Source organism: Dyadobacter sp. Leaf189 (genome assembly GCF_001424405.1).
Taxonomy (GTDB): Bacteria; Bacteroidota; Bacteroidia; order Cytophagales; family Spirosomataceae; genus Dyadobacter.
Map to the genome: position 1 here is coordinate 2,136,342 of NZ_LMPS01000001.1, position 95,208 is coordinate 2,231,549.

Sequence of the window (95,208 nt, forward strand, 5' to 3'; positions counted from 1 at the left end):
CAACTTCCTACACCATCTTCGAGCACGACGGTACACCCAAGTCGGCCAATATGGTGAAGCTGGTGCAGGGCGACGGGAAATCGAAGTTAATGCCCGTATATGCTGACGCAAATGACCTGGTTTACCTGTCAAATGGAAAAGGGGTTAACAATCTTTTCAAATACAACAGAGCATCGTCTTCCATTTCGCAGCTAACTAACCATATTCAGAATATCCGCAATGCAGATATCAATTTGAAATCGGGAGGTGCATTGGCTTACACCTATCTGAATGAAGGGTATTATGTAGCTGCTTACAAGAATGCATTTGATCTTAATAACACAATAAATACCCCCGCACTCACGGGCTCTGCCGGACAAGTTAGTGCGGCGAATGCAGGCGCAAAGGCAGATTCTGTGAAGGCAGCCGCGCAACAGGCGACCCAGGCGCCGAAGCTTTCATTGAAAGAAGGAGAGGTTGATACGGACAATTATGAGTTTGACGAAGATGTTTTGAAAGCATTTGAGTCAAAACGAAACAGAGGTACATTCCCGACAACGCCGAGCGCACTTACGCGGACGAGAGCCACGCGTGAGAATATTGCTATCAAAGGTCCGACTTCCTATAAAGGATTGTTCATCACCAACGATGCCAATTCTGACTGGCGTATTGATCCGATCCGTGGTTTTGGATTTGCACAATCGATTTCAATGAATGATCTGCTCGAAAATCATGTGATCAAAGCAGGATTATTCATTTCCTCAAATTTCAGGAACAGTGATTTGTTTGCTGAATACTCCAACAATACTTACCGCATTGATTTCGGTGTCAGATTTGACAGAAAAAACCTTTATATCGATACCGAAGGCGCGCCACAGAAATACCGTTTCAACCAGCTGATGTTTACAGCTTCGTACCCATTCTCCACGACGAGCCGCTTCTCTGTCTCGCCTATGTATACTTCGACCCGCATGATCGATGTGTATATTCTGCCAAATCCGGATCTCGCATCGAGTTACGGGGGATTGCGCAGCGAGTATGTGTTCGATAATACGCGGGTGAACGGGATGAACATGATGGAGGGAACGCGTTTCAAGGTGCGTTATGACATGCAACAGGGACTTACCAATGGAAACGAGAGCTTCAACCGGGTGAGTCTTGATTTCAGGCATTATCAGAAATTGCACCGTGACCTGATCCTGGCAGTAAGAGCAGCGGCAAGCCACTCCGGCGGTCGCGCACCTAAGCAGAATATATTAGGCGGAATGGAAAACTGGATCGGGAATAAGAAAGAAACCCGGACTGGTGATAACCCATTGAATTTCCAAAAGGATAACAGAGATATCTTCTTTGCAGACTTCGCTACCAACCTGCGCGGCTTCAATTTGAACCGTCTCTCGGGAACCAGCTATATGCTTGTAAATGCGGAGTTACGCATTCCTTTGGTAAAATATCTTTACCGCGGAGCAATCACATCCAGCTTCCTGAGGAATTTCCAGATCGTTGGTTTCGGGGATATCGGAACAGCCTGGACCGGAAAAGGGCCGTTTAGTGAAAATAACAGCTTGAACACGCAAATCATCGGTACCGAAGACGATCCCTTCCGCGCAACAGTTACCAATTACAAAAATCCTTACTTAATGGGGTATGGAATGGGCGTCAGAACAACTTTGTTCGGCTTTTATGCCAAGTTTGACTATGCCTGGGGTGTTGACAACGGCTATACCGGAAAGGCAGTACCTTATGTAACACTGGGTTATGATTTTTAAGAAAAATTTCAAGTATAAAGTCTGATTACAGACGTTATTAAGATGGCAGGAGAGCGACTCTTCTGCCATTTTTAGTATCTGAGAAGCATTAATTACAAAAAGCTGTCAACATGAACACACATTACGGAATGAAGAAAATGATTTTATCTGCCCTGCTCGTGGCGGGAATATATCAGTCTGCATCTGCGCAGAGAGAAGTACTTTATGAGCAGTATCTGCAAAATCCAATGTCGGTCAATCCGGGATTTACAGGTGTTCGTGAAGACTTTAATATGACCGCCATGTTCCGGAGGAAGTGGTTTAATATCCGCAATTCGCCGTCCAGCCAGACCTTTGCGGCTGACGGTACGATAGCAAACGGGAAATTCGGGATAGGTTTTCAGGCATTGAATGACCAGACCAGCTATTTTACAACCACCGGATTTACGGGATCCTTTGCTTATCACCTTGGAGTTTCGGATAACTGGAAACTTGGATTAGGCGCTCAGGGTGGCATTAATGTATTGCCGGTAATGGATCAAAGTGGTTACGGCGGCAACAACAGAGCCGTGGGTTCGTTTGGAATAGGAGCGTGGCTGCGTTCAGACAAGCTGTATTTCGGTATTTCTAAACCGGAGCTGCTGGAAGGGAATTTTGGAAATCAGCCGCTGGCTGCGGTATACCGACGACCATTGTATATCACGGCGGGAGGCAGCTACGAACTAGGTGACGAACTGATGCTATTGCCTCATGTTTTGTTTGTACAGGAGAAAGACCGGAAGCTCAGGTTCGATTTTGGTACACGGTTGTGGGTAAGTGAAAAAGTAGGGATAGGCGCCTCTTACCGGACCGGCGGAGGATATACGGCGTTCTCTTCGAAAGTAGATTATCTCCAATTATCGGCCGAAGTACAGGTGGGCAGAAATGTGCGGCTGGGGTATTTTTACAGTACCCGTACAGCAGAGCAGATTTATGCTTCCTACACGGGTCCAAAGGGGATTCACGAACTTATGCTGAAATTCGTTCCGAATCCCAAAGGATTTCATAAGTATTAAAAATAACGCAGTAGAAATGTTTTTCAACCCAGTTAAAAGGAGATTTTATTCGTAATCTTTACATAAGTCTCGTACCTTTGTGCCATAAATGAAATAATCACTTTTGTGATGGATAAATACACTTACATAGCAAATTCCGACGCCGCTTACATAGAGGAATTGTACAATTCCTACAAGCAAGACGCCACCTCAGTTGATGAAGGATGGCAGAAGTTTTTCGAAGGATTCGACTTCTATCAAAAATATCCCGTCAATGGTAACGGGCACACAAACGGGGCAGCCGCCGGTAAGGAAGCTGCCACAGTCGGGAAGTCAGATCCCGGCCGTATCCGCAAAGAAATGGAGGTTGTCCATTTGATCCGCGGATACCGTTCACGTGGCCACTTAATGGCGACCACAAACCCTATTCAGAAGAGAAAAGACCGTCGTCCACAACTTGATATCTCCGATTTCAACCTCGGTCTGGAAGATCTGGACACCGTTTTTGAAGCCGGAGTTGAAGTTTTTGGCCGGCCTGCATCTTTAAGAGAAATCGTAGAATCGCTTAAAACGATCTATACAAGAAACATCGGTTTCGAATATCTCTACATTCGTGACCGGGAACAAAAGAGCTGGCTTCGCAAAAAAATCGAGAAAGAAGCATTGAATATGGATTTCTCAATAGATGAGAAAAAGCATATTCTCTCGAAGCTGAACGAAGCCGTTGTTTTTGAAAACTTCCTTCATACCAAGTATCTGGGACAGAAACGTTTTTCACTGGAAGGTGGAGAAACGACTATTCCTGCTCTGGACGCGATGATCAACAAAGCCGCTGAAATGGGCGTTGTGGAAGTGATGATCGGAATGGCGCACCGCGGTCGTTTGAACGTGCTTGCCAACGTTATGCAAAAGACTTACGGACAGATTTTTAACGAGTTCGAAGGGAATTTGCCGGATCAGGTTTGGGGAGATGGTGATGTGAAATACCACATGGGTTTCGCAAGCCAGATCACTACCAAAGACGGCCACAAAGTACACATGAAGCTGGCACCTAACCCTTCCCACCTGGAAGCGGTTAACCCGGTCGTGGAAGGTTATATCCGCGCCCGTGCTGACGGGATGTACGACAGCGACTACGATCGCGTACTGCCTGTGCTGATCCACGGGGATGCAGCTGTCGCAGGTCAGGGTATCGTTTACGAAGTAACCCAGATGTCGGCACTGAATGGTTATTACACAGGAGGTACCATTCACTTCGTGATCAACAACCAGGTTGGTTTTACTACTGACTTTATTGACGCAAGATCCAGTATCTATTGTACGGACATCGCCAAAATCGTGGACGCTCCCGTGTTACACGTGAATGGGGATGATCCTGAGGCGGTCGTGTTCTGTATGCGCCTGGCTGTGGAATATCGCCAGAAGTTCAATAAGGATATCTTTATCGATATGGTTTGCTATCGTCGTCACGGACACAACGAGGCAGACGAACCGAAGTTTACACAACCGGTTTTATACAAATCGATCGAAACGCACCAGAACCCAAGAGAGATTTATCAGAAGACGCTTGCGGATCGCGGTGATGTAGACGCGCAGCTGGCTGCGAATATGGACAAAGAGTTCAAGCAGCTGTTGCAGGAGCGTTTGGATATGGTGAAGCAAAAAGCATTGCCTTATACCTTGCCAAAGCTGGAACAGGAGTGGCATACATTGCGTAAGTCTAAACCGGAAGATTTTGAAAAATCTCCTGAAACAGGCGTGCCGCTTGATATTCTTGAAAAAATCGGAAAGGCGCTGATCTCAACGCCTGAGAATTTTAACAGACTGAAACAGATCGACAAGCTGCTCAAAGACCGTGAGCAGATGATTTTTGATAAAAAAGAAGTGAACTGGGCTACTGCCGAATTGCTTGCTTACGGTTCTATCCTTACAGAAGGAAACATCGTAAGGTTGAGCGGGCAGGATGTGCAGCGCGGTACTTTCTCACACCGTCACGCAGTGCTTCGCGATGTGGAAACCAATGCAGCTTACAACAGTTTGCAGCATATCCAGGAGGGTCAGGGTCAGTTTATGATCTATAACTCGCTGCTTTCCGAATATGGCGTACTTGGGTTTGAGTTCGGTTATTCAATGGCCAACCCGAATGCACTTGTTATCTGGGAAGCGCAGTTTGGTGACTTTGCCAACGGTACACAGGTGATCATCGATCAGTTTGTGACGTCAAGCGAAACCAAATGGGATCGCTGGACAGGTCTGGTGATGTTGTTACCTCACGGTTATGAGGGACAAGGACCGGAACACTCAAACGCACGCCCGGAGAGATACTTACAACTTTCGGCTAACTACAATATTATAGTGGCCAATGTGACAACACCGGCTAACTTCTTCCATTTGCTGCGCCGTCAGTTGAAATTCCCATTCAGGAAGCCGCTGATCGTTATGTCGCCAAAATCAATGCTGCGTCACCCGCTTTGTGTTTCTCCGATTGACAGTCTTGTTAGCGGTTCATTCCAGGAGACGATCGGTGACACTTATGCTGATCCGAAAAAGGTGAAGAAAGTGCTTCTGTGTACTGGAAAGCTGTATTATGAACTTTATGAAAAACAGCAGGCAGAGAAGAGGGACGATGTAGCGATTATTCGTCTTGAACAAATGCATCCGTTCCCGCAAACACAGATCGACGCGCATTTGAACCAGTATCCTGATGCAAAAGTATATTGGGTACAGGAAGAACCTTTCAATATGGGTGGCTGGACATTTATGCTGCGTATGTACAAGGGCGCGAAACCATTGCAGGTAATTGCCCGTGAGTCAAGCGCATCACCGTCAACCGGTTTTGCCAAGATCCACGCGAAAGAGCAGGCGGAAATTATCAGAAGAGCTTTTGAATGATTGTTCCTATAAATTAAGACTTAATTCGACAACAAGATTGCAGATAAAATGGCTGAAATTGAAATAAAAGTACCGCCCGTTGGCGAGTCTATTACCGAGGTTACGATAGGAAATTGGTTCAAAAATGATGGGGACTTTGTGAAAATGGATGAGGTCATTTGTGGACTAGACTCAGATAAAGCAACTTTTGAGCTAACCGCAGAGGCAGAAGGTACCTTGCATATCAAAGCGCAGGAAGGGGATACACTCAACATCGGCGACCTGATCGCGACGATTGATTCCGCGGCAAACGGCGCTTCACAAGCACCTGCGGCTAAACCGGAAGCAGCGGCGCCCGCGGCGTCTGCGCCGGAAGAGCCAGCGGCCGAAAAAATGGAAGACAAGGCAGCTGAACCTGCTGCTGTTGCGGCAGCGCCTGCAACAAACGGTGCTTCAAAAGTGTACGAAATGAAAGTGCCGACAGTAGGAGAGTCTATCACTGAGGTTACCATTGCTTCATGGAGTAAAAAAGATGGTGACCACGTTGAGCTGGACGAAATTCTTTGCGAACTGGAATCTGACAAAGCTACATTCGAGTTACCGGCCGAAGCTGCGGGAACACTCAGGATCGTTGGTCAGGAAGGAGATACACTGGCTATCGGTGCGGTGATTTGCACGATCGAACAAGGTGCAGGCGCTCCTGCTCAGGCGCAGCAGCAATCTGCACCTGCACAGACCAGCGCACCTGCTGAAAAAGGATACAGCGAAAAACATGCATCGCCTGTAGCAGCCAAGATACTTGCGGAAAAAGGCATTGATCCAAAGGACGTAAACGGATCAGGTTCAGGCGGCAGGATCATGAAAGATGATGCATTGAAAGCGGGCAAGCCTGCTTCGGCCCCTCAGGCTGCCAGTGCATCTGCTTCAAAACCAGCCTCTGCTCCTGTGGCAGCAGCTCCTGCCGGAGCGCGTTCGCAGCGTCGCGAAAAAATGTCTTCGCTTCGCAAGACTATCGCACGCCGCCTGGTAGCAGTGAAAAACGAGACCGCTATGCTCACCACTTTCAACGAAGTGGATATGAAGCCGGTAATGGATCTGCGGAACAAGTTCAAAGATAAGTTTAAGGAGAAGCACGAAGTTGGACTAGGCTTTATGTCGTTCTTCGTGAAAGCGGTAACTGTTGCATTGAAGGATTTCCCTGTTGTTAATGCTTCTATCGACGGTGACGAGCTGGTATATAATGACTTTGCTGACATTTCAGTTGCGGTATCTACGCCACGCGGATTGGTAGTACCTGTGATCCGCAATGCAGAAACACTTTCTTTCGCAGCGATTGAGAAGGAAATCGTTCGCCTGGCAGTACGTGCCCGCGATGGTAAACTTGGAATGGACGAGATGTCAGGTGGGACGTTCACGATCACCAATGGTGGAACGTTCGGTTCAATGATGTCGACACCGATCATCAATGCGCCTCAATCTGCTATCCTCGGAATGCACAACATTGTTGAGCGTGCCGTAGTGGTGGATGGACAAATTGTAGTTCGCCCGATTATGTATGTTGCACTTTCATACGATCACCGTACGATTGACGGAAAAGATTCTGTGAGCTTCCTGGTGAGAGTAAAACAGCTTTTGGAAGACCCAATGCGTTTGTTGCTGGATATGTAGTTGCCAGCAATAACGAATATTAGAATGCCCGGCTTTTGGAACTGATCCAAAAGGTCGGGCATTTTTATTTATCTTGTTATCAAAAACCATGTATATGATAACAAAGCTACTCCTCTTGGTGTCAATGCTTTTACTCGTGCAGTTGAGCGTGTTTGCCCAGGGGGAATATCCTAAGATCAATCGTTTGCTCGGGAAATATAAAGCAGAAAAGAAGTTTTTGAACACGGAGCAGGTAGGTTATTGGCTTGGAATTGCAGACCCTGTCGCGCATCAGAAGTTTGTAAGTGGTCAAAGGACTATCAGAAAAGGAGGCATCGTTGCAGTTACTGGTGGGAGTATTGCCCTTGTAGGTGCAGCAATTGCATCGGTAGAAGGAATGGGCACGCTGATTACATTGGGCGCGCACGAAGCATCTCTGACCGGACCTATCATTCTGCTGACAGGCAGTGCAATCGCTGTTCCCGGATTTGTGGTGATGATAGTCGGGAAGAGTAGGAAAAACAGGGCTGTGCAACAGTATAACGAAACGATTAGCCAGCGCAAAACCAGCGCCTACTTTTATCAAAACCTTTCACCGGGCCGCATTGCGATAGGTTTGAGATTTTAGTGTTACTTCAATTTTTCATTCGCCTTGTGCCGGTCTTTGTCCCGCTCGGTTTTCTTGGCGATATTCTTTTCCAAAGCTTCCGTCAGATTGATGCCTGTTTGATTGGCAATGCAAATCAGGACCCAAAGTACATCGGCCATTTCATCGCCGAGGTCTTTTCCCAAATCGCTTTTCTTAAAAGACTGATCGCCATAGGTACGCGCCATAATCCGCGCCATTTCACCTACTTCCTCAGTCAGAATTGTCATATTGGTCAATTCCGAAAAATAACGGACCCCGTAAGTTTTGATCCACTTATCGACATCGTCCTGGGCTTGTTGAATGGTCATGTTTTCAATTTTGAATGATTGATTTTTTGGAGGAAAGGGAGGACGGAGGATGGAGGATGGAGGAAGTAAAATGTGCTACTAATAAACTTATAAACTCATATACTCATAAACTCTAAACTCATAAACTCCCTTTCCTCCCTTTCCTCCCTTTCCTCCTTCCTCCCTTTCCTCCTCAATTCTTATTCTTAGAATCAATAACAATCGTCACCGGGCCGTCGTTTAGCAGGTCTACTTTCATATCTGCTCCGAATTGGCCGGTTTGGATTGGTTTACCGGTTTCTGCTTCCAGGAACCGGATCATCTTTTCGTACAATGGAATTGCGATATCTGGCTTCGCAGCTTCGATAAATGAGGGGCGGTTGCCTTTTTTGGTACTTGCGTGCAGCGTAAATTGACTGATCAGCAGAATATCTCCTCCCACAGCTTGTAAATCAAGGTTCATTTTACCTTCTGCATCGTTGAAAACGCGTAGTCCCACAATCTTTTTACCCAACCACTGAATATCTTCATCAGTATCCAGGTGAGTAACTCCAAGTAAAACAAGGAAGCCCGTTCTGATCTCTCCATTTACTTTCCCGTCAATCGTAACGGAAGCGCGGCTCACCCGCTGTATCACTGCAATCATAAATGCATGCTCTGATTAGATTCCAAAAATAAGCCGGATAACGCTCGATTTGCGTGTTCAATCTTAAAAATACGGGAAACTCGGTGAGCAGTTGTAAATTGTATCCGCAATCGCAGGATAATACGACCTGCAACTATACCCGATGAAAGAAGAGAGAATTTCAGTTTTCGATATTTTTAAAATTGGTATCGGACCGTCCAGTTCACACACGCTTGGTCCGTGGCGTGCAGCGCAGCAGTTCCTGGATGTTGTGAAATCCCGTGGCAAGCTCGATCAGGTGCGCGCCGTTTACGTGCATTTGTACGGATCTTTGGCAAAAACCGGAAAAGGTCACGGTACCGATATTGCAGTGATCCTCGGCCTGAGCGGCTATGATCCGGTTTCCATTGAAACCCGCGCGATTGATCAGATCCTCGCCGACATTGCAACCCAGGAAACTACCTTGCTTCGTGGTGAAATGGAGATCCGCTTTTCCCCCAAAGAGCATGTGGTATTTCACAAAACAGAGTCGCTGCCGTTCCATCCGAATGGTGTTACATTCATAGCTGATTGTGTTGACAGTACATTGGAGGAAACTTACTATTCGATTGGTGGTGGATTTGTAATTCAGGAAGGGGAGGACAAAGGAGGGGGCACAACTCTCATAACGCTCCCATTCCCGATAGATTATGCATCCGATTTGCTGAAATGGCACAAACTGTCAGGCAAGCAGATCTGGGAGATCGTTTTGGAAAATGAAAAAGCGTGGCGCGACGAGGCTGTAATCCGTCAGGATCTGATGCAGATCTGGCGGGTCATGCAGGATAGTATTTTTCACGGCTGTCAGGCAGCGGGAGAGTTGCCAGGCGGCTTGCACGTCCGAAGAAGAGCGGCTGCATTAAACCGGAAGTTACTGAGAGAGCAGGATTGTGCAGGCTGTGCAGACTGGATTGAAAAAATCAGAGCTGGCGGGGCCGGATTCAATTATACATTAGACTGGGTAAGTTGCTTCGCACTCGCCGTTAATGAAGAGAATGCATCGTACAGCAGGGTGGTTACCGCGCCTACAAACGGTGCAGCCGGTGTAATTCCGGCTGTGATCCAGTTTTATATTACCTTTTGCGGCGGTACCGAAGAGGATATTTTCAAGTTTCTCCTGACCGCCGGCGAGATCGGAAGTATCTTCAAGAAAGGCGCGACGATTTCTGCTGCAATGGGCGGCTGCCAGGCTGAAATCGGCGTGTCGTCGGCGATGGCCGCGGCCGGATTGGCGCAGGTATCGGGCGGTACTGTTGAACAATGTTTAATGGCTGCGGAAATTGCAATGGAACATCACCTCGGACTAACCTGTGATCCTGTGGGCGGACTGGTGCAAATTCCATGTATTGAACGTAATACAATGGGCGCAATCAAGGCAATCACTGCGTCACAGCTTGCGCTGCAAAGTAATCCTGAAAACGCGAAAGTATCACTTGATAATGTGGTGCACACCATGTGGCAAACGGCATTGGATATGAACCACCGCTACAAGGAAACGTCGGAAGGGGGCTTGGCAGTGAATATCCCGATCAGTCTGAGTGAATGCTGAGGCTATAAGTTCAGCAACAGGTGGGCCAGTCCGAAATACACGCCGTAACCAATCAGATCATTCGCAGTTGTGATAAATGGGCCCGAAGCGACAGCCGGGTTAATCCCGATTTTTTCCAGCAAAATAGGTGTGATCGTTCCCATGAATGATGCGAGAAATACGACGGACATTAAAGCCGTCGAAACCACCATTGCAAGCTGAATATCATTGCCGATCAGCAGATTGAATCCGAAAACAATGGCGCTGATGATGAGCCCGTTGATAAATGCTACTGCGAACATCCGGATCAGACGCTGACCTACGGTGGTGTCCAAACCCGTTTTATCGGCCAGACTTTGCAAGATAATGGAAGAAGTTTGAATGCCCACGTTCCCGCCGGTTGAACCGATAATAGGAATGAACGCAGCCATCGCAGGAATGATTTTCAAGTCTCCCTCGAAAAAGCTGATGAATTTGGCGGCGAGAATTCCACCCATCATACCTACCAGCAGCCAGGGCAGGCGCGCTTTGGTTTGCTGCCAGATCGTATCATCCTCCTCCACATCGCCCGTGATACCTGCCATAGCAAGTGTATCCGAACTGGCCAGATCCGTGATTACGTCGATCACGTCATCAATGGTAATGCGGCCCAGGAGTTTGCCCTGCACATTTACAACAGGCAATGCATCGAGGTCATAGCGCTGCATAAGCTCTGCCACTTCGACGGCCGGACGATAGGTTTCTACAAAAATCACATCCTTATCGTACAGACTTTCAATGCGTGTGTTTTTGTGTGCCAGAACGATCTTTTTCAGCGACAGTATCCCGTGCAGCTTGCCGAAATCATCCACCACATATACGGCGTACACTTTTCCAACATCTTCTGCCTGCTTCCTGAGTTCTTCGATGCATTCGTTAACGGTCCAGTTTACGTTGGCTTTCACCAGCTCTTTCTGCATCAAACCACCGGCAACATCTTCATCATAATGCAACAGGTCAAGGATAAAACGCGCTTGTTCTCGGTCTTCGAGCAATGCAATTACCTCTTCCCGCACGCGGATCGGCTGTTCGTTCAGCAAATCCACAGCGTCATCGGAATCAAACAAATTGACAAAACATGATATTTCCTCCGAGGTAAATGCTTTCAGGAATTCCCGCCTTTCACTCGGGTCCATATCCGCGAGAATGGCGGCGCCTGTTTCCGGGTTCAGCTGACTGATAAGGTATTTGGCACTTTCCGTTTCCAGCTCATAAAGCAAGCTCGTAATATCCGCCGCAAATACATTCTCCATCTCCGACCGGATAGCCGCAGCGTCTTCTTTTGCAATTAATTCCTGTATATGGTCAACGTAGAGTTGGGTCAGCTCGAAAGTCATTTTTGAACAGCTTTTGGCGATTGGCTTTTAGCTACCAGTTGTTAGCTTTTAGCTTACAATTTGTGTTTATCGGACAGCCCCATTATGCGGGGAGGTTTTCTGCCAACCTGGTGAGCTCGACAAAATCATGGACGCTGAGTTGTTCCGCTCTTTTGTCCAGTAAAGGATGTTCCGGAAAGATCCCGATCGGCTTCAATGCATTACGCAGCGTCTTCCGTCTTTGGTTAAAGCCCGTTTTAACAACGGTGAAAAACTTCTTCTCGTCACAATCCAGCTTTTGAACACTGTTCCGCCTCAATCTGATGACGCCGGATTGCACTTTTGGCGGAGGGTCAAACGCGCCGGGAGGAACGGATACGAGGTAATCGATATCGTAAAAAGCTTGTAAAAGCACGCTCAAAATGCCATAATCCTTGTTTCCGGGAGGTGAAGCAATGCGCATTGCCACTTCCTTTTGCAGCATGCAGACAATCTCGGGAATATGGTCCCGGATTTCCAATGCGCGGAAAAAGATCTGTGAAGAGATATTATAAGGGAAGTTTCCGATGATCGCGAAAGGCTCATTGAAATAGCTGACGGTATCAAACCTTAAAAAGTCACCGCCGATGATCCTTGCTGCAAGTTCAGGGTAGTGCTTTTCCAGGTAGGTTACTGATTCCCTGTCAATCTCGATAACGGAAGTAGTGAAATCAGTTTTCGGCAAGAGAAACTGGGTAAGTACGCCCATGCCCGGCCCGATCTCGAGAACCTGCTTATAGCTGCCGTGACCCGACAGTCCGTCGACAATGCGTTGCGCAATATTTAAGTCTTTCAGAAAGTGCTGGCCAAGGTGCTTTTTAGCTCTGACTCTCCCGTCATTTGGTTTTTTATAATTCGTTTTCACGAACCAAAATTACGTCTTAATTCGTAGATTTATCGAATAAAGAATTGGAAGGAACCTTAAAAGTGCGTTGATACGGAACCATGGAAATGATATTGTCGCAGGCCGACTGGCATACTATACACGCTACACTTCAGCATTTAAATCTGATCGGAATTACCTTTTCTCCTGACTTTATCATCAGGAATATAAGCGCTCATGCATTGATGAAAACGGGCTGGCAGGAGTCTGACCTGCTGGGCCAGAGCATCTTCGACCGGCTGATCCCGAAAGAGGAGGAATATGAAGTGCGGCAGATGCTTGAAGAAGGTATCCAGGGAAAACGCAAGCTTGAACAAAGGGAGATACCGTTTCTTGCACAAAATGGTGCAGTTCGTACTTTTTCCATCAATTCGGTACTGATCCACCGCGAAGGCGAAGAAATTGAATGCATTACCCTTGTTGGTGACGATATTACAAGGCGCCGCCGGATGGAATCTTCAATCTCAAAATCGAATTCGCAGTTGCAGGATCTGGTGGACAATACCAGCGACCTGATCCAGCTGGTTGCGATTGACGGAAAATTCATTTTCGTTAATAAAGCCTGGCGCGAAGTACTGGGCTACGGACTGGATGAAATCGCCTCCATGCGAATGGAAGATATTCTGCACCCGCAGCACAAGGAGCAGGCGCTGGAGCAATTGAAGAAGATTGAGCAAGGTAACCCGAACTCGAATTTCGAGGCGGTTTTTTTAAGCCGGGAAGGGAAAAAAGTATTTGTTTCCGGGAGTGTCAATTGTCGCTATGACAATGGGAAACCTACTGCATTCCGGTGTATCCTCAATGATTTTACTGAGAAAATCAGGGCTGAAAAGGCGCAAAACCTGTATTACAGCATTGCAAACTGGACTGTCACAACCCAGAATCTCGACGATTTTTACCATAGTATCCACGAAGAGCTTGGTAAAATCATTGACGTAAAAAACTTCTTCATTGCACTGTACGATCAGAGCAAAAGCTTCATTTACTTTCCATATTACGTCGATCAGTACTTTCAGGGAAATGTGCGTTTTACGAAGCGGAAGCTGGGAAATGGCGTCACTGAATATGCGATCGCGTCGAACAAACCTCTGTTCTTGTCTGACGGCGACATTGAAAAACTCGCTAAAACAAACAGCTTATACCTCTACGGAGTTACCCCGAAGCAGCTTTTATGTGTTCCGCTGCGGATAGGCGACCGTGTTACCGGTATCATCGGGGTGAAATCCTATGATGATCCCAATATGTTCGACGCACGCGACCTCGAACTGCTGGAATTTATCTCCGGACAGGTGGCGCTCGCCATTGCGAGAAAGCAGAGTGAGGAGGAGCTGAGCAAATATGTGGCCCGCCTGAATGCGATTTTCGACAGCAGCTCGCATTTGATCTGGTCGGTGAACAAATCGTTGCAACTGACATCCTTTAACAGAAATTACGCAGACCTGATCCAGAACCAGCTAGGTGTGCGCCCATCGCTTCAATCGAGTCCTGAGAAGTTTGGATGGAGAATGGTGGGCAACAGCAACCGCCGCACGCTTGAATCCAAGTACAGGCAAGCTTTGCGCGGGGAAGCTCAGTACTTCGAGTTCAAAATAGAGCGAAAGGATGGGAGCAACATGTGGCTTGAATTTTACCTCAACCCGATCCATTATGCCGACGGCGTCATTGAAGAAGTATCCGGTATTGCCCGCGATATTACCCGCCGGAAAGAGGCAGAATTATCGCTAAGGCACAGTGAGGAGCTTTTCCGGGGGATTTTTGAGAACCTGCAGGACATTTATTGCCGGATTGACCGTCGCGGAGAAATCACGATGATCAGCCAGTCGGTCATGAAAAGGCTGGGTTACTTGCCTGAGGAAGTGATCGGGCACAAGGTAGTTGAATTCTTCCCTGACAAAAAGCGGATCCATTCTGCATTGATCAGGTTGAGGAAAACAAAGAGCCTGCGAAATTTCGAGATCACACTTTACCGGAAAGACGGAACAGAGCGGCAGTTTATGATCAACATGCTCATGTTCTCCAACGAGAAAGGCAAGCCTACCGAAGTGGCGGTACTCGCCCGTGACATTACCGAGCTGAAACGCAATGAGCTGGAATTGCTCAAAGCCAAGGAGCATGCCGAGCGGTCGCTGAAAGTGAAAGAAGGGTTTCTGGCCAATATGAGCCACGAAATCCGGACGCCGATGAATGGTGTGATCGGGATGATAGACCTGCTCGGTGAGACGCCGCTGAATGTGGAGCAGAAAGATTACGTGCTCACGATTAAGCGCTCGTCGGAAACGCTGCTCAATATTTTGAATGACATTCTCGACCTTTCCAAGATAGAGGCAGGCAAAATGGAACTTCACCAGAGTCCGATCTCTGTGGAAGAACTGCTCCTGAAGCTGGTATCGCTTTTTGGACAAACTGCGAAGAGCAAGAATAATACGTTGACTTACCGCATTGCTCCGGAGCTGCCGAAGTTTATCGTAGCAGACCAGACCAGATTGTTGCAGATCCTGTCAAACCTGACTTCGAATGCATTGAAATTCACCGAAAATGGCGCGGTAAATGTCATTCTTACATTGGTGAAAAAGGATGGACTGCGGCATAAGATCAAAGTGGAAGTGCAGGATTCCGGCATCGGGATCAGTGGTACGGACAAGCAGATTTTATTTACCTCATTTACCCAGCTCGATAACTCTTCCCGCAAATCTTTTGGTGGTACCGGCCTGGGGCTCGCCATTTCCAAGCAGCTGTGTGAGCTGATGAACGGGGATATTGGCGTAGAGTCTACATTGGGCGAGGGGAGTACTTTCTGGTTTACATTTGAAACAATGGAAACCACGGGTGCATTGGTAAGTAACCTCACTCCGGTAGAAGAAACGCATATTGAAAATGTCTTTTCAACATACCACCCGAGCATTTTGCTGGTAGACGATAATGCGGTGAACAGGAAAGTCGCATTTGAAATACTTAAAAAATCGGGCTGTGAAGTGGACCTGGCGGAAAGCGGTTTCAAAGCGATCGAAATTGTGGAGAGCCGGGTTGAAAAGCAGATCCAGCTATATGATATCATTTTCATGGATATCCAGATGCCGGATATGGATGGTGTGCAAACCTCCCAGGAGTTACGGAAAAAGGTAAAGGGGCTGCCGCCCATAGTGGCGATGACAGCTTATTCCATGAAGGAAGACCGCGACCGGTTTATCAGTCAGGGAATGGACGATTACATTGCCAAGCCCATCCGCGCCCAGACTTTGATCCAGAAGGTGAAGGAGCTCATAGGCAGTAAAACGGTTCAGCAAGCGTCTGCCATTACTGCACCAGCACCAGCGGAGCCCGAGCTGCCGGTACTTGATAAAGAGATTATCGATCAGCTGAATGGAATAGGCGGTGCTGATCTGGTTTGGTCCGTGTTCGAGGATTTTGTCACCGAATCCAACGAGCTTGTAGACGGCGCATTGACTGCCTATGAAGCAGGCGATATACCAACTGTAAAAAGCAATTTGCATACATTGAAAGGCAGTGGCGGCACGGTGGGCGTGGCTCAGGTGGCCGAGATCGCGAGAGATGCGGAATGGAGGCTGAAATCTGATGATACCAGTACTTTGGCGGAAGCATTGCCACAGCTGAAAGCAGCCTACGACGTATTTCTCAGCAAATACGAAGGTTTATTAAAAGAGTGGTTGAAATAAATGCGCATTTCCATCGAGCGAAACGGTGGTTTGATCTATAAAATTGCGCAGATCTGTCGATTGTAAAGGTTTCCCGGTAAATGCAGTTAAACTTTCAGGAGAAGTCTGGCTCTAACCTCCGAGAAACCTTTATAGAAACCATGAACAGATTCAGCTACCTCATCCTCCTTGCCCTGGGTTTATTGACTACCTCATTTTCGCAGGCGCAAAATGCCCAGATCAAAGGCACCGTCATTGATAGCGTGAGCCGCTCAGCGGTGGTGGGCGCTTATGTGGCCGTGAGCCGCAATGTGCCCGACGCCAAGCCGGAGTATGTTACTACCGATGTAAACGGACAGTTTGCATTTACGGGTCTTGCAAAAGAAAATACCTATCTGGTCAAGGTAACTTATCTCAGCTATAAAGATTTTTCCAAAACCATTACGCTCTCCACTGATGTTCAGGATCTTGGGACGATCCAGCTTACCGAGGCAGTCGCCAACCTGAAAGAGGTTAAGGTGGTCGGCCAGGTGACCGCGATGGAGCAAAAGGGAGATACTACGCAGTTTAATGCAGCCGCATTCAAAACCAATCCTGATGCTACTACCGAAGATCTGATACAGAAGATGCCCGGCATTACGGTCGCCAATGGAACAGTAACAGCGCACGGTGAAACCGTGAACCGCGTGTTGGTTGATGGAAAGCCGTTTTTCGGCGACGATGCTGCCTTGACACTGAAATCCCTTCCGGCAGAAATTGTTGATAAAATCGAGGTTTTTGATAAGCTGAGCGATCAGGCGCAGTTCACGGGCTTTGACGATGGAAATGCACAGAAGACGATCAATATCGTGACCAAAGCGGACCGCAAAATGGGGCAATTTGGGAAACTTTTCGGTGGCTACGGACTGGATAACCGGTACCAGGCTGGCGGCAATGTGAGTTTTTTCAAAGGCGACCAACGCATTTCTGTCATCGGGCTGAGCAATAATATCAATATGCAGAATTTTGCGAGCCAGGATCTTTTGGGTGTAACCGGAGGTGGTGGCGGTGGCGGAAGAGGCGGCGGCGGGGGAGCATCGGGTAACTTCCTGGTCGGTAACCAGAGCGGGATCACGGGTACCAACTCTTTCGGACTTAATTATTCGAACAAAATTGGTAAGAAAGTCGATGTTTCAGGAAGCTATTTTTTCAACCGGACCAGCAATGTGAACGATCAGACTACCTCGCAGCAATACCTGCTTGCCGAGTCGGACAGTAACCAGATTTATAATGAGGCGAGCCGGACTTCCAGTACCAATGCAAATCACCGCCTTAACATGCGCGTGGAATACAATATCAACCCAAAAAACTCGCTGATCCTTACACCTCGTCTCAGTTTTCAGGATAACAGCTCCGGGAGTATGCGGACTGGACTTACTACGGTAGCAGGCAGCCCGGTGAACAGCCAGGACAACAGCCAGACCAACAAAAACGCGGGCTATAATTTTTCCAATGACCTGCTGTTCCGTCACAGCTTTGACAAGAAAGGCCGGACTGTGAGCGTGAATGTAAATACGCAGCTGAATGACCGCAATGGAACGCGGTACCTTTATTCACGCAATTTATATTATGATGGTTTCATGCTGCCCGACATAGCAGTACGCGGCGACACGATCGATCAGGTGAGCTACACCAATTCTGACGGGCTTACATTGGGTGGTAACGTGATTTATACGGAGCCAATCAGCAAGAATGCGCAATTGCAGATGAATTATGGGCTGACTGTCAGCAACAGCAATTCCAGTCGCGAGACTTATAATATGAGTTTTGATGAAAACACCTACACGGACCTGGACACGCTGCTTACCAATAATTTTGATAACAGATATACTACCAACCGCGCCGGGCTGGGCTATCGCTATCGTAAAAACAGCTGGTCGGCGAACTTTGGACTCGATTTTCAGAATACCGGATTGTACAGCCAGCAACTCGCGCCAACCAACAACAAGGTAGATCAGTCTTTCACGAATTTTCTGCCCAATTTTATGCTGAGCTACCGGTCAAAATCAGGTACGCAGTTCCGGACTTTTTTCCGCAGCTCCACAAGTCAGCCTTCGATTTCCCAGCTGCAAAACGTGGTAGATAACAGCAACCCGCTGTCACTTACTGCGGGTAATCCGAACCTCAAACAAGAGTATCGAAATACGTTCAACATCCGCTATTCACTGGCCGGCGCTGAGCGACCTTACAGCCTGAATGCAATGGTGTTTCTGACACAAACCAACAATGCGATCGTGAATTCAACGATTATCGCACAGGAGCCGACCACATTGCCCAGCGGCGTGGTGCTCGAACGCGGCGCAAGACTTACCTCGCCGATCAACGTGGATGGTAGCTGGAATGCGCGTACTTTCCTGGCATACGGAAAACCGGTAGCGCCTTTGAAACTGAATGTGAACCTGACAACCGGCTTTAACTACGTAAGATCGCCGGGTATGATCAATAATGTACCTAACTTCTCAAATACCTACGCGATTTCACAAGGTCTGGTACTGAGCAGTAATGTAAGTGAGAAGCTGGATTTCACCGCTTCGTACTCAGGCAACTACAATGTGGTCAGAAATACGATCCAGCCTAACCTGAACAATAACTACTATACGCAGAGCATTACCGGTCGCGTCAACTGGATTTTTGGAAAAGGTTTTGTGATCCAAAGTGATCTCAGCAGTCAGTCTTACCGCGGCCTGGGTGCAGGGTTCAACCAGAACTTTACATTATGGAATGCGAGTGTTGGCAAGAAATTCCTGAAAAACAATGCAGGCGAGCTGAAACTGACTGTGTTTGATATTTTAAACCAAAACAACAGCATCAGCCGTACTACTACGGAAACCTACATTCAGGACGTGAGCAACAGGGTTTTGACACAGTACGCGATGCTTACATTCACCTACACATTGAAGAATTTCGGCAAAGCCCCGGCAAGCAATAACTCACGCAGACGGGATTTTGACAGCGAAGGCGGCGGCTTCCGCAGAGGCGAGGGCAGAGGTCCCGGCGGATTTTGATAGATCAGTAATTCTTGTCACCATAAAAAAAGAATCCCGGCTCAGATCAATGGGCCGGGATTCCTGTATTTATAGGCTTTTATTTTTTGCTTGGAAAAGGGATAATCAGCTTTTCACCGCGTTCTGAGAAGTCCTTTGATTTGCCATTTGCTTTCATGATCGCTTCTTTGCTTACGCCATATTTGTTGGCGACTACACGCAAAACGTCACCAGGACCTACCGTGTGAACCGCCTTAACTTGTACTTTTAGCTTGGTTACACCTGATTTAACATCAGATACATCGCTGTTCAGCCCCTGCAATGTTTCGGTTTTCAGGTTATATCTCGACGCGATACTTGAAAAAGTTTCTCCGCCCTGCACGGAATGCGTGATTGTTTCTCCACCAATTGAACCTGCGGAAATAGCTGGTTTTGGCTTTTCTGGTTCCGCTGCAACCGGTGCGGGTTCCGTCTTGCTTTTAGAGTTGCTACCTGATTCTTCAACTGACCCGGTTTCGGCAAGAGGCTCGTCCGTAATCGGCTCTGCTGCTGATTCTTCCAATGTTGAATCAACTACCACGGACGTGAGCTCCTCAGAATTGGAAGAGCTATCGGAGATATATTCATAGCCGACATAAAGCATGGCTAATACCAAAAGCACCAATACCAGCAGCGTAACGATGGGTAAATTTGACTTTTCGGTAGGACGGATATTTCTTTTTTTAGCGAATTCGTCTTCCATAACTTAGCCGTAAATCAGGTTTTTAGTGGAGTTAATATTTCACGAAAATAATAAACGCGTACTAGTTTGCAAGTTGCTTTCTTAATTCCTCGTTCATGGCCGAAACTTTGTCTTTCAGGCTTTCTTTGAATGCGTCGAGGCGTTTTCCGGTTGCTTCGTCGCTCGCGCCGATGATCTGCGCGGCGAGTATCCCGGCATTTCTGGCACCATCCAATGCAACTGTTGCAACAGGTACTCCGGCTGGCATTTGCAGAATTGACAGTACCGAATCCCAGCCGTCGATAGAGTTGCTTGATAATACAGGTACCCCGATTACCGGCAGGGAAGTGAGCGAAGCGACCATTCCAGGCAAATGAGCGGCGCCGCCTGCTCCGGCTATAATCACCTTTAATCCGCGTGACCTGGCAGTGGAAGCATATTCCAGCATGCGCTCGGGAGTGCGGTGCGCGGATACAATTTCCATTTCAAACGGAATACCCAACTCAGTCAGCGCGTCTGCTGCAAGCTGCATTACTTTTCCGTCCGAGAGGCTTCCCATTATAATACCTACCATTTCAATTATTGCGTTGATTTTGTACTGATAACCCTGATATTGTTCTTAACAAATTCTACTTTCTCTCTCAAAGCGGTAAGATCGCTGTCCATAATGGTGATATGTCCCATTTTACGAAAAGGTTTGGTAATGCTTTTCCAGTATAAAAACGGAAAAACCTCATCTTTCGCCAAGAGTTTCTCCATTCCCTCGTAAACCGCCGGACCTTCAAACCCGTCTTCCCCAAGCAAATTCACCATCGCCGACGGACCATAAGCCTGTGTGCTGCCCAGCGGCAAGCCCAGGATTGCACGCCAGTGCTGCTCATATTGGGAAGTCGCATTGGCGCGGATCGTGTGGTGCCCGCTGTTGTGCGGCCGGGGCGCTACTTCATTGATCAGTACCTCGCCTTCTTTTGTGAGGAAAAGTTCTACCGCCAGCAGACCTACTATCTGAAAAGCTTCCGCAGTTTTCTTAGCGATCTCCTGTGCTTTGTTATTGATCTCTTCGGGGATTTCTGCTGGCGCAAAAAGGTACTCAACCAGATTGAGCTCCGGATGAAAAACCATTTCGACAGTCGGGAATGTAGCTGTTTCTCCCTGCGCATTGCGCGCTACCAGCACCGCCAGCTCTTTTTCGAAATCGACTGCTTTTTCGAGCAGACCGGGTTTGTCAAATGCTTTGGATAAATCCTGTTCGGAAGTGAGCCGCTGCACGCCGCGCCCGTCGTAACCGTCTTTGCCCAGCTTGTGAAAAGCAGGCAGGAACGATAAGTAATTATGTACGTCCTGTTGATTTTCGGTTAAAATGAATTCGGCTGTGGGCAGGTTATGGTCGAGGTAAAACTGCTTTTGAATGCGTTTATCCTGTATCTGGCGGATTACGGAAGGTTGCGGGTAAACTTTCTTGCCTTCCTTTTCAAGCGCCTCCAGTGCCTCGACATTTACCTTTTCGATTTCAATCGTGATAATGTCAAGGTTTTTGCCAAACTCATAAACTGTATTGTAGTCCTGTAAAGATCCTTGCTGAAAGTGAGGGGCAATTTTGCGGCAGGGCGCTTCTGCATCCGGATCCAGCACGTGGATATCCAGGTTCCAGTCCACGGCAGCTTGCAAAAGCATTAAACCCAACTGGCCGCCTCCAAGAATTCCAATTCGGTATGAAAGCATTTACGAATCAAATTTGATGGTCGCAAAATTGGCTTAAAAACCGCTAACATAAAACTGAATTGGCATTTTTTGACGAAAATGTGACAAATTTTCGGAAGGTGACTTACTCATTTCAGAAGCCTGATCAATGCGATTTCGACGAGGAGAAAGAACAGCGCGGCATATAAAAAGTACTTCCAGAGATAGGTACCCATATTTTGCTGCTGAAAAGCGGTTGAAAATGCTTCGTCATCTATTTTGTCAAAGACCTGGACATTCTTTTGCCCGGCAAACAGCGTCCTCAGTTCCGAAGGCGAGTAGTATTGCAGTTTTGATTCTGCATTGTTGTGGTTGAGCGCGATGAGCTGCTCCGGTTTGTCATCTCGTACCAGTTCGTAATATCCCGCCGCAAGCCCCTCGCCCAACTGGTCGCCCTGCGGTATGCTGATCAGAAGCTGGTTGCCGCTCACGCGCTGCACAGGAATAATCTCGGTCTTGTTTCTGCGAAGTTTGTACACTGCATTGGGTTGGACACCGGCGATGCTCAGGTCGATCGGGTCTTCGTCAAACTTGAAAGATGTGCGTTGCGCGCGCACGCTGGAAGCTGCGATCTTGTACATGACAGGCACAAAAATGGCGTGCTGGGCTACTTTTCCGTATTCGAGATTGAATGGCGCTGCGAAAAGGTACAGTCTGCCAAGACCTGCCGTAACCTGATTCAGATAAACCTGTCCATTACGTAATGCAAGCAATTGCTGCCCCGAGCTCGACCAGCTGAGAACAGGCGCGGCAGTTGGCAGGTTCAGGTTGATTTCCTGGCGCACCGATTCTTCAAACACATCACTGAAAAAAGGGTTATTTCTGTCGGGTGCAGCCAGGTCTATCGGGCTGGGTGGCGTATTTACATTGACGTTCAGTCCGCGCACGCCCAGGCCATTTAAGAAAGCAGCATAACTTTCCGCCTGCGGGTTAGCCGGGGGAACCAATGCAACACTCCCGCCTTTTCTTACAAAATCCTGCAATTCCTGCGGCAATGTACCCGAAACCTGATTTAACCCCTCCAAAACTACCAGATCTGCATTCTTGATCAGTCCGGGATCTACATTCTGTACGCTATAACTCTGGAGTGTAAAAAGGCTGTCGTTGTCGTATACATTCTCAACATAATTCCCGCTTGATTTTTGACCATATATATGTAAAACACGGATCAAAGGGGAGGAGTTGAGCACGAAATAGTAGTCGTTGTCGAACGTAACCGGAAAATCGTCAAAGGTAATCTGTCCTTTTTTGTAGCCTTTTCCCTTCAGGTTAAAATTGAATTTGGCGGTCGCGCTTCCGTTCGCGGGTACATTTACAGAGGCTGTTGAAGCCTGGGTGTTGTCCAGGCTGAGCTTTAACACCACATTCTTGGCCTCCTCAGTGCCTGAGTTACTTACTTTCACAAAGAGGATATTGTTTTGCAGCTCGCGGATAAACGGTGTATTCAGCCAGGTAGAATCGACGAAGATGTTCTTCTCGGCTGCTGCCTGTACCGGCACCAGAAAAACCTGGTTAGTTGTGTCGGTTTTTAATGCACTCAGGTTCCCGGAGGTGCTTTTCTGAAAATCTGAAAACCAGAAAAGCTGGTTTTTGCCCACTTGCTGGTGGCGTGAGATGAGGTTTTCCTGTCTGCGGTAAACCTGGTCCAATGTTCTTGGAGTATTTGAAAGATTAATTGTCGTAAGCCTGTCGCGCAGTTTCTCTGCCGGATAAAGCCCCTGTTCCTGCGCCGAGAAATCGTTGGTAACAAGTTGAAGTGAAGTAGAATTTTTAAATAATCCCAGTAAATCGCTCAGCCGCTGGGTGGCAATGTCCAGATAACGTTTGTTGTTGAGCTCGCTTTCCATGCTGTACGAATTATCGAGGTACAGGCTGGTAACACCCTGCCGGTTAACGGAGAGCTTGTTTTCTGAGGGAATAAATGGTTGTGCGAATGCAAATGCGAGACAGCTGATCGCCAGAATCCTTGCTGCAAGTACAAGCCAGTGTTTGATCTGTCTTACCGAGCGTGTTTTGGTCTCAACTGCTTTAAGAAAAGCCACATTGGTGAAGAATACTCTCTTGGTGCGGCGAAAATTAAAAATATGAATGGCAATCGGAACAGAAACGGCCAGTAAACCCCATAAAAATGATGGAAACAGAAAACTCATTGGATCGAAGCGAAATGGCTGATTTACTTGTTCAACGAAGTTAAGAAAGACAAATTACACTAAAATCTCATAACTGGTTTTTATTTCAGGGCCTTTCTGATATGTCGCCCGGTTTTTCCTAACTTTGCACTTCATTTTCGAAAACTTATTCTCCTTTATTCTGTCGAAAATCGGAATTTGTTAATTTAAACTGAGTTATGGCCAAAGTTTCGGTGAACAAACACCAACCCGTTTATCAAATGCCCACGAACCCGGCTGCGGTTCGTACCAAGAAATACGCATTACCTACTAAAACATACATTATCCTGGCTATGCGTTACTTTTTTAAGACGCAGCTCAAATGGGGCTTGATCCCCCTGGCCCTGATCCTGATCAATGCAGTACTTAACCTGACAGGCGTTTACCCCAACCTGTGGATCTATATTACGGTGTTTGTGGGTGTGATACTTTATATTTTGTTCTGGCTTATCCAGTTTACAGGAATTACCCAGCTGGCCCAATACAAGCCGATGTTCGAGAAGTTTCAGTACGAGATTGACAATCGTCAGATCCTGATGAAACTGAACCAGAAAGAAGGCAGTATCATGAAATGGGAGCAGATTATGGATGCCTACAAAGACAAGGAAGCTTATGTACTTGTCATTTCAAAGGGACAATTCCTCCACCTCCCATTCAACATCTTTACCTCGGAGCACGATATCAAAGTATTTGAGCGCATTATGAAGCAGAAGAACTTCTTGAAAGCTTAATAACTACATTGTTGATACCAGCCTGATTCTACAAGAGTCAGGCTTTTTTATGCCGCCACTTTCAGCTTGTGTACTATGGAACAGCCGCATGTCATATTTACAAGGTTCAAAGAGTCAGACCGCGCCGAGCTCGCTGCATTATACGAGCAGGTGATGCGTGAGACTTTTTACTGGTTTGACGAAGCCCGTTTAAATGAGGTAAGTTTTGATGACGATACTGAAAACGAGTTCATCGTAGTTGCCAGGGTAGGGGAAAAGCTGGCGGGATTTGCGTCTGTGTGGCTGCCAGACAATTTCATTCACCACTTATACATTGACGGTGCATTCCAGGGAGTGGGGATCGGGAAGCGGTTACTGGCGAATGTAGTTAAAAGGTTGCAAGGGAATGCAAGCCTTAAATGCCTGGTACTGAATACCCGTGCAGTTCAATTTTACAAAAATAATGGCTGGAAGACTATCTCAACAGGAGATTCTGACGATGGAGAATACATCCTCTTTGATTACAATTCTCAACTTACTTCAGACTAGTTTCCTCATGCTCCTTGGCAAATTTCTTCTCGCCTGCTGGTATTGCAACAGAAAGATGGTTTGCAGCGGGTGGAATGGGGCAGTTGTAACCTGAGCTATAAGCACAATAGGGATTGTACGCTTTATTGAAATCAAGTACGTAAGTATTGTTCTTGATATCTGTTGTTTTAAGGTCAATATAGCGGCCGCCTCCGTAGGATTCCGTTCCATTGGTTTTGTCTTTGAACGGAATGAATAGGTAATCCTTATACTTAGCGACTGCCTGCAGGCTCAGGCTGCGGTACACATTCAATTTCTGTTTCTTTCCATTCACGCGAAATTTCAGCACACCATAACGAACGTAAGTCTTTTGGGTACCGCTGTAAGTAGGCATTTCAAAGGATTTCCCGCCCCTGGATTTTTCAAAGCGCGCTTCAACACTGTAAGTAGAATCCGGATCGTAGAATTGAAGAAAGCGCAGATCGTCTTTTTTCAGCGGGGAGTTAGAGGTATGAAGGAATTCCTTCTTGTAAGTGTCCCGGAATTTATTAGTCTGTTCCGAAAAACCTTGTGCGCTGCATGCTGCAGTTGCTACAACCAGAAACAGGAGTGTGTTAAAAACGGCTTTCATTTGGAAAAAAGTAAATCCGGTAAATCGCTTACCGGACTTGAGTGAATGATGTTCTGTAATATATAATTAAAAAACCATTCCAGAATTATTTCACTGATACTTTACGGATTTTAGATTCGTCGATGTTGAATGCTTTTACAACCGCATTGTAATCGTTGTAATCCAATGCACCGCTGGTTCTGGCGGCAAAGCCTGATGGAATTACAATAATCCTGAATTCCTGGTTTCTGGTATAAACTGGTTCTAGCGTACCCCTATTAGCCGTTCCGTCCAGGAAAATCCTGAAATCGTTGACTGTACGATCAAAGTTGTAGGATAAAATTCCATTTGGCAGGTAAACTGTCAGCGGCAGAAGTCTGTAAGCATCTACATCCTGATTGTTGGAGTTCACTGTTTCCCAGTTGCTGTAAATCAGAACTGCATCGCTGTCAAACACTTCCAGGTCAGCATCGTCCCATGTCATTGAATATTGATATTTGTTATCAGCAGTAAAGTTTACTCCAACGAGATCTATGGTTTTCCCGATAAGTTCATTGCCTGCCGGTCCTTGTGGTCCCTCCGGACCGCGGCATCCCTGGAATAATGCGACGAATACGAGTAGCAGTGGAATGAGTTTCTTGTTCATGATTGCGCTAATTTAAAATTGAAGATTGTTTGTAAATATGCATTTAGATTGCCGTGCAATGATAAAGTTTAATTCCTGGCTCATCGTTAACTTTCATTAACTAAATTGCCCTGGAAACCAAGTACAGGCACTTTCTGGAACTGTTGGAAGATTGCTTTTATTGCAAAAGGGTAATAATATAATAATTTGCGTAGATGTAGGAAGCGCATTACTTTACGCTTTGAAGCTGCATTATTTTAATCAATCCATACATACAAAACCAAGATCAAAAATGATAAACCGTAAAGCAACAGCCGTTTGGAAAGGTACCGGTAAAGAAGGAACCGGCACGATCAGCACGCAGAGCACAGTGTTGGAAAACACGCAATATTCATTCAATACAAGATTTGCAGAAGGAAAAGGTACTAACCCTGAGGAGCTTATCGCAGCTGCGCACGCGGGTTGTTTCGCAATGAAGCTCAGCTTCGAATTGAATGCAGCCGGTTTTACAGCCGATGAGCTGGACGCAACAGCTACTGTAAGCCTGGATCCTTCGAAAGGGCAGGTAGTGAAAAGTGCGATTGAACTGAAAGCCAAAGTGCCCGATGTATCTGCCGAGCAGTTCGCTGAGATCGCTGAGAAGGCGAAAAAAGAATGTCCTATTTCGCAGCTGCTAAATGCAGAAATTACTTTGAACGCGGAATTGATTTAACTGCATTCAGATAAATAAGTCGCTTGCGATCCTGTCTGCAAACAATTTGCCGGATTCGGTCAGCAGCAAGGTTTCGGATTCCTCGCGGATCCAGCCGTTTTTCTTCATGGTCAGCAATTCACTTTTGTTGGCCGTGAAGAATTTCCCTTCTGACAGCGTTTGAAGCTTGTCCACATTCACGCCCCATTTCGTCCGCAAACCAGTCAGGACATATTCGTTCGTCTGATCCGCTGCAGTTAGCTGCTCGAAAGTAGCCGGGATTACACCAGCAGTAATTGCCTCCACATATTTTGCATTGTTCGAGATATTGAATTCCCTGCTAACCCCATTGTAGGAATGCGCACTGGGACCGACGCCCAGGTAGGAATGCTGCTTCCAGTAGGAACTGTTGTGCTGACTATAATGCCCGTTTCTCGCGAAATTGGAAATCTCGTATTGCTCATAGCCATTTTCAGCCAAGGTTTTGATCAGTATCTCAAACTGCCTGGCCGCAAATTCCTCGTCTATCGGCTGGATTTTCTTTCTTTTGAGCCAATTCCCAAATACAGTCTGCGGCTCTATCGTAAGGCAGTAAGCCGAGATATGGGATACATTCAGGGCAAATGCTTTTTGCAGATCATCTTTCAAGATCTGGTCGTCGGCGGCCGGGATTGCGTAGATCAGGTCGATTGAAATATTGTGGATACCGGCTTCCTGCGCCAGCTTCACGCATTGCATTGCATCCACCGAGGAATGTACACGATTCAGAAACCGCAGGTGGTTTTCATCAAAGGATTGTATTCCAATGCTCAGCCGGTTGATTCCTGCCTGGTAAAAATCTTCGAGTTTTAGTCGGTCAAGATCGTCCGGATTGGCTTCCAGCGTGATTTCAGCATTTTCGGCAATACTGAAATGTTTGCTGACGGTATTCAGCAGGATATCCAGCTCTTCCCTGCTCAGTACAGAGGGTGTGCCGCCGCCAAAATAAATGGTGTCGATTTGCTCTGTGCCAAGGTAAGATCTGCGTATTTCAATCTCTTTCGCGATCGCCTCCACCATCTGCCGCTTGCCGGACGTATTGGTACTGAAATGGAAGTCGCAATAGTGACAAGCCTGTTTACAAAAAGGAATATGAATGTATAAATGCATTACCTCGCGTTTTTCTGCCACTCCCAGCCGATTTTCAAGCCTGCCCAAAGGTTATCTTTTGGTGCGCTGTTGAAATACCGGTTTCCAAACGCATTCAAATCATAGCCCATGCTGTAAATACCCGCATTGACCTTCTCTGCTGATGCGGAAAGTTCACTGTATAAATGTCTGCCCCAGCTGCGCTTCCAGCTTACGCGGGCAATCCACTGGTTGTAAGATGTATTTTTTACGGTGTTGGCATCATTGAGATACATGGCATCAGCACTCTGGTAAGTCAGGAATGCAGAAATTCCGTATTTAAGCAAAATATCCAGTCCCGATGTTTGCGTAAAACGGGGGATACCGGGCAGGAACTTGCCGCTCAGGTCTGTTTCAGCCTGCTGGAAATTTTCAAAAGTGTACCTGGTCCATGTTCCGTTATTCCATAATCTGAGTGAAACCGGCAACTCTGGATTTGATAGCAGATCGTAGGAAACCGTCCATTCCAATCCATTCTGGCGCGTTTTGCCCGCATTGATAAAGTACTCAGATCCTGCTTCGTTTGTTCTTCTCACAATACTTTCCTTCAAGGCAAAGTGGTACAGGCTCACTTCTCCGGTAATGCGTTTGCCCGTTCTCCGCAAGCCTACTTCTGTGTTAACCCCGCGTTCTGCATTCAAATCGCGGCGGAATCCTCCGGCCGATGGTCGCACTTCCTGTAAGGTAGGTGGTGAAAATCCGCCGCTGTAAGAAGCCGTAACAGACCAGTTGCCTGCTATTACTTTGTTCGCTGCAAAGCGGGGTATGAAAATACCATCAAAATTCCGCTGTTCCTTTGCATATGGAAGTTCGAAAAAACGCTCGTATTTGTATTTGAATGTGTTATAACTCACTCCTGCACTAAGTGTCAGATCGGTGAGTAGCACAGCTTCCAGCTGACTGAAAACAGAAAGGTTCGTAGTCCTGATATCCTCCACAGTTTGCTGCTCTCCTGGAACGCCGCCCAGATTATCATAATTACGCTGCGCCGATTTTCCGTATTGCCACTCAAAGCCGCTGGTCCATTTGGTTTTTACATTGCCAAATTCAGCCTGGTTTTGCCAGATGTTACGACCGCCGATTCCATTTTCGTCGCGCTTTTCATAATTGGAAATAAAGGGATTGGCAAAATCGGTATAGGTGAGATACAATGCATTGGATTGTGTCCAGTTATCGGAGAGTTGCAGGGTATAGTTTCCGCCTAACATCGCCAGCTTGGTATAAATGGCTGCCCGCTGCGCCTCGCTGCCCGGGACTGCGGCTGTTGACGGTCTCGCTTGCTTAGGATCAGCCCGGTACTGTGCCAGGTTGATACCGCCCGGTGTCTGATAATATAGGTCGGAGTACATACCCAGCAGCGATAAGGTACCTTTTTCTCCTACTTTGGACGAAGAAGTAAACCGGATCGCGTCGCGTGACATGGCGCTGTGGTTACGGTAACCATCCTGCTCGCTATGTCCGTACTGAATGGAAATGTCGCCAATCTGTATCAGGGAGTTCCGGCTCTGAAAACCGTATTTTCCAAAACTTACACTTTGTTCAACCCGGTTTTGAAATGCATTGTTCGGGTAGCTTTGCAGCAGCACAACTCCTCCTGTTCCCGCACCATAAATGCTGCTACCCGGTCCCTTAATAATTTCCATTCCCTGAATTGCATCATAATCCACGGAATTGAGCGGGGTATTTCCGCTGGCATCAGTGAACGGGATCCCGTTCCAGTAAAACTTCACATTCCTTACACCAAAAGGCGACCGCATTAAACTGCCCCGCACTGAAAACCGGTAACTGCCTGGGGAACGCTCTTCCATTCTTACCCCTGGCACAGTACTCACTGCATTGACCCAGGTCGTCGGGGAAAATCTTCCAAGTGTGCGTGCATTCAGTACTGCTACGGTCGCTGTTGTGGTGAGCGGATTTGTTTTTGATTCAAATGCATTCACTGTGACTTCCTGCAGCTGGCGGGCGGACAGCGAATCGGTTTGAGCGAAGGCTGCCGGGCAGGTTGATCCAAGAAATAATGTAAGGGCTAGTGGGTAAAGTTGACGCATGATGCTGTGATTATACCAGTAAAGTACAAAACCAGATATATAAAGATACCAGGCTTGTTTATTTACCAACAAACCCATTCCAATTGCGCGAAGTTCAGCCAAAACGGGTAAGTAAGGCATTGAGAACAAACTTCCACAAAAAAGAACTGAAAAGAGCACTATACGTTTGTGGTAAGGTTTTTGTAATAACACCTTCGAATGACAACATTCGCACACAAGTCTTACCAAAAAAACGAAATATGAAAAAGATCACTTTGATGGTCGCTTCGATGCTGACCATGGGCATGCTGACAATGACAAGCTGTTCAGAAAAAACAAAAGATTCTGCACAGGAAACGGTTGACGAGGCGAAAGACGACATGGATGACAATGTTGCCGAAGCGAAAGCCGACATCAAAGAAGCCGGGAATGATTTTGAGGCGAAAGTGAAAGAAGATAAGGCTTCATTGAAAAAAGATATTGACGATGCTGTTGCAAAGCTCGACAGAAAAATAGAGGAGGCTGACGCCAAAATGGAGAAAGCCGCTGACAAGGAAAAAGCAAAGTGGCGCGACCGCAAAGCTGAGCTCAATAAAGAAAAAGATGAGCTGAAAGCTTCCTGGAACGAGGTAGAAGACGAAACTGCCGAGAAGTGGGATGCATTCAAGGCTAAAACGAATGAAAAAATCGCTAAGGCGAAAGCAGATATTAAAGACTAGGAATTTGGATTAGGGTTATGTATTCGAAAAATGCTCCTGTAAACGGGAGCATTTTTTTATTTTCTGGGTAAATGGATTTCCGTCATCATGCACCGGGCAGAGCCTCCGCCATAAGTTTCAATGTAAGAAAGGTCCGTATGCAGCAGACGCGCATATTCGTTCAATTGCTTGACCTGCGTGCTGGTAAGTGATTCGTAAGCTTGTGTGGACATGATCAGAAACTTGTCTGCACGCGCATTTCTCACCATCAGCATATTGCCTGCGAAGTGCCGCACCTGTTCGAGAGATATTTCGACGATGTATTTACTGGTGTCTTCCAGAGCAGCTCTTACCATTAATCTTTCATCCGGATCTTTGATGGCTTCCAGACAAACCACGGCAAAAATGTCGCCCACACACATCAGGACATTCGTATGGTAAATGGGCTTGTCATTTTCGTCAGTCGCATTGAATGCGATGATTTCATAGCCCATTGCTTCACCAAATGTGGCCAGCACTTCGGGGTGTGTCCGGGGTGAAAGACAGGCGTAAGCGATTTTGTATCTTCTGTCGAGCACCATACTGCCGGTGCCTTCCAGGAATTTGCCTTCTTTTTCGAAGTAAGTAAGGTCGATGATTTCCTCAATCTTGTACTCTTTTCCGAGCGCTTCAATAATGTCTTCCCGCCTTTCGAGCCGGCGGTTCTGCGCCATCATCGGGTACAATACTACTTTTCCGCTCTGGTGAAAGGATACCCAGTTGTTAGGGAAAACAGCATCAGGTCGCCTGATGTAATCGGTATCATTAAATATCTGCACGTTAATGCCCGCCTTGCCAAGCTGATCCGTCATTAATTCGAATTCTTCCTCGGCTGTTTGCGCGGGCGTATTGTTTTCGGCCTCCGACAAATTGCGTTGCTGGTACTCGTTGGTGGCGGCAGTCTCTTCATTGAACCCGAAGCTGGCCGGGCGGATCATCATGATCCTGGAAGTTGACTGTGGCTGTATTTGGGCAGATGAAGTGATGACGCGCATAGGAGTTTTTTTACAGCAATTTACGATCGAAAAGGCACGATTACAATATTAAAATTCACGCAGAACGGGCATGCTCATACAATGCGATCCGCCTCTTGCACGGGAAAGTTCAGCGGAGGGCAGGGTAATGAATGTGTCGCGAAGCGTTTCCGGAACAAGCTTACCTGACTCAAATTGTTGCAGGATATCTTTGGCGCTGATCACCGAAAATCCCTTCTTCCGAAAAGCTTCCAGCGTTTTATCATTGCGGTCGTAGCCTATTACCACGCCTTCCTGCAAAGCAAGCAGATTACAGGAATCGGTCCATTGCTCGCGCTCGCCGTAGGGAAATTCATTGTCCCCGGAGTAGATAAACTGCACGGGCTCTTTGCTGCCGAGATCGGTTTTACTTATATCGGCCAAAAGATCTTCCAGGTTCTCAATCTCGCGCGGCTGCTCCGTTCCCTTTTCAAATTGCAATATCCTGAATTCCTTATTTGCATCCGCCGGGGCGAAGAAGTGCAAAACATCTTTCTTTCGTGCCTCGTCGCCGAGCCTGGCCAATGAACCCAATAACACCCATACGTTTTTTTTGACCTGAGTAAAAATGGTGTCAATGTGCATGTAATCGCGCTTTTTGGGGATCTTGATGATTGTGATCTTGCTGACCACATTTTTTTCAAACAAAATCTTCATCACCTGCTGCGCGGCATAAATGCTGGTCCGCTCGCTGCACCCGATCACGAGGTGGTTTGGTGCCACCGTCATGATATCGCCTCCTTCCAGCGTGCAGCGGTGGTAATCACTCGCTTTTTCGTCGTCGGGCAGCAAAAAGTGCTTTTCATTGTCAGGTATCTCAATCAGATTGTTCCTGACATGTTCAAACATCGGATGGTAGAAAAATACATACTGCGCCAGAATGGATTCGCGGGTCCGGGCTGTTTTGGCGGGTTTGTTCAGGAGAATGTAATCGTTGATCACAATACCAATATCCCGCATAAAAATAAGGTTCGGAAGCGGTGCGAAAAGCATTCGCTCGTCGGAGCGCGAGCCGGAGATGAAGATCTTCGCCAGCTCGTGCGGGTGGCAGGTGTGCAGCTCTTCCTGTATCGCAAACGCGCATTTTTCAATGCCGCAGATCGCGGCAGTGAGCTTGCTGCGGGTGCCGGGCTCTTCCAGAATCTCAGCCAGTAACTTTTGAAAATCAACGACGCAGTCTGAGTTATAATAATTGTCAGAGCCTGGGATGAAAAAGGATCGTCTTGGGTCTGCATCAATTTCTGCGAGCTTTCCTTTTATTTTTCCGGGATCAAGGAAATAGAGCAGCAGCTTGATATAATAATCGTATTCGTCCCGGCGCATGGTATCCAGGTGAACAATGTCTTCAAAAAGCCAGTCCTGGGCTTTGCTGGGCACTACTTTGCCAAGTCCACGGTCGGGACTGTGGATCAAAAGCCGTTTGAGCCGCCCGGTTTCAGACGTGACTTTTACCTGGTAGCGGTGATCTGTCTCAGATGTTTGCATGAAGTGTTACAATGCTGTGATCGCAAAATAAAGGTTTATTGATCAATTAAAAATAGCCTTGCAGGTCAGGGGCAAGGTTGCAGCAGTTTTGAGATATAATATCATTTATACGGGAACAAGGGCGGTATTAAAAAGGTTGTAGGTTAGGTGTGGCGCACGTTTTCAGCCAGTTGCGTCCATTTTCTTTTACGGTCAAAACGTGTTACTTTTGCGGTAAAATTGCCACGAACTATCTATTAAGAATTAATCAGTTATGCTCTCAATAAATGACTTGCGTGCCTCAGTTGAAGGTAAGGAAATATTAAAAGGTATCAATCTGGAAGTGAAACCAGGTGAGGTACATGCTATTATGGGTCCTAACGGTTCCGGCAAAAGTACGCTGGCGTCAGTACTTGCGGGAAGAGAGGAATATGAGGTGACAGGAGGGAGTGTTACTTTTAATGGAAAAGATATTCTTGAAATAGCGCCTGAGGAAAGAGCAGCGGAAGGTATTTTCCTTGCATTCCAGTATCCTGTTGAAATTCCCGGTGTTACGACCATCAACTTCCTGAAAACTGCGGTTAACGAAATTCGTAAATACAGAGGCGAAAGCCCGCTGGATGCAGCTCAGTTCCTCAAAATGGTGCGTGAAAAAGCCAAGTTGGTGAGTATGAACGATTCATTGCTGAAACGCGCATTGAACGAAGGATTTTCAGGCGGTGAGAAAAAACGCAACGAAATTTTTCAAATGGCTGTGCTGGAACCCAAGCTGGCGATCCTGGATGAAACAGACTCCGGTCTGGATATCGATGCATTGCGCATTGTTTCGGAAGGCGTGAATTCACTTCGCTCTCCCGAGCGCGCTACTATCGTGGTAACTCACTACCAGCGTCTGCTCGACTACATTGTTCCTGACTATGTACACGTACTTTATAAAGGCAGGATCGTGAAATCCGGACCGAAGGAACTGGCTCTGGAGCTGGAAGAAAAAGGTTACGATTGGATCAAAGCCGAAGTGGAAGCAGTCAGTTAAGAACCTTGTTTGTGGAGTTTCTTGGCATTAAAGTACCTTATTAAAAATTCGATGAGTACCGAAACAATAGATTTAAAAACCCGGCTTGTTACAGACTTTTACGCACGTGAATCTGTCATGAACGGCGCAGCGGCGTCTGCGCTTCACCAGAAAAAACGTGCGGCATTGGCCAGGTTTGATAAATTAGGCTTCCCAACGATCAAGAACGAAGAGTGGAAATACTCTAACGTGAAAGAACTGGTAAGTGAATCATATAATTTCAATGCAGCAAGTGATATTGAGCTGAGCGACCTGGAAGATCTTAAAATTCCCGAGCAGGATGCCAATATTATCTATTTTGTCAATGGACACTACCACGCTGGTTTGTCGAGGCTGGTTTCTTCGTCTGACCAGCTGACGATCAGCTCACTGTCAGATGCAATCAAGAATGATCCCGATCTGATCAATTCTTTTTTCAATGAGCTGGCTGGTGAAAGTGGCGATGCATTTACTGAACTGAACACCGCTTTTACTCACGACGGGATTTTTATACATGTTCCTGAAAATAAAACGGTAGAGCATCCTGTAATTCTCCGTTTTGTAAGTGACGCAAGAAGTCAGAACATTGGCAGCCAGCCACGGAATATTATCTCAGTTGGCCGCAATGCACATTTGAAACTGGCAGAAGCTTTCCGGACATTGGGTACTGAGCGCTCATTTACAAATGCAGTAACAGAGATTTATGTAAGTGAAGATGCAGGGGTGGAATACTACAAAGTGCAGAATGAGAGCGACAAAGCATATCATGTGGGTACAACCCAGGTAAGAATGCTTGACCGTTCGCAGTTCTACGCAGGTACCGTTACTTTGAACGGACGTTTTACCAGAAATAACCTCAATATTGTTATTGACGGAGAACGTTGTGAAGCGTATATGTATGGTCTCTATTTCCCGGACGGCGTGCAGCACGTAGATAATCATACCACAGCTGATCACCGCAAGCCGAATTCTAACAGCAATGAATTATATAAAGGCATTCTGAGAGACAGGTCGAAAGGTGTTTTCAATGGAAAGATTTTCGTTCGTCCTGACGCACAGAAGACGAATGCATTCCAATCCTGCAAAAACATTGTATTGTCTCCCGACGCTACCATGAACACCAAGCCGCAGCTTGAAATTTTTGCGGATGATGTGAAATGTTCACATGGAACGACAACGGGGCAGATAGATGAAGAAGCACTGTTTTACATGCGTTCAAGAGGTATTTCCCATTCAGAGGCGCTATCGCTGCTGATGTTTGCTTTTTGCGCTGATGTAGTTTCCCAGATCAAAATTGATTCGATCAGAGAGTACCTGGAAAATGTAATAGCTGAAAAGCTGGCTACCAAATAAACGTCCGAAATCAGACCGGACACAGCTTATTGTTGCCCAGCTCAATTTTTTGGGTTGGGTATTTTTCTTAAAAAACATCTCATGAATATTCCTTTTGATATATCATCCATCCGGAAAGATTTCCCGATCCTCAATGAGGTAGTAAATGGAAAGCAGCTTGTGTATTTCGATAATGCGGCGACAACGCAAAAGCCGCGGGTTGTACTGGATGCGATTTCGGGCTATTATGAGCACTATAACGCGAATATCCATCGCGGTATCCATCACCTGGCCGAGAAGGCGACGTCTGCCTTCGAACAATCCAGAAAGCGCTTGCAGGCGTTTTTGAATGCGCAGTTTTCCGAGGAGATCATATTTACTTCCGGTACTACCGACGGGATCAATCTTGTTGCTGCTACTTATGGTCGCAAATTCCTGAAAGAAGGCGATGAAGTAATTATTTCAACAATGGAGCACCACTCCAACATTGTTCCCTGGCAAATGCTTTGCGAGGAGAAAGGCTGCATTCTCAAAGTGATCCCGATCAACGACGAGGGTGAATTACTGATGGATGAATATGAAAAGCTGCTTACGGAACGGACGAAGTTTGTATCAGTAGTGCACGTTTCCAATTCGCTGGGAACGATCAATCCGGTAAAAGAGATCATTGAAAAAGCGCATGCGGTAGGAGCGAAGGTACTGCTCGATGGCGCGCAGGCGAGCTCGCACCTGCACCTGGATGTACAGGATCTTGATTGTGATTTTTATTCATTGTCCTTGCATAAGATCTACGGTCCTACCGGAATGGGGATCTTATATGGTAAAAGGGATTTACTCAATGCAATGCCGCCTTACCGTGGTGGTGGCGAGATGATTAAGGAAGTGACATTTGAGAAAACAACCTATAATGAGCTACCGTATAAGTTTGAAGCCGGTACACCGAACATTGCGGATGTAGTTGCCGCAAAATACGCGATCGATTATGTGGAGACATTGGGAAAAGCAAATATTGCTGCATACGAGAATGAGCTCCTGAAATATGCTACTGAGGCAGTACGTGAGATTGAGGGCTTAAAGATCATCGGACAGGCCAAAGAGAAGGTGAGCGTGCTTTCGTTTGTTATTGACGGAATTCACCACCAGGATATTGGTGTCTTGCTGGATCAGCAGGGTATTGCCGTGCGCACGGGCCACCACTGCACGCAGCCATTAATGAGCCGCTTCAACATTACCGGAACCTCCCGCGCGTCATTTGCTGTTTACAACACGAAAGAAGAGATCAACCTTCTGATAAAGGGTCTTCATAAGGTGAAAAGAATGCTTGGATAATGTTGTAGATTACTGCCTCATCAAATTTACAAATACACATATCTATGAAGAATTCAGTTCAGGAGGCAAAGCGTTACCTCGATAATGCGAAGGAAATTTTAAGAGAAAAAGCAAAGAAAGAGGATGGTTTTTACCAGGATAAGAAGTATGTGAAGTTGGCTGGACATGCCGCTTATACGGGAATACTGGTTGCGTTGGATGGATTACTCGGCGTGAAAGGAAAAGGGAGAAAGAGTGTCGACTGGTATTTGCAGGAGATCGGGAAATTGGATAAGAAGGCGTTAACATCTTTTCATACCGCGTACGACACGCTCCATTTATCAATGGGCTATGATGGAAATCAGTCAGCCGATATTTCTGCAACTGGCTTGAAGCTGGCTGAATCGCTGATTAACTGGGTAGAGACCAAAACTGCTGCCGCATAATAATATTTACAATGACGATAAACGAGATACAAGACGAACTAATTTCTGATTTTGAATTGTTTGATGATTGGGAAAGCAAATACGAGTATATCATCGATCTCGGAAAGCAATTCCCTCCTCTGGAAGAACAATACAAAACAGAGGATAATATCATTAAAGGTTGCCAGTCCAGGGTTTGGCTTAATGCTTACATGGACGGTGATTTGTTGAAATTTGAGGCGGACAGTGATGCGATTATCGTGCGCGGTCTGGTTAGTATGCTGGTAAAAGTGCTTTCGGGACATACGCCGGAGGAAATCGCAAATGCTGATCTGTACTTTATGGAAAGGATCGGCTTACACCAGCACCTGGCGCAGACAAGATCCAATGGACTCGCGGCGATGTTGAAACAGATGAAAGCCTACGGATTCGCTTATCAGGCCAAGTCTGTCAATGCAGAATAATTGAAATCATCAGATAATAACAAAAACAATGTCAGATTCAGAATTGCGGGAAGAAGTAATTAGGGCTATTAAAACTGTTTATGACCCGGAAATTCCCGTGGATGTTTATGAACTCGGCCTGATTTACGATTTGAAAGTATTTCCGGTAAATAACGTGTTCGTTTCCATGACATTAACTTCTCCATCATGCCCCTCTGCAGGTACTTTGCCTGGTGAAGTGGAGCAGAAAATCCGCGAGGTGGAAGGTGTGAATGATGTTAGCGTAGAGCTGACTTTCGATCCGCCTTATACAACCGAAATGATGTCAGAAGAAGCAAAGTTGGAGCTGGGGTTTATGTAGGTTACTTCGGCCGTCGGCTTTGAAATTAAGGAAGAAACTGACCGTCTGTTCTCGGCTTTAATAAAGTAATAAATTGGAAACAGCTATTGTTGCTGACATTAAAATAAAAGAAAAGTGGCTGACAGCCGACAGCTGAAAGCCGAAGTCAAAAAATAACCATAAAAATTAAAGAATATGTATCCACCGCAATTAGTGGCCCCAATGAAAGCCGAACTCGTAAACGTTGGCTTTCAGGATCTTACAAGTGCTGAAGAAGTAGACAACTTCATGCAAAACACAAAAGGAACTGCACTTGTAGTGATTAACTCAGTGTGTGGCTGTGCAGCAGGTGCTGCTCGTCCTGGTGTGAGAGCGGCATTGTCTCGCAGCGAAATCAAGCCTGACCATCTTGCAACTGTATTTGCAGGAGCAGATTTGGAAGCAACTGCGAAAATGCGCGAATATACATTGCCTTATCCGCCATCATCGCCGGCAGTGGCGTTGTTCAAAGACGGAGAGCTGATCCACTTTGTAGAGCGTCACCACATTGAAGGCCGCTCTGCTGAGATGATCGCTCAGCATTTGCAAATGGCGTTCGAAGAGTTTTGTGCTGAGGAAGCATAGTTAAGAAGATCAGAACATTGACATTCGGCTACTTTCAATTAACTTGGAAGTAGCCGAATCTTTTACAGCCTTTTTATTTTTACAATCATGCGCGGACATCGTTTTTCCAAGTTCATACCCGCCGAGCAAGGTGCTAACAGCAAGTTCGAGCAGCTTTTCGACATTTTTCAGCAACTGTTACTCATGACTTCGGGTGACGTAAGCGAAGCTATGTCGTGGCTCAGCGAGCTTGACAGGCAATATAATCTGACGAACGATTCTTACGGAATCGGCGACTTTTTTGACGATCTGAAAAAGAAAGGCTACATCACCGAAGAGCGGCAGGAAGGTGAAAACAAGCTGATCATGACGCCGAAGGCTGAAAAGAGCATTCGGAAAAGTGCATTGGACGAGATATTCGGCAAACTAAAACGGTCGAAATCGGGCGGTAACCACCATACCCCGCATTTGGGAGTGGGGGATGAACTTAGCAGCGACGTGCGCCAGTTTCAGTTTGGTGACACACTTGATCAGATTGCAATGACGGAGTCGATCAAAAACGCACAGGTGAACCACGGAATCGGCGATTTTATGCTGATGGAAAATGACCTGGAAGTAGTGGAGCGCGAGCAGAAAACTACGACAGCGACTGTGGTCATGATCGATATCAGTCACTCTATGATCCTTTATGGTGAAGACCGTATTACGCCAGCCAAAAAAGTCGCATTGGCGCTCGCTGAGTTGATCAGAAGCAAATACCCGAAAGATTCGCTGGACATTATTGTCTTCGGAAATGATGCCTGGCAGATCCAGATCAAAGATTTACCTTATCTCGAAGTCGGGCCTTACCACACCAATACAGTTGCAGGCCTTGAACTCGCAATGGATATTCTGCGCCGCAAAAAGACACGGAATAAGCAGATTTTCATGATTACCGACGGAAAGCCAACTTGCCTCAAAGAAGGAATCCGGTATTATAAAAATAGCTTCGGACTAGACCGTAAGATCATCAACAAGACACTTACGCTGGCTGCGCAATGTCGCAGGCTGGATATCCCCGTTACTACTTTTATGATCGCCACCGATCCTTACCTCAAACAGTTTGTTCAAAATTTTACGCAGGTCAACAATGGCCGTGCTTATTACAGCAACCTGCAAGGACTGGGAGGATTTGTACTCGAAGATTTCCAGCGTAACCGCCGCAAAAACGTGAAATAGTACCTATTTTTTGCCAACTGAAATCATATTTGCGAACAGGCGGTAAGCGCCGGTTACACCCGCAGGAAGTTCACGGAAAAAGGAAAGGCCAGTATAAATGTAGTGGCCTTTTCCATATTGCGCATAAAGCAGGCTGCCTTCTTTCGCACTCTCGGTTTCATCATTGGCCGAAAACAATGCCTTATAATTCTGCTTGTCCCAATCCTGGGCAAAATACAGACCGCGTTCCTGGATCCAGCCTTCAAAATCCTGTTTAGTAATCTTATTAGGGAAGTTCAGAATTGGACTGTCTGGCTGTAAAAACCGCATTTCTGCATCTTCTTCTGTTACCCGCTCGCGCCCAAGCTCAATTTTGAACGGACCGATTTCTTTAACTTTCTGTCCGGGTATAGTGTATTGTACTACCATTGTACCTCCATTCTTCACGTACTCCATCAGTTTGCCCTGGTAATTCGTGAGGTAATCTTCGGTATTGTATGCACGTACACCAACAACGATCGCGTCAAACACACTCAGGTCTTTCGACAGTCCATTTGCATTCAGCATCGTGACCTGGCAATCCATCTGGCGCAATGCGGTAGGAACATCGTCGCCAGCCCCTGCAATGTAGCCGATGTTTTTGGCAGTTGTTTTTACGTCAATTTTCGCCAGTTTGGCCTCTGAACCAGGGAAAATCGTTTGTGACGGAATGTGACGGTACGCGATCGTGCGGATAGATTTATCAAAAGTCTCGCCATTTACTGTTGCAACAGCTTTCAGCGAAACTTCCTGGTTAATGATCGGCGGCGTGATGATAAATGAAAAGTATTGCTGCTGGTACTTATTGCTCAATGTAAAAGTGGCAGATTCAGGTACAGACTTCCACCCAGCTGGTATCTGCGGTTTGAGTACCCCGCTCACATTGCTTTTCTGTGCCTCCACTACCATTGTTACCGTTTTTGGCTCGGCCGAAGCAAAGATGTACACTGGCTCTGCAATCGTCGTGGTAACTGCCGGCCGGATTTCGAATGGACGGTAAATTTCTCCTTCTGCCGGATCGGCAAACTTGTAAATCCAGGGCCGTGGAATGGAAAAGAGCTGGCCGCCGATTTCGAATGTAAAAGTGGTAACTGTCTCAGGCCGGTTCTCCGGGAAGCCAATATCTTCTTGTTTGTCAATCTGGAAAACTCCCTTTTCAATGGGTTTTTCAAGCCAGTAAGGCTGACTGAGTTTCAGTGTCTCGGGCAACTTTGTTTTTATCCCAAAATTATTAAGCTCATTTTCATTCAGCGAAAGGTTCAGCAGGCTGTCTTTGTCTTTGCCGATCCAATTCATTGAAACCAGCTTAACAGGGTAATCAGATCTTTTGATCACGGATACATTTACCGCAGCTACGTCGCCCGCAACTGCTGAAAAGTCGGCCGGATTAGATTCAAACCAAAGTCCGGCACACTGAATGATCAGTTCACGTATTTCGTCCTTTTTCGTTTTTACGTAAATATTTGAAGTGTCCAGCTTGTTCAGCTCTGCATTGATTTTCAACAGGTCAGGAATGGAAGCAGAAGGTTTGTTGACTGCAAAATTTCGGATTGTCTGTGTTAACAGTGCCTGCACTTTTTCACTTCCCTTCACTCTTTCCCAACTGATATCCACATCGTCGAAAAGAGATTTCTGAGCAGGTTGACCAACTTTATGAAGGAAAAAATCAATGCGCTCGCCCCGCTGAGGCGAGCTGCCGAAGCCCTGGCTCTTGTGCTGACTTCTGCTTTCCGCAGCGATTTCGGTGTAAGATTTTCCCAAAACCGGATTGTAACCACCGATTTCAATGGAAATAAACGGGCTTTTTTCACCCGTAGGTTGCTGGTTAGTAAAGCCGGGCGTATAGGTATTCCAAACCAGGCGCTTTGTTTGCCAGGGTTTCACAAATTTTAGCTGGTCGGGATATGCATTCGGGTCAGCTGCCAATTTGAAACCTTCCTCAGCAAGGTACGCGGAAGTCTGATGGTGTCCGTGGCCTGCGCGTGGGTCAGGTGGAAACCGGGTAATAATGACGTCGGGACGAAATTTCCTGATCATCCAAACCACATCTCCCTGCACTTTTTTAGCATCCCAGAAATTTAAGGTTTCATCCCGCGTTTTGGAAAAACCAAAATCGTAAGCTCTGGAAAAAAACTGCTGTGCGCCGTCAATGCGCCTTGCTCCGAGTAATTCCTGCGTTCTGATCACACCGATATTGTAGCCCTGCTCTGCACCTATGAGGTTTTGTCCGCCGTCGCCCCGCGTTAAAGACAGGTACCCGGTTCGCACCATCTGATCTTTGGACAGATAAGAGAGCATCAATGTATTCTCATCGTCGGGGTGGGCCGCAATGTAAAGTACGGAGCCAAGTACATTGAGCTTTTTGATATTCTGGAAAATCTCGCTGGAAGAGAGGGTGGGGTTTTGAGCAGAGACTGTAAAGAAGGTAAATGCAAGAACAATCGTAAAAAATCGGCGCATAGATGGTTATGTTAAGGCTTGGGTCCGGATTATAGTGTCCAGGTCAGTACGTAATCTTCAAAGGTATCGTAAGCTACTGGAAGTGTTTGGTTTGTACCTTTACTTGCAAGCAAAACTTCAAATCGGCCATTTTGGTTGCTTTTAAAAGGCTTTATCGTAATGTGTTTTTTCAAATCGAGCTCAGCGTCGCCGGCATACTTGAATGCGGATTCCTTGGCTGACCAGATCAGGTGCAGCAAAAGATTGTCAGCTGCATTGATCCATTGTTGCTCTTCTTCATTCAAAAAATAGTCAATTCCTTTTGAAATGGAAGGTTTCATTTGCTGGATATCTGTACCAACCAATTGTTCGTCAGCCAGATATATAGCTGCAAAATCACCTGAATGCGACATTGACAGCTGGTAAGAACTATCGGGAATATGCGGTTTCCTGTTGGTATCGTACCTGACAACCGGCGGCCGGGAAGTAAGTTCCTGGATCAACATGCGGCAGGCGAGCCACTCTTGTTTTCTTTTGTCTTTTGAAATGCTTTTTAATTGTGCAAATGCCTCCTCAGGAAGGTTAACCAGGCTCCGCAGCTCCTGCCAGGTTTCGGTCATGTGCCAAAGTCCAAGCCGGGCTTTCGGTGAAATGGTTTTTATACAACAAATTGGCATTAATCGTTAATTTTGATCATAAAACAGCTGCGTATCTATTGTCTGCGCATTGCATTTCCTTATGTGGCCTAAAAACAAAATAGCCAGATCCGTTCTTAAAGCGCTTTCCATTTTCCTATTGGTGATCGGAATCTTGTTCGGGCTCTTCCTGTGGCGGATCAATCTTCCTGCCCCAAAAATTGAAAGTAATAAAACTCCCGAAAGTTACAAACGTGTACAGCTTGGGAAAGACCATTATGCAGTGGGTAACTGCTGGCTGAAAAAGAATAAGCACGGGATTTGGGAAATGTACCTGGAAGGTGCGCCTTACGAGCGAGGATTGATTTACGGCGTACTCGCAAAGGAGTTAATGGAGAAGCAGGAAGTGCATTTCGTGGGACAAATCAAGGAGTTGATCCCGAGTTCCATGTTTTTGCAGGTACTGAAAGGTTTCGTAGGCTGGTTTAACCGGGACATTTATAAATACATCCCGGAGGAAAACCAGCAGGAGATTTATGGCGTTTCCCAGTCATTCTCGGATCAGTTCAACTACATAGCGCCCAAATATTACCGTATCATGAACTACCACGCGGCGCATGATATTGGTCACGCACTGGCGGACATGAATGTAGTAGTGGGCTGTACTTCTTTTGCGGTCAAGAATGGCTTGTCCAGCGATTCAACTTTGTTGATCGCGCGCAACTTTGACTTTTATATGGGCGATGCATTTGCAGAGGACAAGTTGATCGTCTTTATGAAACCTGATAAAGGATATAAATTTGCCTCTTACTCCTGGGCCGGGTTAACGGGGGTAGTGTCCGGGATGAATGAAAAAGGTGTAACTGTTACATTAAATGCGTCCAAATCGGATGTTCCATTTACTGCCAAAGAACCTATTTCCATTCTCGCGCGGGAAATCCTGCAATATGCTTCCAATATTGAAGAAGCAACGAAAATCGCGCAGCGAAGCGAGACTTTCGTGTCGGAGTCGCTGCTGATCGGCTCTGCGGCCGACAAGAAGGCGGTGATTATTGAAAAGTCGCCTCAGAAAATGGATGTGTATGAATCAGGAAAAGATTACCTCGTTTGCGCCAATCATTACCAGGGCAGCACATTTACAAGCGATTCTGTAAACATCCGGAACATTGCTACCTCTGACTCCAAAGCGCGGTTTGACCGTATGACACAGTTAATGGAACGTTCTTATCCGCTGGACGTGAATGAGGCTGCGGCTATTTTGCGGGACAAGAACGGGATTGATGACAAGTTTATCGGATATGGAAATGCAAAATCGCTCAATCAGCTGATCGCGCACCATGGTATCCTTTTCAAACCGGAACAAAAGGAAATGTGGATCTCGACGCCGCCTTACCAGCTCGGTGCATTCATTCATTACAACCTGAATGATGTTTTTGCTGGTAAGATCAATCAGGAAAGTGCTCAAATGATCAGTGAAGATCCATTCCTGCAATCGCCGGATTACCGCAAATTTGAAGCGTTTAAAGAAACACGGCAGAAGATTACGAAGTTTGTGATGATGGGGATTCCATTTGAGCTGACACCTGCTGCGGAGAAAAGTTTCATAGCGAGTAACCCTAAAAGCTACACAACCTATGTAGCCCTGGGCGATTATTTTAAAGCCAAAGAAGAGAATAAGAAGGCTGTCGGCTACTATCGGCAGGCGCTTAAAATGGACGTGGCTTCGATCCGCGAAGAACACGGCATTGAGCAAAAAATATCGGACTGCAGAAAAAGCAAGCGGTCAGGGTTCTATTATAAAAGAGATAGTTAATGAGTCAAATAGCATACCGTGAGGCGCAGGATAACCGCCTAAAATATTTGTTGTCTTACGTAAGTGACCATTCCCCTTATTACCAGCGGGTTTTTCGGGAGCACGGTGTTGATATTGAAGCTGTATTTAAAATTGCAGATCTTTCCTCACTTCCATTCACAACGAAAGATGATCTGGCGGCTGCGAATGATGATTTTCTTTGTGTACCTAAAAGCAGGATAGCGGATTATGTGACAACCTCCGGTACACTTAGCGATCCGGTCGCATTTTACCTGACAGATTCGGATATTGAAAGACTGGCTACAAACGAAGCGGAGTCTTTCAAATGCGCGGGTGGAAGTGAGCGCGATATTTACCAGTTAATGACCACTATCGACCGCCGGTTTATGGCCGGACTTGCCTACTGGATGGGCGCGCGGAAGATGGGCGCAGGTATGATCCGCGTCGGTCCGGGTGCACCTTACCTGCAATGGGAGTCAATCCAGCGCTTTTCTCCCACGGTCATCATTGCGATACCTTCGTTTATTCCAAGATTAATAGACTATGCACTCGCCAACAATATTGATTTTCAGTCTTCGAGTATTCAGTCGATCATCTGCATCGGTGAGCCGATCCGCAATCCTGATTTTACATATAATGAATTGGGGAAAAGGATCACTTCGCAATGGAATGTGAAATTGTTTTCTACCTATGCATCCACCGAAATGGGCGCCGCATTTACTGAATGTGGTGAAGGAAAAGGCGGGCATTTGAATCCGGACCTGTTGATCCTTGAAGTAGTGGATGAGCAGGGTAAGGCAATGGAGGAGGGTGGACTTGGGGAAGTAGTTGTTACAACCCTGGGAGTAGAAGGTATGCCGCTGCTCCGTTACAAAACGGGAGATCTTTGTCATGTATATTATAGTCCGTGCGCGTGTGGCCGCACGAGTCCGCGGCTTGGCCCGGTTGTCGGCAGGAAGCAGCAGATGATCAAATTTAAAGGGACAACCATTTTCCCGCCCGCTATTTTCGATGTACTTGATATGGTGAGGGAAGTAGAGCTGTACCAGGTTGTGGTATCTAAAAACGAGTTTGGGAATGATGAGATAACTGTACTGCTGGCCATGCATTTACACACGCCGGCCTTCCGTGAAATGCTCCATTCATTGTTTAAATCACGGCTCAGGGTAACTCCCGTTTTTGAGTTTATAACCGCTGAAGAACTCTCGCTCCGAATCTTCCGTCAGGAAAAACGCAAACCTGAAAAATTGATATATATTTGATCCTCTATTATTTAAATATACATCAATCAGTCCATGAAAAAGTTCGTTTTTGCATCCGTAGTCGCTATGGTTGCCCTGAGTTCCAATGCTTCAATCGCCCAGAGAGTAGAGGCGCGTTCCGGAGATGTCGCCGTGTTATCGGGACAGAAAATTGTTAATGTTAAGTACGATTATTCCAGCTTCGGAGTAGGGAAGTTTGCCACTGAGCAGGAATATCTTGATAAAAAAGCCGCTGAGTACAATGCGAAGGAGTCGGGTAAGGGAGATGCCTGGAAAAAAGCCTGGGTTGATGACCGCAAAAACCGTTTCGAGCCCAAGTTCGAAGAGCTGTTTAATAAGGGAATGGAAGACAAAGGTTTGCAGATTGTACAATCCCGTCCTGATGCGGCGTATACCATGATCGTGCGTACCAAGTTTGTCGAGCCCGGCTTCAATGTGGGTGTAATGCGCAGGAATGCATATATTGATTACGAAATTGACGTGGTGGAATCCAATAACAAGTCTGGTAAGGTTGCTGAGCTGGCGATGAGGAATGTACCAGGCGCTGTGGCTTTCGGAATGGACTTCGATACCGGCGCGCGTTTGGCCGAATCCTATGCCAAAGCAGGGAAGTCACTGGCTGCATTTCTAGAAAAGAAACTTAAGTAGTTATTCACTCAATACCTCAGGTTATGAAGAAGTTAGTACTTTTTGCGTTGCTGCTTTGCAATGCCGCCGCCGCTTGGGCCGATCATACCATGGCCGACCTTTTTGCCGGAAAAGCAAAAGTCGTTTTTCTCGGACTTGATTTTACGCAGGCCAAGTATGTGGGTTCCGTAGGCTTCACAGATCCCACAGCAATCCAGAACCAGCATATCGTGAGCTGGAACAATCTGATCGAAATGGAGCCGAAAAAATTCTCACTTCAAAAGGCATTTAATCTGAGTGACGGCCAGTATGTGTCCAAAGTGGAGGATATGGTGAAGTTCAACAAGTCAGTTAATGTGGCTGAGAATATTACTGAAACAGCAAACAGTATCACAGAAGATCAGGTCAAAAAATCAGTAGCCAAATACGCGCTCAGCGAGAAAGACGGCATTGGTATCGTGTACGTTGTGGAAAATCTGAGCAAGACTGCCGAGAAAATGACTGCCTGGGTTACATTCATTGATCTGAGCACAAAAAAGGTGCTTTATACCGAGCACGTTGAAGGAAAAGCAGGCGGTTTCGGGTTCAGGAATTACTGGGCCGGCGCCGTTTACAAGATTAACCAGGAGATTGACTCCAAGCTGTACAAGAAGTGGAGCAAGACTTTTAAAGGCTGAGAAATAAATAGAATTGCTTATTTTTAAAGCTCAGAATTCAATACCGATACCATCATGTTACCTGATAAGCTGTGATTTGTTTGCCGGTTTTGGTGAACTTTTCACAGCTTAATGCTTAATTTACAATACAACTTGTGAGAATATCAACCTTGATCCTTACGGTGCTGCTTTCCATATTATTGTCAGGATGTGGCAAAATGCTGTACCGCTCTGCGGAGAGAGCATTTCAGGAAGGTTTAAAAGAGCAGCCCTATGACGCGATCATTGTGCCAGGCTACCCGTTTAACGGACAAAAATGGGACATGATTTTACAGCTGAGGATCCACTGGGCGCATTATCTATATGCAAAGGGCTATACAAAGAATATCATCTTCTCAGGCTCGGCCGTGGCGACAGAGTATATTGAAAGCCGTGTGATGGCCAACTATGCGGAAGCGCTTGGGGTCCCGCGGGAAAACCTGTTTACAGAAGAGAAAGCCCAGCATACAACCGAGAACATCTACTATTCGTACCGGCTTGCAAAAGACCTGGGATTTGAAAAGGTAGCATTGTCTACCGATCCCATTCAGACAAGCTATATGCGCCGGTTTATCAAAAGGTATGAGCTGCCGATCGGGCTGCTTCCGACGGTGATCGACACGATCAAAGTACTGAATCTGTACGAGCCCAAGATCAACCTGGAAAATACCACAAGAGCAAATTTTCAAAAGCTGTCGGACAGAGAAAATTTCTTTCAGCGGTTTAAAGGCACAATGGGCAAGTACATTGTGTGGCACGAGGAGGATCTTAAAAAGAAAAAGCACATCAGAAAGTTTAAAGACCGGACGATCCCCTCTTCTTCGGTAAGTAAGGAACCATAAATGCATATAATGAAAAAAGAATTATCTGCCATTGAGGCGAAGTATGAAGCACAGAAAATAGCGTTCGGGCCGATTTATTTTCAATCGGTAGTCGCACTAAGGGAGTTGGGTATTCTGCAGTTTATCGGTGAGCACCGCCGGGGCGTTACCGTGGATGCCATTCTTGAAAAGCTCGACGTTTCGGAGTACAGTGTTCATCTGCTTTTGGAGGCGGCTGAGGTCCTCGGAGTTGTTGATATAGAAGGCGACATCGTGAGGATCAGCAAGGTAGGCTTTTTTCTTTTGAAGGATGAAATGACGCGGGTCAACATCAATTTTATGAATGATGTATGTTACCTCGGCGCAAAAAATATGACCGAAAGCTTCGTGAAAGGGAAGCCGGAGGGATTGAAAGTGCTGGGCGACTGGCCCACCATTTATGAGGGACTTTCGGTATTGCCGGAACCAGCCAAAACATCTTGGTTCGAATTCGACCATTATTACTCGGACAATGCATTTCCGGACGCATTGAAGATTGTGTTCAGGAAAAAGCCTGGGCTGATTTTCGACATTGGCGGGAATACGGGCAAATGGTCTTTTGCCTGCTGTGCACATGACGAGGAAGTCCGAATTAAAATACTTGACCTACCCGTGCAGCTGAAAGTAGCCAAAGCAAATGCAGCTGCTAAAAATCTGCTGGATCGCATTGAATTCCAAGAGATTGACCTGCTTGACGCTGCCCAAAAAATTCCTCAGGGTGCGGATGTAATCTGGATGAGCCAATTCCTCGATTGCTTTTCAAAAGAGCAGATTGTTCAGATTCTTGAAAACGCTTACCAGGCGGCCTCTCCAGAGACAACGCTTTACATTCTGGAACCATTTTTTGATAACCAGAATTATCCTGCTGCGCATTACAGCCTGGTAGCAACATCTTTGTATTTCACGATCATGGCCAACGGAAACAGTAAAATGTACCGCATTGGCGTGATGAAAGAATTGGTCGATAAGGCTGGGTTTGAGGTGATTGAAACTTATCCATTGATAGGGGATAGCTACCATACGATTCTGGAATGCAGGAAAAAGCAGCAGGCTTAATCCGTTTTAAAACAGACATCGTAAATTTATAGAGATGAGAAAAACACTGGTTGCTTACCTGATGCTCGGTCTGGCATTTACAGCATTTGCCGCGGCCCAAATTGAGAGAAGTGTTTTTTATAACTCCCTGTCTTCAGGTGATGAATCCACGATAGATAGAATGATTGCCGGACTTGAATCCGAAAAGCCGACGTCTCGCAACAAAGCCTATATCGCTGCGTTGACGATGAAAAAGGCGGGTTTTGTGAAAGGAGCAGGGGAGAAGTTGAAGGTATTTAAAAAAGGGGCGCAGATACTGGAAGAAGAAATAAAAAGTCAGCCGGACAATGCTGAGTACCGGTTTTTACGACTTACAATCCAGGAACACGCACCTAAAATCCTGAAATATAACAAGCAGGTCGACGAGGATAAACGTGCAGTTGTGGCGGCGTACAGCAAGCTGCATCCGAGTGTGCAGAGCGCGGTTGCTGACTATGCAAAAAACTCGAAGGTACTCAGCCCGTCTGATCTGAAATAATGCTTAAATTGGATTAAAAATTAAATGGGAAACATACTTGTCGTAAACTATTCGCAGACGGGACAACTGAACGAAATTATCGACCACTTTTTACTCCCATTTGACCAGGCTGACATTGAGCGCGTAATTATTAAGCCAGCGAAACCGTTTGTGTTTCCGTGGACTACTGACGAGTTTTTTGATAAAATGCCTGAATGCGTGCTGGAAGAGACCATAGATCTGGAACCCTTTCATTTTGCCTCATCGCATTACGACCTGATTGTACTCGGTTACCAACCCTGGTTTCTTTCGCCTTCGCTACCCTTTACATCCCTTTTGAAATCGCCTGCCTTCAAGGCTGTGATGAATGGTACCCCTGTGATTACGATCATAGGCGGTCGAAATATGTGGCTCAATTCGCAGGAAAGCGTGAAAAAGCTGATTGCCGCAGGTGGCGGGAGGCTGGTAGGGAACATTCCATTTATGGACCGGACTTCCAACCTGATCAGTGCATTCACGATTTTGCATTGGATGCTGACCGGAAGGAAGGATAAAAAATGGGGCGTTTTTCCAATGCCGGGCGTGAGTCAGAAAGATATCGAAAGTGGTGCGCAGTTCGGCCGGATTGTGCGTATTGCTCATGAAAAGCAGGAATACGGAAATTTGCAGCACGACATTCTCGCAACGGGTTTGATCGACATCCCGACAGATATCCTTTTTATCGAGCAACGCGCCAAAAAGCTGTTCAGGATCTGGGCAAACCTGATCAAAACAAAGGGTACCACGCCGGCTAAACGGAAAAGGCTAGTTGGATTTTTCAAATATTACCTGCTGGTAGCTCTATTTATGGTAGCACCGGTCATACTTTTTTTGTACAATTTGTTTGTAGCGCCTTTTACCGAAAATACGATTAAGAAGAAAAAACAATACTTTTGTGGGGTTGAAATCAAATCATAATGTCAGAAGCATACATTACAAGAATTGCCAAGTTTTTGCCCAATGAGTCCGTTTCGAATGAAGAAATGGAAGAATATCTAGGATACATCAACGGTAAGCCATCGAAATCAAAAGCAATCGTTTTACGTAATAACGGGATAAAAAGCAGGTATTACGCACTGACCCGGGATGGCGCTGTTACGCACACCAATGCAGAAATGGCGGCCCAGGCTGTGAGAGGATTGTTCAAAAATAATCCGGGCGAGATCGCAGAAATGGATCTCCTGAGCTGCGCTACTTCCAGTCCCGACCAGCTAATGCCCTCGCACGGTTCTATGGTGCACGGAAGTTTGCCGGAAACGGCGTCTGTCGAGGTGGTATCTCCGTCGGGCGTTTGTTGTGCAGGTATGCATGCGCTCAAATACGCTTACATGTCGGTAAAGGTTGGAGACAAGCAAAAAGCAGTCTCCTGCGCATCCGAGCGGCTTTCTTCGGTTTTAAAGGCTGATCAGTTTGCGGAAGAAATCAGCCAGCTGCAACGATTGGAGCAGAATCCATACATCTCGTTTGAAAAGGATTTTTTAAGATGGATGCTTTCAGACGGCGCAGGGGCATTTCTGGTAGAACCTCAGCCGAATGCAGAGGGGATTTCCCTTAAAATCGACTGGCTTGAAGGTTGTTCCTACGCAAATGAGTACGAAGCCTGTATGTATATGGGCGCCGACAAACTTGAAGACGGGACTTTGCAGAGTTATAAAGACTACGCTGCAGAAGAAATACAAGACCGTTCGGTATTCAGTATCAAGCAGGATGTGAAGCTATTAGGCGAAAAAATCGTTAAATTAGGCTTTGCGAAATTGAAGGATATACTTCAAAAGAAAAATATGAGCGTGGATGAAATCAGCTACTTTTTGCCGCATTTATCCAGCTACTTTTTTGAAAATAAAATTGACGATTTCCTGAAGATGAATGGAATGGGCATACCTAAGGAAAAATGGTATACCAACCTGGTGAATAAAGGAAATGTGGGTGCAGCCTCTATCTATATGATGCTTGAAGAAGTATTCCATAGTGGCGCATTGAAAAAAGGAGAGAAGATTTTACTCGCTGTTCCGGAAAGTTCGAGATTCTCTTACATGTTCTGTTTGCTGACTGTTTGTTAAAACCAGTTTCAAAATGAAAAAGGAAGATCTGCCACAAGATACAGGCGCTCTCGAGAAGTTTACGAGGGAAGTATGCTACGTCAAAAATGAGGACGGAAAGTACGAGACGGCGCTGAGTAAGGGTTGGGAGGTCAAGAAACTTGCATTGGACAGTGCCTGGGAGGATGTGAATGCGCGAGTGGAAGAAGCCAGGCAGGCAGTAATAAGAGGAGAAAAAAGCCCGATCTATTATTTTATGGAATTGCGCCTGATGGACCTGCCCGTACTTTCGGGGTACACAGGTATCTTCTCTTTTTTCATCAAAAGACATTTAAAACCTGCTGTATTCAAAAAACTGAGCGAGCGTAAACTTGAAAAATATGCCCGCGCGTTTGATATCACAGTTGATAGTTTGAAAAATTTTAAAGGTTAAGCCAGTGAATGTTGATAGTCAAACGGATGAATTTCACCACGTCCAAACGGCGCATTGTGAGAATGGCGTAACAACGGCTTTGCTGCGTTACCGCGGACTGGATTTCATGACCGAGCCACTTGCATTCGGAATGGGATCGGGTCTTTTTTATATACAGATACCTTTTCTGACAGTCAATAACGGCCCTGCAATTTCTTTCAGGACCATGCCCGGCGCTATTTTCAAGCGTACCTGCAAGTCGCTGGGTGTTGATGTGACTAGAAAGAAATTCTCGAACCTGCTTGCCGCCGAAGCATTTTTAGATCAGAAAGTAAAAGAAGGAGTACCCGTCGGCTGCCAGGTCGGCGTATTTCACCTGACCTACTTCCCAAAAGAGTACCGCTTCCATTTCAATGCACATAACCTGATCGTTTTTGGTCAGGAAAACGATCGCTATCTGATCAGCGACCCGGTAATGGAGGATGTAACCTCACTATCGCGGGAAGAACTATCGCGTGTCCGCTTCGCACAGGGCCCGCTTGCACCGAAGGGACATATTTACTTTCCGGAAAGTGTAAAGCCAATTTCTGACGATCTGATCAGAAAAGGAATTGGAAAAGGTATCCGCCGCAATGTGCGCGATATGCTGCGCATTCCCGGCAACTTTGCTGGTGTAGACGGCATCAGGCACACTTCCAATCATGTTCGCAAGTGGCGCGACAAGCTCGGCCTGCGGAAAGCGAGCTTGTACCTGGGGCAGATCGTTCGGATGCAGGAAGAAATCGGGACAGGCGGCGGTGGTTTTCGCTTTCTTTATGGTGCATTTCTTGAAGAGGCTTCTGCTTATATGCAGGATGACAGGCTCTCGCAGGTTTCCGAAGATTTTACCAAAGCGGGAGATCTGTGGCGGGCAAGCGCTATCAAAATGGCAGGAGTGTACAAAGGCAGGTTGACCGAGCAAAAGGATTTCAATGAAATCGCTGATATCATGCTGGACATACGTTCAGTTGAAAAAGAAGCCTTTGAGAAACTTTCCAGACTTAATTTAGGAAAGTAGCGCATGGAAGACATTTCTGCTCCTGTATGCATTCAGATCCGGCACGTTTCAAAAAAATATAAATCTGCGCAGGAAAATAGCCTCACCGATGTTTCTCTCAATATTGTCAGGTCAGATGTTTTTGGCTTGTTAGGTCCGAATGGAGCCGGGAAAACGACATTGATCTCCATTCTATGCGGGATAATTCCGCCTTCCGAAGGCGAAGCGGCATTCATTATTGATGGTAAAGTACTGTCTCCCATCGAGCGGAAAAGCAGGATCGGGTTTGTGCCGCAGGAATATGCATTTTATCAGGAGCTCACACCGCGCCAAAACCTCGACTACTTCGGTGCGATGTATAACATTCCCAAAAACGAGCTGCTTGAAAGAAGAGAATATTTGTTAAATGTGCTTGGTCTTTCAAAGTCGGCTGACGATAAAGTTGAAACGTTTTCCGGTGGTATGAAGCGACGCGTAAACCTGGCGATCGGGATTATTCACAAACCGGATATCCTTTTTCTGGACGAGCCTACCGTAGGTGTGGATGTACAAAGTCGCAATGCGATTATCCGCTATTTACAATCCATCAATGAGGCAGGTACTACCATTATCTACACTTCTCACCACATGTCGGAGGCTGAGGAATTTTGCAAGAACATCGCGCTGATAGATCATGGTAAGGTTATTGCTGAAGGGGATATACAGGATTTGAAAACGCAGCACAACGTTCCAAACCTGCAATCACTATTTATCAATCTGACCGGCGAAGCGTACAGGGACTAGGATGTTCAAAATATTTTCCTCACTTCGAAAAGAGTTCTTACTGCTCATCAATGACAAGACCGGCCTTGCGCTGCTCTTCTTAATGCCGCTGCTCCTCGTTTTTATCATCACCATTATTCAGGATAGTGCGTACAAAATGGTCAACGAAAACCAGATCGCATTGTTAGTCGTAAATAAGGATGCGGGAAAGGAAGGAGGAAAGCTGGTGAATACTTTGAAAAAATCGGGTCTTTTCAAGATTGATTCACAAGATCAGATCGAGCAAAGTGCATTAAAAAAGGAATTGCTGGCGCGGGGAAAGTTGATCGCGCTGTTTATTCCACCCACATTTTCAGCGGGTCTGGAAAGTAATGCGCAAGATGTTAGCAATATATTAATGCAGGACCTCGGGCTGGAAAGTGATTCCACAACGCGGGAAAAGGTGGATATGCCGAGGCTCGCTTTTTATCACGATCCGGTTTTGCAGGAGAATTACAGCCAGTCAGTCATGGGGATAATCCAGTCTTACATGGGTATGATTGAAAACTCGCTGATGATCGACAGGATGTACGCGAGTATGGACCTTGGTAATAAATCAGAAGTACTGAAAGAGAAGATGATATCGAACCGCGTGAAAATCGATCCGATCGTAGCGAGCAACAATAACTCAACAGTACTGCCTAATTCGACGCAGCATAACGTACCTGCCTGGACCATTTTTGCGATGTTTTTTATGGTGGTTTCCCTGGGCAGCAACATTGTAAAAGAACGGATAAACGGAAGCTTCCTGAGGTTGAAGACGATGCCGACCACATTTATGCTGGTGATGTTCAGCAAAATGGCCATTTACGTTATGGTGGCTGTTTTGCAGGTTGCACTCACATTTTCAATGGGAATATGGATCTTGCCCCGGCTGGGATTACCGCAGCTTACCGTTCCTGAAAATCTGATCGCACTCCTGGCCGTAACCTTCGTGAGCAGTATGGCGGCAGTAAGCTATGCATTGATGATCGGCGCATTTGCCAGAACAGAGCAGCAGGCCAATGGATTCGGCGCCATTTCCATTATTATTTTCGGTGCAATCGGCGGGATCCTGGTACCTACGTTTGTGATGCCCGCATTCATGCAGACAGCCAGCAATTTTTCGCCGCTGCACTGGTGTCTCGAAGGCTTTTATGTATTGTTCCTGAAAGGCGGCAGCTGGCGCGAGCTCGGACTGGTTTTTTCATTTTTAGGTATTTTTATACTGATTTGTCAGCTGGCGACATATTTTAAACTTCGGATCGAAAGAATTCTTTAAGTTTGGCTAGCGTAGCAGCGCATTTAACTATTTATATGGACATAGAAAGCTTGAAGCCCATTTTGAAGGGCCAAATTGTACAGTATTTGAATTTACTAGACGTTAATCCTCAGGATATCAAAGATGACGAACCACTTTTCGGCGGCGATCTCGGCCTTGATTCCATTGACTCGCTTGAATTGGTAGTACTTCTTGAAAGAGAATACGGGATCAAGATCACCAACCCGGCTGAGGGAAGAAAAATACTTGTAGACGTAAACCGAATGGCGGAATATATTCTTGCCAACACGAAAACCGCCTGATATGAGGAAAGTGCTGGTTACGGGAATGGGAGTTATTTCGGCGATAGGGGAGAACCTGCATGAAAACCATCAAAGCCTGCGCGCAGGTGTCACCGGAATAGGTAAAGCTGCCCGGTTTGAATCACAGTACGCCGCATTGCTGCCTTTTGGAGAATGCAAAACGAGTAACGAATCTTTAAAAGCAATGCTCGGGCTTGAAAATAGCCTGGGATATACACGTACCTGCCTGCTCGCCAGCAAAGCTTTTGATGAGGCGGTAAATGATGCCGGTTTAACACAAGAACAGCTTTCTGACTTTACTACTGCATTTATATCAGCCAGTACAGTAGGCGGAATGTGCCTCACAGACCAGCTTTATGACGATGCCAACCTGAAATCCAGCGGCTCCGAATACCTCGACGCTTACAGTTGCGCCTCGCATACGCTTAAAATTATTGATCATTACAAAATCAGGGGATTTACCGATACGATCAATACGGCTTGTTCTTCCTCTGCCAATGCCATTATGCTCGGAGCGCGGTTGATTCGCTCCGGCCGGGCGACCCGCGTGATCGTCGGTGGGGTAGATAGTCTCGCCAAATACACGGTCAACGGCTTCAATGCATTAAAAATTCTGTCCGGCTCTGCGTGTAAGCCTTTTGACGAGAACCGGGATGGTTTGAACCTCGGGGAAGGAGCGGCGTATCTGGTACTTGAAACCGAAGAGAGCGCAGCAGGTAAAAAGGTGTATGCCGAGGTGGCAGGTTATGGCAATGCAAATGACGCGCACCATCCTTCTGCAATGTCTGACGAAGCCACTGGTGCAATCCGCTGCATGCGTGAGGCTGTGGAGACGGCGGGTATCGCATTTGAGCAGATCAATTATGTGAATGCCCACGGTACCGGCACGAAAAACAACGACGACGTAGAGTTATTCGGTCTGCATCAGCTTTTTGAGCAAATCCCGCCTTACAGTTCTACAAAATCTTTCACAGGACATACCCTGGGCGCAGCCGGCGCGCTGGAAGCAATTTTTAGTATCCTGAGCATTGTTCACTCCGAACTTTATCCGAGTCTGAGCATTGAGGTGCCGGTTACTACTTACGACCGGGTCCCCATTTTAAGTTTTGAAGAGGGGCAGCAGATCAATTATGTGCTATCCAATTCTTTTGGTTTCGGCGGCAATTGTACTTCCCTGATTTTCGGAAGCGTCAATTAGTGCGCTTCCATCAGCGTATTAAGAATTTTTTGCGCAGCTACCGAAATGATAGTTCCCGGCCCGAAAACACCTTTTACTCCTGCATCATATAAAAACTGGTAATCCTGCGGAGGAATTACTCCGCCCGCAATCACCATAATATCCGGCCGGCCGATTGCCTCCAATGCATTGATCAATTCAGGGATCAATGTTTTATGCCCGGCTGCAAGGCTCGACGCGCCTATGATGTGCACATCATTCTCTGCTGCCTGCATTGCTACCTCTTGCGGAGTTTGAAAAAGAGGCCCGATATCTACGTCAAAACCCAGGTCAGCGAAACTGGTAGCAATAACCTTCGCACCTCTGTCGTGACCATCCTGTCCCATTTTTGCCACCAGAATTCTGGGCCGGCGGCCTTCCATTTCAGCAAACTGATCGGAGAGCTGGCGGGCGAGGCGAAAGTTTTCGTCATCTGAAACTTCTGCGCTGTACACACCTGATATAGATCTGATGGTGGATTTATACCTTCCAAAATGATTTTCCATAGCTTCTGAAATTTCGCCCAATGTAGCCCGTTTGCGCGCCGCATCTACTGCCAGTGCCAGCAAATTGGCGCTCATATCTTTTCCCCCCGGCTGTGCGCAGGCGAGTGTGATTGCTTCCAATGCTGACTGAACTTCCTCCTGACTCCGGTGTGCCCGGAGTTTGTTCAATGCATTAATTTGCGCCTCTCTGACGGCCTGGTTGTCTATTTCAAGCAGCTCAATGCTGTGCTGCTCCGTTGATCGGAATTTGTTCACACCTACAATGATATCCTTGCCCGAATCAATGCGTGCCTGCTTTCTCGCCGCTGCTTCTTCGATCCGCATCTTTGGTAGCCCGGTCTCGATCGCGCGTGTCATGCCGCCAATTGCTTCCACTTCTTCGACGAGTTGCCACGCTTTTTCAACCAGCTCGCCGGTAAGATACTCCACATAGTAGGAGCCGCCCCACGGATCGACGGACTTGCAGATATCAGTTTCATATTGGATAAACAGTTGTGTATTTCGGGCGATTCTCGCTGAGAAGTCGGTAGGAAGCGCCATTGCTTCGTCCAGCGAATTGGTATGTAGCGACTGTGTGTGCCCCATCACCGCCGCCATGGCTTCAATGGTTGTGCGGGTGACATTGTTAAATGGATCCTGCTCGGTAAGACTGTACCCGCTTGTCTGGCAGTGTGTCCGCAGCGCCATTGATTTTTCTTTCGCCGGGTTGAAGCCTTTCACAATTTTTGACCACAATAATCTTCCCGCGCGCATCTTGGCGATTTCCATAAAGTGGTTCATGCCAATTCCCCAGAAGAACGACAGCCGCGGCGCAAAATCGTCGACCGGAATACCCGCAGCAATACCTGTTCTGATGTATTCAAGTCCGTCCGCGAGTGTGTATGCGAGTTCAAGGTGTGCAGGTGCGCCAGCTTCGTGCATGTGGTACCCGCTGATGCTGATTGAATTGAACTTTGGCATAAAGCGTGACGTATACGCAAATATGTCCCCTACAATCCGCATGGATGCAGCGGGCGGATATATATAGGTATTGCGTACCATAAACTCTTTCAAAATGTCATTCTGAATGGTTCCAGAGAGCTTTTCAGGAGAAACACCCTGCTCTTCGGCAGCGACAATAAAAAACGCCATAATAGGAATTACCGCGCCATTCATGGTCATCGATACAGACATTTGATCCAGCGGGATCTGATCAAAAAGCGCCTTCATATCTTCAACTGAATCAATCGCAACTCCGGCTTTACCCACGTCGCCCGTCACTCTTGGATGGTCAGAATCGTAACCCCGGTGCGTTGCCAGGTCAAATGCAACTGATAGTCCCTTTTGTCCGGCCGCCAGATTACGTCTGTAAAATGCATTCGACTCGGCTGCTGTGGAAAAGCCTGCATACTGGCGGACTGTCCAGGGGCGGTCGAGATACATGCTCGCGTAAGGTCCGCGCAGGAAAGGAGCTTTCCCCGCTCCGAAATGCAGGTGACCAGCCGATGCAGTATCTCCTGCATTAAAATAGGAGGCGAGCCGGATTCCCTCGCGCGTGGTACCTGTTTTATCCTGCGTTACTACGGGAGCTGCATTGCCTGTATGTTGATCCGAAACTTTTCTAAAATCAGGTTTCATAGCGTTTTCCGTTGATTTTGGAACATTTCAGATAAAGAAGTATCACGAAGCAGGCGCAGTTTTGCAGGATTACTTTCGGATGTTTGTGCTGCCTCAACCGGGTTGGATTCAGGTTCGGTAAAACGATTTACACCGATCATTACCCCGCCGTTTTCCAGCATATCAAGTTTCTTTTTTGCCGAATCGCGCAGCAGATCCTGTATATACCCCTCCTGAAAGCACTTGATCAATCCGCCTTTGTCTTCCATTTCAACAAAAAGCGCCCAGGCTGCATTTGACAATGCAATGGACATTTGTTCAATCGCATAGGAACCACCAGCCGGGTCAGCCACGACATTCAGGCCACTTTCATAGGAAAGAACGGACGATATGTTTCGCGCAATCCGGGAAGAAAGTTCGGTTTCTTTGGTAAGGTGACTATCAAATCCCTCAATCGTTAATGCATCGCAGCCACCTGTCACGGCGCTCATCACCTCGCTGCTTGCACGGATGATATTGGTGTAGCTGGCAGTAGCTGAATGGTAAAAAGAGGAAGTTTTTGCGTGTATAAGCGGCTTTGTTTTTTCAAAAGAAAGATCATAGGCTGCGGCAACTTTCCGAAGCAAATATCGCAAAGCTCTCAGCTTGGCTATCTCTGTCAAATATTGGGTACCTATGGAAACGGAGCAGAAAACGCTGTTAAATGCTTTTATAGGTGAAATACCAGCTTCGGTAAGCAAGTCCATGTAGGTGACCAGCGCGCCAAGCGTACATGCGAGCTCCTGCACCGGATCAGCGCCATTGTTATGGTAAATGTGCGATTCCACCATCAATGGACGGAATTCGCCTCCTTCTTTGGTTTGGCAAAACGAAATTACCGGCTTCATTGCTTCTGCCAGGTTAGACCCGGTACGCATCCAGCATGCGATGGGATCGTGGGCTATACCGCCCTTGACGAGATACCCGGTGTTATTGGTAATTGCATCGAAAAGCAATGTTACGGGTTGGGTTGTTTGAAAGTAAACCGGATTGTCATTCAGTTTGACATGGTGCAGCAGCAGCGCGATTTCGGCAGTATCCGGTTGTGTATTCTGAAAGTCTATGATAATACCGTCTGCGCCCTGACTCAAAGCCTCCCTTATACTTGCATTGGTTTCCGCCGGAGTAGCAAGTTTGAGTCGCGGAAGATTAAGCCAGCCGGGTACCAGCTTCTGGCAGTTCCGCATTTGTTCAACCTCCTCCGGGTTCAGGATATCTGCGGTTGCATATGCATTTGTGGATACGCCGGGTGCCAGCGACCAGTGCTTCAAGATATCAAATTTTGCACCGAGCTCTGCCTCAGCCTGCTTTGTCCAGCTGTCGTAGCCAGTTGGTTCAAATTCTGAAAAAAGTGAAGCTGGATTCATCGTGCAACCGGAATGAAGAGAAACGGACCAGGGCAAAACTAAACAATTGAGCCAATATTTTGTGCCTCAAACACCTACGGAATTAAGCGCGTGCAGCTCCGATTTTAAATGCGAGGTTTTTATCCATTGGCTTGGAGTTCGGTCATATTGATACTAAATTGAACCCTGGACCAATCTTGACAGATCAGGTATTTTTATATCTTTGCCGTCCCTTAAACAAGAACATCTGAGTTTTGGTTAGTTACACATTGGAAAGAGTAAAAGCAAATACAGAAGTAGACCATGTCTGGGATGCCTGCCTGAGGATTGTTCAGCAGCATGTTCCGGAGGAAAGTTTCAAGACGTGGTTCGAGCCTATCCGACCACTGCGGCTGTATGGAAAAGTACTTACGATCCAGGTTCCGAGCCAGTTTTTTTACGAATGGCTGGAAGATAACTACGTTAATCTGCTCAGAAAAGCGCTTGATTACGCAATTGGACGCGACGGAATGCTTGAATACTCCATTATCGTTGATAAAGGAAATGAAAAGCACCAGCCGCTGACCATGAATGTGTCGACGCCCAAGTCGCCTAACTACTCAAAGCCGGACAACTTCGTTACAGATCCCCGGCTGGGTTCCAACCATAAGGAAAAGGACCAGGATTCCATGAACCTGGACACTTACCTGAACCCCAATTATTCATTCGACAATTTTATTGAGGGAGATTGTAACCGCCTTGCACGCTCGGCTGGATTTGCAGTAGCGCAGCGGCCGGGGTTGACTTCTTTCAACCCACTGATGATGTACGGAGGTGTGGGATTGGGTAAAACGCACCTGGTACAGGCGATCGGGAACTACATTATGAACCACTATGAGAATAAGCTGGTACTGTATGTTTCCTCCGAAAAATTTACAAATCAGTTTATAAACTCGATCAAAAACAACACGTTGCAGGATTTTACGGACTTTTATATGAAAGTCGATGTACTTGCGATTGACGACGTGCAGTTTTTGTCAGGTAAAGAAAAAACGCAGGATACCTTTTTCCATATATTCAACCACCTGCACCAGCTCGGCAAGCAGATCATTATGACGAGTGACCGCCCGCCGAGGGAATTACAAGGCTTGCAGGACCGTCTGCTTTCGCGTTTTAAATGGGGTTTGACAGCTGATTTACAGGCGCCTGACTACGAAACAAGGATTGCGATTATCCAGAAGAAAATCCAGTCGGAAGGAATTTACATTGACTATGATGTGATTGAATACATCGCGCACAGCGTGAATTCCAACGTAAGGGAGCTGGAAGGTGTGATCGTATCGTTGATGGCACAGGCTTCTTTGACCAGGCGCGAGATTGATGTGGAACTTGCTAAGAATACGCTCAAAAACATCGTGATGAATGAGAGCAAGGAGGTTACCATCGACACAATTCAGGAGGTAATCGCCGACTTCTTCCAGGTTACCATTGCAGATTTGAAAAGCAAGAGCAGGAAGAAGGAAGTGGTATATCCGCGTCAGCTGGCTATGTTTCTTGCCAAAGAGTATACAGATCTTCCATTGAAGTCCATTGGGTACCATTTTGGGGGCCGCGATCACTCTACGGTGATCCACTCCATTCAAAGTATTAATCTCCTGATGGACGAAACTCCGGACGTGGAAGAAACTTTACAGAAGCTCCGCAGTTACTTTAAGTAGAAACCGACGTCTAAAGGACAGATATTTCATTTGATCCTTTTTTTCGATGTCACCCATCCTGCTTACCCGCACTCAAATTGACGATGCCGCCTGGAATGCGTTAATTCAGGATTCTCCGCAATGCGTCATTTACGCTTTTACCTACTATCTCGATATTGTCTGCCTGGATTGGAAGGCGCTGGTTTACTCTGATAACCGGGGATACCAGGCCATTATGCCGCTTCCGGTCAGAAAAAGTTTCGGTGTTGAAATCCTGTATCAACCCCTTTTCTGTCAGTACCTGGGCATTTTCTCACGCGAACCACTTACAAGCGAACAAGCTGAGGTTTTCCTGAAAGCAGTATCCCGTGAGTACAGTTACATATCGGCTTATCATTTTAATCCCGAAAATGAACCGCTGTTGCGCGGGCTCTCGGATCGTTTCCCCGAGTTTTGCATTCATTCAAATACCACGCACTGGCTTGATCTCAATCAGCGTTACAGCGAACTCACGGCGGCCTTTAAAAAGGATAGCAGGAGGAATTTGAGAAAAGCCTGGGAAGCACAATGGAAACTTGTTGTAAGTACCAATATTCACCCACTTATCTACCTTTTTGTTTCTAATCATTCCAGAAAAATCCCAGGCGGAGTTAACCCAAATGCATATAATCTGCTTGAAGCATTGTATCAGGCACTCAACGTGCGTGCGCAGGCTGAACTTTGGTATGCAGCCAGGGAAGGCAAAATACACGCAGGCATTTTGCTTGTGAAAAGTGGGGGTAGGGTGATTTATCTGTTCAATGCGGCTGACGAAACAGGCCGGCGGGAGCACGCGAGGACTTTCCTGCTGGATCAGTACTTTCGGGAATTTTGCCCGGGTAGTCAGGTTTTAGACTTTGAGAGTCCGGAGGTGGATTCTGTTGCTTCTTTTTACAAAAGTTTTGGAAGCAAGGAGATACCTTTTCCTGCTATACGCAAAAACAAGCTTCCATTCCCATTGCGGCAAGTTCAGGAATGGAGACGAAACAGACTTAAAACCACTTGATCTCCTGTTTCAGTCCGCGGTAGGATTTCAAATCCATTTCAAGCGAACCGATTTTGAGTTCTACTTCTGCTTTCAATGGAATTTTATTCACATCATCAGTCACCCAAAGTCGCATTGCGCCTTCGTCTTTGAAGAATTTGTTGGTGGGGATCAATGGATTGATCCGCAACGCTTTTGCTCTTCCGAACTTGGTTTTGACCACATCCTTGCCTACATACCGCACACGCAGCTTGTAAACCTCTCCATCGAAAAATGTAGGCACTTCGATAATCTCACCCTCATTCACTTTATCAAAGTTGATCGTACGCAGAAAGTAATACCCGCTAATGATATCGTGGATGTTATTAGGAACAGTAAAAGTTTTCGTTTCTTCTTTCACACTTGCAATTGCCTGATCGCGGTTGTGGTTGAAGATAACCTTCTCGTCTTTCCGGTACTTGTTTTCCTGGATCTGCCGCTCAAACATCTGGGGAAGAATCGCCGTAGTATCAATGTAAGAACGCCAGGTATCACGGACTTTGGAAATCAGGTCAAATGCGCCGACTGTCCGACCCGTCACATTCACCCGGTAACAGGGCCGGTTATTGATCATCGAAATGTTCTTTCCGACTTCCACTTTTGCTTCGGCTGCATTAATAAACCCGTAATGGACGCGGTACTCAACGCGTTCTCCCATTCCGAAGCTTTTGTTCGCTACCACGCGCATATCTGCGGCTTTGTCTTCCAGCTGCCTGAAAGAGAAAAATAGTAGCATTGTCAATATGGCTAATAAACAACTGGCTTTCTTCATTTTACAGACAATTACATAGAGGGGTATGTTTTCTTCAGGTGCTGCAAATAGCTTTTCAAATCGCTTCCGAACTTATTTTGAAATTCCTGTAAAAACATATTTTGCTTCGATTTATAGGTCAGGTAACTTATAAAATAGGCATTGTTAGGAATCTGCTTGTCGGTCAGCCGCGTTTTGGTTGTTAACGCTTGTGAGCCCGAGAGAAGTGTATCCGCGTCTTCCACAATCTGCACGATCATTGCTTTCTTGAGCGAATCCTTCCTCTTGTCAGGTTCCTGTTTTCCGTCAAATGTCTTGTAAAGGTTATTGAGCTTCATAGCTCCACGCAGCATATGTGCCGAATAAGCCTCATTGTATTTTCTGGAAAACTGATAATTCCGAAGCTCAACCGATTCTGGTCCGTATTTGTATTTCAAAAACCGGATCGCTCCCTGGTCACCAACAAAGCTGGCCAGATTCTCATTGAGTTCGAGATTGCTTTTAACAAAAAGTGTACCATGCGTCAGTTCATGCAGGATCAGGTTAGCCAGGCTCCCCGGTTTGCGTTTAAGCATACTCGATAGAATGGGGTCTCTGAGGTACCCTAATGTCGACCATGCAGATACGTCTCCAATGTCGGTATCAAGTCCCTGCGCGATCAGCGCCTTTTCTTCTGCAACTGCTTTCGTCGAGTCGAAATAGCCTTTGTAGGGGAATGTACCTACGATTGGAAAGTGCCATTGGTGGGGAGCTATCCGGTATCTTTCAGATGCAGTTATAAGCCAGATCAGCGGTCTGCCATGCTGGTCATAAAAAGTCGTGTAGTTTTTGGACGGGTTCAGCCCCAGGGAATCGGTACCAAACTTCTTAATTTCCTGGATCAGCCTGATCTGTGCTTTCAGCGAATCCGGAAAGGCAGGATCTGCCATTACTTCTTCCACATCCTGCACATGCATCAGAATGCCGATTTGCCCCTTCGCCTGCAGAAAACCATATCCGATCACATCGCGGTAAATGATCCCTACAACCAGCACGACGAAAAGTAACAGGAGAAGTATTTTCTTGAAAACGGATAAGTTATTCACGCTTAACACTAAAAGGTACCGGAAGCAAATCTATGTAAAAATGGCCACTCCCGATGTTGAAAGCTGCTTAATTGAGGAAAAGGAATTATGCATCAAGAAAACAGCCGCTTAGTAACCGTTCGGTGAAATATGAAGATAATGTAAGCTGGCATTGATATATTTGTTCTTACATCCATTCTCCATGAAAGTAAAATTACTCAGGTCTTTAACGATCGGCTATTTACTGGTGCCGAACCTGCTCTATTATTTCTTTTGGACGAAAACCGCCATCGCGGCCGTCTGGATCCTCTTACTTCTGGCAGCTTTCGCAACGGTCCTCATGTCCGGCAACTTCAATTCAGATGCACGTCCCGCGCTGATTATCAAAGATCTGGGTGTGTTAACGGCCATTGCATTACTGATCACCTTCGTCTCCGGTGCGGCAGGATTGTCATACCAAACCTTTGACTATTGGTGCCATAATACCAAATTCTACGAACTCTTTAAATACGAATGGCCGATCCGCATTCCACAGGACGGACCGGTTATCTCCTATTACTATGGCTATTATGTGGTACCCGCGCTGATTTTCAAGTGGCTCGGCGGCATCAATGAGACAGTTATTTTTGTCTGGACTGCATTGGGCTTTTTCCTGGGTATTGCCTGGGTATACCTCGCCTTGAACAAGAACATCATTTTTACATTGCTCGCCACCGCTGTGGGCGATACGCCGCACGTGATCAAAACTGTTTTTTACAAATTCACGCACATGTGGTATCAAATGGGCGACTTTGGTCTTGAATCCTGGTCCAATTTCGAAAATCTGCTGTGGGTACCTAATCAGGTGATCCCGACTTTGATGATCGGCGGTATGTTTGTTTACCTGCTTAAAAACAAGCTGGATGTAGAGTACATTGTACTTCCCATTGCACTCACATTCTGGTGGGCGGTTTTCCCGGCTTTCACGAGCGGACTGCTGACGGCCATCGTAATTGTCCGCAAATGGCTCCTCGCAGGCTTGCGGCTTGACTGGGCACTGGTTTTCAGGCACGTGATCCTGCCATTTCTTTGCTGCCTGCCCATGCTGTTATTCCTGACCTCACACGAAGAGCCGCCTATTTCAGGATTTATCTGGCAGTTTCCGGATAGTATGCCGAGCAGAGTGATTGAGTACATTGTCAACATTGGTATCAACCTGGTAGTCTTTTTCTTCTGCTACCGGTATTTCAGCACGCGGCAAACTTCGCCGATGGACGCATTCCCATTCTACCTGATCCTGTTCTTTTTCATGGTATTCCCGATTTACAGGGTAGGTAAGGTGAATGATTTCCTGTTCCGGGGATTGATGCCGTACCTGATCATCACCGGTATTTACGTATTCTATCCTTTTACAGTGGTTCCCTGGCAGGATTCCTGGCGAATGTTGCGTAAATCGTTTTTACAGCTGGCCTTCTTTGCAGTTATGGCTTCCTGCTCTTTCATCGCCATCGGCAGGGTAGTACGTTCGTTGCGGGTGAATGTAGTGACAAAACAGTACTTTCCTGATCGTGTCGTTTTTGATCCCATTCCCTATGATGCTTACCCCAACATTTATGAGGTACTCCGGGACAAATGGTCGCAGCGCGAAGCAGACCAGTACCTGGGTAAGAAGGACTCATTTTACGAGCTGAAAATGGCTCCGTCGAATCCCTCTGATAACTGAAACGATCCATTTGAACATTCAGGTTGCACGTCCGTTTTCATAAATCTTTAAAACTGGAATTTGAGGCTATTTTCTTGAATTAACCACATTAAGCGGGTTGGAATTATTACAAATTTTTGGTATTTTTACATGAAAGACAACCCCTTTTGATTGCAGTTTTTGTTCTTCAAGAACTTGCAGTTTTTACACAAACTAAATTCTGTTTACCATTTTATGGCACAACCAAACACAACAGATAAGGACAACAAACTGAAAGCATTGCAAACCACGCTGGAAAAGCTTGATAAAGCTTACGGTAAAGGCACAGTTATGCGCCTGAGCGACAGCAAGGTTTTAGATATTCCTGTCATCTCTACCGGTTCTCTCGGGCTCGACCTGGCACTAGGTGTTGGCGGTGTTCCCCGCGGCCGTGTGGTAGAAATTTATGGCCCTGAATCATCGGGTAAAACCACTTTGTCAATGCATTGCATTGCAGAGGCTCAGAAAAAAGGTGGTCTGGCAGCTTTTATAGATGCAGAGCACGCTTTTGACCGTTCTTACGCTGAAAAATTAGGTATAGATACCAGTAACCTGTTGATTTCCCAGCCTGACAGCGGTGAGCAGGCGCTTGAAATTGCTGAGCACCTGATCAGCAGCGGCGCGGTAGATATCATCGTGATTGACTCCGTTGCTGCATTAGTTCCGCGCGCTGAGCTGGAAGGCGAAATGGGTGACAGTAAAATGGGTCTGCAGGCGAGATTAATGTCGCAGGCACTTCGTAAGCTGACCGGGGTAATTAACAAAACCGGCTGCTGCTGTATATTCATTAACCAGTTGAGAGAGAAAATCGGCGTGATGTTCGGTAACCCGGAAACAACGACGGGTGGTAATGCGCTTAAATACTACGCTTCGGTACGTTTAGACATTCGTCGTGTAGGGCAGATCAAAGAAAGTGCCGATGCGATTTTGGGTAACCGTACAAGAGTGAAGGTGGTGAAAAATAAAGTAGCGCCTCCATTCAAAGTTGTCGAATTCGATATCATGTATGGTGAAGGAATTTCGAAAGTAGGAGAGGTGATTGATCTGGCCGTGGAACTGGACATCGTGAAGAAAGCCGGTTCATGGTTTAGCTACGATGGAAATCGGCTCGGACAAGGCAGGGACGCGGTTAAGTCGCTCCTGAAAGACAATCCCGAACTATTGGAAGAACTCGAGGCAAAAGTGCGTGGAAAAGTGAATAACGATCCCGATTCTCTGATAGATACAAGTGAGCCTAACGTCGTTGACGACGGAGCTCCGCTATAAGTCTAAAAGTTAATGTAAATGAAAAATGCCCTGTTTGTAGCAGGGCATTTTTGTTGTTATCCGTTTTATCTGAATCAGAAAGGCTTCCGATCGTCGTCATCTTCATCAAAGTCATAATCCTCATCTTCGGGACCGGAGAACATGCTGCTTACAAGGTCCTGGAACTTCATACCTTGATCCAACGATTGTTTTCCGATAAGAGAAAACTCCGCCATACCGTGCAATGCGAATTCCATCATAAACAGTTTTTCCTCTGCACTTGAATATGCACTCAGCATATCAACAAAATCATCCAGACCGTCAATGGTTTTTAACCTCGCTACGTATTCCCTGTCAGTCATGTCGCCTGGCATTTCCATTTCATTGCCGGCACCAAACCATTCGATCACCTTCGCATAAGGATTGATCTTGCTTTTCTTCGTTTTCTCAGGATCGGGAAAAAAGTTAAGGAATTGCGTCCGTATCGCCTTCCCGATCAGGTTCTGCGCTACGATTACAGGCCCTTCCACTTCACCTTCATAAACCAGCTCTACCTTCCCGCAAATAGCTGAGACAACTCCGTACAGATCTGAAATACGTACGTAAGTCGAAGTTTCGCCATTGATCAATGCACGACGCTCGGCAGTACTTAGCAGACTTTCATAAGCTGAAATCGTCAAACGTGCCGAAACGCCACTTTTGCTATCTACGTACTCGCTTTCACGTGCTTCAAATGCGATCTGCTCGATCAGCGTCTTTGCAAGCTCATTGACTTGAACGAGTGTCTTCTGCTCTTCCTTCACAATCGCTTCCTGCTCGGTAATTTTCTTGCCGGTTTCGATGGTTTTAGGATAGTGCGTTACAATCTGGCTTTCAATACGGTCTTTCAGCGGAGTTACAATGCTTCCGCGGTTGGTGTAATCCTCAGGGTTAGCCGTAAATACAAACTGAATATCAAGAGGCAGCCGCAACTTGAAGCCGCGGATCTGAATATCGCCTTCCTGCAGAATGTTGAACAATGCAACCTGAATCCGCGCCTGCAAGTCAGGCAGCTCATTAATTACGAAAATACCCCTGTGTGAGCGGGGAATCAGACCAAAATGGATCACGCGCTCGTCAGAATAAGGCAATTTCAGCGTCGCTGCTTTGATAGGATCCACGTCGCCGATCAAATCTGCAACAGATACGTCAGGTGTCGCGAGTTTTTCTGTATAACGGTCACTTCTGTGGAGCCACTCTATTTCAGTATGATCGCCATGCTCGGTAATCAGATCTTTGGCGTGGCGACTCAATGGTGCAAAAGGATCGTCGTGCAGGTCTGAACCTTTCACAAACGGGATAAATTCATCGAGCAAATCGACCATCATACGCGCAATGCGCGTTTTTGCCTGACCGCGTAAACCCAGGAAGTTGATGTTATGCATCGACAAAATGGCGCGCTCCACATCAGGAATGACCGTTTCCTCGTAACCCCAGATCCCCGGGAAAATATGTTCTTTATTTCTGATTTTCGCAATCAGATTATCTCTTAACTCCTGCTTAATGGAACGTGATTGATAACCTGCTTTTTTAAGTTCTCCGAGCGTGTGGATTCCCAAACGTTCTGAACTGGTAAGCTGTGAGTAATTCATGTATGAGAATCTAAGTTAGCGCGCATAGGCAACCGAACGCATTTCGCGGATCACCGTGATCTTGATTTGTCCGGGGTACTGCATTTCTTTTTCAATTTTTTGAGATATATCAAATGAAAGCATTCCGGCTTTTTCATCTGATACATTTTCTGCGTCAATAATCACCCTTAACTCGCGGCCGGCCTGGATTGCGTAGCATTTTTCCACTCCGTCAAACGACAATGCCATGTTTTCCAGATCACGCAAACGCTGGATGTAAGATTCCATCATTTCGCGGCGGGCACCCGGGCGCGAGCCTGAAATGGCGTCACAGACCTGGATAATAGGGGAGAGAATGCTCGTCATTTCAATCTCATCGTGGTGAGCGCCGATCGCATTACATACCTCCGGATTTTCCTTGTATTTTTTAGCCAGCTCCATACCCAGGATTGCGTGGGGCAGATCTGACTCTTCCGGCCAAACTTTACCAATATCGTGCAGCAAGCCTGCGCGTTTGGCCAGTTTTGTGTTCAGACCAAGTTCCGACGCCATTGTTGCGCAAAGTTTCGCCACTTCACGGGAGTGTTGCAGCAGGTTCTGGCCGTAAGAAGAGCGGAAACGCATTCTTCCGATCATTTTTACCAGCTCAGGGTGCAAGCCGTGGATACCCATATCAATGACAGTGCGCTCGCCGATTTCTACGATCTCGTCGTCGATATTCTTACGCGTCTTGGCTACTACTTCTTCAATTCTGGCCGGGTGAATCCTGCCGTCCTGAACGAGTCTGTGCAACGATAGTCTTGCAATTTCCCTTCTTACAGGGTCAAATCCCGAGATAACGATCGCCTCAGGTGTATCATCAACAATGATTTCAACACCGGTTGCAGCTTCCAATGCACGGATATTACGTCCTTCACGACCAATGATCTTCCCTTTTATATCATCATTTTCAATGTTGAAAACAGACACACAGTTTTCAATGGCGTGTTCGGCAGCAGTTCTTTGGATGGTTTCAATGACAATTTTCTTGGCTTCCTTGGTAGCAGTAAGCCTAGCTTCCTCCATGGCGCTTTTTACATAAGATCCGGCCCTGGTATCGGCTTCGGCTTTCAATGCGTCGATCAGTTGCTCGCGCGCTTGTTCGGCTGTGAGGTTGGCAATTTTTTCAAGCTGTGCTACTTGTTGCTGCAGCGATTTTTCAGCTTCTTCCTTACGCTTGGTCGCAGTTTCCAGCTGCTGGTTAAGGTTATTTTTGAGCGCTTCCAGTTCGTTCTCGCGACGTTTGTTCTGCTCGACAGACTGGTTCAGGCTTTGTTCGCGCTGTTTGAGTTTTTGCTCGTTGCTTTGAAGAATGCTCCTTTTTTTGTTGGCATCTTCTTCAAATTCTGATTTCAAGCGCAGGTACTTTTCTTTTGCTTCCAGGATACGGTCCTTTTTAATATTCTCGGCAGCACTTTCTGCATTGCGGAGAATTTCTGCCGCTCTTTCCTGAGCTTCCTTTTCCTTTTGATCAAATGACCGCTGGAAAATGTACTTACCTGCGAAAATACCCACGCCGACAGCAATAATGTCGGACAGGACTACGATGAAAAACAAAGAATTTGACATTTCAATAAAGGTTTTATATATAGTTGGTTTTACCGACTACACCAATGCTAAAATGCCGAAAGTGAAGGATTTGAAGGAAATATCAGAAGATTCTCAAAATAAAAGGTCGGTTGTATAAAGGTTAGCTCTCGATGGCGCCGGATATTACTTCATCCAGCTTTTCAACTCTGTTCTTAAAAGCCAGAACCAGGTCATCCATTTGCTCCTGATTCCGCTGTAATGCCACCAGGCATTCAATAGAAGTCAGCGCGATGGCCTCAATATCTCCGTATACTTTTCCTCTTAATTTATGCTGTTGCACGCGATGCAAGAACACCTCATACCCATCCCTGTAGAATTTCTCCTGATCCGCCGGAACGCTCAGTTTGAAACCTCTGTCCAGCAGTTTTATAAAGACAGAAACGTCTGGATTAGGTATGCTATTTTTTTTCATAAGGTCTCTTCAAGCAATTCTATGCACTTATCAATCTCCTGGATATATCTTTCAACTGATTCTTTCAGCTCGGCAATTCCGCTTGTTGGTGTCAGTTTACTAGTGACAATTTTAGCGAAAGTTTTGGACTTATTAAAGTCTTTTTCCAAACTCCCGCTTTTTTTCTTCAATTCCTTTGCGTCCTCTTTTAGTTTGATATTGGCTTGCCGGAGCTCCGCATTTTCACGCTGAAGCTCGGCAATTGTCCAGCTCATTTTCTCTTTTGTATTGATCAAAAATTCGAGTTTTCTCTCAAGATCAGACAGTTTATGTTCGATAATGCGCTCGATGCTTCTTTCCATTGCCCAGCCTAATGAATGTTGATCAACACAATTTTAAATTTGATTTACTTCCTGATCACGGCTTCAAATTCCTTTTCATAAGCTGCAATTAAACGCTGCATCGACTTGTCGATCACTTTGTCTGTAAGTGTCTGCTGATCATCCTGAAGAATGAAGCTGATAGAATAGGATTTTTTCCCTTCCAGGTTAGCGCCCTCGTATACGTCAAATACATTCGCCGCGCGAAGCAACTGCCGCTCGGTCCGATAGGCGAGTTGTTTTAGCTCTTCAAAGGTGGTCTTCTTGCTGACAACCAGCGAAAGGTCCCGGCGTACTTCCGGGAATTTGGAAACTTCCTTGTACTGCACCGCCGCATCATACTGACGTAACAGGTATTCCCAGTCAAAGTCAGCAAAATAAACGGGCACTTTGATATCCAGCTTTTTGGCAACGGCAGGTTGCAGTAAGCCCAGTGTAGCCACCGGTTTTTTGTTCACAAACAATGTAAGACCGCTTTTGAAAATGGCTTTTTCAGCTTCCTGCTTTTCCACTTCACGGATTTTCATTGCGCTGAGTACCTGGCTAGCAATTCCGGCAAGATCATGAAAAGTAACTTCACGGGACTTTTGCACCCAGCTTTCCTGCTGAATATTGCCTGTCAGAAAAACGGAAAGCCTTTCCTTCTCAATGTACTTTTCTGCTGACTTATGATAAGTTTTACCAAATTCAAACAACTTAAGATCCCGCTGGCGGCGGTTGATATTATAGCCGATCACTTCGAGTCCAGAGAAAAGGAGTGTTTGCCGCATCACAGATAAATCCTCGCTCAGATAGTTCAGGATCTTAACAGGTTCACCCAACAGACTATCTTTTAGAGACTCCTGGTACTCCGGCTTGGTCAGCGAATTGTTGATCATTTCATTGAACCCATTGCCGGCAAGCAGCTCGGAAATACGTAGACGGAGCTTTTCGGGATCATTAACTGGGAAGTCGGAAAGGAAATCAGAGCTCATTGCTTCTGATAGCTCCACTTGTCCGAACCCGTAGATCCGCAGAATTTCTTCGATCACATCAGCTTCGCGCTGCACATCTACGCGGTAGGGTGGTACAATGGCAGTGAATGTGCTTTCTGTTTCGTTTTCAATGGTAATGTCCAATGCGGCAAGAATGCGGCTGATCTCCGCTTTTTCCAGCTCTTTTCCGATCAGCCTGTTGATATTGCGGTACTTCATTTCGACTTTGAAGTCGCCGACAGGCTGAGGATATACATCGACGATTTCAGACGAAACCTGTCCGCCTGCTACCTGCTGGATCAGCAATGCAGCCCGCTTTAATGCAAAAACCGGCATATTCGGGTCAGTACCGCGCTCAAAGCGGAAAGAAGAATCCGTTTTCAAGCTGAATCTCTGAGCCGTTTTCCGCACCGAGGCAGGTGAGAAATAAGCGGATTCCAGGAAAATGGAAGTAGTTTCCGCAGAGACTCCCGAAGTAAGTCCGCCGAAAACACCTGCAATGCACATCGGTTCCGGCGTGTTACCGTCGCCTGCATTACAAACCATCAGGTCAGTAGCAGCCAGCTTTCTTTCAACGCCGTCGAGGGTTACGAAAGGAGTTCCTTCTGCAAGTGTCGTCACAATTACTTTGCCGCCTTTTACTTTATCAGCGTCGTAAGCGTGCATAGGCTGACCCAGTTCGTGGCACACATAATTAGTAATATCCACGATATTGTTGATAGACCTGATCCCGATCGTCTGCAAACGGGTTTTGAGCCAATCAGGTGATTCACCCACCTGAATGCCTGTAATAGTCAATCCTGTAAAACGCGGCGCAGCTTCCGGGTTTCTTATTTCCACCGGAATGGACAAAGATTGATTCGCAACAGCGAAGTCTTCGACAGAAGGAAGCGTTATTGGCCTGTTTAGAACAGCTTTCAAATCTCTTGCAACTCCATAATGCGAAGCAGCGTCAGCTCTGTTGGGGGTAAGCCCGATTTCGATCAGGTAGTCGGATGAAATGCCGAAGTATTTGCTCGCAGGCGTACCGTTTGGCAAATCATTGTCCAGCACCAGGATACCATCGTGGGAAGTGCCGGTTCCAAGCTCATCTTCCGCGCAGATCATTCCTTCGGACAATGCACCACGGATTTTTGATTTTTTCAAAACCAGAGGTTGGTCACTGCCGGCAGGGTAAAGTACTGCGCCTACTGTGGCTACAATCACCTTTTGTCCCGCAGCTACATTCGGCGCGCCGCATACAATGGAAAGCGGATTTTCACCACCCACATCCACGGTTGTTAGGCTCAGCCTGTCTGCTTCCGGGTGTTTTTCGCAAGTCAGTACTTCACCGACAACGACGCCCTGCAAACCGCCTTTGATCGATTCGATCTCTTCTATTGCTTCTACTTCCAGCCCGGTGGCCGTAAGCAGTTTACCGATTTCTTCGGGAGTTTCACTAATTTCAACGAGGTCTTTAAGCCACTTATAAGAGATCTTCATGCGATTACTATAATGATAATAAAAGCGGCCAATTCGTCAGACCGCCTTTATGCAAAAATAATGATTTAGTTGGAACAGGTGCCGCTCGAATGCGTTCTGCTGCACTTTTATGCGGTTAAGCTGTTATTCATGAACGGAGCTTTCGAGCAGCTCTCCGGCCTCGATCGGTATGGTAAGCTTGTTTTCAGCAGGCGGCACCGGGCAGGCGTAACTTTCCTGGTATACACAATATGGATTATACGCCTTGTTGAAATCGAGTACAATCACGTTGTTTTTGACATTAGCTACGGGGTAATCAATGTAGCGGCCGCCGCCGTAGGTCTGCTTTCCGCTTGTAGCATCCTGAAATAGCACCGAAATGGTTCCGTCATTTTCAAGTAACAGCAGCTTCTGATCCTGGCCCATGATCTTGAAGTTGGCATAGCCATATTTCTGGTACTTCTCGGTTGTACCATCTGTATATTTCACGACCATTTCCTTATCATCATTCATATAGGGGGAAACAGTGGCCGGTACCCGGTAGGTCAGGTTTGGCTCGAAGTAATGCAAGCCGTGAAAGCCTTTCTTATCGGCAATCGGGGAATCTTCGGAAGTTCTGAATTGCTCATCTTTCGCAGCTCTTTCTTCGACGAGCTGGGTTTTGTATTGCTGCGGGTTCACTGCGGCGAGGGGATCGTTGCCGGTGTTGAAATTCTCGATCACGAAGTAGGCGATAATTGCAATGAACATCGCAATTGTGCTGTAACGGATCAGTTTATTTTTAAACATAACTAAAACGGTAATGGTAAACGGTTTGCAAACTTACAGCTAATGTGAGCTCCGAAAAAGTATCGGGAGTTTATTTACTTTTTTATGATATTTTTCAAATTTCGCATAAAGCTGGTTTGTGTTGTTGATTGAAATATACCTAAATTGACCTGGCAAATAATTAAAACCAATACCTGGCCCATCATATGTCATACACAAAGAGAGTACTCATTGCCGAAGACAGTTCAGTAATTCAAAATCTGGCAAGGAAAATACTGGAATTCCAACATTATGAAATCACTTCGGTGAAAAATGGAGAACAAGTATTGCAATTGCTTGAAAAAGAGGATTTCGATATCATTTTGCTGGATATCAATATGCCTGTGATGGATGGAATGGAGTGCGCGAGAAGTATCCGCAAATTGCCGAACGAGCAAAAAGCGAAGACGCCGATTGTGGCGATCACAGGAAACGCAAAGAATTATTCAGAAGAAGATTTCAAAGAAGCAGGATTTGACGATGCGCTTATGAAACCTTTAAATTTTGACCGCCTGGTTGAAGTAGTGGCGCATTTGACAGAATAAAAAAGAATGAGGATCACATTTTTAGGGACCGGCACATCACAGGGAATACCAGTTATCGCCTGTGAATGTGCCGTTTGCCGTTCTAGTGACCAGCATAACAAACGTTTGCGGGCATCCGTTTTCATCGAAACCCGGGGAAAAGCCATGGTAATCGACACCGGTCCCGACTTCCGGCAGCAAATGCTCCGGGCAGATGTCAAGCACCTGGACGCTGCTATTTTCACCCACCAGCATAAGGACCATACCGCCGGACTCGACGATATCCGCGCATTCAATCACAAGCAGCAAAAAGATATGCCGCTCTACGGCCGGCAGGAAGTGCTTAACCAGATCCGGAATGAATTTGCTTACGCATTTTCGGAAACAAGATACCCCGGCGTGCCGCATTTCGAAATGCATTCGATTGATAACAAGCCTTTCGATGTCGCAGGTATCCGCGTGATCCCCATTGAAGTGATGCACCATAAACTGCCGGTTTACGGATTCCGCTTTGGCGACTTTACTTACATTACTGATGCCAACTTTATCTCGGAAGAAGAGCAGGCTAAGATAAAAGGTACCCAGGTGTTGGTACTTGATACCTTGCAAAAGGAGCCGCATTTATCTCACTTTACGCTTTCGCAGGCGCTCGCTTTGATTGAAAAGCTGCAAGTACCGCAGGCATATCTCACCCACATCAGTCACAAGCTTGGTCTTCACGCGGACATCGAAAAGGAGCTTCCGCCCAATGTGCATTTGGCATATGACGGTTTGGTTCTGAACCTGGAAGACTTCTGAATACCTCGATGCTACATCTGAAATCCTGCCATATTTGACACCATCTGCATGAGTAGTGCAGTAAGATAGCCGCCGTAAGTCCCGATCGCATAGCCTAGAATAGCAAGCAAAACGCCCACCGGCGCAAGTGAAGGGTGAAATGCCGCAGCCACGACGGAAGCCGAAGCTGAGCCGCCTACATTCGCCTGACTGCCGACTGCCAGAAAGAAGAACGGGATTTTCAGCCATTTGCAAACCAGAATGAGGATAATGCCGTGAACAGATATCCAGATCAAACCGATCGCAAATAGGCCGGGATTATCAGCTACTGCGCCTAAGTCCATTTGCATTCCGATGGTTGCTATGAGTACGTACAGGAATACAGAGCCCAGTTTGGAAGCGCCGGCGTGTTCCAGTTTGCGCGCGGGAGTTACCGACAATGCGATACCGATCAGTGTCGCAATGCTGATTACCCAAAAGAAATTGGAGGTAAGGCTGTATTTTTCAAGTTCCGGATAGTTACTCGCCAGGAATGGGGTAATAACCTCCGCAAGCGCGTGTGAAATGCCGGTTGCACCAAATCCTACGGCCGCCATCATGATATAATCCGGAACTTTCGGAACTCGCTCATTTATCTGATTTTCAGTGTCAAGATGCATTTTCACATCTTCTACGATGCTGCTATCAGCGCCGAGTAAGCGATCTATCCGGGCTGCTATTCCTGCTCCGTATATCAAAACGGCCATCCAGAGTTCAGCAACCAGCACATCTACCGCTACCATTTGCGAGAACAGCATATCACTGGGCTGGAAAACCTCCCTCAATGCAGTCTGATTGGCGCCGCCGCCGATCCAGCTTCCGGCTATGGTAGCAAGTCCGCGCCAGACTTCATTGTTACCCTGCCCCGCCACAGTCGCCGGGCTGATGCTCCCTACAATCCAGAGTGCCAGCGGGCCGCCGATCATAATTCCGGCTGTGCCTGCAAGCATTGCAATCAAAGCCTTGGGACCCAAACGTGCAAGTGATTTCCAGTCCATTCCAATGGTGAAAAACACAAGACAAGCGGGGAGAAAGTATTTGGAAACAACCGGATAGAGCTGAGAACCAGCACCATCTACAATGCCGAATGAATTTAAAAGTCCGGGAATGAAGTAGCATAGCAACAATGGGGGAATAATGCTGTAAAAGCGTTTCCAGCCTCTGCTTTCAAGCGAAGCTGTCAGGAAGACAGCCCCCAAAATCAGCGTCAGTATCCCAAGTACTACTGCATCGTTTTCTATCATTTTATAGCCTAAGGTTCGGTTTGAGGGTAAAAATAGCTTTGTTTTCGATAACTCAGCTGCTTTGGCATTCCTGGCGGCTCATTTCATGCTCGGGTATCAAGCGCCAGTTTTGCATTACTGTATTTTTTAGAATAATTTAGATACTGATCAGCAGCGAAGTGCTGGCATTATTGACTTACTATGGCGATTTATAATTTATCAGTGAATGGAAAAAAGGTAAAGGTTGATGTCGATCCCGATATGCCTTTACTCTGGGTTGTCAGGGATTTTGTCGGGCTGAAAGGAACCAAGTTCGGCTGCGGAATGGCGCAATGCGGCGCGTGCACGGTACATTTAAATGGTGCACCTGCACGGTCTTGCCAGACTCCAATTTCTACCTTAACCAAAACAGACCAGATCACCACGATCGAAGGGATTGGTGATGGAAAGTTGCACGCCATTCAGAAAGCGTGGATTGAAGAGCAGGTACCTCAATGCGGTTACTGCCAATCGGGCCAGATCATGTCGGCTGTGGCCTTGTTGAAATCAAATCCTAAACCAACTGACGCAGATATCGACGTTGCAATGAGCGGTAACCTGTGCCGTTGCGGCACTTACGACCGGATCCGGAAAGCAATACACCGGGCCGCAGAGGAGGTAAAGGTTGCGGAAAGTGGTATTGGAAAGATGTAGGGCACGCAGTTATTAAATTTAGTCAAACAAGATCTTGGAAAATATACAACCATCACGCCGCAGCTTTTTGAAAGCGGGCAGCCTTGCTTCTGTGGGATTAGCGCTTGGAATTTCAGGCTTCACCAGAGATGCGGCAGTAAAAAAGATCAGTCCGGCGGTCATTAAGCTGGAAATTAATCCTTTTATCATCATTGATACGGCGGGTAATATTACATTGGTGAATCCCCGGCCGGATATGGGACAGGGTTCAACGCAGGCAGTACCCTCGCTTTTGGCAGAAGAGCTGGAAGTGAGCCTGGAAAAGGTGTTGATCGTGCAGAGCGACGGAAGCGGTAAATACGGAAGCCAGACCTCAGGTGGCAGCAGCTCTGTACGTGAGCTATGGATGCCGATCCGCAAGGCAGGCGCAGCAGCCAGGGAAATGCTAACTACCACAGCCGCCAAACGCTGGAATGTGCCGGTATCCGAATGCAAGGCCGAAGATGGGAAAATTGTTCACCCGGGCAGCGGCAGGAGCTTTACCTATGGTGAACTCGCCGACGATGCTTCCAAACTTGAAATTCCAAAAGCTCCTAAGTTGAAGGATTCCAGCGATTTTAAGATCATTGGAAAATACAACAAACGCCTCGACGTACCTGAAAGAGTAACAGGTAAAGCCGTTTACGGGATTGATGTGGAAGTACCTGGAATGGTGTACGCGAGCATTTTGCATTCGCCTGTAATCCACGGTAAGGTACTTGCTATTGATGACTCGGAAACCAAAAAGGTAAAGGGTGTTTTAAAGGTGATCAAAACCGAGCGTACCATGCCGCACCGGACTTCCGAGGCTGTTGCAGTGGTGGCAACGAATTACTGGGCTGCATTGAAGGGTAAAAAAGCGCTGAAAGTAACCTGGGATAATGCGGAGTTTGAGAAAACACTGAATACCGCCGACTACTATAAGGCAACTGCGCAGGCAGCTACCAAGCCTGGTGTCAACTTTGAAGAAAAGGGCGATTTTGCAGCGAAGTACGCCAAAGCGCAGGAGAAGCTTGAAGCCAATTACCAGACACCATTTCTCGCGCACGCGCCCATTGAACCTGAGAATGCAATTGCGCACGTGAAAGAGGATGGAAGCGTCGAGATCTGGGGACCGGTACAGGGACCGGACTGGACGCTGAGAGATGTTTGTGGTTATATGAAAGTGAAGCCCGAGCAGGTCAAGATCAACGTGGCATTACTTGGAGGCGCATTTGGCCGGAAAGCTTACCACGATTTTGTACTGGAAGCATGCCACATCTCGCGCGAAGTGAAAAAGCCAGTGAAGGTGATATGGAGCAGGGAAGATGATATTTCTCAGGGTCCGTACCGGCCGGGTATGCTCAGCCACATGCAAGGTTTTGTTGAGAATGGAAAAATAACCGGTTTTCACCACCATACCATTGGTGAGTCGATTTTAGGTCAGGTTTTCAAAGGGTTGAAAGAGGATGAAGCCGACTCCTGGATTGGTGGCGAGCTAAGTTCGGAAAACAGCAAATACCAGTTCGACTCCGCTTCTAAAATCAGCTGGACCAATGTAAAGACCGATATACCCATTGTTTGGTGGCGTTCTGTGTATGCATCCAACTTCGGTTGGGGGCAGGAATGTTTTGTTGATGAGCTTGCACACCTGGCAAAAAAAGATCCTCTTCAGGCAAGATTGGATATATTACCAGATCCACGTTTTCAAAAGGTTCTTAAAACCCTGGCTGAAATAGCTAAATGGGACGAGAAGCTGCCGGAAGGAAGTGGAAAAGGACTGGCTGTTTTCAAATCTTTCGGAAGCATATCAGCATGTTGCATTACTGTCTCGAAGAAGGATCAGGGAGTACACATTGATAAGGTTGTTTCCGTCATCGATTGCGGCCATTATGTCAATCCCGACAATGTGAAGGCACAGACCGAGGGTAATATCGTAATGGGACTTACTGCCGCGATCAAGGATGGAATTACATTCACAAACGGTAAATGCGACCAGAGCAATTTCCATGAATACAATATTCTTCGTCTGAATGAAATGCCGAAGATCGAGGTGCACATTATAGACAGCGATGAAGTACCTGGCGGTGTTGGCGAACCAGGTTTACCGCCTATTGCGCCGGCGCTGGGCAATGCAGTCTTTGCTGCCACAGGTAAAAGAATGCGCACGCTACCGTTTGATATTCATAACCTTGGATAGAAGGTAGCGAGACATTAATTTACCGAATACAAAAATAGCAGCACCTGAGTGCTGCTATTTTTGTTGATGTTGACGTTACCCGGACTATTCGGCTCCGTCTGCTTTCGCTCTTGCTACTGCAAATTCACCAACTTTATGACCTGCTTCCAGCCCAGCCTCACAATCGAAGCGGTAATGTATTAATCCGTAAATCCTTGAAACAGAAGCTTCATTCGCCATAGCGTCCAGCTTTTGTTTTTCAGACGGGAAAATGTAGGCAAGTAATTCAGCCGCTGCTCCCGAGAAGGTGGAATGGCCGGATGTATACGATGGAAAGTTAGGCAAGCCCACAGAGGTTTTTACCTTTTTGTCCATCTGGTTCGGGCGCGGATAATAGTAGTAGTATTTAGCATCCCAGCAGCAAATACCCGCATCCTGCAAAGTAGTACCTACCAGTGCCAATGTTCGAGCCGTACGCACTTCGCTAAACTTGTTCTGGTGACAAAGGTTGGCTGCGCGCCTGTGCCAGTGACCTGGCGGCGTATAGCTGCCCACGCCATCTGACCAGAAGCTGGCAATGCGCGCCTGCTCGCGGGTTTGGCTTTTAGCTATTTTGGTCAGTTCTTCCATGTTTTTCTTAAACTCTTCGCTGCCAATTGCCGGTGGAGGAGAAGGTCGCATGGTAGCAACTGTCTGCCTGTCGAAGTTCCAGGGCATAACCGTTCCATAGGTGGGCAACATAGCCGGGCGGGCCGGAACTTCCTGGCTCACCCAGGGTTCAGTAATACCGATTGCCTTCGCATTTGCAATCATTTCAGGTGTTTTTGCCTGATTGTTTGCTGCGCCCATTCCATCTGTTTTGGCGCGGGCCATCGCTTTTTCGCCTACTGCTTTTCCTAATGCAGCTCCCGCTTCAATGTCGCTTTTTACATTCATTCCTGCCCAAAGCCTGCTTTCCTTATGTTCCTGCAACTTCGCTTCCAGGTAGGGTACCTCGCCCGGGAACATTGCTTTCAGGATCTGAAAGGAAGCTTCCGCCACAACCGCGTCCTCGGAAGGATAGGAGGGAAGATCAGTGACCGGAAGCAGAGTCTTGATCTCACTGTCGGACTTGGACGGAGCAGGACGTTTGTACTTAAACTTGTAATTCCAGGCTGCAACCAGCGCGTCGTACTGCGCTACACTGAGATAGGCGAGTGCTCTTGCGGTGTAAGGCGGGTTGGCGAATGGAAACTTGGGATCTGCCAGCGGATTTGCCGCGTCTGGTACAGGGTACTTTCCGTCCTGGTTGGAAGCCGGCGGGGTATTGTACCTTGCTGCAAGCTCGCGCCCGATCTCATTCCAGCGGAAAACAGCCCCGGCTCCCCAGTAATTTACCTGCTCCTTCTGGTGGGGAGTAAGTGCATTTACAACTTCTTTGAGCTTGAGCAGCTCGGTTTTGTAATATTCGCTCGTTGTCTCAGTTGGCGCTGCCACTGGTATTTCCGAGGATGATGTCAGAACGTACGTCTTCCAGTTGCCAGCATTCTGGTCGAGGCTGGAAGGATCGTTGATGCCCACGGTTGGTTCCTCTACGACTTTGCTGCAAGAAACAGCAACAACGCCCAGGAGAAGCAACAATGCGGATTTATTAAATATATGTTGGAAAGAATAGCTGCGTTTCATTGGAGAAAGATCAAAGTTGTTTGTCCGCTTTGGCATAACGGAACTGATAAAGAATGCCTGCCGAGAATGCCGTGCTTTGCCCCACGTTGGAACCACTTACCACGTGTGCCGCCCTCGCATTCACTCCAATGTTTTTGGGTTGATATTTGGCATAAACCCCCACAGTGGTAGATTTCATATTATTGGTAGGGAACGGCATATCGTTTCTACGGATAAAATCACCGCCTGCACATGCGCCATATTCTGCGTAAGCTTCTGCCTGAATACCTTTTTTAAGATAACCCAGACGAGCGGCTGCATCGTAAGCATTCGGTACGCGAACCTGATCAGAATCGTAGAGTTTATCGTCGGCCTGGTAAGTATCCCGGTCGATTTTGATGTTGCTACGAAAGATATAGCTTCCGTGCACAGTCAGGTAAACGCCCGATTGATGGCGGTAATTGACCAGGAGCCGCGCAGTAGCGGTTTTGCACCGTATTCCGATCGACATCGGTAAGAAGTCGGGAATGTAGTTGGTCACCGGGATTGAACCGCCTGCAATGGCATGGAGGCTGAAACCTGCCACATTCACAAAGCGGTACTTAAGCCAGCCGGATGCATCCTGAAAGCCTTTTTGCCACATCAGGTTGCCGGCACTTGCCTGTGTCCATATATAAGGAACTGCGGCGATCACGTTGAAATTTTTGGTTATTCCCACCGCGAGCATCGGCATTACACTTTGTGTAGTGTGCGTCCCTATGTTCAGGTTTTCGCGGCGGAGGGAATTTTCCCAGTACTTATCCCAGGAACTGTGCGAATAAGTCACAGCCAGACAGGCTGTTTTCTTCGACATATAGATCGCGTCGTTAGGCATTTGAGCAAAAACCTGAGACGCGTTAATGGTAATCAAAAACCAGAAAGCGAGTGAAGCCCACCTGGTCAATGGTAAAGATTTGTTCATATTATAAATGGTTTTTTACAGCAACCCCGCAGCGTATTACGCTGACAGCAAATGCTATGGAAGCAAGCTTTTTTAAAAAGAATGTAGCGCTAGGAAAGTCGCTCGGGTGGTGGGTTGCTGACCAGTACGGACACCGTAGGATAGCTCCGGCTGTAAGCAAGCGGGAGGCGGTTACTTTCACTTGCGGGTAATGGCGGAGAAATGCGGAAATCCTGCTTGTTTCCGGGTACATAGGTTTTGATCAGCTCAGAAAGCAGCTTTAATGCTTTGCTGCCTGGATGATCGGCAGCATCGCCAGGCTGGTTGCTGAGCATTTGCATGGCAGCAGTCAGCTCAAAAAAGCGGTCACGTGCGGCCTGGTTACTTTGCAGGGTAATGTATAATGTATCGTTGGAATGCTGCACCTGAACCGGATTGTAGAACTGATTTTCGTGTCGGATCAATGCTTCGATCCGGCCTGGTATTTCCAAATCCGCGGAGTAGGGCAGGGAAGGAAGATAGACTTTCAGTAATTGCTGTTCGGAAACAGCCTCTGTCGAAGGGGCAAGCAGGTAATCTTCTTCAAAAAAGATCACAGCAACGCTGAGCCCGAACGTATTGCAGAGCAACAAAACCAATAAAGCTATCGGCGCTAAACTTTTCAATTTTGAGAGGATTATACTCAAAGTAATCAAATTGATTGCATATATACAAGATCTATTATCATACTTTAATGTAAATAACTTCCTCTAAATAAGTAACCTTAGGTTATATACTTTTGAGCAGCTTCTGAGTTGGTTTGAAGGTGATCAATCTGTATTTTGGCATATCCAACTCAGCAATTTTAATATCCATGAAAAAATCAGACATCATTCCAATGCCGCCCTTTTTTGATCGCTACATCAATCTTTGTGATAATGTTGAGCTGATGGAAGGATTTGAAAAATACACCCCGGCTTCAATCTATCATGACGTGGAAAAGTTGAAGGCGCTGGGAAGTAAGGTATATGCGCCTGGGAAGTGGACGGTTAACGATACTTTACAGCACGTGATCGATAATGAGCGCATTATGGGTTATCGGGCACTGCGGTTCTCAAGAGGGGACAATACTGCATTGGCGGGATATGACGAAAACATCCTCGCGCCGAATACCACCGCGAATGAGCGTACCCTGGAAGACCTTCTTGCTGAGTTTGACCTCGTGCGGGCAGCAAGTATTGCCTTATTCAGGAATATGAATGGGGTAATGCTGCAACGGACAGGCAGCGCAGATGGTAAGCAGATTACGCCGCTTGCATTGGGATTTGTTATTCTGGGCCACCCCGTTCACCACATGAATATCCTCGCCGAGCGGTACTTTCCGCTGCTATAATCCGCCGGAAAGTTGTTGCAGGGCTTCTTCTACATTGGTGACGGGGAGCTGGCAGGTTTTATCGTAGCAAATGTAAATCGCAGTCTGACTGTTGATCTCGGTCCGATTTTGTAGCAATGGCAGCTCTGAGGATGTGGTAGTGCCCATGACCACTTTATTTGGCACAAAGAAGCGGTTGAAATCTTTACGGAGCTGATCGGCTTGTGCGCCTACGATAGCTACTTCCGCGGTGGGCACTGCGCGCTGGCAATACAGAGCTGCCCAGTTAGTAACCCATTGCACATCCGTAAGCACAAGCCGACCGATTTTCGAAAGCATTTTGTCGGCGACTTCCAGGTACTCGCTCTTATCTGTCATCAGGGAGAGCGTGTACAGGTTATGTGCCATGATGGAATTGGAACCGGGGATTACATTGTCAAAAAGCTCCTTTTTTCTCGCGATCAAAGCTTCTCCATACACATCGGTGAAATTGAAGAATCCTTCCTGCGAATCATAAAAATTGCTCAGCGTATAGGAAGTAAGTTCTTCTGCCTTGCGGATCCAGTGTTCCTCGAATGTAATCTGGTAGAGGGAAAGACAGGCTCCGATCACCGCGGCATAATCTTCCAGGAAACCGGTTACCGAAGCTTTTCCATTCTTGTAGCTATGGAGCAGCCGCTCTTCGGCACTCATTTTATCAAAAATAAAACGGCCCGCCGAAACTGCCATTTCCCTGATCTTTTCATCGCCGAGCGCACGGTATGCAGCGGCCAGTCCGGTAATCAGCAGGCCATTCCACGAAGCAAGTATCTTATCATCCAATCCGGGGCGCACACGTTCAGCACGATGGTCGAAAAGCTTTTGTAATGCGCGGCGGTAATTTGTTTCAAACTCGTCATTGTAAATACCGGCAGGCTTTGCGGTATGAACGGGAGCTTCTGTAAGATGCAGATGGTTGAAACCGTGCTCCCAGTTTCCGTGACCTGAAATGTTATATAATTTGGAAAACCAATTGAAATCGTCACCCAGTATTTCGCGCAGCTCAGCTTCTGTCCAGATATAAAATTTACCTTCCACACCTTCGCTATCAGCGTCCAAAGCAGAGTAAAAGCCGCCTTCCGCATGCCGCATTTCACGATCCAGCCAGCCGATCGTTTGCTGGATCCTGTCAGCATACAAAGGATTTTGGGTAAGCGAATAGGCTTCCGAAAAGACTTCCAGCAGCTGCGCATTATCATAGAGCATCTTCTCGAAATGCGGAATAAACCACTGATCATCGACAGAGTACCGCGCCCAGCCGCCGCCAACGTGATCGTAAATCCCGCCGAGTGCAATCCGGTTCAATGTAATCTCAATCTGCCGCAGCGCTTCCGGGTTCTGACTGATATCATAGTAACGGAGCAGGAATTTGTAAATGGAAGGCATGGGAAACTTGGGTGCCCGGTCCATTCCACCGTTGTGGGTATCAAAGTTTTTTTGAAGCTGCTCAAACATCGAGTCCAGGTGCGCTACTTCAAACTCACTCTGCTGGCCTGTCAGTCCATATTTCTCAGAATCGGGGATCGACATATTTTCCACAAAACCTTCGGCTGATTTTGCCAGCTCATCGAAGTGGTTTTTGAATGCATTATCAATGCTTTTGAGCAGCTGTACCCAGTTCTGCGGCGGCAGGTAAGTTACCCCATAGAACGGTTTACTGTCGGGCAGCAGGAACACATTCAGCGGCCAGCCGCCTCTTACACCCATTGCCTGTACTGCGTCCATATAAACTGCGTCGACGTCCGGCCGTTCTTCACGGTCGACTTTAATGCACACAAAATGCGCATTCATCACTGCCGCGATATCCGCTTTCTCAAAACACTCGCGCTCCATAACGTGGCACCAGTGACAAGCAGAGTAGCCGATACTGACCAGAATTGGCTTATTTTCCTCCCGGGCTTTTTCAAGTGCCTCATTTCCCCAGGGATACCAGTCTACCGGGTTATGGGCGTGTTGAAGTAAATACGGGCTGGTTTCCTGTGCAAGACGGTTCATAATGCTGGCTTAATGATTTACAACTACCTTTTTGGTAATTGTTTGATGCGGCGTGTCGAAACGGACAAAATATATGCCAGAAGAGAGGTAAGGAAGCGGAATCGTGTGCCTGGCTTCCCCCGCCCGCGATTTCAGCTGCTTTTGATAAAAGGTCTGTCCTTTCGTATTCAGTATCGTCATATTCACATTAGTGCCGCCATTTACGCCTGTAAGTACCACATTGATCTCGCTTGAAATAATGTACGGGTAAACGTAAGCGTCTGAAAGTGGCTGCTCAACCGAAGTCACAGAATCGTTCAGGTCAAACTTGCAGAGGAACACCTGCTTTCCATTCAATGTGATATTCCGTGTCCATTTCTGATGGGAGACTGCAATAGTGGTTTGCTGGTTGTCGGCTGCGTAAGGGTTTTGAGCCGCAATCAGAATTTGCCCATTTTTAACAACACCTCTCCAAACCGGATTTCGTAGTTCCATATGATCCCGGGCAGATTGCGGTATCACAAGCTGGTAGGTACCCTCAAACATATTCCGGAACTCCGAGAGCCGGTACAAACCGTAAATGAAATGTTCGTAAGGCGCATAGTTTTCCAGGCGGTTACCCGGGAAAAACGGGTTTTCCCAAAGCCATAATCCCTTTGCACCTGAAAAGAATGGAAAAATAGCTGTCGCCTGCGCCTGGAAATTGTCAATCAATGGCGTATTCGGATCGTAGCTGTCGTGGATTCTTAGCCATACAAACGGAATAACCGGTTTGCTGCTCCAAGCTGCATTGGCTTCAATGTTGAACAGCAAGTAAGAGAGATAATCCTTCCCGATCGGGTTGGCATACCCATAATAGTAGTAAGGCGAAGGCGATTGAAAATCAAGCGAATTGAAAAAGTTTCCTCCGATTTTACCACTGTTATCCTGTGCCAGATAATGGGTGCGGGCGAGGTTGATTGTCCAGTCCTGCCAGGAATTGGATGTGATATTCAGCCAGGTATTGCGCACAGGCACGTCACTGTAACTGGTGATTTTGGCAGTCACACCTTTGGCGCGCAGCCGGTTGACAGCCTCGGCGTACCACCAGCGCATATCGCGTTTGTATGTATTTAAAAAGTCCTGATCGGAAAGGCTGCGGTAATTTTGCGGGATTTGATTATTTGTTTTTAATGCAAGGATATCACGGTCTTCGCGCTGCATTCTTTCAATGTCCAGGCAAACAATGTCCACGTCTGTCACGCTGCCCGCAAAGTTATCCCAGTAACTCCGGTAAGCCGCTGTATCATTTCCCCACGGACTTCTCAATGTATTGTCAGCCCAGGGTTGATTGCCGCTTGACGTCGCAACTCCGTACCAAAGCACTGCTCTTTGCTGGCGGGTAAGTGAGCCAGGTTCATTACCCGAGAACGAAGCCAGATGACTAAATCCGTGTTGTAGTGGCTGCGACTGGGTATCACCAAAGCGAGGGCCGCTGTAAATGACGTTAAATGGAAGAGAGAATTTAGGGAATTTGCCCCATTCTATTGTGTTGTTACCGTTTACCGGATTTAGTACAAATGCGGGCTGACAGTCCTGGCCGAAGCAATTGGACCAGGCAAATAGCAAGACGAAAAGTGTTGTGTAAAATTCCTTGAAATAGATTTTAGAAGATTGAATCATAAGAATGGCCAGACAAATTCGTTACTTTTGCGATGTGTATAATGTTGTTTTTCCGGGAAAAGCGATGGTGTGAACAATGCTTTGACTTACTCGGTTACCGGCCTGAAAAATTTAAATCCAGAAGAATTATGAAAAAATTATTGCTACTCGCCAGCCTTGTTCTGGGCCTATTTATGGTCGCTTGTGACAAAGACAAAGATAAGAACGAAAAGCCGCAGCCCACAGAAAAGGACAAAATACTCGTCAACTATCCATGGCGCATGTCAAAGGTGACTGACTTGTCTGGCAAGGATATTCCCTTTAACCTGCTCAATACGCAGACACAGGCTATCAAGCAGGTGATGGATATTCAGTTTATGCAAAACAATGTGACCAAAGCAATCGACCAGCGCTCAAAGCAGGTGATCAACGGCGGTACCTGGTACCTGATTGATGAAGGAGCCACGCTGGATATCTCCATTTCCGGATTTGCCGGCAAATTTGGGGTTGAAGAACTTACAAACAGCAGAATGAGGCTAAAAAGCACAATGCCGGTAGATGGTGTTGATCAGGAAACGATCATGGTTTTCGAGCCGGTGATCTAAGGAGTTATTTCGAGAATATATATGAATGGAGCGGCGGATTAAATCTGCCGCTTTTCTTATTTTGTACCAAATATATTTGAATGAAAAAGAATAACCCTTCCATTATCAATGCGTGGTGTATGTACGACTGGGCCAACTCGGTCCATGCGCTTGTCATTGTTTCGAGCATCTTTCCTGTTTATTTCAGTGCAACTGCGCTCAGCGCCTCTGGTCGCCCCGAAGTTGATTTTTTCGGGTTTTCAATCAAAAGCTCAGTGCTTTTTTCCTATACGGTATCAGTCTCCTTTCTGATCACTGCCCTGCTCGTTCCCACTTGTACGGCAGTCGCTGACTATACCGGGAAAAAGAAGCGCTTTATGCAATTCTTCTGCTACACGGGTGCATTGAGCTGCATGCTTCTTTACTTTTTTACAAAAGATACCCTCATCGCATCCATCTTCCTTTTCGGGCTGAGCCTGATAGGTTGGAGCGGGAGCATTGTTTTTTACGACTCCTATCTGCCTGAAATAGCTACTGAAGATAATTTTGACAGGTACAGCGCACGCGGTTTTTCGCTGGGTTACCTTGGCAGCTGTCTGCTGTTGCTGTTCAACCTGAGCATGGTACTGTTTCCGCAGTTTTACGGCATTACCCAAAAGGCACTGCCAGCCCGGATATCGTTTTTTACTGTCGGTCTCTGGTGGATTTTATTTGCGCAAATCCCTTTTCACTACCTGCCGGAGGGAAGAAGTGACAAGCAAAAAGGCGGTAGCTGGATTTTGAATGGGTTCAAAGAGTTGGGTAAAGTGTATGGTAACCTGCGTGAGCAGCCTTATCTGGCCAGGTTCCTGGCTGCATTCTTCATCTATACAATGGGGCTGCGCACGGTGATGTATGTTGCCACGATATTTGGCGCGAGCGAGCTGAAATTACCTTCTCAAAGTCTGATCATAACCGTCTTATTGATCCAGCTGGTGGGAATTGCAGGCTCTTATACCTTTGCCTGGCTTTCTGCCCAGATCGGCAATATATATGCATTGATGATCGGTGTTGTGATCTGGATAGGCATTTGTACCGGTGCATACTACACCACTGAGGCGATGGAGTTTTACATGATTGCGTGTACGGTGGGAATGGTAATGGGAGGCATTCAATCACTTTCACGCTCGACCTACTCGAAGCTGATCCCTGAGAATGTGAGTGATACCGCCTCTTATTTCAGTTTTTATGACGTGACTGAAAAGCTGGCCATTGTGATCGGTACCTTCATTTATGGGATCGTAGAGCATCTCACCGGCAGTATGCGCAACAGCATTCTCGCTTTGCTTGTCATTTTTGTGCTCGGACTTGTACTACTCTCCCGCATTCCTTCACTTAAAATTTACCGGTTGGAATTGGACAAGCGAAAGAGCTGAGTCGGCCTGCATTTTGGTGATCTGATGTGCATCTCAGCTTTGTTTGTCCGTTATTCTTTGCAATCTATTATGCCAAGCTGGCATAGTTCTTATCGAATCTGGCTGACTTCTTGGTTACATATTTATGCAGAAGAAGTAGAGCTGCACGCGAGTTCGGCTGCATTTGAACATCAAAACCGGGTAAAAATGCAAAACCACACCAATTACGGGTCTTCCAAAAGCAGGGAAGCGTCCTTTGACACAGAAGCTTTTCGGGATGATCTTCCCCGCGCTGTCCTCAGACCAAATGAATACATTTTACTCGATGGCGAGTGGAAATTCGCGGTTGACGCAGAGGACAGGGGACTGGTTGAAAGTTGGTATGTACAGCATGATTTTACACGAACTGCCAACTGGCCGGGCAGCGTGGAGCAGCATTTAGCTGTATCTCAAAATGCGAGTGCTTCCTGGCAGGATAAGATCGTAGTTTGGTACGAAAGAAATTTTGAACTGCCGGCACAAGCTGCTGTCACGGTGGACAGTGATACCATTCTTCAACTCACTTTTGGTGCCTGCGGCTACGCAACAATGGTCTGGCTTAACGGACACCTGCTTTCCACCATTGAAGGCGACCAGGTGCATACCGGCGAGTATACTTCCTTTTCTTACGAGCTTGAAATGCTCAAACCAGTCAACCGGCTTACAGTGCGGGTGGCCAGCAGTATGGATGCGGATATACCCCGCGGTAAGCAGGAATCACATGTTTATAAACGGGGCGGGATCTGGTACCAGACGTTTACGGGCGCCGTCCGCAGTGTGTGGCTTGAAAAAGTGGAGCGAAACCGACTGCGCTCGCGTGTGGGTGTGGTCAGTATTATTGAAGATAATCTGGTAAGGTTTACATTAACAACCCGCATTCATGACCCGGGCAAGTATAAAATCAAGCTGTTTATTTTTCCTGTTGAAAGCGAAGAGCTTGTAGCCGAAGATGAATTTGAGCTGGTGCTGGAAGCGGGACAAAAGTCGCAGCGCCTCGTTGTCGATTTACCCGATGCATTGCTTTGGTCCGTGGAATCGCCAAACCTGTACCGGCTGGTAGCGCAGCTCATTGATGAAGAGGGCGCCATTTCAGAGATTGAGACGAAGTTCGGTTTGAGGAAGTTTGAAGCAAGGGGAAACAAACTTTATTTAAACAACAAGCCCATTTACCTGGATGGTATCCTTTACCAACCGGGAAATTCAACATACCATCAGATCAAAAAGCATTTGCTTGCGATGAAGGAGCTGGGCTGCAATCTTGTCCGGATCCACATTGCCGGTGTAGATCCCCGCATTTACAAGCTTGCTGATAAGATCGGGATATTGCTCTGGGTTGAGGTACCCAGTCCACATCAATCCACTTTTCAAAGCAGAGAGAATCACCGCGCCGAGCTCAGAAGAATGGTCGCATTGATTGGTACTCACCCTTCCGTGGTAATATGGAGCTTATATAATGAAGACTGGGGTGTTCAGGACATTGCGCATAATGTTGAAACACAGCAATACATTATTGAAATGTATCATTTTATGCAAATTGCCTACCCGCAGTTTCTGGTGGTGGACAATGATGGCTGGCAACACATTTCCCTCGAAGGAAGGCTAAAATCAGATCTTTTAACTGCTCACTTATACACTCCCAACCTGGAAGACTGGAAGAGAATGCTCGACGATCTGACGGAAGGGAAGTTTGAGAAAGTAGCCGCATTTCCGCTTGTCGTAGGCGATCCGTTTTTTTACCGCAAGCAGGTCCCGCTGATCGTAAGTGAATGGGGCGGGTTCGGTTTTAAGGATTATGGCGGCCCGCAGGATGATGCCTCACGCGCCAATCAGATTGCCCTATACAAAGCAGAACTGCGAAAACGGGATATTTCAGGTGATGTTTATACCCAGGCTACCAACATTGAAGATGAGAAAAACGGATTGATTGACCCCGAGACAGGCGAGCTGAATGTTCCCGCAGGGTTGCTGGCTTCCAGACGGGAATAAACTAGATATACTTACCAAGGTGATAATTGCTTGTTAGTTTGGGCAATAGGGGATATAATGCAAAACTTACGCTCAACTCGCATTAAAGAAAAGGTATGGAACTTACGGAGAGGCAGTGGCTGCTGTTTGATTTTGTCAAAGAAATGCACGGAACGCAGGTACGGAAATATTCCGGCGAACCCTATTATACACACTTGCTGAGCGTAGCGGATAAGGTGACTCAATACGGCAGTGATAATTGTGAAACTGAAATCGCGCTTTGCCACGACCTTATTGAAGATACGCCATGTTCCCTGGCTACGCTTTCGGGCTTATTGATCAGGCTGGGTTACAGCGTTCAGGAAGATGCGCAGATACTTTCCGCAGTGGATGATCTCACTGACAAGTACACGAGTGCAAAATATCCTCAGCTTAACCGGGCTCATCGAAAACAACTGGAAGCTTCGCGCATTATTTCTTCCAAACCCGTTTCACAAACTGTCAAGTATGCGGATATCATAGATAATATCGGCTCCATTGCTAAAAGCGACCCGGGTTTTGCGCGAGTTTATCTCAGGGAAATCGACCGATATCTTTGGCGGCTTAATAAAGGCAATCCTGATTTGTACCAGGAATGCTGCGCCGTTTTCACACAGACACTCAAAACTGTTTCCATTTAATACCTAACAACTGTTCTATGAATTCTTCCGAGCAAAAAGATTTTGAACACGCGACACCGACGGATGATGAGGTAAATGATATGATCCGTCGTTTACAGGAAAAGCTGGCGGACGCAGGAACCGGGAATGAACTGGCAGAAGCTTACGAAAAAGCAATTCGCATTTTAAAAGGGAGAGAAACTGAGTATAACGACTTAATGGATGATGCTTCTCCTGCCGCTTCCAGAACAATAGCTGCATTGGCTCTCCGCTATCTGAATGGGGAAACAGGCGCTGATGTGTTGCTCAACTATCCTCCTATAAAACAATGAGGCTGTCTCAAATGAGGCAGTCTTTTTTTGTTTGTAGCGGTTGTGCAAATTTTCCGGATTGATTATCTTTAGGTATAAGCAAATCAGAAAAATGGGCCGCAAACAACCTTCTTTTAAGCCTTATCAGCAGCAACAGTTGATGTTGCTTCCTCCAAGTCTGGACGAATTGATCCCTAAGGGGCACNCGGCAGTCGGCTTTTGGGCCGGTTACATTTATAAGCAAATCAGAAAAATGGGCCGCAAACAACCTTCTTTTAAGCCTTATCAGCAGCAACAGTTGATGTTGCTTCCTCCAAGTCTGGACGAATTGATCCCTAAGGGGCACGTCGTACGTGTGGTCAATGATGTGATCAATAAGATCAACTTGGAGCCGCTCAATGCAGCTTACTATCATTCGGGTTMGGCAGGCTAYCATCCCCAGATGCTGTTGAAAGTGCTTGTATTTGGCTATATGAGCAACATCTATTCTAGCAGGAAGCTCGAAGCAGCCTGCAAGGAAAGTATCTACTTTATGTTTTTGAGTTCGATGAGCTTCCCAGATCACAATACGATTAACCGTTTTCGGGGCGTGCGTTTGAAAGATACTTTCAGGACAATTTTTGAGCAAGTGGTCAGTWTACTTGCGCAGGAAGGCTATTTGAGCATTGAGGAAGTTTTTACGGACGGCACCAAGATCGAGGCCAATGCCAATAAATACACTTTTGTCTGGAAGAAGGCGATCGCTASCAGCAAGGAGAAAATGAAGAAGCAACTGGCTGAKATCTGGGCCTATGCCCAGAGCGTGGCCGCCACCGAGGACAACTTACCCGAACCCCCTGACCTGACCACGATCAACAAAGAAAAAGTACAGGATACGGTCGATACGCTCAACCAGGTACTTGGCAAGAAAGAAAACATTGACAAGAAAATGAAAGCCAAACTGGGCTATGTAACAAAGCATTATCCATCCAATATYGCCCGMTACGAGCAGCAAGAGGCCATTTTAGGAGAGCGCAACAGTTACAGTAAGACCGATCCTGACGCGACATTTATGAAGTTGAAAGAAGATCACATGAAAAATGGCCAGCTCAAACCAGCCTATAATGTGCAGATATCGACATCCAACCAGTTCATTGTTAATTATACCGTACATGCTAACACGACTGATACCAACACACTGGCAACCCACTTGGAACAACATGAAAAAAGCTTTGGCGCTGCCCCTAAATCGCTCACCGCGGATGCAGGTTATGGTTCAGAGGAAAACTATACAATGTTGGAAGAAAAGAATGTGACGGCCTTTGTGAAATATAACTTATTTGACAAGCAACAGAACCATTCCTTCAATAAAAAGCATCCATTTGCTTCTGATAAGCTTTACTATAAYCCCGAGCAGGACCATTACATATGCCCGATGGGCCAGAAAATGGCWTATATCGGCGACAGGAAAAGAAAGACTACAACCGGTTTTGAGCAGGCCACAAGGCTTTACAAAGCTAAAAACTGCCAGAATTGCCCCTTGAACGGCGCCTGCCACAAATCACAACATGATAGGATTATCCAAATTAATGTCAACCTGGAAAGACAAAAGCAGCAAGCCGAACAGCTACTTAAAAGTGAAGAAGGGGTTGCCAAACGAAAGAAGCGGTGCTTCGATGTCGAACCTGTGTTCGGTAATATAAAAGCCAA

At 46.7% G+C, this 95,208-nt stretch carries 82 protein-coding genes (1 of these 82 cut by a window edge); 50 read left to right on the plus strand and 32 right to left on the minus strand.

What is annotated here, in order from left to right:
• The 5 genes from ASG33_RS08990 to ASG33_RS09010 all read left to right on the plus strand — a co-directional run.
• Window positions 1–1,748 carry the 3' portion of a hypothetical protein gene (locus ASG33_RS08990; RefSeq protein ID WP_056282821.1) on the plus strand. 1,462 nt of this gene lie to the left of the window's left edge, so 1,748 of the gene's 3,210 nt are visible here — the last part of the coding sequence; the start codon falls outside the window, past its left edge; the stop codon is at window positions 1,746–1,748.
• A gap of 110 nt (window positions 1,749–1,858) precedes the next feature.
• A complete protein-coding gene (locus ASG33_RS08995) occupies window positions 1,859–2,782 on the plus strand; it encodes a PorP/SprF family type IX secretion system membrane protein (protein ID WP_056282824.1) in 924 nt (307 codons plus the stop codon).
• A gap of 108 nt (window positions 2,783–2,890) precedes the next feature.
• Entirely contained in the window at window positions 2,891–5,653 is a 2,763-nt protein-coding gene (locus tag ASG33_RS09000; protein WP_056282827.1) for a 2-oxoglutarate dehydrogenase E1 component, read from the plus strand.
• Window positions 5,654–5,701: 48 nt separating this feature from the next.
• Entirely contained in the window at window positions 5,702–7,300 is a 1,599-nt protein-coding gene (odhB, locus tag ASG33_RS09005; RefSeq protein WP_056282830.1) for a 2-oxoglutarate dehydrogenase complex dihydrolipoyllysine-residue succinyltransferase, read from the plus strand.
• Between the two features lie 94 nt (window positions 7,301–7,394).
• Complete coding sequence (locus ASG33_RS09010; RefSeq protein WP_157474638.1) at window positions 7,395–7,907, plus strand: hypothetical protein; 513 nt, start codon at window positions 7,395–7,397, stop codon at window positions 7,905–7,907.
• A gap of 2 nt (window positions 7,908–7,909) precedes the next feature.
• Here ASG33_RS09010 and ASG33_RS09015 read toward each other — a convergent pair whose 3' ends face one another.
• Both ASG33_RS09015 and dtd read right to left on the minus strand, forming a co-directional pair.
• On the minus strand, window positions 7,910–8,236 hold the full coding sequence (locus ASG33_RS09015) for a nucleotide pyrophosphohydrolase (protein ID WP_056282838.1): 327 nt from the start codon (window positions 8,234–8,236) through the stop codon (window positions 7,910–7,912).
• A gap of 172 nt (window positions 8,237–8,408) precedes the next feature.
• Complete coding sequence (gene dtd / locus ASG33_RS09020) at window positions 8,409–8,861, minus strand: D-aminoacyl-tRNA deacylase (RefSeq protein ID WP_056282842.1); 453 nt, start codon at window positions 8,859–8,861, stop codon at window positions 8,409–8,411.
• A gap of 142 nt (window positions 8,862–9,003) precedes the next feature.
• Here dtd and ASG33_RS09025 point away from each other — a divergent pair, with 142 nt between their 5' ends.
• Window positions 9,004–10,428: an L-serine ammonia-lyase gene (locus ASG33_RS09025; protein WP_056282846.1), complete on the plus strand. Its 1,425-nt coding sequence runs from the start codon at window positions 9,004–9,006 to the stop codon at window positions 10,426–10,428.
• 2 nt (window positions 10,429–10,430) lie between these two features.
• Here ASG33_RS09025 and mgtE read toward each other — a convergent pair whose 3' ends face one another.
• Entirely contained in the window at window positions 10,431–11,783 is a 1,353-nt protein-coding gene (gene mgtE, locus ASG33_RS09030) for a magnesium transporter (RefSeq protein WP_056282851.1), read from the minus strand.
• An 82-nt stretch (window positions 11,784–11,865) separates the two neighbouring features.
• Entirely contained in the window at window positions 11,866–12,666 is an 801-nt protein-coding gene (gene rsmA / locus ASG33_RS09035) for a 16S rRNA (adenine(1518)-N(6)/adenine(1519)-N(6))-dimethyltransferase RsmA (protein WP_056282855.1), read from the minus strand.
• Between the two features lie 80 nt (window positions 12,667–12,746).
• Here rsmA and ASG33_RS09040 point away from each other — a divergent pair, with 80 nt between their 5' ends.
• The gene (locus tag ASG33_RS09040; protein ID WP_056282859.1) at window positions 12,747–16,358 is read left to right on the plus strand and encodes a PAS domain S-box protein; all 3,612 of its coding nucleotides are present in this window, start codon (window positions 12,747–12,749) and stop codon (window positions 16,356–16,358) included.
• 80 nt (window positions 16,359–16,438) lie between these two features.
• On the plus strand, window positions 16,439–19,381 hold the full coding sequence (locus ASG33_RS09045) for a TonB-dependent receptor domain-containing protein (protein WP_229238600.1): 2,943 nt from the start codon (window positions 16,439–16,441) through the stop codon (window positions 19,379–19,381).
• A 79-nt stretch (window positions 19,382–19,460) separates the two neighbouring features.
• Here the strand turns inward: ASG33_RS09045 and ASG33_RS09050 are convergent, their stop codons facing one another.
• The 4 genes from ASG33_RS09050 to ASG33_RS09065 all read right to left on the minus strand — a co-directional run bounded on the left by ASG33_RS09050 (window position 19,461) and on the right by ASG33_RS09065 (window position 23,971).
• Window positions 19,461–20,102 (minus strand): LysM peptidoglycan-binding domain-containing protein, encoded by a 642-nt coding sequence (locus ASG33_RS09050; protein ID WP_056282862.1) that lies wholly within the window; start codon window positions 20,100–20,102, stop codon window positions 19,461–19,463.
• Between the two features lie 61 nt (window positions 20,103–20,163).
• Window positions 20,164–20,655: a 5-(carboxyamino)imidazole ribonucleotide mutase gene (gene purE, locus ASG33_RS09055; RefSeq protein ID WP_056282865.1), complete on the minus strand. Its 492-nt coding sequence runs from the start codon at window positions 20,653–20,655 to the stop codon at window positions 20,164–20,166.
• A 5-nt stretch (window positions 20,656–20,660) separates the two neighbouring features.
• Window positions 20,661–21,803, minus strand: coding sequence for a 5-(carboxyamino)imidazole ribonucleotide synthase (locus ASG33_RS09060; protein ID WP_082489126.1), 1,143 nt, complete (start codon window positions 21,801–21,803; stop codon window positions 20,661–20,663).
• Between the two features lie 107 nt (window positions 21,804–21,910).
• A complete protein-coding gene (locus ASG33_RS09065; protein ID WP_056282868.1) occupies window positions 21,911–23,971 on the minus strand; it encodes a BatA domain-containing protein in 2,061 nt (686 codons plus the stop codon).
• Window positions 23,972–24,168: 197 nt separating this feature from the next.
• Here ASG33_RS09065 and ASG33_RS09070 point away from each other — a divergent pair, with 197 nt between their 5' ends.
• Together ASG33_RS09070 and ASG33_RS09075 are read left to right on the plus strand one after the other, a co-directional pair.
• A complete protein-coding gene (locus ASG33_RS09070; RefSeq protein WP_031527592.1) occupies window positions 24,169–24,720 on the plus strand; it encodes a YcxB family protein in 552 nt (183 codons plus the stop codon).
• 75 nt (window positions 24,721–24,795) lie between these two features.
• Window positions 24,796–25,248 (plus strand): GNAT family N-acetyltransferase, encoded by a 453-nt coding sequence (locus ASG33_RS09075; protein ID WP_056282870.1) that lies wholly within the window; start codon window positions 24,796–24,798, stop codon window positions 25,246–25,248.
• On the opposite strand, the gene ASG33_RS09080 is transcribed toward ASG33_RS09075, so the two are convergent.
• Complete coding sequence (locus ASG33_RS09080) at window positions 25,235–25,858, minus strand: DUF1684 domain-containing protein (protein ID WP_056282872.1); 624 nt, start codon at window positions 25,856–25,858, stop codon at window positions 25,235–25,237. The genes ASG33_RS09075 and ASG33_RS09080 overlap by 14 nt on opposite strands.
• A gap of 85 nt (window positions 25,859–25,943) precedes the next feature.
• A complete protein-coding gene (locus tag ASG33_RS09085; protein ID WP_056282875.1) occupies window positions 25,944–26,483 on the minus strand; it encodes a hypothetical protein in 540 nt (179 codons plus the stop codon).
• Between the two features lie 271 nt (window positions 26,484–26,754).
• Here ASG33_RS09085 and ASG33_RS09090 point away from each other — a divergent pair, with 271 nt between their 5' ends.
• The gene (locus tag ASG33_RS09090; RefSeq protein WP_056282878.1) at window positions 26,755–27,174 is read left to right on the plus strand and encodes an OsmC family protein; all 420 of its coding nucleotides are present in this window, start codon (window positions 26,755–26,757) and stop codon (window positions 27,172–27,174) included.
• Between the two features lie 6 nt (window positions 27,175–27,180).
• Here ASG33_RS09090 and hemW read toward each other — a convergent pair whose 3' ends face one another.
• Window positions 27,181–28,302, minus strand: a complete 1,122-nt coding sequence (gene hemW, locus ASG33_RS09095; protein ID WP_056283538.1) for a radical SAM family heme chaperone HemW — start codon at window positions 28,300–28,302, stop codon at window positions 27,181–27,183.
• The gene (locus tag ASG33_RS09100; RefSeq protein ID WP_056283541.1) at window positions 28,302–30,368 is read right to left on the minus strand and encodes a TonB-dependent receptor; all 2,067 of its coding nucleotides are present in this window, start codon (window positions 30,366–30,368) and stop codon (window positions 28,302–28,304) included. The genes hemW and ASG33_RS09100 overlap by 1 nt, the downstream gene beginning before the upstream one ends.
• Before the next feature lie 239 nt (window positions 30,369–30,607).
• Between ASG33_RS09100 and ASG33_RS09105 the strand changes: the two genes are divergently transcribed.
• Entirely contained in the window at window positions 30,608–31,066 is a 459-nt protein-coding gene (locus ASG33_RS09105; protein ID WP_056282881.1) for a hypothetical protein, read from the plus strand.
• A 56-nt stretch (window positions 31,067–31,122) separates the two neighbouring features.
• On the opposite strand, the gene ctlX is transcribed toward ASG33_RS09105, so the two are convergent.
• Window positions 31,123–32,079, minus strand: coding sequence for a citrulline utilization hydrolase CtlX (gene ctlX, locus ASG33_RS09110; protein ID WP_056282882.1), 957 nt, complete (start codon window positions 32,077–32,079; stop codon window positions 31,123–31,125).
• 48 nt (window positions 32,080–32,127) lie between these two features.
• Window positions 32,128–33,582, minus strand: a complete 1,455-nt coding sequence (locus ASG33_RS09115; RefSeq protein WP_056282885.1) for an arginine deiminase family protein — start codon at window positions 33,580–33,582, stop codon at window positions 32,128–32,130.
• Window positions 33,583–33,835: 253 nt separating this feature from the next.
• Here ASG33_RS09115 and sufC point away from each other — a divergent pair, with 253 nt between their 5' ends.
• From sufC to ASG33_RS09155, 8 genes are all read left to right on the plus strand, one after another.
• The gene (gene sufC, locus ASG33_RS09120; RefSeq protein WP_056282887.1) at window positions 33,836–34,594 is read left to right on the plus strand and encodes a Fe-S cluster assembly ATPase SufC; all 759 of its coding nucleotides are present in this window, start codon (window positions 33,836–33,838) and stop codon (window positions 34,592–34,594) included.
• A gap of 51 nt (window positions 34,595–34,645) precedes the next feature.
• Window positions 34,646–35,965: a Fe-S cluster assembly protein SufD gene (gene sufD, locus ASG33_RS09125; protein WP_056282889.1), complete on the plus strand. Its 1,320-nt coding sequence runs from the start codon at window positions 34,646–34,648 to the stop codon at window positions 35,963–35,965.
• Between the two features lie 81 nt (window positions 35,966–36,046).
• Window positions 36,047–37,273 (plus strand): cysteine desulfurase, encoded by a 1,227-nt coding sequence (locus ASG33_RS09130; protein WP_056282892.1) that lies wholly within the window; start codon window positions 36,047–36,049, stop codon window positions 37,271–37,273.
• Between the two features lie 44 nt (window positions 37,274–37,317).
• Complete coding sequence (locus ASG33_RS09135) at window positions 37,318–37,698, plus strand: DUF5618 family protein (protein ID WP_056282895.1); 381 nt, start codon at window positions 37,318–37,320, stop codon at window positions 37,696–37,698.
• An 11-nt stretch (window positions 37,699–37,709) separates the two neighbouring features.
• Entirely contained in the window at window positions 37,710–38,141 is a 432-nt protein-coding gene (locus tag ASG33_RS09140; protein ID WP_056282898.1) for a SufE family protein, read from the plus strand.
• Between the two features lie 28 nt (window positions 38,142–38,169).
• Window positions 38,170–38,481, plus strand: coding sequence for an SUF system Fe-S cluster assembly protein (locus ASG33_RS09145; protein ID WP_056282901.1), 312 nt, complete (start codon window positions 38,170–38,172; stop codon window positions 38,479–38,481).
• A gap of 174 nt (window positions 38,482–38,655) precedes the next feature.
• Window positions 38,656–39,084: a BrxA/BrxB family bacilliredoxin gene (locus ASG33_RS09150; RefSeq protein ID WP_056282904.1), complete on the plus strand. Its 429-nt coding sequence runs from the start codon at window positions 38,656–38,658 to the stop codon at window positions 39,082–39,084.
• A gap of 87 nt (window positions 39,085–39,171) precedes the next feature.
• A complete protein-coding gene (locus ASG33_RS09155; protein WP_056282907.1) occupies window positions 39,172–40,281 on the plus strand; it encodes a VWA domain-containing protein in 1,110 nt (369 codons plus the stop codon).
• Window positions 40,282–40,284: 3 nt separating this feature from the next.
• Here ASG33_RS09155 and ASG33_RS09160 read toward each other — a convergent pair whose 3' ends face one another.
• Together ASG33_RS09160 and ASG33_RS09165 are read right to left on the minus strand one after the other, a co-directional pair.
• Window positions 40,285–42,759: a PIG-L family deacetylase gene (locus tag ASG33_RS09160; RefSeq protein WP_056282910.1), complete on the minus strand. Its 2,475-nt coding sequence runs from the start codon at window positions 42,757–42,759 to the stop codon at window positions 40,285–40,287.
• A gap of 29 nt (window positions 42,760–42,788) precedes the next feature.
• Window positions 42,789–43,415 (minus strand): 4'-phosphopantetheinyl transferase superfamily protein, encoded by a 627-nt coding sequence (locus tag ASG33_RS09165; protein ID WP_056282913.1) that lies wholly within the window; start codon window positions 43,413–43,415, stop codon window positions 42,789–42,791.
• 61 nt (window positions 43,416–43,476) lie between these two features.
• On the opposite strand from ASG33_RS09165, the gene ASG33_RS09170 reads away from it, so the two are divergent.
• The 15 genes from ASG33_RS09170 (at window position 43,477) to ASG33_RS09240 (ending at window position 57,270) form a co-directional block, all read left to right on the plus strand.
• Window positions 43,477–45,186 carry a C45 family peptidase gene (locus ASG33_RS09170; RefSeq protein WP_056282916.1) on the plus strand — a complete coding sequence of 570 codons (1,710 nt, stop codon included), beginning with the start codon at window positions 43,477–43,479 and terminating at the stop codon, window positions 45,184–45,186.
• Entirely contained in the window at window positions 45,186–46,448 is a 1,263-nt protein-coding gene (locus tag ASG33_RS09175; protein ID WP_056282920.1) for a phenylacetate--CoA ligase family protein, read from the plus strand. The genes ASG33_RS09170 and ASG33_RS09175 overlap by 1 nt, the downstream gene beginning before the upstream one ends.
• Window positions 46,449–46,481: 33 nt before the next feature.
• On the plus strand, window positions 46,482–47,096 hold the full coding sequence (locus ASG33_RS09180) for a hypothetical protein (protein ID WP_056282923.1): 615 nt from the start codon (window positions 46,482–46,484) through the stop codon (window positions 47,094–47,096).
• Window positions 47,097–47,119: 23 nt separating this feature from the next.
• A complete protein-coding gene (locus ASG33_RS09185) occupies window positions 47,120–47,752 on the plus strand; it encodes a hypothetical protein (protein WP_056282926.1) in 633 nt (210 codons plus the stop codon).
• Window positions 47,753–47,886: 134 nt separating this feature from the next.
• Window positions 47,887–48,612, plus strand: coding sequence for a YdcF family protein (locus ASG33_RS09190; protein ID WP_056282928.1), 726 nt, complete (start codon window positions 47,887–47,889; stop codon window positions 48,610–48,612).
• Between the two features lie 9 nt (window positions 48,613–48,621).
• Window positions 48,622–49,686: a methyltransferase gene (locus ASG33_RS09195; protein WP_056282931.1), complete on the plus strand. Its 1,065-nt coding sequence runs from the start codon at window positions 48,622–48,624 to the stop codon at window positions 49,684–49,686.
• Window positions 49,687–49,720: 34 nt separating this feature from the next.
• The gene (locus ASG33_RS09200) at window positions 49,721–50,203 is read left to right on the plus strand and encodes a hypothetical protein (protein WP_056282933.1); all 483 of its coding nucleotides are present in this window, start codon (window positions 49,721–49,723) and stop codon (window positions 50,201–50,203) included.
• Between the two features lie 24 nt (window positions 50,204–50,227).
• Entirely contained in the window at window positions 50,228–51,139 is a 912-nt protein-coding gene (locus ASG33_RS09205; protein WP_056282935.1) for a hypothetical protein, read from the plus strand.
• Window positions 51,139–52,281, plus strand: coding sequence for a beta-ketoacyl-ACP synthase III (locus ASG33_RS09210; RefSeq protein WP_056282938.1), 1,143 nt, complete (start codon window positions 51,139–51,141; stop codon window positions 52,279–52,281). Before ASG33_RS09205 ends, ASG33_RS09210 begins: the two co-directional genes overlap by 1 nt.
• A gap of 13 nt (window positions 52,282–52,294) precedes the next feature.
• Window positions 52,295–52,693: a hypothetical protein gene (locus ASG33_RS09215; RefSeq protein ID WP_056282941.1), complete on the plus strand. Its 399-nt coding sequence runs from the start codon at window positions 52,295–52,297 to the stop codon at window positions 52,691–52,693.
• 4 nt (window positions 52,694–52,697) lie between these two features.
• Window positions 52,698–53,729, plus strand: coding sequence for a BtrH N-terminal domain-containing protein (locus ASG33_RS09220; protein WP_056282944.1), 1,032 nt, complete (start codon window positions 52,698–52,700; stop codon window positions 53,727–53,729).
• Between the two features lie 3 nt (window positions 53,730–53,732).
• On the plus strand, window positions 53,733–54,491 hold the full coding sequence (locus tag ASG33_RS09225) for an ABC transporter ATP-binding protein (protein ID WP_056282947.1): 759 nt from the start codon (window positions 53,733–53,735) through the stop codon (window positions 54,489–54,491).
• A 1-nt stretch (window position 54,492) separates the two neighbouring features.
• Window positions 54,493–55,770 (plus strand): ABC transporter permease, encoded by a 1,278-nt coding sequence (locus ASG33_RS09230; RefSeq protein WP_056282951.1) that lies wholly within the window; start codon window positions 54,493–54,495, stop codon window positions 55,768–55,770.
• A gap of 35 nt (window positions 55,771–55,805) precedes the next feature.
• The gene (locus tag ASG33_RS09235) at window positions 55,806–56,072 is read left to right on the plus strand and encodes a phosphopantetheine-binding protein (RefSeq protein WP_056282955.1); all 267 of its coding nucleotides are present in this window, start codon (window positions 55,806–55,808) and stop codon (window positions 56,070–56,072) included.
• 1 nt (window position 56,073) lies between these two features.
• Window positions 56,074–57,270, plus strand: coding sequence for a beta-ketoacyl synthase (locus tag ASG33_RS09240; RefSeq protein WP_056282958.1), 1,197 nt, complete (start codon window positions 56,074–56,076; stop codon window positions 57,268–57,270).
• Here the strand turns inward: ASG33_RS09240 and scpA are convergent.
• On the minus strand, window positions 57,267–59,411 hold the full coding sequence (scpA, locus tag ASG33_RS09245) for a methylmalonyl-CoA mutase (protein ID WP_056282962.1): 2,145 nt from the start codon (window positions 59,409–59,411) through the stop codon (window positions 57,267–57,269). The genes ASG33_RS09240 and scpA overlap by 4 nt on opposite strands.
• Window positions 59,408–60,796 (minus strand): methylmalonyl-CoA mutase family protein, encoded by a 1,389-nt coding sequence (locus ASG33_RS09250; protein WP_056282963.1) that lies wholly within the window; start codon window positions 60,794–60,796, stop codon window positions 59,408–59,410. Before ASG33_RS09250 ends, scpA begins: the two co-directional genes overlap by 4 nt.
• 248 nt (window positions 60,797–61,044) lie before the next feature.
• On the opposite strand from ASG33_RS09250, the gene dnaA reads away from it, so the two are divergent.
• Window positions 61,045–62,472, plus strand: coding sequence for a chromosomal replication initiator protein DnaA (gene dnaA, locus ASG33_RS09255; protein ID WP_031527630.1), 1,428 nt, complete (start codon window positions 61,045–61,047; stop codon window positions 62,470–62,472).
• A 46-nt stretch (window positions 62,473–62,518) separates the two neighbouring features.
• Window positions 62,519–63,496, plus strand: a complete 978-nt coding sequence (locus tag ASG33_RS09260; protein WP_056282966.1) for a GNAT family N-acetyltransferase — start codon at window positions 62,519–62,521, stop codon at window positions 63,494–63,496.
• Here the strand turns inward: ASG33_RS09260 and ASG33_RS09265 are convergent.
• Together ASG33_RS09265 and ASG33_RS09270 are read right to left on the minus strand one after the other, a co-directional pair.
• On the minus strand, window positions 63,483–64,250 hold the full coding sequence (locus tag ASG33_RS09265; protein WP_229238601.1) for a DUF3108 domain-containing protein: 768 nt from the start codon (window positions 64,248–64,250) through the stop codon (window positions 63,483–63,485). The two genes, ASG33_RS09260 and ASG33_RS09265, sit on opposite strands and share 14 nt — an antisense overlap.
• Before the next feature lie 47 nt (window positions 64,251–64,297).
• The gene (locus ASG33_RS09270) at window positions 64,298–65,350 is read right to left on the minus strand and encodes an aminopeptidase (RefSeq protein ID WP_056283544.1); all 1,053 of its coding nucleotides are present in this window, start codon (window positions 65,348–65,350) and stop codon (window positions 64,298–64,300) included.
• 181 nt (window positions 65,351–65,531) lie between these two features.
• Between ASG33_RS09270 and ASG33_RS09275 the strand changes: the two genes are divergently transcribed.
• Together ASG33_RS09275 and recA are read left to right on the plus strand one after the other, a co-directional pair.
• The gene (locus tag ASG33_RS09275) at window positions 65,532–67,031 is read left to right on the plus strand and encodes a hypothetical protein (RefSeq protein WP_056282972.1); all 1,500 of its coding nucleotides are present in this window, start codon (window positions 65,532–65,534) and stop codon (window positions 67,029–67,031) included.
• A 213-nt stretch (window positions 67,032–67,244) separates the two neighbouring features.
• Entirely contained in the window at window positions 67,245–68,315 is a 1,071-nt protein-coding gene (gene recA, locus ASG33_RS09280) for a recombinase RecA (RefSeq protein ID WP_056282976.1), read from the plus strand.
• 74 nt (window positions 68,316–68,389) lie between these two features.
• Here recA and ASG33_RS09285 read toward each other — a convergent pair whose 3' ends face one another.
• From ASG33_RS09285 to ASG33_RS09310, 6 genes are all read right to left on the minus strand, one after another.
• The gene (locus ASG33_RS09285) at window positions 68,390–69,925 is read right to left on the minus strand and encodes a sigma 54-interacting transcriptional regulator (RefSeq protein ID WP_056282978.1); all 1,536 of its coding nucleotides are present in this window, start codon (window positions 69,923–69,925) and stop codon (window positions 68,390–68,392) included.
• Window positions 69,926–69,940: 15 nt separating this feature from the next.
• The gene (rny, locus tag ASG33_RS09290; RefSeq protein WP_056282982.1) at window positions 69,941–71,512 is read right to left on the minus strand and encodes a ribonuclease Y; all 1,572 of its coding nucleotides are present in this window, start codon (window positions 71,510–71,512) and stop codon (window positions 69,941–69,943) included.
• A gap of 121 nt (window positions 71,513–71,633) precedes the next feature.
• Window positions 71,634–71,945, minus strand: coding sequence for a cell division protein ZapA (zapA, locus tag ASG33_RS09295; RefSeq protein WP_031527638.1), 312 nt, complete (start codon window positions 71,943–71,945; stop codon window positions 71,634–71,636).
• Entirely contained in the window at window positions 71,942–72,286 is a 345-nt protein-coding gene (locus tag ASG33_RS09300; protein WP_056282986.1) for a hypothetical protein, read from the minus strand. Before ASG33_RS09300 ends, zapA begins: the two co-directional genes overlap by 4 nt.
• Window positions 72,287–72,330: 44 nt before the next feature.
• Complete coding sequence (gene pheT / locus ASG33_RS09305; protein ID WP_056282989.1) at window positions 72,331–74,760, minus strand: phenylalanine--tRNA ligase subunit beta; 2,430 nt, start codon at window positions 74,758–74,760, stop codon at window positions 72,331–72,333.
• Window positions 74,761–74,883: 123 nt separating this feature from the next.
• On the minus strand, window positions 74,884–75,528 hold the full coding sequence (locus ASG33_RS09310) for a DUF1684 domain-containing protein (RefSeq protein WP_056282991.1): 645 nt from the start codon (window positions 75,526–75,528) through the stop codon (window positions 74,884–74,886).
• 185 nt (window positions 75,529–75,713) lie between these two features.
• On the opposite strand from ASG33_RS09310, the gene ASG33_RS09315 reads away from it, so the two are divergent.
• Window positions 75,714–76,091 (plus strand): response regulator, encoded by a 378-nt coding sequence (locus ASG33_RS09315; RefSeq protein WP_031527642.1) that lies wholly within the window; start codon window positions 75,714–75,716, stop codon window positions 76,089–76,091.
• A 6-nt stretch (window positions 76,092–76,097) separates the two neighbouring features.
• Window positions 76,098–76,868, plus strand: a complete 771-nt coding sequence (locus tag ASG33_RS09320; RefSeq protein ID WP_056282994.1) for an MBL fold metallo-hydrolase — start codon at window positions 76,098–76,100, stop codon at window positions 76,866–76,868.
• A gap of 11 nt (window positions 76,869–76,879) precedes the next feature.
• On the opposite strand, the gene ASG33_RS09325 is transcribed toward ASG33_RS09320, so the two are convergent.
• On the minus strand, window positions 76,880–78,130 hold the full coding sequence (locus tag ASG33_RS09325; protein WP_056282998.1) for a DUF819 domain-containing protein: 1,251 nt from the start codon (window positions 78,128–78,130) through the stop codon (window positions 76,880–76,882).
• A 180-nt stretch (window positions 78,131–78,310) separates the two neighbouring features.
• On the opposite strand from ASG33_RS09325, the gene ASG33_RS09330 reads away from it, so the two are divergent.
• Together ASG33_RS09330 and ASG33_RS09335 are read left to right on the plus strand one after the other, a co-directional pair.
• Entirely contained in the window at window positions 78,311–78,802 is a 492-nt protein-coding gene (locus ASG33_RS09330; protein WP_056283001.1) for a (2Fe-2S)-binding protein, read from the plus strand.
• 34 nt (window positions 78,803–78,836) lie between these two features.
• Window positions 78,837–80,999: a molybdopterin cofactor-binding domain-containing protein gene (locus tag ASG33_RS09335; protein ID WP_056283004.1), complete on the plus strand. Its 2,163-nt coding sequence runs from the start codon at window positions 78,837–78,839 to the stop codon at window positions 80,997–80,999.
• 84 nt (window positions 81,000–81,083) lie between these two features.
• Here ASG33_RS09335 and ASG33_RS09340 read toward each other — a convergent pair whose 3' ends face one another.
• From ASG33_RS09340 to ASG33_RS09350, 3 genes are all read right to left on the minus strand, one after another.
• Complete coding sequence (locus ASG33_RS09340; protein WP_056283009.1) at window positions 81,084–82,643, minus strand: phosphatase PAP2 family protein; 1,560 nt, start codon at window positions 82,641–82,643, stop codon at window positions 81,084–81,086.
• A 10-nt stretch (window positions 82,644–82,653) separates the two neighbouring features.
• Window positions 82,654–83,496, minus strand: a complete 843-nt coding sequence (locus ASG33_RS09345) for a hypothetical protein (protein ID WP_229238609.1) — start codon at window positions 83,494–83,496, stop codon at window positions 82,654–82,656.
• A gap of 176 nt (window positions 83,497–83,672) precedes the next feature.
• A complete protein-coding gene (locus tag ASG33_RS09350) occupies window positions 83,673–84,227 on the minus strand; it encodes a hypothetical protein (protein ID WP_056283012.1) in 555 nt (184 codons plus the stop codon).
• Window positions 84,228–84,415: 188 nt separating this feature from the next.
• Here ASG33_RS09350 and ASG33_RS09355 point away from each other — a divergent pair, with 188 nt between their 5' ends.
• Window positions 84,416–84,934 (plus strand): DinB family protein, encoded by a 519-nt coding sequence (locus ASG33_RS09355; protein ID WP_056283016.1) that lies wholly within the window; start codon window positions 84,416–84,418, stop codon window positions 84,932–84,934.
• On the opposite strand, the gene ASG33_RS09360 is transcribed toward ASG33_RS09355, so the two are convergent.
• Complete coding sequence (locus ASG33_RS09360) at window positions 84,929–86,947, minus strand: thioredoxin domain-containing protein (RefSeq protein WP_082489129.1); 2,019 nt, start codon at window positions 86,945–86,947, stop codon at window positions 84,929–84,931. The two genes, ASG33_RS09355 and ASG33_RS09360, sit on opposite strands and share 6 nt — an antisense overlap.
• Before the next feature lie 9 nt (window positions 86,948–86,956).
• Window positions 86,957–88,588 carry a T9SS type A sorting domain-containing protein gene (locus tag ASG33_RS09365; protein ID WP_056283022.1) on the minus strand — a complete coding sequence of 544 codons (1,632 nt, stop codon included), beginning with the start codon at window positions 88,586–88,588 and terminating at the stop codon, window positions 86,957–86,959.
• A gap of 128 nt (window positions 88,589–88,716) precedes the next feature.
• Between ASG33_RS09365 and ASG33_RS09370 the strand changes: the two genes are divergently transcribed.
• The 6 genes from ASG33_RS09370 to ASG33_RS09395 form a co-directional block, all read left to right on the plus strand.
• Window positions 88,717–89,172, plus strand: a complete 456-nt coding sequence (locus tag ASG33_RS09370) for a hypothetical protein (RefSeq protein ID WP_056283548.1) — start codon at window positions 88,717–88,719, stop codon at window positions 89,170–89,172.
• Between the two features lie 80 nt (window positions 89,173–89,252).
• The gene (locus ASG33_RS09375; protein WP_056283025.1) at window positions 89,253–90,566 is read left to right on the plus strand and encodes an MFS transporter; all 1,314 of its coding nucleotides are present in this window, start codon (window positions 89,253–89,255) and stop codon (window positions 90,564–90,566) included.
• 186 nt (window positions 90,567–90,752) lie between these two features.
• Window positions 90,753–92,570, plus strand: a complete 1,818-nt coding sequence (locus tag ASG33_RS09380) for a glycoside hydrolase family 2 protein (RefSeq protein ID WP_056283550.1) — start codon at window positions 90,753–90,755, stop codon at window positions 92,568–92,570.
• A 95-nt stretch (window positions 92,571–92,665) separates the two neighbouring features.
• Complete coding sequence (locus ASG33_RS09385; RefSeq protein ID WP_056283028.1) at window positions 92,666–93,229, plus strand: HD domain-containing protein; 564 nt, start codon at window positions 92,666–92,668, stop codon at window positions 93,227–93,229.
• A gap of 17 nt (window positions 93,230–93,246) precedes the next feature.
• Window positions 93,247–93,540 (plus strand): hypothetical protein, encoded by a 294-nt coding sequence (locus tag ASG33_RS09390; RefSeq protein WP_056283032.1) that lies wholly within the window; start codon window positions 93,247–93,249, stop codon window positions 93,538–93,540.
• A 232-nt stretch (window positions 93,541–93,772) separates the two neighbouring features.
• Window positions 93,773–95,208 (plus strand): IS1182 family transposase (locus ASG33_RS09395; protein WP_229238602.1); only part of this gene is annotated, 1,436 nt, incomplete at its 3' end.

Excerpts from the sequence above, each read along its gene's own strand:
- ASG33_RS08995 (WP_056282824.1), top strand. The coding sequence starts at position 1,859 with ATGAACACACATTACGGAATGAAGAAAATGATTTTATCTGCCCTGCTC.
- ASG33_RS09000 (WP_056282827.1), top strand. The coding sequence starts at position 2,891 with ATGGATAAATACACTTACATAGCAAATTCCGACGCCGCTTACATAGAG.
- odhB (WP_056282830.1), top strand. The coding sequence starts at position 5,702 with ATGGCTGAAATTGAAATAAAAGTACCGCCCGTTGGCGAGTCTATTACC.
- ASG33_RS09010 (WP_157474638.1), top strand. The coding sequence starts at position 7,395 with ATGATAACAAAGCTACTCCTCTTGGTGTCAATGCTTTTACTCGTGCAG.
- ASG33_RS09015 (WP_056282838.1), bottom strand. The coding sequence starts at position 8,236 with ATGACCATTCAACAAGCCCAGGACGATGTCGATAAGTGGATCAAAACT.
- dtd (WP_056282842.1), bottom strand. The coding sequence starts at position 8,861 with ATGATTGCAGTGATACAGCGGGTGAGCCGCGCTTCCGTTACGATTGAC.
- ASG33_RS09025 (WP_056282846.1), top strand. The coding sequence starts at position 9,004 with ATGAAAGAAGAGAGAATTTCAGTTTTCGATATTTTTAAAATTGGTATC.
- mgtE (WP_056282851.1), bottom strand. The coding sequence starts at position 11,783 with ATGACTTTCGAGCTGACCCAACTCTACGTTGACCATATACAGGAATTA.
- ASG33_RS09040 (WP_056282859.1), top strand. The coding sequence starts at position 12,747 with ATGGAAATGATATTGTCGCAGGCCGACTGGCATACTATACACGCTACA.
- ASG33_RS09045 (WP_229238600.1), top strand. The coding sequence starts at position 16,439 with ATGCAGTTAAACTTTCAGGAGAAGTCTGGCTCTAACCTCCGAGAAACC.
- ASG33_RS09050 (WP_056282862.1), bottom strand. The coding sequence starts at position 20,102 with ATGGAAGACGAATTCGCTAAAAAAAGAAATATCCGTCCTACCGAAAAG.
- purE (WP_056282865.1), bottom strand. The coding sequence starts at position 20,655 with ATGGTAGGTATTATAATGGGAAGCCTCTCGGACGGAAAAGTAATGCAG.
- ASG33_RS09060 (WP_082489126.1), bottom strand. The coding sequence starts at position 21,803 with ATGCTTTCATACCGAATTGGAATTCTTGGAGGCGGCCAGTTGGGTTTA.
- ASG33_RS09065 (WP_056282868.1), bottom strand. The coding sequence starts at position 23,971 with ATGAGTTTTCTGTTTCCATCATTTTTATGGGGTTTACTGGCCGTTTCT.
- ASG33_RS09070 (WP_031527592.1), top strand. The coding sequence starts at position 24,169 with ATGGCCAAAGTTTCGGTGAACAAACACCAACCCGTTTATCAAATGCCC.
- ASG33_RS09075 (WP_056282870.1), top strand. The coding sequence starts at position 24,796 with ATGGAACAGCCGCATGTCATATTTACAAGGTTCAAAGAGTCAGACCGC.
- ASG33_RS09080 (WP_056282872.1), bottom strand. The coding sequence starts at position 25,858 with ATGAAAGCCGTTTTTAACACACTCCTGTTTCTGGTTGTAGCAACTGCA.
- ASG33_RS09085 (WP_056282875.1), bottom strand. The coding sequence starts at position 26,483 with ATGAACAAGAAACTCATTCCACTGCTACTCGTATTCGTCGCATTATTC.
- ASG33_RS09090 (WP_056282878.1), top strand. The coding sequence starts at position 26,755 with ATGATAAACCGTAAAGCAACAGCCGTTTGGAAAGGTACCGGTAAAGAA.
- hemW (WP_056283538.1), bottom strand. The coding sequence starts at position 28,302 with ATGCATTTATACATTCATATTCCTTTTTGTAAACAGGCTTGTCACTAT.
- ASG33_RS09100 (WP_056283541.1), bottom strand. The coding sequence starts at position 30,368 with ATGCGTCAACTTTACCCACTAGCCCTTACATTATTTCTTGGATCAACC.
- ASG33_RS09105 (WP_056282881.1), top strand. The coding sequence starts at position 30,608 with ATGAAAAAGATCACTTTGATGGTCGCTTCGATGCTGACCATGGGCATG.
- ctlX (WP_056282882.1), bottom strand. The coding sequence starts at position 32,079 with ATGCGCGTCATCACTTCATCTGCCCAAATACAGCCACAGTCAACTTCC.
- ASG33_RS09115 (WP_056282885.1), bottom strand. The coding sequence starts at position 33,582 with ATGCAAACATCTGAGACAGATCACCGCTACCAGGTAAAAGTCACGTCT.
- sufC (WP_056282887.1), top strand. The coding sequence starts at position 33,836 with ATGCTCTCAATAAATGACTTGCGTGCCTCAGTTGAAGGTAAGGAAATA.
- sufD (WP_056282889.1), top strand. The coding sequence starts at position 34,646 with ATGAGTACCGAAACAATAGATTTAAAAACCCGGCTTGTTACAGACTTT.
- ASG33_RS09130 (WP_056282892.1), top strand. The coding sequence starts at position 36,047 with ATGAATATTCCTTTTGATATATCATCCATCCGGAAAGATTTCCCGATC.
- ASG33_RS09135 (WP_056282895.1), top strand. The coding sequence starts at position 37,318 with ATGAAGAATTCAGTTCAGGAGGCAAAGCGTTACCTCGATAATGCGAAG.
- ASG33_RS09140 (WP_056282898.1), top strand. The coding sequence starts at position 37,710 with ATGACGATAAACGAGATACAAGACGAACTAATTTCTGATTTTGAATTG.
- ASG33_RS09145 (WP_056282901.1), top strand. The coding sequence starts at position 38,170 with ATGTCAGATTCAGAATTGCGGGAAGAAGTAATTAGGGCTATTAAAACT.
- ASG33_RS09150 (WP_056282904.1), top strand. The coding sequence starts at position 38,656 with ATGTATCCACCGCAATTAGTGGCCCCAATGAAAGCCGAACTCGTAAAC.
- ASG33_RS09155 (WP_056282907.1), top strand. The coding sequence starts at position 39,172 with ATGCGCGGACATCGTTTTTCCAAGTTCATACCCGCCGAGCAAGGTGCT.
- ASG33_RS09160 (WP_056282910.1), bottom strand. The coding sequence starts at position 42,759 with ATGCGCCGATTTTTTACGATTGTTCTTGCATTTACCTTCTTTACAGTC.
- ASG33_RS09165 (WP_056282913.1), bottom strand. The coding sequence starts at position 43,415 with ATGCCAATTTGTTGTATAAAAACCATTTCACCGAAAGCCCGGCTTGGA.
- ASG33_RS09170 (WP_056282916.1), top strand. The coding sequence starts at position 43,477 with ATGTGGCCTAAAAACAAAATAGCCAGATCCGTTCTTAAAGCGCTTTCC.
- ASG33_RS09175 (WP_056282920.1), top strand. The coding sequence starts at position 45,186 with ATGAGTCAAATAGCATACCGTGAGGCGCAGGATAACCGCCTAAAATAT.
- ASG33_RS09180 (WP_056282923.1), top strand. The coding sequence starts at position 46,482 with ATGAAAAAGTTCGTTTTTGCATCCGTAGTCGCTATGGTTGCCCTGAGT.
- ASG33_RS09185 (WP_056282926.1), top strand. The coding sequence starts at position 47,120 with ATGAAGAAGTTAGTACTTTTTGCGTTGCTGCTTTGCAATGCCGCCGCC.
- ASG33_RS09195 (WP_056282931.1), top strand. The coding sequence starts at position 48,622 with ATGAAAAAAGAATTATCTGCCATTGAGGCGAAGTATGAAGCACAGAAA.
- ASG33_RS09200 (WP_056282933.1), top strand. The coding sequence starts at position 49,721 with ATGAGAAAAACACTGGTTGCTTACCTGATGCTCGGTCTGGCATTTACA.
- ASG33_RS09205 (WP_056282935.1), top strand. The coding sequence starts at position 50,228 with ATGGGAAACATACTTGTCGTAAACTATTCGCAGACGGGACAACTGAAC.
- ASG33_RS09210 (WP_056282938.1), top strand. The coding sequence starts at position 51,139 with ATGTCAGAAGCATACATTACAAGAATTGCCAAGTTTTTGCCCAATGAG.
- ASG33_RS09215 (WP_056282941.1), top strand. The coding sequence starts at position 52,295 with ATGAAAAAGGAAGATCTGCCACAAGATACAGGCGCTCTCGAGAAGTTT.
- ASG33_RS09225 (WP_056282947.1), top strand. The coding sequence starts at position 53,733 with ATGGAAGACATTTCTGCTCCTGTATGCATTCAGATCCGGCACGTTTCA.
- ASG33_RS09230 (WP_056282951.1), top strand. The coding sequence starts at position 54,493 with ATGTTCAAAATATTTTCCTCACTTCGAAAAGAGTTCTTACTGCTCATC.
- ASG33_RS09235 (WP_056282955.1), top strand. The coding sequence starts at position 55,806 with ATGGACATAGAAAGCTTGAAGCCCATTTTGAAGGGCCAAATTGTACAG.
- ASG33_RS09240 (WP_056282958.1), top strand. The coding sequence starts at position 56,074 with ATGAGGAAAGTGCTGGTTACGGGAATGGGAGTTATTTCGGCGATAGGG.
- scpA (WP_056282962.1), bottom strand. The coding sequence starts at position 59,411 with ATGAAACCTGATTTTAGAAAAGTTTCGGATCAACATACAGGCAATGCA.
- ASG33_RS09250 (WP_056282963.1), bottom strand. The coding sequence starts at position 60,796 with ATGAATCCAGCTTCACTTTTTTCAGAATTTGAACCAACTGGCTACGAC.
- ASG33_RS09260 (WP_056282966.1), top strand. The coding sequence starts at position 62,519 with ATGTCACCCATCCTGCTTACCCGCACTCAAATTGACGATGCCGCCTGG.
- ASG33_RS09265 (WP_229238601.1), bottom strand. The coding sequence starts at position 64,250 with ATGCTACTATTTTTCTCTTTCAGGCAGCTGGAAGACAAAGCCGCAGAT.
- ASG33_RS09275 (WP_056282972.1), top strand. The coding sequence starts at position 65,532 with ATGAAAGTAAAATTACTCAGGTCTTTAACGATCGGCTATTTACTGGTG.
- recA (WP_056282976.1), top strand. The coding sequence starts at position 67,245 with ATGGCACAACCAAACACAACAGATAAGGACAACAAACTGAAAGCATTG.
- ASG33_RS09285 (WP_056282978.1), bottom strand. The coding sequence starts at position 69,925 with ATGAATTACTCACAGCTTACCAGTTCAGAACGTTTGGGAATCCACACG.
- rny (WP_056282982.1), bottom strand. The coding sequence starts at position 71,512 with ATGTCAAATTCTTTGTTTTTCATCGTAGTCCTGTCCGACATTATTGCT.
- zapA (WP_031527638.1), bottom strand. The coding sequence starts at position 71,945 with ATGAAAAAAAATAGCATACCTAATCCAGACGTTTCTGTCTTTATAAAA.
- ASG33_RS09300 (WP_056282986.1), bottom strand. The coding sequence starts at position 72,286 with ATGGAAAGAAGCATCGAGCGCATTATCGAACATAAACTGTCTGATCTT.
- pheT (WP_056282989.1), bottom strand. The coding sequence starts at position 74,760 with ATGAAGATCTCTTATAAGTGGCTTAAAGACCTCGTTGAAATTAGTGAA.
- ASG33_RS09310 (WP_056282991.1), bottom strand. The coding sequence starts at position 75,528 with ATGTTTAAAAATAAACTGATCCGTTACAGCACAATTGCGATGTTCATT.
- ASG33_RS09315 (WP_031527642.1), top strand. The coding sequence starts at position 75,714 with ATGTCATACACAAAGAGAGTACTCATTGCCGAAGACAGTTCAGTAATT.
- ASG33_RS09320 (WP_056282994.1), top strand. The coding sequence starts at position 76,098 with ATGAGGATCACATTTTTAGGGACCGGCACATCACAGGGAATACCAGTT.
- ASG33_RS09325 (WP_056282998.1), bottom strand. The coding sequence starts at position 78,130 with ATGATAGAAAACGATGCAGTAGTACTTGGGATACTGACGCTGATTTTG.
- ASG33_RS09330 (WP_056283001.1), top strand. The coding sequence starts at position 78,311 with ATGGCGATTTATAATTTATCAGTGAATGGAAAAAAGGTAAAGGTTGAT.
- ASG33_RS09340 (WP_056283009.1), bottom strand. The coding sequence starts at position 82,643 with ATGAAACGCAGCTATTCTTTCCAACATATATTTAATAAATCCGCATTG.
- ASG33_RS09345 (WP_229238609.1), bottom strand. The coding sequence starts at position 83,496 with ATGCCTAACGACGCGATCTATATGTCGAAGAAAACAGCCTGTCTGGCT.
- ASG33_RS09355 (WP_056283016.1), top strand. The coding sequence starts at position 84,416 with ATGAAAAAATCAGACATCATTCCAATGCCGCCCTTTTTTGATCGCTAC.
- ASG33_RS09360 (WP_082489129.1), bottom strand. The coding sequence starts at position 86,947 with ATGAACCGTCTTGCACAGGAAACCAGCCCGTATTTACTTCAACACGCC.
- ASG33_RS09365 (WP_056283022.1), bottom strand. The coding sequence starts at position 88,588 with ATGATTCAATCTTCTAAAATCTATTTCAAGGAATTTTACACAACACTT.
- ASG33_RS09370 (WP_056283548.1), top strand. The coding sequence starts at position 88,717 with ATGAAAAAATTATTGCTACTCGCCAGCCTTGTTCTGGGCCTATTTATG.
- ASG33_RS09375 (WP_056283025.1), top strand. The coding sequence starts at position 89,253 with ATGAAAAAGAATAACCCTTCCATTATCAATGCGTGGTGTATGTACGAC.
- ASG33_RS09380 (WP_056283550.1), top strand. The coding sequence starts at position 90,753 with ATGCAAAACCACACCAATTACGGGTCTTCCAAAAGCAGGGAAGCGTCC.
- ASG33_RS09385 (WP_056283028.1), top strand. The coding sequence starts at position 92,666 with ATGGAACTTACGGAGAGGCAGTGGCTGCTGTTTGATTTTGTCAAAGAA.
- ASG33_RS09390 (WP_056283032.1), top strand. The coding sequence starts at position 93,247 with ATGAATTCTTCCGAGCAAAAAGATTTTGAACACGCGACACCGACGGAT.